Below are 113,455 nucleotides of genomic sequence, written 5' to 3'. Positions count from 1 at the left end.
ATCGGCAGCTGGCCCCACTCCGGCATGCCCGGTGCGCCGACCGGCCCGGCGTGATGCAGCACGATCACGCTGTTTTCGTCGATATCGAGCGCGTCGTCATCGATGCGCGCTGCCATGTCGTTGTAGTCGCTGAACACCACTGCGCGACCCGTGTGCACGAGCAGCTTCGGATCGGCTGCGCCCGGCTTGATCACCGCCCCGTTGGGCGCGATATTGCCGCGCAGGACCGCAAGACCGTTGCCCGGCAGCAGCGGCGCCGCGCGACTGCGGATCACGTCTTCGTTGAAGATCTTTGCTTCCGCGATGTTTTCGCCAATCGTCTGGCCGTTGACGGTTTTCTGCGAACGGTCGATCAGGTCGCCGAGTTCGCGGAGCATCGCCGGCAGGCCGCCCGCATAGAAAAAATCTTCCATCAGGTACGTGCCGGTCGGGCGGATGTTCGCGAGCACCGGCGTACGACGCGCGATGTCGTCATAGCGATCGAGCGTGAGTTCGATGCCAGCGCGACGCGCCACCGCGATCATGTGGACGATCGCGTTCGTCGAGCCGGACAGCGCTAGACACGTCGTCACTGCGTTATCGATCGAACCGGCCGTGATGATGTCGGACGGTTTCAGGTCTTCCCACACCATCTCGACGATCCGCATGCCGGTCTTCGCCGACATCTGCGCGTGACGCGAGTCCGGCGCGGGAATCGACGCGAAACCCGGCAGCGTGAAACCGAGCGCTTCGGCAGCGCTTGTCATCGTCGAAGCGGTGCCCATCGTCATGCAGTGGCCCGGCGAGCGTGCGATGCCGCCTTCCACGCCCTGCCAGTCTTCTTCGGTGATCTTGCCCGCGCGCAGGTCGGCCCAGTATTTCCACGTGTCGGAGCCGGAGCCGAGCGTCACGCCATTCCAGTTACCGCGCAGCATCGGACCCGCGGGCAGATAGATGGCCGGCAGATCCATCGAGATCGCGCCCATCAGGAGCGCGGGTGTGGTCTTGTCGCATCCGCCCATCAGCACGACGCCGTCGGCGGGATACGAGCGCAACGTCTCTTCGGCTTCCATCGCGAGGAAGTTGCGATAGAGCATCGTCGTGGGCTTCTGGAACGGCTCGGAGAGCGTCTGCACCGGCAGCTCGACCGGAAAGCCGCCGGCCTGCCAGATGCCGCGCTTCACCTCTTCCACACGCTGTTTGAAATGCGTGTGGCAGGCGTTCATTTCGCTCCACGTGTTGAGGATCGCGATCACCGGCTTGCCGGCGTACTCCTCGCGGCTGAAGCCCATCTGCGCGGTACGCGAGCGATGGCCGAACGACCGCAGGTCGTTGACGCCATACCAGCGGTGACTGCGCAGCTCTTCAGGTGTCTTTCGTTTGACCACACTCTCTCCAGCAACGTCCTGAATGGATACTGCGCGGCGCGTGCAGGCGCGTCCATCACGCCTTCTGCTGTTTCACACGCGACACGATCTGCGTCGGGCTCACGAACTGCAGCGCGATCAGCACCCACACCAGCGTGATGGCCATGTAGATCATCGCCATTGCGTCGATGGACTGTGGCGCGCGGACGCCCGTCGAGAACACAGCGTAATACAACGCGACGACAAGCGTCTGCGTGGCGGGCCCCGCTGTAAAAAACGTCAGCTCGAACATGCCGATGGTACGCACCAGCACGAGCAACCCTGCTGCGAGCATACCCGGGACCAGCAGCGGCAGCAGCACGTAGCGAAAATAACGGAACGTGTTCGCGCCGAAAATGCGCGCCGCCGATTCGAGGTTCGGGTCGATCTGCTCGATGAACGGCGTCATCACGAGAATCACGAACGGCAACGCGGGCACGAGATTCGCGAGAATCACGCCGGACAGCGTGCCCGCGAGGCCGACCTTGTACATCACGGTCGCCATCGGAATGCCGTACGTCACGGGCGGCACCATCAGCGGCAGCAGGAAGATCAACATCGCAAACCGCTTGCCCGGAAATTGCACGCGGGCAAGCGCGTACGCCGCGGGCACACCGAGCAGCACCGACAGCAGCACGACTGCGCCCACCACTTCCACGGTCACCCACAACACGTTTGCGAGCTGGAAGTCGCGCCACGCCTGCGCGTACCAGTGCAGCGTGAAGCCCTGCGGCAGCAGCGTGCCGAACCAGCGCGTCGCGATCGAGTTGACCGCGACTGTCGCGATCAGCAGCACGACGTTCAGCAGGAAGAACACCATGGCGCCCCAGACGAGCGCTTTCCACAGACGATCCGGCAGGCTCGCGCGCTGCCTGCCCGAACGCGAAGGCTGCGCGCCGTCGTTGCCGCCCTTGCGGCTGCCGTCGGCGGGCCACGGTTGCGTGGCGTGGTGGTCGGTTGTCATCAGCCTTTTCCTCCCGTCACCGGTCCGCTGTAGAAGAACCGGCGTGCGCCCAGCATGGCCGCGACGATCACCAGTTGCACGAAGCCCATCACCATCGCAATCGCCGAAGCGAGCGCGTAGTCGTAGTTCTCGAACGCGGCTTCGGCGGCCGCAATCGACATCACGCGCGTCGGCCCCGCGGGCGCGCCCAGCAGCACCGCCGAAGGAAACACCGAGAACGCCTGCACGAACGAAAGACACGCGGCCATCGTAAGGCCGGGCACGAGCAGAGGCAGATAGATCTGGCGAAACTGCTGCCACGAACCGGCGCCAAGCGTGGCGGCGGCACTGGCGAGCGTCGGATCGATACCGGTGACGTACGAAAGCGTCAGCAGAAACGCAAACGGAAAGCCCGACACGATCAGCGAGATCAGCACGCCCCAGTAGTTGTGGGTAAGCCGCACTTCGTCGGAATACAGATGCAACCCCTGCAACGCTTGCGGAAACCATCCGTTCGGGCCGAAGTACGTCAGCATGCCGTCGGCGATCAGAACCGTGCCGAGCGTGACGGGAATCACAAGCAGCGTCGTAACGAACTTCTGGTAGCGCGAATCGCGACGCAACGCGAACGCGACGGGCACCGACACGCCGACGTTGATCAGCGTCGCGGGCACGGCGAGCTTCAGCGTGACGATGATCGTCGGCCACATCGACGTGTCCGTGAAGAACGTCACGTAGTTGGCCCACATGCTGCCGCCGTTCATCGGCTGGAACGACAGTACGAGCCCGTATGCGAACGGATAGATGAAGAGCGCGAGAATGAAGAGCAGCGCGGGCGTGACAAGCCACGCGCGGTTATCGGGTGGCGCAGGCGGCGCAGATTGAGGCGATGGCAACGTGCTGCTCACGATGCCTCTCCGTCATACACGAGCGTACGTGTGGGCGGCACACGCAGACTGATGCGCTCGCCTTCGACGAACTCGCCCACGAGCCGTGCCCACAGTTCGCCGAACGCCGCCTTCACGCGGATCAGCGAATCGCGGCCGCCATATTCGACGGTCATCACATCCGCGTCGAACGCGTTCGACGCGCCGGGTGCGGCGCGCTCCAGATCCTCCGGGCGCAACGCGACGGCGACGCGCTTGCTGCTGAACGCTTCCAGCGGCGTGCCGATGAGCCGCACGCCGTTCGCCGTCAGCGCGACGCCTTCGCCCTCCATGCCTTCCAGCGTGAACTCCGCGACGTTGCGATAGCCCATGAAACGCGCAACATGCAGGTTCTTCGGCCGCCCGTAGACTTCCTTCGGCGTAGCCACCTGCTGCACGACGCCTTCCTTCATCACGACGATGCGGTCCGCCATCGAAAGCGCCTCGTCCTGATCGTGTGTGACGTAAATAGTCGCGCGTTCGAGCTGGCTGTGAATGCGGCGAATTTCGGCACGCATCTCGATGCGCAGTTTCGTGTCGAGATTCGACAGCGGTTCGTCCATCAGGATGAGCGGCGGCTCGATCACGATGGCCCGCGCAATCGCGACGCGCTGCTGCTGGCCGCCCGACAGCTGCCCCGGCAGCTTGCGCTCGTGGCCCACCAGTTGCACGAGTTGCAGCGCTTCACGCGAACGCCGCACGGCTTCGCTCTTCGCGACGCCGCGCATCTTCAGACCAAAGCCGACGTTCTCCAGCACCGACATGTGCGGAAAGAGCGCGTAGTTCTGGAAGACCATGCCGAAGCCGCGTTTTTCGGGCGGCAGCACGTCGATGCGTTTGTCGTCGAGCCAGATGCCGCCGGCCGTCAGGGGCTGAAGTCCGGCGATGCAATTGAGCGCGGTGGATTTGCCGCAACCGGAAGGCCCGAGCAGTGCGATGAATTCGCCCCGCTGGATGTTCAGGTCGAGGCCCTGCAACGCCGCAACCGCATGACCCTCGGCGTTCGTGAAACTGCGGCAGACGGAATCGAGGCGTAACTGCTCAAAGCGATGCTTCATGACGATTTCCTGAAGCTGGCGACGGCGCTGCGCAACGCGACAGCGCCGTCACGCCAGTCATAGAGACGAGCCTTCACAACGCAGCCGCACGCCGTGCGTCGCGGACCGCGACGCACGGCGTGCAGGCCGGACACAGCGTTACTTGGTCTTCTGCGCGCCGACTTCACGGTCCCATTTCTGGAACGCGGCAACCATCGCCGCGGCAGGCAACGGGAGCACGTGCGGACGCTCCGCGAGCAGCTTCGCGTACTCGGGGCGGCCGAACTTCTTCAACACGTCCTGGCTTTGCGCCGGCGCCTGCTCAACCGTCACGCCCTTGATCGCCGGGCCCGGATAGAAGTAGCCGTCGTCATAGGTCAAAGCCTGCTGCGCGGGTTCCAGCATGAAATTCATCAGCTTGTAGAGCACGTCGATCTTTTCTTTCGGCACGCCCTTCGGGATCACCATGTAGTGCGCGTCGTTGACCCACGTCATGTTGTCGAAGGCCTGCACGCGGAATTCGGCGGGCACGATGCCAAGCGCGCGCGGGTTGATGTCCCAGCCGGTCACGGTGACCGTCATGTCGCGCGTGCCTTCGCCCAGCTCCTTCATCACCGCCGACGTGCCGCCCGGATAGTACGGAATGCAGTCGTTCAGCTGCTTGAGGAACGCCCACGTCTTGTCCCAGCCGTTGATCGGGTCGTGCGGATCCTTGTCGCCGAGCACATATGGCAGACCCATCAGGAACGTGCGGCCCGGACCGGAGTTCGCCGGACGTGCATAGATCAGCTTGTTCGGATGTGCCTTGCACCATTGCAGCAACTGGTCAGGCGTTTTCGGCGGATCGCTGACTTTCGCCGGGTTGTATTCGATGAGCGGACCGGCCGGCATGTACGCCACTTCCAGGCCATAGCCCTGCGCGAGATCCTGCATCTTGCGCGGACCCGGCGCGTAGTTGTCGAGCACGCCGGGGAACGCAGCCGAATGATCAGGCAGCAGCTTTTCCCACAGATTCTGTTCGATGCCGGCAGCGAGCGCGTCGGTGCCGGTCAGCACGAGATCGATATCGGAGCGCCCCGCGGCCTGCATGGCCTTGATCTTGCCCGGCAGTTGCGGCGCCGGCGCGTTGGTGAACGTGATGTTCGAAACGAGGTTCGGGTACTTCGCCTTGAACGCCTCGAAGCCCTTTTGCGTCAGCTGAAGATCGCCGGCCACGTCGACGATGTTCAAGGTCACCGGGTCCGCCGCGCGCGCCGCCGGCGCGAACGTTGCGCCAACCGCCACACAGACAGCCGCCATCCTCACAGACAACCTGCCGGATAAAGTCATCGCATCTCCTCGCTTCTTTGGTATGGAAGTCCGTCGGTTCAGGTGCGCTGCCGACGGTACAGGTCTTGCCTTATCGAACATTGCCAACGCGACCATTTGACGTCAAGCAAATGATCCGTGACAGGTCACACTGCGACGCGCGGCGCAATCTCCGGCAATCCCTTTACAGACAACGATCCGATGCCATATCGACGTACGTGGGAACGCGCCGCTCTACGGGTTTAGCCCGATACTTGTCAGGCAACTTCGTGCGACAGAACGGGCGGCCTAGCCGCCTTTGACGCCCTGCGTGTTCACGTAGAGTGAATAGAGCCCGTGGCTCGCCGCCATGAAAAGCCGGTTGCGATGGCGCCCGCCAAAGCACACGTTCGCACAGCGCTCCGGCAACGCGATATGCCCGATTGCTTCACCGTGCGACGTGAATACGCGCACGCCGTCGAGCTCTTCGGTGCCCATGCCCCAGCCGCACCACAGGTTGCCGTGAATATCGACACGAAATCCGTCCGGCGTGCCGGCGCCTGCGTCGATCAGGATACGGTTGTTGTCGATGGTGCGGCCGTCGGCGGCGACGTCGAACACGCGGATCGTGCGCGGCGACTCGCGCGACGCGACCACATACAGCAGCGATTCGTCGGGCGAAAACGCGAGACCGTTCGGGCCTTCAATATCGTCGGCGATGAGCGTGATTTCGCCCGTCTGGCCGTCGATGCGGTACACGCACTGCGGCAATTCGGGTTCGGCCTTTTCGCCCTCGTAGAAACTGTCGATGCCGAAGCTCGGATCGGTGAACCAGATCGAGCCGTCCGACTTCACGACGAGGTCGTTCGGCGAATTCAGACGCTTGCCGAGATAGTTGTCGGCAAGCACGGTGATCGTGCCGTCGTATTCGGTGCGCGTCACGCGGCGCGTCAGGTGCTCGCAGCTCACGAGCCGTCCTTCGCGATCGCGCGTGTGGCCGTTTGCGTTGTTCGACGGCTGGCGGAATGGCGTCACGGCACCGGTTTGTTCGTCCCAGCGCAGGATGCGGTTGTTCGGAATATCGCTCCACAGCAGATAGCGTCCGTCGCCGAACCACACTGGGCCTTCGGACCAGCGCGTGCCCTGATACAGACATTCGACCGAAGCCGATGCAATGCGCAGCGCGTTGAAACGATGGTCGAGAACGCGGATGGCGGAATCGGGGTAGCGACGGCTGTTGTCTGTCATTGAACCTCCTTGTGCGTTTGTATCCGGTATGGCGAACGGCACGCGGCGTGTCACGGCGTTCGCGAAGGATCACGCCGCGCCGCTATGCCGTGGCGTGATCCGGCACATGCAGAACGGCCGCTCAGTGCTTGCCCAGTTCGCCGTCCAGCAGACGCCACAGCTTCAACGGATTGTCATCGTGCAGCGCTTCGGGCAGCAGCTCGGCTGGCAGATCCTGATAGCACACAGGCCGCAGGAAGCGGTCGATCGCGGTTGCGCCAACCGACGTTGCGCGCGCGTCCGACGTAGCGGGGAACGGCCCGCCATGCACCATTGCGTGCGACACCTCGACGCCCGTCGGGAATCCGTTCGCGAGAATCCGGCCGGCCTTGCGTTCGAGCGTCGGCAGCAGTTTGCGCGCGAGTGCGTAGTCTTCCGGTTCGAGTTGCAGCGTTGCCGTGAGCTGGCCTTCGACGTACCCCGCCACCCTGACCATTTCGTCGACATCGCGACACGTGACGATCAGCGAAGTCGGCCCGAAAATTTCATCTTCGAGTTCAGCCGCGGCAAGAAACTGCACGGCGTCGGTCAGGAACAACGCGGGCATCGCCGGACATGCGGCGCCCGTCTGCGTGCCCTGCGCGACGCTCTGCACGCCGCCCGTCTCGCCGCGCTGTTCGACCGCGGCCTTGTACGCCGATGCGATACCCGGCGAGAGCATCGTCTGCGCTTCCTTCTTTGCGAGCGCCTGGGCGGCGGTGTCGATGAACGCCTGCGTATGCGGGCCTTCGAGCACGATCACGAGCCCCGGGTTCGTGCAGAACTGGCCGACGCCGAGCGTCACCGAATCCACGAACGCCGAAGCGATTGCCGCGCCACGTCTGGCGAGTGCGCCGGGCAGCACGAAGAACGGATTGACGCTGCTCATTTCGGCGAACACGGGAATCGGCTCGCGACGCCTCGACGCGATGTCGACGAGCGCAAGCCCCCCGCGCCGCGACCCGGTGAAGCCAACCGATTTGATCGCCGGATGTGCAACGAGCGCCTCGCCCACCGCGTTGCCCGCGCCGACGACCAGCGAAAACACGCCCTCCGGCAGACCGGTTTCAGCGACCGCCTTCTGGATTGCGCGACCGACGAGTTCCGAGGTACCCAGATGCGCCGGATGCGCCTTCACGACGACCGGACAACCCGCCGCGAGCGCCGACGCGGTATCGCCGCCGGCAACCGAAAACGCGAGCGGGAAGTTGCTTGCGCCGAACACGGCGACAGGCCCAACCGGAATTTTCTGCAGACGCAGATCGGAACGCGGCAACGGCTTGCGCTCCGGCATGGCGGAATCGATCGTCGCGGTCAGCCAGCGGCCTTCGCGCACGAGCGAGGCGAACAGCTTCAACTGACCGACGGTGCGCCCGCGTTCGCCTTCGATACGCGCTTTCGGCAGCGCCGTTTCGATGTGCGCGCGCTCGATCAGTTCGTCGCCCAGCGCGAGGATGTTGCTGGCGATCGCCTCGAGAAAGCGCGCGCGTGTTTCGAGCGGCGCGCTGCGGTATGGATCGAACGCGAGCGCGGCGAGTTCACACGCCCGGTCGACATCGACTGCGCTGCCCGCACCGAACGGCGGCTCGATCTCCACGTTGTGGACGGGGTCGAACGCGCGCAGCGTGCCCTCGGCGCCGCGTACGGCGGATGCGCCGATGAGCATCTCTCCTGTGATCTGCATCTTGAAACTCCAGTCGGGCGCTGCGGGCGACGCCTGCGCTCACCGCGCAGCGCAATTCAGATAGTGGGAAGCGCCGCCGGGCAAGGCCCGGCTACGCGGCGTTCTGACGCTCGAACGCAAGGAGCGCTTCGGTTGCAGCCGCGATCTTCGCATGATGCTCGACTGGCGTCGAACTGAGGAGCGGCAGGATCGCGCCCATATTGGCGATCTTCGAGAACGTCACCGCATCGTGCAACACGCGGATCAGCGAAATGTCGTCGCGCAGCGTTTCAAGCGGCATGAACGCTTCGTAGATGCGCGCGGCTTCGTCCGCGCGGTCTTCTTTCGCGGCGCGCAGCAGCGCCATGACTGCGTGCGGCGCGATGCAGCCCGAACCCGTGGTCCAGGCCGCGAGGCCGAAATCGCGCACATGCACGAGCGCGGGGCGCTCGCCCATCCCGGAGATCACCTTCGCCGGATGCACGCTTTCGAGCAGACGCGTCAGATAGACGTCGTCAGCCGGGTTGTCGCGAACGATCGCGTATTTGACGGCAATCAGCGTGCCGCGATCGAGCAGGCGCGTGAGCGCGTCGACATCGACATAGTTCTCGTTCTTGATATAGAGCGTCAGCGGCATGCCCGCCACATCGGCGATACGCGCGAGGCCTTCCTCCACACCTTCAGACGTTGTAAAGCCTGTGAGCGGCAGGACCATCGCGGTGCAGTACTGCGTCTGCGCGAGGATGCGTGCCTGGTCGAGCATCTTGCCGTAGTCGGGTCCGATGGCCGGAATCACGCGCGTATCCGGGCCGGCGCTTTCGGCGAGCAGATCGAGCAGATCGCGATATTCGCTGACCGCGACGTGGTAGAGATTCGCGTTGCCGCCATACAGCAGCGTGCGCACGCCGCCGGACTCGATGTGCCGGATGAGCTTCAGGTTCTCCGCGGCGTCGAGCGAGTAGTCGGCGCCGCGGGCAAGCGGGGGGACCGCCATCACGCTGGCGGCGAACTCACGACCGGAAATCGGGGAGACGTTCATGGGACCTCGGCAGGCGCACCAATTCGATGATTGATCGCCAAATTAGCACCGCCCGGCAAATGTTGTCAAACAAATTTATCTCGACATGGGTGCACCACATTTCAGCCGGTTGTCGTCGCAATGCAGCATGAAAGGAGACGTTTTCGCAGGATTTTGCGGAAAACTCCGCGTTCCCCCGGTCGCGCCATTACTCTCACATGCATCAATTTCGTATGACAACACACGCGATTTGAATGCGGATTTCTTTCAACGCCCAGATTGAAATCTTTTGCCAATTACATCAGAAGGGTTTTTCAGCGTTGAATCAATCCGGACCGGATTAAAGCTGTTTCAAAACGCCGACATTTGTCGGCTGCGTTTTTGCCGATATAGCGCCTGAGGCTCGCTCCGCCGGGAGGCCCACTGGCCGCGGCTCTGCAAAAAGCAAAAAATCCGCTCAAATCGCCGCTGTCGATTTGCTGAATACTCATACAAATGCGCGAGCGGAATAAAAAAATGGTGATAGATTAGTGAAAACAGAGAGTCGCGAATCATGAATTCGCGTCGTTCTTGTCAGCGGTTTGGCCTGCCGCGATTTCAGGGAGCCGTAAGTGTCACTACATTTCATTGAGCAGATGTCACCGCTGCTCGAGGCCACTGATGAAGCCGCGTGGTTCGACGCCATCGTCCGTCTCGCCGACGGATGGGGCTTCAATCAGGTTCTGCTGGCGATGCTGCCACGGCCGGGCATCCGCCTGGAGGACGCATATGTGCGCAGCACGTACCCTACGTCCTGGCGGCGCGCCTACGACGAGCAGGGCCTCATGCATATCGATCCCACCGTCTCGCATTGCGCGACGCGCGCGTCGCCGCTGGTGTGGTCGCCTGAGATCTTCACGACCGCACCCCAGCAATCGATGTACGAGGAAGCCCGGGCGTACGGCCTGCGCGCAGGCGTGACGTTGCCGGTTCACGGGCCGCGACAGGAAGCGGGCATGTTGTGCTTCGTCAATGACAGCATGCCAACCGATGCGTTCTGGCGACATGTCGACGTGGCGTTGCCGAATCTCGTGTTGCTGCGCGATCTGGTGATCGACACGAGCCAGCGTCACGTGAGCGCGCACACGCAGGAGCTGATTCCAAAGCTCACCCCGCGTGAACGCGAATGTTTGAAGTGGACTGCGCGCGGCAAGTCCACATGGGAGATTTCACACATCCTCAACTGCTCGGAAGCAGTCGTGAACTTTCACATGAAGAACATCCGTGCGAAGTTCGGCGTGAACTCGCGGCGTGCGGCCGCGGTCATCGCAACGCAGCTCGGCGTTATTGATCCAGCCTGACAAGGTCGGAGACCTTGTGATCGTGCAGCGCGCGCTCCGCCCGGCCGAGATCACTGTCCGAGATGGTTTTCGTGAAGTAGAGGCCAAGCAGGATTGCCACGGGCGCCGGAATTTCCGCGCCGGATTCGAAGCGGCTGCCACGCGACTGCGTCACGCCAAAGCGCGCCCAGAAACGCCGCTGACTCTCTTTCTTCTTTTTGCGAAACGCGATGATGAGCACGCGGTCCACCGGTGACGATGGCTCCTGCAGCCGCTCTGGCGTGCTCGCGCGACGTGCCGGTTGCCAATAATTTTCGAGTAGTTCCATGATGTCCACCTGGTTGAATGGCTATCGCCGGGATCGATAAATTGATTCTCCACGGACCAGCGAACGGGGCACACCTATCCAGGTAGGTAGGTAGTTTTTCTACCCGAAATGCATAAGTTTCCATGCGTATTGGCTGACCAACACGTAAGGGAGAACGACATGCAAGCAGCGATCCGGATTGGCCTGCGTCAGGAATTTGACAACGATCACATCAACGAGATGTACCGGCTGCGTGCCCGGGTGTTTCACGGACGCCTCGGATGGGATATTCCGACCATCGCCGGGATGGAGATCGACGGCTACGACGCACTCGGGCCGCATTACATGCTCATCCAGGACAAGGGGGGCGCCGTGCGCGGCTGCTGGCGCCTGATGCCAACGGAGGGGCCGAACATGCTGAAGGACACGTTCCCGCAACTGCTGCATGGCGACGCGGCGCCGGTCGGACGGCACATCTGGGAACTGAGCCGCTTTGTCGTCGATACCGGCGGCGAAGAGCAAACGTTTGGCTTCGCCGATCTGACGATGCACGCCATCCACGAACTCGTGACTTTCGCCGACCAGATGGGCATCACGCGCTACGTGACCGTCACGACGACGCCCATCGAACGGCTGCTGCGCAAAACCGGTATCGAACTGCGCAGGCTCGGGCCGCCGCTGCGCATCGGCGTGGAGAACGCGGTGGCGCTGGAGATCGCGGTCAGTCCGCAGACGCGGGCCGCACTGTTTGGCCCGATGGCCGCGGCAGCGTGACCGGATGTCGTGCTGATGCCGGATGGCTGCGGGGAAACCGTTCAGCAGGTGAACCGCGGATGGAAGCTGCGGCAAGCCGGATTCGGTCCGACGCCGGTCCGGTCCTCGCCGCGCTTACGAACCGAACATCCGGTCGAGCGCGTTTTCGAGGTGCGCGCGCATGGCCTGACCGGCCGCTGCGGAGTCCTTGTTGCGGATCGCTTCCAGCACGGCCAGATGCTCGCGCTGCACGAGACGTTGCCGCTCCAGCGTCTTCACCAGCGACAGGTTGCGCGAGAGGTTCATGCTGAACACGATCTGCTCTTCGATGAACGACATCACGGTGATGAAAAACTGGTTCTTCGACGCCCGCGCGACGGCCAGATGAAACGTGAAATCGTCGCGCGCGCCGATGCCCTGTGTTTCGATGATGCGCTCGAGCTCCTCCCACGCGTGCTGGATGGCGGCGATATCGTCGCTGTCGGCCTGCTGTGCGGCGAGCGCCGCCGCGCCCGCCTCGGTGACGATGCGGAACTCGTAACAACGACGGATATCGGAGAGCGTTTCGAGCGGCGCAAAGCGTCGCACGTCCGGATCGGGACGGCGCGCGACTGTGGTTCCCGAACCGTGACGCGTGACGATGATCCCGTCGGCGCGCAGCCTCGCCAGCGCTTCACGCACCGTGGGGCGCGACGTTTCGAAACGTTCGGCCAACGCGTGCTCGGTCGGCAGGCGCTCACCTTCCTTGTACTCCCCTTCAAGGATCTGGTTCAGGATATCGCCGTAGATCTTGTCAGGCAGACCTGAGGATTTGCGCTCGTTCATCGTCGATGTCGTAGCTTGTCTGAATAGGTCTCGATTGTAAGGCAAACTGGACCAATCACTGGCCAGATTCTGATTGACGGCAAGCCGTTTGTCAGCGGAAAGCCATGTCAGGTCTTGATCGGGTCCTTCCTTGCGGTCAAGACAAATGACCTGACCACTTGATTTACATCAAGGCACTTTCGCCGCTTTTCGGCGATCATTTAAGCCGACGTTTGATTCAGCGCATATCGGGTTACATCCCGCATGACATCTCATGTGCGCGCATCGCTTCTTTCTTCCGGGTCATTGCGCATCCTGTGCCGACCCACATGCCGCGGAGGTTTTATGTACTCACGTATCCTGGTTGCGGTCGACGGCAGCGATACCTCGCGCCGCGCGTTCCACGCTGCGCTCGGTCTCGCAAAGTCAAACGGTGCAGTCCTGCGGGCGTTTTACGTCGTTGAAAATACGCCGATGTATTTCGAGGCGCCTGGCTACGACCCGTCGGTCCTGCGCAACAGCCTGATCGAGCAGGGAAAGGAGCTGAACGCGGCGCTGCTTCAGGCCATGCGCGAAGCCGGCGTGCAGGGCGACGTCGCGACAGACGAAGCTTCATCGATTGAAGACGTCTCCGTGGTCGTGCTCGCGGCGGCGGCTGCGTTCAATGCCGATCTACTGGTCATGGGCACACACGGCCGGCGCGGCTTCCAGCGGCTGATTCTGGGCAGTGTCGCCGAGCGCTGTGTGCGCCAGGCGAAGCTGCCGGTACTGCTGGTGCCTTCGGCCGCCGGCGACGCGCAGGCTTCGCCGCAACAGGCAGGCGCCGCCTGACCTTTTCAAGACACGAGTCCCACCTGGCCGCGCGTCCTTTTGTCGCTCAGGGCGCCCAGAGGCCGGTGGGACAATCAGGGCAACATCACTTTCCGGGCTATTCGATCATGCTCCATCCCATCGCGCTTCCTCCGTCCGCCGGGCATCGACCTGTTCGCGCCACCGCGCCCGCGCGTGCGCGCCGCGACGTTGCCCGCTGCTCGACCTGCGCGATGCGACAGCTCTGCATGCCGCAGGGCGTGTGTGCCGAAGACCTGCCGAAACTTGAAGCGCTCATCTGTAACGCACGCGCCGTGCGTCGCGGCGAAGTGCTGTTTCGCACGGGCGATCCGTTCGACAACCTGTATGCCGTACGGTCGGGTGCATTGAAAACGGTGATGGCACATCGCCTCGGCCGGGAACAGGTGACCGGGCTGAAGCTCGCGGGTGAACCCCTCGGCCTCGACGGTATCAGTACCGACGCGCACGCATGCAGTGCGATCGCGCTCGAAGACAGTTCCGTGTGCATCGTGCCGTACCCCGAGTTGAAGCGTCTTTGCCGCGAAATCGGCACGATGCAGGACCGATTGCACAAACTGATGGGCGAACAGATCGTGCGCGAGGCAAAGCAGATGATGGTGCTCGGCTCGCAGAGCGCCGACGAACGCGTCGCCGCGCTACTGCTGGACATATCGGAGCGCAACGCACAGCGCGGCTATTCGTCGAACGAATTCAACCTGCGCATGACGCGCGATGAAATGGGCAGCTATCTCGGCATCACGCTCGAAACGGTGAGCCGCACGCTGTCAAGATTTCAAAAGCGTGGCCTGATCGACACGCAGGGCAAATTCATCCGCATCGTCGATTTCGATGGTTTGCGGCAGGTATAGACCGCCGCAGATACGCCGTCGCTCCCGGCCAGAACGGCCATTTCCCCCGGCGCGTGGCCGCGCGCCATATTGGGCGGGCGTCAGGCCAGTCACCCGTTCGCGATACATTTCGCCTTGGCATGCCTTCTGCAAGCAGGTACAGTTTCAGACTGTCCCCTAGCAGGAGACCCGGTGCAATGAATCGCGAACCCGCCTTGCAGCACCCGCTCATCCATCGACTCATCGAAGCCCGCCGCGTCACTGACGCGTTGTTTGCTGTCATCAAACCCGAGTTCCTCTACGAACGTCCGATCCGCGAACGACACCGGATCGTGTTCTATATTGGCCATCTCGAAGCGTTCGACCGGAACCTCTTCGACCGGCGACTGTTCGATCTTCCCGCGTTGAGTGCTGAACTCGACCAGTTGTTCGCGTTCGGCATCGACCCTGTCGACGGCGGGTTTCCAACTGACGTGCCGACTGACTGGCCATCGCTTGAAGTAGTCGGGGCGTACGCCGCCGGCGCGCGCGCGCAGATCGATCACGCGCTCGCGTCGCTCGAACTCGTGCCCGAAGGCATGCGCACGGCCTCCGCCGAACAGCTCTTGCACGTCGCGATCGAGCACCGGCTGATGCACGCTGAAACGCTTGCGTACATGCTGCATCAGTTGCCTCTCGAGCAAAAAGTTGCGCCGCCGTCATCCGTCACAGAACCCCCGGCGGGTCTGCCGGACGATGGCATGGTCAGCGTGCCCGCTGGCGTAACCGTGCTCGGCATGGATCGCGAAGAGGGCGTCTTCGGGTGGGACAACGAGTTTGGCGAATTGCGTGTCGACGTGCCCGCATTCGAGATCGACCGCCACATGGTGACGAACGGCGCGTATCGCGCGTTCGTCGAAGCGGGCGGCTATCGCGATCCATCGCTGTGGAGCGGGAAGGACTGGGCGTGGAAGGAAGCCGAACACATCGAACATCCAGCGGGCTGGTCGCTTGCTACGCGGCACGGCGAGCGTGCGTGGAAGTTGCGCACGATGTTCGATGACATCGCTTTGCCCGAACACTGGCCGGTCTATGTGAGCCACGCCGAAGCGAGCGCGTACGCGCGCTGGGCCGGCAAGGCCCTGCCGACCGAAGCGCAGTGGCAGCGCGCAGCGCACGGCGCGCCCCACGCCAGATCGGGCAATTTCGATTTTCGTAGCTGGAATCCGCAGGACGTTCACGCGCATCGGGACAACGTCAGCGCGTTCGGCGTCGTCGGGCAGTTTGGCAACGGCTGGGAATGGACCTCGACGGTGTTCGATGCGCTACCGGGCTTCGACGCGTTTCCGTTTTACCTCGGCTATTCGGCGAACTTTTTCGACGGGCAGCATTACGTGCTCAAGGGCGGCTCGGCACGCACCGCGGCGTGCATGCTGCGCGCGACGTTCCGCAACTGGTTCCAGCCGCACTATCAATATGTGTATGCGGGGTTTCGCTGCGTGCGAAATTTGACCCCGGCGTAACGAACAGAGCGAATCGGGCTCGAACAAAAACACTCGAAGAATCCGCTTTCACAACAAGAGAGTCCGATGGAAGTTCTGGGCCGCCTGCGCGGTTTTTCGCTACCGGTCACCGCCGAGGCAGGCATCCTTGTCATGGTCGCGACGACCGCCACGTTCGCGGCCAGCGATGCCACCGTCAAGGTCATTGGCGCCGCAGTGCCGCTTCTGGCGCTGCTGCTGGTGCGCTACTTCTTCCAGGCTGTCGTGCTCGGCGTCTGGCAGACGCAGCGCGGCGCCGTGCACTTTCTCAACACCGGCGCGCTGAAGCTGCAGGTGCTGCGCGCATTCCTGCTGCTGTCAAATTCAGCCTGCACGTTCGCCGGACTGCGCTATCTCCCGCTGCCTGTCACAACCGCGCTTGCGATGATGGCCCCGCTCATCACCACGCTACTTGCCGCGACCGTGCTCAATGAAGACGTGCCGCGTAGCAAGTGGGCCATGGTCGTGCTGGGTTTCATCGGGATGCTGATGGTGGTGCGCCCGGGTAGCGGGCAGTTCAGCTGGACCGTGATTTTTCCGATCGGCGCGGCAACGACGTTCGCGTGCTTTCAGGTTGCGTCGAGCAAGCTCTCGAAAAGCGGCGACCCCATCACCACGAATTTTCTGACCGCGCTCGTCGCAACCGTCGCGCTTGCGCTTCTGCTCTGGGCCGATCAGGCGACGATGCTTCCGGAAATGGGACGCGTGCGCTTCGGAAGCTGGTTGCTCGTGCTGCTGATGGCATCGCTCGCGACGTTCGGGCACGTGTTGATGCTTCAGGCGTTGCGCCGCGCGCCGCTCGCGCTCCTCACGCCATTTGGTTACGCGCAGCTCGCTTTTGCGACACTTTTCAGCTGGGTGCTGTTCAGCCAGATACCCGATCTGTGGACCGGCCTCGGCATGATCGTGATCGCACTGGGCGGTATCGGCACCGTCCTTTTGCATTCGCGCGCACGCGCGGCCTGAGACCGGAAGGGCTCTGCGGTCAACGTCGCGACGTGATCCGCCTGTCACGCGCAAAACGCGTGACAGGCGTGCCTGCTTCATCCGCTCACTGACGCTCGATCACGACTTCAAGGTATTCGCTCGGCAGAACGAGCCCGTCGTCACCGGATCGGTTGCTGCTCGCGATCAGCGCCATCAGGTCCTGATTGAACGCTGCCTGTTTCTCTGCGTCGAGCGCGCCGAAGGCTTTGTTGATCGGGCCGTACCACGTGCGGAATACGTCGATCCAGTGCTCCGGTGAGCGATAGCGAAATACAAACGCGCGCTCAGTCGTATGGATCTTCCGCGCGGTCGCGCCGAACAGTTCTTCCAGCCGCGAGGCGGTGCCCCACAGCGCCGGCGATTTCACACCCGTGGCCGGTGGAATGTACTTGCCGATCGTCTTGAACACCTGACCGATGAAACTCTCCGGTGTCCAGTTTGCGAGGCCGATCTTGCCGCCGGGCCTGCACACGCGCGCAAGTTCGCTGGCGGCTTTCGCCTGGTCCGGCGTGAACATCACGCCGAACGTCGACATCACCACGTCGAATGAAGCGTCGGCGAATGGCAGGTTTTCCGCATCGGCTTCCTGAAAATGGATCGTGTGACCCTCGGCCTGCGCGCGTGCCTTGCCTGCTTCGAGCAACGCGGGCACGTAGTCGGTCGAGGTGACCTCCGCCCAGCGACGCGCCGCCGCAAGCGTTGCATTGCCGTTGCCGGCAGCGACATCGAGCACGCGCGCGCCGGAACGCAGATCGAGCGCCTCGCACAGATTTTCGCCGACGATCTGCAACGTCGTGCCGACAACCGCATAGTTGCCCGCCGACCACGCGACCTGCTGACGCGTCTTGATCGCGGCAAGATCGACCGTTGGTGCAGGCGTGGAAACCGGGGATGTAGAGACTTCTGAAGGCATAGCTGAACTCCAGTTAAAGCAGACGCAAACCGGCACGCGCAGGCACGTCCAAACATCACACGCAAACCCGCACGCAAGGCTGAAGAAACGAAATCCGCGGCCGCGCTATTCCGCGACGGTCAAACCGGAGCCGCCCATTTCCTTCGGAAAGTCCTTCATTTTGGGCAAGCCATCTTTCATCCGCAGTTTCGTTTCCTGGTAGTTGACGTGGATGCCGGCTTCGTACGGAAAGTCGGGAATGGATGCCGCATAGACATCCGTGACGCCCATGCCGGGATGCTCGGTGAAGATATGGCCGCCGCACGTTTTGCACCACTTGCGAAAACTGTTCTCGGTTTTGTTGTAAGTGCCGATATTGTCCGCGCCGCGTGTGATGTGGACCGATTCCGGTTTCCAGAGCGTGAACGCGTTCACCGGCCCCGCCGACCAGCTTCGACACGAGTCACAATGACAATAGCCCATGCCTTCCGGTTTTCCGGTGACCGTGAACTGGACGGCACCGCAAAAACAGCTACCTGTGTACGTCTTTTCATTACTCATCAAGTGTCTCCTTGGTGACAGGTCCCCGCCCCCATGAGAACGACCGCTGCTTTCGTCGCGCTGCGCGTTGTTGCGGGCCGGGGTGAATGCTAGTATCTGCGCGTCGGTCGTGTTGATAAACGATCAGGCGTCCAGATTTCTTGAGCAGGACGCCGGAATTGATGTATTGACGGACACCATCATGGACGCAGTTTCGGATGTGCTTCGTGTCGTGCGCCTGAGCGGCGCGGTCTTTCTCAACGCGGAATTTTCCGCGCCATGGAGTCTGATTGGCCGCACGGATTCGACACTGTGTTCGTCATACCTGCCCGCGTCCGATCGCATCGTTTCCTATCATCTGATCATCGAAGGCAGTTGCTGGGCGCAGTTGCCCGGTGTCCCCGATTCGGCCGTTCATCTCAATGCTGGCGAGCTGCTCGTCGTGCCGCAAGGCGAAACACACGTGATGGGGAGCGCGCTCGATCTCGAACCGGTGCCATCGGCGAGTCTGCTCGCGGATCAGTTCAACGCGTCACCGGGCCAGGTGATGAAGCTCTCGCATGGCGGCGGCGGTGCGCGCACGCAGGTGGTATGCGGTTTTCTCGCCTGTGACGACGTGGCGAGCAACCCGCTTCTTTCGGCGTTGCCGCGCATCTTCAAGATCGACATGCGCAATGATCCACAGAGCGCGTGGCTCGAATCCTCAGTCAAATTCGCCGCCGCCGAGGCCGCCGAATCGCGTGCGGGCAGTTCGATCATTCTCGCGCGGCTCTCCGAACTGCTGTTCGTCGAAGCGGTGCGGCGCTGCATCGACGCATTGCCGGACAACCAGAAAGGCTGGCTCGCCGGCGTGCGCGACCGCTTTGTCGGGCGCGCGCTGTCGATGCTGCACGCGCAACCGGCACACGCATGGACCGTCGAAGATCTCGCGCGCAAGGTCGGGCTGTCGCGCTCGGCGCTCGCGCAACGATTCAGCGACCTGATAGGCCAGCCGCCGATGCAGTATCTCGCGCGCTGGCGTCTGCAGATTGCAGCGCAGCAATTGCTGGCGGGTGACACCTCGCTCGCCGCGATCGCGGGACAGATTGGCTACGATTCGGAGGCGGCGTTCAACCGCGCGTTCAGACGCGAGTTCGGCATGCCGCCTGCCGCATGGCGAAAAAACCACCGGCAGCACATCGATGGGGACGCACCAGCCAGGGCCACGCCGCCGCCCGCGGTGAAAAACGCCCTCGTCCACGCTTCGCCGGCTGGCGGCCGGTAGTCGAAACATCGCACGACTGCCGCGCGTTCTGGCGGAAACTGCATCTGCTGGCGCGCCGCACGGCGTTTTGCCCCCAGTGATAACATCGGACGCCTGCGTCACGGCGACGCAGACCACCCGCGTACGATGCAAATTGAGGACCGGATGCCGCCGACAGGTGACACGCCTACTGATGGCGAGTCGATCGAACATCGCATTTTCCGCGCACGCCAGCTCTCTATCGGCCTGACGCTGCCGCTCCCGCGCAAGGGACACATCGTCGCGGATTTCGGCGAACAGATCGCGCTCGCGCCGATCCTGCGCGAGGCGCGCGAGTCCGGCACCCATCACGTCACACTGAATGTTCCGGCATCGCCGCGTGCGCCGCGCGATGTCATCGAAGAACTTGCAGCGCACGTATTGCCTGAATTTCATTACCCCGGCACTGCAGCCGGCCCCTGAAGCGAGCCCCATGTCAGAACACACAAAAACCGTAAGACCGCTGGTGATTGCCGCGGTGATGGCCACGATGGCGATGGTCGCGATCGAAGCCACCATTGTCTCGACCGTGATGCCGCAGATCGTGACCGAACTCGGCGGACTGCATCTATATAGCTGGGTCTTCTCGTCGTTCCTGCTTGCGCAGACGGCGATGACCGTCGTGTTCGGCAAGCTTGCCGACCTGTACGGACGCAAGCCCGTGATGCTGATCGGCATCGCGATTTTTCTGGCGGGCTCGGTGCTGGCCGGCTTCGCATGGTCGATGCCGGCGATGATCGCGTTTCGCCTGATTCAAGGCGTCGGCGCAGGCGCGATGCAGCCTGTTTCGCTGACGATCGTCGGCGACCTGTATCCGGCGCGTGAACGCGGCAAGATCCAGGGCTATCTCGCGAGCGTGTGGGCGATCTCGGCTGTCGTCGGGCCGATGCTTGGCGGCCTGATCATCCACGATTTCTCGTGGGCATGGATCTTCTGGATCAACGTGCCGATTGGCATCCTGTCCGCAATCGGCTTCGTGCGCTATCTGCACGAACACGAACGGCACGGCAGGCCTTCGATCGATATCGCGGGCGCGGCGCTCTTCACGCTCGCGATTGCCGCACTGATGATGGCGCTGACCGATTTCGGCACGTCGGACTATGCGCGTGGCGCGCTGGAGCTGGCCGCGGCCGTCGTGTGCGGACTTCTCTTCGTCGTGCAGGAACGGCGCGCCGCCGACCCGATGATTTCGTTTGCGCTGTGGAGCCACCGGCCGATCGCCGCGTGCAACGCCGCCACTGTGCTCTCGGGCATGGCGCTGATGGGACTGACGACGTTTCTGCCGATGTACGTGCAGGGCGTGCTGCACCGCTCGCCGGTCATCGCGGGTCTCGCGCTGACGATGATGATGGTCGGCTGGCCGAGCGGCGCGACGCTCGCTGCCCGCACGTTTCATCGCATCGGACTGCGCCGCACGTTGATCGCCGGTAGTGTGTTCCTGCCGCTTGGCGCCGTCTTCTTCGCCACGCTGACGCCTGACAGCTCCCCGGTTTTCGCAGGCATCGGTTCGCTGGTGATGGGGTTCGGGATGGGCGTCGTGAGCGTCAGTTCGCTGATGCTGATCCAGGAAATCGTGACGGCGTCGGAGCGCGGCAGCGCAACGGCGTCGAATCTGTTCTCACGCAATCTGGGCAGCACGCTCGGCGCCGCGATGTTCGGCGCGGTGCTCAACTATGGCTTGAGCCATTCGCAGGGCATCGCCGCCGTCACGTCAGACCAGTTGCGCCAACTCCTCGACTCGGCTGCCGACGTGGTGCGCGACAACGCCGTGCGGCTCGTGCTGCATCATTCGCTGCATCTCACGTTCGCGTCGATTCTCGTGATCACGCTGGGCGCGGTGGTCTCCGTGATGATGGTGCCCACGATCAAGCTGCGGCCAGTGGGTGAGGCGTCGACCAGCTGACTGCGTCGCCGCGCGGCGGCCGGCCATCGCCCCGTGCCGCGCACTTGCCGCTCAGGTCAGGTTGGGTTTCGCGGGCGGATACGGCCGCTTCAACAGCGCGATCACGACCTGATGCGCGGCGGCAATTGCCGCCGCTTCGCTCTCGAAGATCGCGTTGTCGACGACCTGCTGCAGCGGCAGCACATCGACCGGCGCGTCAGCGCCGTCATCGATCGTGCTGATTGCGGCGAACGCGGCCCACCCGCCGTTGTGGATGAACTGCCGCGCCGATAGTTCGAACTGGTAGGGTCCAAGCGTTTCCACATGCATCGAATCTCTCCTGAAAGAGCCAGCCGTTAAAACCCGGAGCCTTACGCACCCGCCTGGGCCTGTGCCTTTGCTTCCAGCTCAGCAATACGTTTGCGCAGGCCGCGCTCTTCCTGGAAGCGGCTCGTTTCGTCGCGAATCACTGCGACGATGCCGGTCAATGTCTTCTCCGGTCCATACAGCAGCGCGACGGTAAAGGCGATCGACAGCGAACGGCCATCCTTGTGAACGGCGGGCACGCGCAGCACGTCGTTGCCGTAACGCGTCTCGCCCGTCTCCATGGTCTTTTGATAGCCCTCCCAGTGACGTCCGCGCAACCGCTCGGGGATGATCACATCGAGCGATTTGCCGAGCGCTTCCGCTTCGGTGAAGCCAAACATGCGCTCGGCGGCGGGATTCCACAGCGTGATATTGCCGTCGGTGCCTGAAATGACGACCGCGTCTCCGATCGCCGTGACCAGTTGCTGATAATCGATGGCTGCCTGCATGGTTCGGGCGGATCTCCGTTGATAGCGGCCGCGGTGATCGCGGTCGCTGGTGTCATAGTGAAAACAGCGCCCACGGGGGCGCTGTTTCAACGACGTACCGCACTCCTTCAAGTTGCGGACGTCACATGCGATCCTGTGAAACGGTCAGATCACTTTCGATTCTCTCAGATTCTCGATCTGGCTCCGGCTGTAGCCGAGACCTGCGAGGACTTCTTCGCTGTGCTCGCCCAAGAGCGGCGAGCCGGTGATTTCAGGCTTCATGTCCGAGAACTTGATCGGGCTGCCCACCGTCAGATAGCTGCCGCGCTGCTTGTGCTGCACTTCGGTGATGGTGCCGCTGGCGCGCAGTGACGGATCGTTCGCAAGCTCCTTCATCGACAGAACCGGCGAGCACGGAATATCGAACTTGCGCAGGATGTCGACTGCTTCGAACTTCGTCTTGTCGGAGAGCCACTCTTCGATCACCTTGAAGATTTCGAAGATGTGCGGCTGACGCGCTTCAGCAGTCTTGTACGCCGGATCGTCGATCCATTCCGGGCGGCCGAGTGCGCGGCAGATCGGCTCCCACGCGTGACCCTGCACCGTGAAGTAGATATACGCGTTCGGGTCCGTTTCCCAGCCCTTGCACTTCAGCACCCAGCCCGGCTGGCCGCCACCGCCGGCGTTGCCGCCGCGCGGCACGACGTCGCTGAATTCGCCGTGCGGATATTGCGGATACTCTTCGAGGTAGCCAACGCGGTCCAGGCGTTGCTGATCGCGCAGTTTCACGCGGCACAGGTTCAGCACGCTGTCCTGCATCGAGACTGCAACCTTCTGTCCCTTGCCGGTCTTGTCGCGGCCGATCAGCGCGGTCAGGATGCCGATGGCGAGGTGCATGCCGGTGTTGCTGTCGCCGAGCGCCGCGGCGCTGACGGTCGGCGGACCATCCCAGAAGCCCGTCGTCGATGCCGCGCCGCCTGCGCACTGCGCGACGTTTTCATAGACCTTCAGGTCGTCGTAGTGGTGGCCGTCGCTGAAACCCTTCACCGAAGCGACGATCATCTTCGGGTTCAGTTCGTTCAGGCGTTCCCACGAAAAGCCCATCCGGTCGAGTGCGCCCGGGCCGAAGTTTTCAACCAGCACGTCCGATTCGCGGATCAGCTTCTCGAGCACTTCCTTGCCTTCCGGCTTCTTGGTGTCGAGCGTCAGCGAACGCTTGTTGCTGTTCAGCATCGTGAAGTAAAGCGCGTCGACGCCCGGGATATCGCGCAGCTGGCTGCGCGTGACGTCGCCGGAACCCGGGCGTTCAACCTTGATCACATCGGCGCCGAACCATGCCAGCAACTGCGTGCAAGCAGGACCCGCCTGTACGTGAGTAAAGTCAATGATCTTGATGCCATCGAGGGGTTTGCTCACTTGTATCTCCTAATGGACGTAACGGATGTTATTTCTTCATTGCCGCGCTTTGCGGATTCAGGTTCGTCAGGCGACCGCTTTCGGTGCCGGCGGCTTCATCGATCACTGCGTTGATGAGCGTCGGCTTGCCTGATGCGATTGCTTCGAGCAAGGCCTTCGTCAATTCTTCGGGCGTCGTGGCGTTGTGTCCGATGCCGCCGAACGCCTCGATCATCTTGTCGTAGCGCGCGTTCTTCACGAACACCGTCGGCGCGACGTCCTTGCCGCCCGTCGGGTTCACATCCGTGCCGCGATACACGCCGTTGTTGTTGAAGACGATCGTGCAGACCGGCAGGTCATAACGGCAGATGGTTTCGAGTTCCATGCCGCTGAAGCCGAACGCGCTGTCGCCTTCGATCGCGACGACCGGCTTGCCGCTCGTCACCGCAGCGCCAATCGCGAAACCCATGCCGATGCCCATGATTCCCCACGTGCCCGAGTCGAAGCGCTTGCGCGGCTCGTACATGTCGATGATGCTGCGGGCGTAGTCGAGCGTATTGGCGCCTTCGTTGACGACGTTGATGTCGGGGCGCGTCTTCAGCACGTCGCGGATCGCGCGCAGGGCGCTGTGGAAATTCATCGGCGACGGATTCTTCGCGAGCGTTGCGGCCATCTTCGCGAGGTTCGTGCTCTTGCGCTCGGTGATCGCGCCGGTCCATTCGATGCTGGGCTTCGGGAAGCTGGCATCGAGGCCGGCCACGAGCGCCGACACGCACGAACCGATGTCGCCGATCACCGGTGCCGCGATCGCCACGTTGCTGTCGATTTCCGTCGGCGAGATGTCGATCTGGACGAACTGCTTTGGTTTGCCCCAGGTCTTGCCCTTGCCGTGCGAGAGCAGCCAGTTCAGACGCGCGCCGATCAGCACGACGACGTCTGCTTCAGCCAGCACGAACGAACGCGCGGCGGAAGCCGACTGCTCATGCGTATCCGGCAGCAGGCCCTTCGCCATCGACATCGGCAGATACGGAATGCCGGTCTTTTCGACGAACGCGCGGATTTCCGCGTCGGCCTGTGCGTAGGCGGCGCCCTTGCCGAGCAGAATCAGCGGACGCTTCGCGCCCTTCAGCAGATCGAGCGCGCGCTGTACCGATTCGGGCGCGGGCAGCTGACGCGGCGCTGCGTCGATCACGCGGATGAGCGAATTCTTGCCCTTCACGGCGTCCATCGTCTGGGCGAGCAGCTTGGCCGGCAGATCGAGGTACACGCCGCCCGGACGGCCGGACACGGCCGCACGAATCGCGCGCGCTACACCGATGCCGATGTCTTCGGCGTGCAGCACGCGGTATGCGGCCTTCGCGTACGGCTTCGCTGCGTTCAGCTGATCCATCTCTTCGTAGTCGCCTTGCTGCAGGTCGACGATCTCACGCTCGCTCGAACCGCTGATGAGAATCATCGGGAAGCAGTTCGTGGTGGCGTTTGCGAGTGCCGTAAGGCCGTTCAGGAAGCCCGGCGCCGACACCGTCAGGCAGATGCCCGGCTTCTTTGTCATATAACCGGCGATGGCCGCCGCATTGCCCGCATGCTGCTCGTGGCGAAAGCCGATGAAGCGCATACCCTCGGCTTGCGCAAGGCGAGCGAGGTCGGTGATGGGAATGCCGACCAGACCGAAAATCGTATCGATGTCGTTTGCCTTCAGGGCATCGATGACGATGTGAAAGCCGTCGGTTGTCTGCGCTACTTCTGCAGCTGCGGTCTGCGGTTCAATGGTCCCAACTACTTCTGCCATGACGTCTCCTCCTTGGCGGGGCGTGTGTGTTGTCTCGTGATATACAATATTCCAAACACAATATTAGTCAAGCGCGTTTTATCGGTCATGAAATCGTGCTGCTCTGCAGCGTAGACAGAGTCACTGAATTTGCTCACTTCCAGCGATTCATTTGCCGCACTGCGTCAATGTTGCATTTGCCACAAACCCGACTGCGTTGGACCGATGGGGCATTTCCATCATGGATTTCACGCCGTAAGCCGACGGGTCTCCAGTGAGGGTTTTCCAGCATGCTTTCCTTTCATCCAGCTGCTGATAAAGCGGCGTTACTGGACGAAATTGCCCTTCAACACATTCTTTATTTTGGATATCACATACGTATACGCAGCTATGCTCGCGTGATTTTCATATCGCCGCCACCTCAATCCATAAATCAAAGATTATGATTAACGAAATAATCTTTAACTATCATCTATCGTTCTGACGCCCTACGCTGTATCTACGTTATCGATCACCGGAGAGACATCATGGGCGACGCACACTTCCACGGACACCAGACGGAACGCGAACAGGCGATCCGCACCCAGCTCTGCGCATACAACACGGCGTTCGCCGAACTCGGCCTGCGCTTTCGCTGGGACGCACAGACGCTCGAATCGCTCGCTTCCATCGACGGCGAGCAGGCACGCATCGTCGCGTACATCGAGGCGAATCATCCGCATCTGCTGAACGCCTACAGCGCTGCATTCCTGAGCGAAGCCATCCTCGCGAAAAAGACCGCAATCGCGCCCGATGCATTGCCCACACGCACCGACGCCAGCGCCGGCGCACAATCCGCTCAGCCGGCTTCGCAGGGCTTCTCGTTTGCCGTGTACTGGTCGGGCGAACCGGATCTGCCTGCGCTCGCTGGCGCCTGATTCCACGCCTTACCTTCCGTCTCATGCCGCGCCCTCTCGCGCGGCAAACTTTCCTGCCTTAACGTGTAAAACTCACCCCGCTGCCTGCGCAACGGGGTGAGTTTTTTTCACTGCGCAAGCCTCATTGACGGCTGTTGCCAGCCGCCAGCAGATCCAGGCTGCGTATTGCCGTGAGTGCTCGCGTCAGTGGTGGCTCAAACTCGAACTGGGCGTCACGCTGGCGGCATTCACCGCGGCACTGTCGCTCGACTCGATCCAGCGTTTGCGCATCGGCGCGAGAATGAACTTCGCGGAAATACCGGCCGCAATCGTCACCACAGCGGCCACGATGAAAACGAGGTTCCAGCCGCCCGTTGCCGACAAAACCGAAGCAATCGGCACGATCAGCGATGCGGTACCCTTCGCCGTGTACAGCGTGCCCGCATTGGCGGCCGCGTATTTGCTGCCGAACGTATCCGCGCAGATCGCCGGGAAGATCGAGAAGATCTCGCCCCAGAACAGGAAGATCAATGCGGCGAACGTCATGAACGCATATGGATTCGTGCCGTACTCCATCATGCCGAGCAGCGCGAGCCCTTCACCGATGAAGATAAAGAACATCGTGTTCTCGCGGCCGATCTTGTCGGAGATGAAACCGCACAACGGACGCGTGAAGCCGTTGCAGATGTTGTCGATCGACAGCGTCATCGTAAGCAGCGGCAATGTCAGGCCGAACATGCTCATCGGCAGCTTGGCGAGGCCCCAGTCTTTCGCGATCGGGCCGATCTGCGCGGTGGCCATCAATCCGCCAGCTGCAACCGCGACGAACGAGGCGTAGATCACCCAGAACACCGGTGTCCTGATCATCTGGCTCGACGTGTAATCGGTCTTGCTCACGGCGAACTTTTTCTTCACCGTGCTGGCCGCACGCGGTGCCGGCTTGAGCAGCAGCAGCGCCAGCACAAAGATGCACACGCCCTGCAGAATGCCGAAGAACAGGAACGTGTGTTCGTAGCCCGTGCGCGTGATCATGTTGGCGATCGGGATCACGGTGACCGCCGCGCCTGCACCAAATCCCGCTGCGGTCAGACCTGCCGCAAGCCCGCGACGGTCCGGAAACAGTTTCAGCGCATTGCCCACGCACGTGCCATACACGCCGCCCGCGCCGAGACCGGCGATCACGGAAGCCGCGTACAACTCAGGCAATGTCGTTGCGTATGAATTCATGACCCATGCGACGCCTGCGCACAGCGCGCCGACAGCGACGACCGGTCGCGGACCAAACTTGTCGACGAGCCATCCTTCGACCGGCACGAGCCACGTCTCAGTCAGAATGAAAATCGAGAAGGCCAGCTGGATCGATGCCTCGCCCCAGTGGTGCCGCGCGTTCATTGGTGCGACGAACAGTGTCCATGCATATTGAAGGTTCGCGACCAGCGCCATGCATAGCATGCCGATCACCAGTTGACACCAGCGGTTCGCAAAAATGCCGTTCGCCGGGGATTGCCGGGTCATTCCGTCCATGTGCCTTGTCTCCGCTATCTGATTGATGCCGGCGTCCTGCTGTGTGCGTTCTGATGCGCAGTATTGAGTTGTGCTGCGCCGGCTTATACGGAGTCATGCTAAGGACATTACATATTCATGAATAATCAAAATTCGTTATCGTATTCATTCGCTATTGCTTATACATTGAATTATGTAATTCAGGATCACGAATCATTTAGTAACGCCAAAAAGCCCGGTCGCATTCACGGCCCGGGCTTGTCGATAGCCGTCTTCGAGAAAGACGGCTTTTAAGCGTCAATCAGTCAGTCGAGAAAATCGCAATGCGCCTCCACAAAGGCTGCGAGGTCAAGCGAATGCTGCCGCGTGAGTCTTTCGGCGAGTTCGGTATCGCGGCGCTCCAGTGCTTCGATAATGCGCAGGTGATCGACAATCGAGCGCGATGCACGATCGCTTTGCGAGATCGTCAACCGGCGAATGGCGCGCACGTGGATAAAAATATTCTTGATCGTGTCGAGAATGACCTGCGATTTCGACAGTTCGACAATGGCCTGATGAAACGTGATGTTCGCGTCCGAGTAGTCGGCGATGTGATCGGTGGGCGTCGTGTCGTGGAAGTGATCGAACATGTGACGCAGGCGCGCGATTTCCGCATCGGTGGCGCGCAGCGTGGCGAGTCGCGCCGCCATGCTTTCGAGCGCCGCCCACATCTGGATCATCTCGACGATCTCGCGTTTGCTCTTGCGCACTATATAGATACCGCGTCGCGGCACGGTGCGCAGAAAGCCTTCCTGTTCGAGCCGGGTCATTGCCTCGCGAACCGGCGTGCGACTGACACCCAGCGATTCGCTCAGGACGCGGTCATCGAGACGCACGTCTTCGCGTGTCTGATAGATATCCGCATCGGCAATCGCCTGGCGCAGCATCGCGTAGGCGCGGTCCCGAAGACTCACGCTCGCGCCGATCGGCCGCAACGACAACGTCAGCGGCACTGCCGCTACCTCGGTTTGAAGTTCTGACAAGATGCGTCGCCTCCCGTTGGACCTACGCGGCGCGTGACGCGATGGGAACGCGTCCGGCGAGGTGCGAAGATCATGACGAAATACTGAATTTAGTATATCAGCCATCGATTGTGGACCGGATTGGAACATTCCGCATCCCTTTTTTGTGCATTTAGCGATGTTTTTCCAGTTTGATGGAATATAAATCCGTTAAACTGGAACACATGGACATCACTTCCCGCATTGCCCGCCGCGTCCGCGAACTGCGCGACGCGCGCGGCTTTTCACTCGACGCGCTCGCTGAACGCAGCCGTGTGAGCCGCTCGAACATTTCACTGATCGAACGCGGAGAGAGCAGTCCGACCGCGACGGTGCTCGACCGGCTGGCCGTCGCGCTGGGCGTGAACCTGTCTTCGCTCTTCGAGGAAAGCACCGAGGCTGCCGCCGCACCGTCGCCGATGGCCCGCGCCGCCGATCAGCCCGTCTGGACGGACCCGGTTTCCGGCTACGTGCGGCGCAGCCTCTCGCCTGCCGCGGTTTCGCCAATCCAGCTCGTCGAGGTCATTTTTCCGCCTGGCGAGCGCGTCGCGTACGAAACTAGCGCGCGCGAATCGGAGACGCATCAGCAGGTGTGGATCATCGAAGGCGCGATGGATCTGATCGTCGGCGACGAACACTGGCATCTCGAAGCCGGCGACTGCCTGACGATGCGTCTCGACTGCCCCACCCTCTTCAGCAATCCGACGTCGGCGCCCGCGCGATATCTCGTTGCGCTGGCGACGTTGTCCCCGACACGCCTGAGGCGGCACGCATGAGCGAAACCATCACGATTCGACGGCTCGATGCCGATGCGGCCATGGCATGCGTGAACGCGCTTGCGGACGTGCTGGTGGATTGCGTCGAAGGTGGCGCTTCGGTCAGCTTCATGCTGCCGTTTCCGCGTGAGAAGGCGCTTGCGTTCTGGCGCGGCGTCGCCGAAGGCGTCGCGCGCAAGGAACGCGTCCTGCTCGTCGCGCAGGAAGAAGACGGCACGATCGCCGGCACCGTGCAGCTGATTACGGCGCAACCCGATAACCAGCCGCATCGCGCCGATGTAGCGAAGATGCTGGTGCATCGCCGCGCAAGACGCCGCGGCGTCGCGCAACGTCTGATAAACGCCGTCGAACACGTCGCGCGCAACGAAGGCAAGTCCGTGCTCGTACTCGATACGGTGACAGGCGGCGACGCCGAACGGCTTTACGCGCGCGCCGGATGGCAGCGCGCAGGCGTCGTGCCGAATTACGCACTGATGCCGGACGGCGCGTTCTGCGCGACGACGTTTTACTACCGCCTGCTTTGACCGTGCCTTGACCAGTACGCAGGCGCGAAAACCGCCTGACCGGCGAAACCGCTATGGTGTAACGCGCGATTTCCAGAACGCCTGCTGGACGCGCATCACTTCTTCCTCGACGTCCTCGACGGGTCCGATCAGTTCCACCTGTTTCTGGCAATGATCGAAGACGTAGCGCGAAGAGACACTCATCGTCGGATTTTCCGCGTGACTGCCCGTTGCTTCCAGCAGACGCTTTTCCGTCATGCCGAAGACCACACGTCCGATATTTGCCCAGTAAGCCGTGCCCGCGCACATGCAGCACGGCTCCACCGACGTGTACAGCGTGCAGCTCCATAGATAGTCCGGCGTGAAATTCAGCGCCGCCACGCGCGCGAGAACGGATTCGGCGTGATTGACCGTGTCGACGTTGCCCTGCTCCATCAACACGGTTTCCTGGTCGGGACCCACCAGAATCGCGCCGAACGGGTGATGGCCCATCAGCGTCGCGCGTTCGGCGATCGCACTCGAATGCCGCAGATGACGCACGATCTGCTCGTGCGTCGGGGTGAGGCCTTGCGGCGGATACGCCGATACTTCGCCGGTTGAACCGGATGTGACTGTGAGGCTCACGTAACGTCTCCCTTTAATACTTGTTGCCCGTTGCGGGTGACCGCGCGGATTACTTCGGCACTGTACCGTCCACGCCTTCCACGAACCAGTTCAGACGCTGCAGTTCCGCGTCGGCCAGCGACTTGCCCGCAGCGACCTTCACCGCGCCTGACTGATCCTTGATCGGGCCTGCAAACGGATCGAACCTGCCGGCGATGATGTCGTCACGCTTTTGCGTCATCGCTTTCTGCGCGGCCGGTGAAACGGCGTCCGTGTTGATGGAAGCCAGATCGATTGCTTTCTCCTTCAGGCCCCACCACACCGGCGCGTTCGTCCACTTGCCCGACTGCACCTGCTCGACAAGATGCGTGTAATAGACGCCCCAGTTGCTCACGCACGCACCCAGTTGTGCGTTCGGGCCGAACTTCTTCATGTCCGAATCCCAGCCGAATGCGTGCACCTTCTTCTGTTCGGCGGTCTGCATCGTCGCGGTCGAATCGGTGTTCTGGATCAGCACGTCCGCGCCCTGCGCGATCAGCGTTTCGGCTGCCTGCTTTTCCTTGCCCGGATCGAACCAGCTGTTGATCCACAGCACCTTCACCTTCGTGTCCGGATTGACCGAGCGCGCGCCCAGCGTAAACGCATTGATGTTGCGGACCACTTCCGGCACCGGCACGGAGCCGACGAAGCCCAGTGTCTTCGTTTTCGTCGTATAGCCCGCGATCAGGCCCGCAAGATACGCGCTCTGATACGTGCGCACGTCGTACGTGCCGAAGTTTGCCGCTTTCTTGTAGCCCGTCGCATGTTCGAACACGGCGTCGGGGAAATCCTTCGCGACCTTGAGTTCGAAATCCTGAAAGCCGAAGCTCGAACCCACGACGATCCTGTTGCCCTTGTTCGCCAGATCGCGGAACACGCGTTCCGAATCCGCCGATTCGGGTACGTTCTCGACCCGCGTGACCTTGACCTTGTCGCCGAACTGCGCCTCGACTGCCTTGACGCCCTGCTCGTGCGCGTACGTCCAGCCCGCATCGCCAGGATTGCCGAGATAGACGAACGCAATGCCGAGCGGCTGCGGCGCCGCGGCGCTGGCGCCCGGCGCCACGCCTGCACCCAGCACGGCGAGCACTGCAGTCGAGATGCGCAATGTGCGATTGAGCGCGCGAGCCATTTTTGTTTTCATGAATTCTCCGGTAACGGTCGTCGATCTGAAAATGCCTGTTGGCAGTTCTGGTTGTTTTCACAACGAAAGCGTCATGGTCACGAGCCAATTCATCGCGAAATATTTGCACCTGTTATCGCCGGTATAACGGAATCACTATCTACTGCGTGACAAGGCGGGTCGACCCGTCGGCACTCGCGCACTTCGCTGGGGCGATGCGCGTCATGTGTGTGCGCCATGCACTTCGTTGCGTCCGAGACGATCCGAATCCTCACAAACGCGGCCTCGCGCCGCCAGATAACTGGACTCCGGCACGTGCCCGGCGGATTCACTACACTTGAGCGACCCGGTTGCTCAGGAAGGAGTGATTCAATGGTGACGCGAAAGACGGCGACAACGCCCGCAGCAAAGGAAACGGCGAAAGCCGCTGCAAAACCCGCGAAAAAGACAACGCCGAAGGCTGCAGAGAGCACGGCACGGATCCGCGTCGGCATTGGCGGGTGGACGTTCGAACCATGGCGCGGCGTGTTCTACCCTGAAGATCTCGCGCAGAAACGCGAACTCGAATACGCGAGCCGCCAGCTGACGACGATCGAGGTCAACGGCACGTTTTACGGCTCGCAAAAGCCGGCTACGTTCACGAAGTGGCACGACGAAACGCCAGACGACTTCGTCTTTTCGCTAAAAGCGCCCCGCTTCGCCACTAACCGGCGGGTGCTGTCGGAAGCGGGCGATTCGATCGAACGGTTTTTCGCAAGCGGCGTGCTCGAACTGAAGAACAAGCTTGGACCGGTCAACTGGCAATTTGCCACGACCAAACAGTTCGATCCCGACGACTTCGAAGGCTTTCTCAAGCTGCTGCCAAAGCGCGTGGACGGTCGCGCTATCCGTCACGCGGTCGAGGTGCGGCACGAGAGTTTTTGCAACGAAGCGTTCGTCGCCCTTGCACGCGAATACGAAGTGGCGATCGTGATGGCGGGTGACTCAAAATATCCGCAGATAGCAGATCCGACCGCGCCGTTTGTCTATGCGCGGATCATGGGCACGAGCGAAGCGCAGTCGAAAGGCTATTCGAGCAAGGCGCTGGATATGTGGACCGCGCGGGCGCGCACATGGGCCGCCGGCGGCACGCCAGAAGGTCTCGACATGTTCGGCGAGGCGAGCGCATCGAAGACGCCGCGCGATGTCTATCTCTATGTGATCAGCGAATTCAAGGCGCACAACCCGGCCGCGGCGATCGCGATGCTCGAACGGCTGAAGAGACGCACTTGAACGACCAAGGCGATGCAACCATCGACTAGGGAGAGGCAGTGCCCGGCAATGCGTTGCTCACCTTGAGATGCTCTACGAGCAATTTTGCGTGGGGCGTCAACGTCGCGAAATCGCGGGCGCACAGATGAAGCTGGCGCGACCCCCACGGCTCCGACAGCGGCAGGATCTCAAGGCCAGGCCGCCGCAACGCGACCACCGACGCCTCAGAAAGAATCGCGATTCCAATCCCCGCTTCGACCAGCATCCCCACGTTCTCGACGCTTCGCAACTTGAGACGATAGTTGATCTGTCGCCCGAGGCGCGACGCACGCTGGCCCAGATGCGTTTCAAGCGCTGCATCCGACATACCCACGAACGCCTCGCCGACGATATCCGCGAACGCCACGCTCGCCTGCCCGGCGACGCGATGCCGCGTGCTCGCGACGACCACCAGCTGATCGCGCGCGAGCAAATGGGTTTGCAGCGTCGTCAGGTCGGCGATATCCGCGACGATCCCGACTTCAGCGCGCCCTTCCGCGATCGCGAGCACGATTTCGCTGCTCGGACGCTCTTCGAGGTCGACGGAAAGATCGGGCCAGGTCGCGAGAAAGCTGCACAACTGCTGCGGCAGGAACGCGGCGAGCGCGGCCGTGTTCGACAGCAGGCGAACGCGCCCTTTCAGGCCCGTGGCATACGTGTGCAGCTCGCCGCGCATCTGCTGCACCTGATCGAGGATAAGGCGCGCGTGACGCACCAGCGCGTCGCCGGCTGCGGTCGTCCTCACACCCCGGCGCGTGCGCTCGAGTAGCGGAGCGCCAAGCGCGGACTCCATCCCCGAAATGCGCTCGCTCGCGGACGCGAGCGCGAGATTCATCGCCCGCGCGCCCTGCGTCAGGCTGCCATGTTCGATCACGCTGAGAAAAAGACGCAGATCGGTCAGGTCGAATCGCACGCGTGCCTCCCTTCGGTTTTGGCGAAGTCTAGCATTGGAAAAGCCAGATTGCGGAGGCGTGACGCCATCGCTACGATGCATCGAATGAACCCGCTATTTTTGCTCACAGGTGCCGGACTGCTGGCGGGCGCGATGAATGCGCTAGCCGGAGGCGGCTCGTTTGTCAGCCTCCCCGCGATGATTCTGGCCGGTGTGCCACCGGTTCAGGCGAACGCATCGAGCACGGTCGCACTCTTTCCCGGCGGCATCGCGAGTGCGTGGGCGTATCGCGACGGACTCGGCCCGATCGGCACGGTATCGCTGCGCCCGTTGCTGGCGATCACGCTGGTGGGCGGCGTCATCGGCGCGTTGCTGCTGTTGTGGACGTCGCCGAAAGCCTTCGACTTCGTGTTGCCGTGGCTGCTTCTCGTCGCGAGTCTGGCGCTTGCGTTTGGACGCAGGCTGGGTGAAAGGCTGCGCCGGCACTGGCGTATCTGGCCGTCGATGGTCATCGCGGTGCAGTTCGCGCTCGGTGTCTACGGCGGATATTTCGGCGGCGCCGTCGGCATCATGATGCTGGCCGTCTGGGGGTTGCTCGACAGCAGCGACATCAAACGCCTGAACGCCCCGCGCACGTTGCTCGTCAGTGCGACGAACGCGATGGCCGTGCTGACCTTCATCATCGCGCACGCCGTGCACTGGCCCGAGACGCTGCTGATGCTCTTCGCCGCAATCGCGGGCGGTTACGGTGGCGCGCAGATCGGCCGCCGCGCGCCAGCCGCCCTGATCCGCTCCGGCACGCTGCTGCTGACTGTCTGCATCACGCTGGCGTTTTTCGTCCGCGCCTACGCGCCCACGTTGAAATAATCGCCACGGCACGCCGTTTTATCCTTGGCAGGACGGCAGATCACGCCTCTCTCCCGCCATCGGAGATGTGAAGCGGCAACAACTTGCATGAGACAGGAGACGTGTAATGATTTCAGCCCTGCTCGACACCATGGGTGCGCTGGCGATCCTCGCCAGCGTGGCAGCAAAGATCGCCATGATCCGGCACATGCGGAATCACGATCACGTCGTCTGAGCCGTCTTCGATCAGCCTGCGCCGGTCACTTCGTCCGGCATGCATGCGGGCGGGCTGACGTCGCTGTACTCGCGGCTGTTGCGCGACGCAGCAATGTCACACAACCGGCGCATCGAGCGTTCGGGGTGAATCAGCCAGAACGCGGCGACGCTGGCCACGACAAGCACCGAGCCGAGAAACAGAAACCCGTGTTCGAAGCCGGGCGCACGGCTGTGCGCAGCGCCGACAAAAAGCCCCATCAGCGCAGGCGCGACAAATCCGGCGAGCGTTGCGACCGAGTTGTTGATCGCGAGCCATGCGCCCCGCTGCGCGGGCGGCGTGACTTCACCAATCATCAACGGGCCGAACAGAAAAATCAGCTGGCCGAAACCCGCACCCAATGTCAGGCACACGATTTTCAACGGCGCGCTGATATCGGTGGTCGTCAACAGAAATGCAATCCCCGTCAGCGCGATCGCTCCGCTCGTCACAAAGCCGCGCGACGCGCGCGACGACACGCCTTTGCTGAACAGATACTGCGAGAACCATGACATCACCAGAGAAGCCGGAATCGCCGCACCGACGATCAGCGAGAAGAGCCAACCCGCATCGGTCGCGGAATAACCAAGGCCGAGCCGCAGATAAGCGGGAAACCAGGTGAAGCACAGCGACAGAACGAGAAAGCCCGCGAACGACAGCAGAAATATGCCGACGAGCGTCGGGTCGGACATCAGCGCGCGGTACGGCACCCGGGCGGGCACCTGCGCACTCGCGCGTGCGGAAGCGATACACGACGATGCGTCGGCCGCTTCCTGACCCGAAGGTTCATCGACCGTGCCTTCCGCGCCGAACACCAGCCACAGCGTCGTCCAGATCGCACCGACGATGCCGAGCGCGAGAAACGCGGCGTGCCAGTCGTAGTGGATCATCAGCCAGGTGAGGCACGGCCCCGCCACAAGCATGCCCATGTTCGCGCCCTGCTGCACGATCGCGGTCGGGATGCTGCGTCGGCTGTTGTCGAACCACTTGTACGTGGCATGGATGGCCAGCGCGTAAGCCGGCCCTTCGCCCGCGCCGAGCAGGACGCGACATGCGATCAGCAACGGAAACGACACCGCACCGACCAACGGAAACTGCACGAGCGCCCACACGGCCGACAGGATCGCCAGCAGCCATTTCGTCTTGACGCGGTTCGCAACAAAACCAAAGACGATGCCTGAGATCGAGAACAGCACGAAAAAGCTGCTGCCGACGAGTCCCAGTTGCCCGGGCGTCAGCCCGAGGTCATGCATCATCGGGACGGCTGCGAGGCCAATCACAGCCTTGTCGGCGAAATTGATCAGCATGAACAGGAACACCAGCACCACGACCACCCATGCGCGCCATCGGCGGTTCGATTCTTTCAACATGTCTCCTCCTTGATGCCTGCGGGGAACGCCGGTCTGGTCTCGATTGCCAGATTGATCGGGGTCACCGGTCAGCGCGCCCGGTGGGGTCTCTTTAGTCGATGCGCCGGATCGGGGGCCACGTATAGCGATGCTCCAGATGCGCTGCGCCCGGGATATACACACGCAATGTCACGTAGAACGGCGCTGCCGGTGCGGGCAGCCAGTTGCATTGCAGCGTCTCGTCCTGCGGGGACTGCGCCGACAGGCGCAGCGTCAGTCCGGTGCCGCTGTAACGTAACTGCTGCGAGCGGTCGCCCACCGAGTAGCGGTCGATGACGTTGTCCACCAGCATGCAGGACGCCTTGTCGTACATCGTGAGCGACCAGAATGCCTTCGCCTGCGGCAGACCGCCGGACGGAAACGCCAGTTCATACGTGTAGCGACCGTCGAGCGGCCGTCCTTCGCTGTCGCAATCGGCGGAGAAATACATCGCCTCCTCGATTCCCAGCGCGCCGATGTAGTTCCAGCAGACATGGGCGCGGGCAAAGTAGTCATCGCCAAACGAATCGCGCACTTCGACCGGCAGGAACCAGCCGCCGCCGAGCGCCGAAGGATGCGGCACGTCCAGTTCTGCGATCACCTGTTCGAGCGCTGCGCCCAGCGCGGCGAACGCTTCGTCGTCCCGCGCGGCAGGCTTCGATGAATCGCCAATGCCAATACCCACAGCAGCAAACTTGCTGAGGTAGGCACGCTCCGTGGCCGGCGGCGGATTGCGCAGCAGCGCGGCGTTGACGACTTCGGCGTAGCGGCGCGCGTCGCCCACGGTTTCGCGGCGGTCCATGCCGACGTCGAAACGTCGAGCCGCAGTGCCGCCGTCCAATGTTGTCAGAAGAAACCGGTCCTGCAACGCGTGCACCGCCTGCAGATCCTGCGGACCCTCCACCAGCACGCGCCCGATCATCCACACGTCGCGCGTCGGACAGGCGATCGGCGTGATCTCCGTCAGATCGATATCGGCGGGCAGCGGCATGTCACGGTAATGCAGCAGGAATTTGCCCGCGCCGTTGCCCGTCGTGCGGGTGCCGATCGAACTGAACGGATTCGTATAGAAGTCCAGCAGGCCGAGCACGTAGTAGCGGTCCCCCGTATCGGGCACCGAAATCAGCAGTGGCGCCTCACCGACGTCGAGCCATCCGCTGATGTACAGCGTGTCGTTGTTCGGCGTCACGACCTTGCGGTGCTGCGGACCAAGCAGCTGGCGGTCGCGCATCAGACGGTTGACCCAGCAGAGCGTCGAATCCGGAGTCTCGCCCGCGAACTGGCCGCTGTCATCGCGCCGTGGACACGTCGTCGCGCGCGAACGTGCCATTTCGAATAACGGCAGCGTGTAGACCACGGCGTCGCGGGCAACCGCCGCGAGGGAATTCGCCGGATCCGGCGGTGTAGCCGGATGTTCGGGCGCCAGGACGCGTGCGCTTGTAGAAAGGAACATGAATACCGCTCCATAAACAGGATCAAAGAAACGGAATCAAGCCTACGCCGGCCACGGCATAACGGAACCAGGGTTTCGCCATGTTAAACACTTTGGGCGAAATGCCTGCCTATACTGGGCTGACACTATCCCGCGGGCGGACGCCCTATGCGATAACCCGTGCCGGCGCAACGGCGCTGGGCGCCGCATGTTGCCGACCGCACGCGCCGACACGCAGTCACCCAGGAGGACGTTCCAGCATGACCCGTAGCACTGCACAGGAAGAATGGGCCTATGTGGCCGGCGTTCAGGCTTACGTTTACGGCTATCCGCTCGTCGAGATCGTCAGGACGTGCGCGCTGATGACGGCTGTCGATACACCAGGCGAATCCGGACGCGCGCCCGTCAACCAGTTTTCGCACTGTCCACGGCCGTGGACGCACGAGGACCGCGACGTCGTCACCCCCGCCAACGACCTGCTGTACTCGATGGCGTGGGTGAACCTGGCCGACGGCCCGGTCGTGCTGGCGACGCCCGCGCCAACGAGCCGTTACTTCGTGATGGAGCTGATCGACGCCTATAGCGACAACTTCCGCAACCTCAGCCCGCGCGTCGTGGGTCCGGACGCATCGCGCTTCGCGCTGGTCGGGCCGGACTGGTCCGGCACGCTGCCGGACGGCACGGAGGAAATCCGTTGCCCGACGAATCTCATCTGGGCGCTGGGGCGGGTGCTGATCGATGGCCCCGATGACATGCAGGAAGCGCGCGCCTTCCAGACGCAGTTCACGCTGACGGCAACCGGTAAAAGCCGTCTGCCGCAATCGGTCATCGACTATCAGACGACGAGCCGCTCCGGCATCGCGTTCTTCGAGAATCTCGCGCGCGCGATGCAGGACAACCCGCCGCCTGCCGTCGATGCTGGCCTTGTCGCGCAGTTTGCGCGCATCGGTCTCGGGCCTGGCCGGCGTTTTGACACAGGCCCTGGCAGCGAAGCGCGAATCGCAGGCCTTACGCGTGCGGTAAAGGCCGGCGCGCAGATCATCGAAGGCCATACACGCAGCCGTCGCGCGCTGCCGTGGTCGATCAACTACGCGGGCGGCCGCCTCGGTACCGATTACCTCGCGCGCGCATGCACGGCAATGAAAGGACTCGGCGCGCTCGCGAGCGACGAAGCGCTCTACGCGCTCGGCGATTTCGACGCGAGCGGCGAGCAGTTCGACGGCGCCCGGCAGTACGTGCTGCATTTCCCGGCGAATCAGTTGCCACCCGTCGATGCATTCTGGTCCGTGTCGATCTACGGCAGCGACTTCTACTTCGCGGACAACCCGATCCGGCGCTATGCCATCGGCGACCGTTCGCGCGATTTGCGCTACGGCACCGACGAATCGCTCGACATCCATATCCAGCACACAGAACCGCGACAAGGCATCTCGAACTGGCTTCCAGCGCCCTCGGGACGTTTCTATCTGATCCTGCGCCTGTACCATCCGCGCCAGGAAATCCTGACGCGCGACTACGTCATTCCGGCTGTCCGGCGGGTCGAGGAGAACCCGGCTGGCTGACAGACGCAGCGGCCTGTCCATCTGGACAGGCCGCCTCCCACGCAACATCCCGCTCAGACGGTCATTACGCTGCTTCTTCGCCACGCGATGGCGCTGCTGCCACGTTCATCGGCGTATCGCTCGCGCTCGCCGGTGAGAGCCTCTGCAACCGGCGCACCGATCGCTCCGGATGCATCAGCCATACACCCAGCAGGCCGGACGGCACCAGTACGCAGCCCAGCACAGTGAATCCGTGTCGGAAGCCTTCGGCGACACCGCCCGCATTGCCGACAAAGTGGCCCATCAACGCCGGTGCAATGAGCCCCGCGAGCGTGCCCAGCGACGCATTGATGCCAAGGCACGCCGCGCGCTGTGACGCGGGCGTGACTTCACCGATCATCAGTGGCGCGAAGAAGAAAATCAGCTGACTCAGCACACTGGTCGCCGCGAGACACGCGACCTTCGCGCCTGCGCCGATCTCCGCGATCGTGCCGAACAGCGCGCGACACGCGAGCTGAGACCGCGCGCCGCCATCCACTGCGAAACGGCTGACATCGCGAGCGTCACCGGAATGCCCGCACAAACGATCAACGAGAAGAGCCACCCCACGTCCGCTGCGGGATAGCCAAGCGCAAGACGCAGATACACCGGAAACCACGTGAAGCCCACCGAAAGCACTGCGTATCCGACGAACGTGAGCAACACGCATCCGAGCAGCGTCCGGTCTGACATCAGGTCACGATAGCGCACACGCGTGTGCGGTTGCACACCGCCGTTCACCGCCGACGCTGCTGCGTGATCGTCGACCGTGCCTTCTTCGCCGAGCAGCAGCCATACAACAGTCCACGCGCATCCTGCAAGCCCGAGCGCGAGGAACGCGCTGTGCCAGTCGTAATGAATGATGAGGTAAGTCAGGACCGGACCGGCCACCAGCATGCCCGTATTCGCGCCCTGCAGCACGATCGCGCACGGCAGGTTGCGTTTGCTGTTGTCGAACCATTTATACGTCGCGTGAATCGCGAGCGGATAAGCAGGCCCTTCGCCCGCACCGAGAATGACACGGCACGCGATCAGCAACGGAAATGACGCCGCACCCACCAGCGGAAACTGCACGACGGCCCAGATCAGCGAAAGCACCGCCAGCAGCCATTTCGTCTTGATGCGATTCGCGGCAAAACCGAACAGCACCCCCGAAATCGAAAACAGCAGAAAAAAGCTGCTGCCGACAATCCCAAGCTGCTGCGGCGAAAGACCGAGATCGCGCATCATCGGCACGGCCGCGAGGCCGACGACCGCCTTGTCGGCGAAATTGATCAGCATGAACAGAAACATCATGACGACGACCACCCATCCGCGCCATCGGGTTGCTATGGGGAACATGTTTCCTCCTCGACCGTAGCATGCCAGATGCACGCGTTAGAACCGCTGCTGCAACGCGAGGCGCACGCCGATCTGGTGGTCCGTCGCGGACGGGCTGAAGCCGCTGATCGAAGCCACCGCAGGCTGGCCCAGCGAATCGCGACCGCTCGCGCGCTGCAGCACGGTCAGCAGATAGACGCTCGTGCGCTTCGACAGGTTATAGATCGTGCCGAGATCCAGCTGGAGATATTTCGCGCCGCCATCGCCATTCACGGAGTTGCGGTCGGTGTAGTGGATCGCACTACCGACAAGCCACGCCGGCGTGATGTACGAGCGTGCGCTCAGCTCGAAGCTCGTGAACGAAGCGGTGCCCGTGTACCCCAACGGATTCGGACCCGACGACGAACCGAGCCCCTCGAAACGCGCATTCGTCACGACGAATCCGAGCGTGACTGCGCTGAACGCGTACTGAAGCGCGGCGCCCGCAATCTGGGTCGTCTTCGCAGACGCGTAGCCGGCATCGACCGGATACGACTCCGGCGTCGTCGGCGAACCGAACGAACCGATATTGTTGGCGCTCGTCGTGCCCTTGTTCGGCGTCGTGCCATACAGCGACACGTTGGGGTCACGCGCGTTCAGATAGCCAGCCGCAACCAGCAGCGAGCCCACGCCATAATGCGCGCCGAGCGACCAGAGCTGGTTCTGCGTCACGTTTCCGGCGACGCCGCCGAGGCTGTAGAGCCCCGCTGCCGCGAAGCCGCGGTAATCGGGCGTGCGGTACTTGATCGCGTTGTTGATCCGGCTGGTGTTCGACAGGCTGTCGACGTCGTCGGGCTGCGCGCCCATGTAGCCGGCCCATTGGCCGGTCGCCGTCAGTGGCTGAACGAAGTCGGTGTACGTGTCGTATTGCCGGCCGAACGTGACGGTGCCGAAGCCACCCTGCAAGCCGACATACGCCTGACGGCCGAACTCCGCGCCGCCCTGGGCGAGCGCGCCGTTGTTCAGCGTGTAGCCATTCTCCAGCACGAAGATGCTCTGAAGTCCGCCGCCCAGATCCTCGACGCCACGCAAGCCCCAGCGGCTACCCGCGACGCCGTTGGCGCTCCCGTCGGACATCGCGAACTGATGCGCGCCGTGCGGTCCCGACGCCGTTCGCGATGTCTGCGAGTTGTTGACGTATGTGAGGCCGATGTCGATCAGCCCGTAGAGCGTAACGCTGCTCTGTGCGTGCGCGCTGAATGCGAGTGTGCCGAGCAGCCAGCCGAGGTGCCGGATTTTCATGGACGAGTCTCCAGTTTCAGATTGTGTTTATGTGAGTAAAACCAGTGCGGCGCGGCCGAACAATTTCGACCGTCCGCAATCCCCGATGCGTCTAACGCGTGGTCGTCGCACACTGCCGGAGCGCGCGCTGCGCGATCGCGGCGCGATGCACTTCCGATGCGCCGTCGAAGATGCGAAACGGACGCACCTCGCGATAGAGCGCGGACAACACGGTGTCGCCAGAAATACCGAACGCGCCAGTAAGTTGAACGGCGCGGTCGACCACCCGCCCGACGGCCTCTGAGACAAAGACCTTCGCCATCGACGATTCCTGCTTCACGGACTGTCTCGCGTCCATGCGCGTCGCGACGTCGCAGGTCATCAGGCGCGCGGCATACAGGTCGATCTGCGAATCGGCGATCAGCGTCTGCACCGCCTGATGCTGTGCAAGTGGCTTGCCGAACGAGTCGCGTCCCACGACGTAGCGCGCCGCGATATCGAGCGCGCGTTGCGCTGCGCCGATAAACCGCATGCAATGCGTCAGACGCGCGGGTTCGAGCCGCAACTGCGCGTGGCCGAAGCCTTCGCCAACCTCGCCGAGCACCGCGTCGTCTCCGACCGTGCAGCCCTCGAAGTCCAGCTCGCAATGCGAGCTGATGAAGCCATCGAGTGCATCGATCACGCGCACCATCCGGTAACCCGGCGTATCGGTATCGACGATGAACATCGTCGGGCCGCCGTCGGTCTGTGCCATCACGATCGCGAAGTCGGCGCCGAGCGCGCCGCTGATGAACCACTTGCGGCCGTCGATCACCCAGCGGCCGTCGCGCCGCGTGGCACGCGTAAGCAGCATCGATGGATCGGAGCCCGCGCCCGGCGGCGGCTCGGTCATCGCGAAACACGATCTCGCCGTGCCCGCTGCGAGCGGCTTCAAATAGCGTTCGCGCTGCGCGTCGGTACACAGCTTCGCCAGCATCAGGATGTTGGTTTCGTCGGGCGGCCCGGCATGCAGCGCATGCGGACCGAGCAGGCTGCGACCGGCCTCTTCGAGAATCACGGCGCGCTCGCGAAACGACAGCCCGAGGCCGCCGAGTTCGCGTGCGATGCCGGGGCCGAGCACGCCCGCGGCGCGCGCTTTTTCGCGCAGGCTGCAAATCACCCTGTCCTGCGCGGCGAAGTCGTGTGCGAGCGCGTTGTCTTCGCACGGAATCACGTCTTCGTCGATGAAAGCGCGCACGCGCAGTCGAAGTGTCTCTAGCGGCGTCTGGCTGTCGCTCATGGAAATTCCGATGTGGTTCGTGTCAGGCGTCGGCGCGTGCCGTGCGCGCGACGATCAGCGCGTCGACGGCGCAGGCGGGTTGTCCGTGCGGCCGCGCGATAAACGGATTGATGTCGATCGATTCGATCGTGTCCACGTTTGCCGCGGCGAAGCGCGACAACGCAGCAAGCGCGCCGGCGATGGCATCGACATCGACGGCGGGTTGACCACGCACGCCGCCGAGTACCGGCCAGCCGCGAATCTCGCGGATCATCTGATGTGCTTCTGCAAGATCGAACGGCGCGCGCCGGAAAGTCACGTCCTTCAGTACTTCGACGAGGATCCCGCCGAGGCCGAACATCACGACCGGCCCAAACACCGGATCGCGCGTCACGCCGAGAATGCATTCGACGCCGTTCGCGATCATCGGCGCCACGAGCGCGCCTTCGATCCGCGCGCCGGGCACCGCACGCGCGGCGTTCTCCGTGACGCGCGCGAATGCCGCGCGCACTGCTTGCTCGTCGGCGAGGTGAAGCGCGACGCCGCCGACGTCGGACTTGTGCGCGATATCCGCCGACAGCACTTTCAGCGCGACCGGAAAGCCCGTCGCGAAAGCCGCTTCGGCGGCTTCGCCGGCGGTTGAAACCGCGCGGCTTTGCACCACCGGAATGCCCGCTGCGGCAAGGCGCTGCAGCGCGGCGGCTTCGTCGAGACGCTCGCCTTGCAGGACCACCGGTTCAGGCAACGCAATCGGCGCGCTCACGCGATCGAAGTGCTTTCGAAAGCGGTGCAAGGCCGCGATCGCGCGCACGGCGGCGGCGGGTTCTTCGAAAGTGAGGCAACGTTGCGCTTCGAGAAAATCACGGTTCGCTTCGTCGAAGATCGATACGACCGCGACCGTCAGATCGGGATGCGCGGCGCGCACGCGTGCCCAGAGATCCGTGACGAGTGGTCGGTGCTGCGTCGAAATGCCGGTGACCGCCTGAAACGACACCAGTGCGTCGTAGCTGCCGTGCGCGAGCATGGTGTCGACGGCGTCGCCGAGCAGCGCGGTGTCGTTGAGCACCTGGCCCGTGATGTCGACCGGATTGACGGCCGACGCGAACGGCACGCGTTCGAGAATCACCTGCTGCGCCGCCTGCGGCAACGTGGGCACTGAAAGACCGAGCCGGTGCGCTTCGTCGACCATCAGCACGCCCGCGCCGCCCGAAATCGACACGATGCCGAGCGCGTCCGAAGCGGGCATCGGCGCAACCGAGCATGCATAGCCGATATCGAACAGCTCGTGAATATCATCCGCGCGGTACACGCCGTACTGCCGCAGCACCGCATCGTAGATTTCATCGCAGCCCGCGAGCGATGCCGTATGCGACGCGGCTGCGGCCGCGCCCTGCGTCGTGCGCCCGACCTTGCACATCACCACCGGTTTGCGCTGCGCGCGCGCAAGGTCAAGCGCCGCGCAGAGCCTGTCGCCATTGCGCGCGCCTTCGAGGTAGCAAAGGATGACGGAGGTCGCTGGATCAAGCGCCTGCCACGCGAGCGCATCGGCGAGTTCGATGTCGGCCTCGTTGCCGGTCGACACGAAATGGCTGACGCCGAGACCGCGCCGCTGCGCCAGCATCAACGCGAAGATGCCGAAGGCACCGCTCTGACTGATAAGACCGATATTGCCGCGCAGCGGCGCGGCGATTTTCAGTGCCGGCGTGAAGGTCGCGAAGACGCGCTGATGGTTGTTCACGAAGCCAAGGCAGTTCGGTCCGAGCAGACGAATACCGCTTTCCTCGACGAGCGCGCGCAGGTTGTTTTGTGCGCGCCTGCCTTCGTCGCCGGTTTCCGCGAAGCCCGACGAAAACATCACGATTGAGCGCACGCCCGCGGCGACGGCGTCCTCGACGGCCGACATGACGCCGGACGCGGGTACAGCACAGATCGCCATATCGATCGGCGCGCCGACCGCACGCAGGGAAGGCCACGCCTGCAGGCCCTGAATGCGGTCCTGCTTCGGATTGACGGGATAGATCGCGCCAGGATAGCGCTGGCTCAGCAGATATTCGACGGGCAGGCCACCGATCTTCTCAGGGTTCGACGACGCGCCGACCACGGCGATGGATGCGGGATTGAAGAGCGCGTCGAGCGCGGCGTGTTCGCGTGAAGACAAAGGCATTGAGACCACTCCGGAGCAGGAACAAGGTGTGGTTCAAGCCTAACAACCTGACAAGATGCCGATATTAGGGTTTCGCTATGTTAAACACCGATGCGCCGCGCGCTGCGCTGTGCTTGAATAGGAAAGCGCCCTGCACGCCCGTTTTCCTGCCCACATTCATGACTCAGCATCTGACTCGTAACCCGCAGTTCGCGACAACGCTCGCGCATGGTCTCGAACTGCTGAACTGCTTCAAGGTCGGCGAGCCGGTTCTTGGCAACAAGGAATTCGCCGAGCGGACCGGCCTGTCGAAGGCGACCGTTTCGCGCCTCACCTACACGCTCGCGATGATCGGATTCCTCCGCTACGACAACAGCGTGCGCAAATACCGGCTGGGGTCGGCGGCGGTGTCGGTAGGTTATCCCTTCCTGCAGGGCATGCGCATCCGCGAACTGGCGCGACCGCTGATGAAGGAATTCGCCGACGCGACACGCGGGTCGGTGTCGCTCGGCATGCGCGATCGCACGCAGATGGTGTATGTCGAAACATCGCGCCGGCATGAGTCGCTCGCGTTCCGGCCGGATACGGGCGCGACGCTGCCGGTGCTGGCATCGGCGATGGGACGTGCATGGCTCGGTCGCGCGACAGCCACCCAGCGCAACGCGGTGCTCGAACTCGTGCGCGCCCGCGATCCGGTCCAATGGCAGACTTCGCACGCGTCGCTGGAGGCCGCCTTGCGCGCGTTCGCAAAGCGCGGCTTCGCGATCAGCGAAGGCGAGATCAAGCACGACATTCACGCCGTGGCGGTGCCGATGCGTACGCCGATCGACTCGGAGATCTTCGTTTTCAACTGCGGCGTGCCGCAGATTCAACTGGGCCGCCACACACTCGTTGACGAGATCGCACCGCAGTTGATGCAGATGGTCGAGACGCTCGAACGCGAACTCATGGCGCTGGACGCCACATCGGTGGACAGATCATGAAGCACGCACGTTCTGTCAATCACGTCGATACGGAGGGCCACCGCCATGTTCGTCCTGCCTGACGACGATGACCGCCAGTTTGCCGTCACGCTCGCGCGCGGACTCGAGATGCTGCGATGCTTTCTTCCCGGCGAAAGGATGCTGGCCAACCGCGATTTCGTCGAACGCACGGGGCTATCGAAAGCCACGGTTTCGCGGCTCGCCTACACGCTGACCGAACTCGGCTATCTGCGTCACGATGTCGAGGCGCGCAAATACCGGCTGGGTGGCGGCGTGCTTTCGATGGGATATCCGCTGCTGGCCGGCATGCGCATCCGCCAGATCGCGCGGCCGTTCATGCGCGAACTCGCGCTGCAGATACGCGGCGCGGTGTCGCTCGGCATGCGCGACGGGATGAACATGGTCTACATCGAAAGCTGTTCGGCGGACAAACGCTCCGACACGCGGCCCGATGTCGGCGCAGTCCATCCGGTTCTGCGCCTGGCGATGGGCCGGGCGTGGCTCGCGGGCGTCGGGCCAGAAGAACGCGAAGTGGCGTTGAACCAGCTACGCGTCGGCGTGCCGGATCAGTGGCAACGTTACCGGCCGCAACTCGATCAGGCGATGCGCGATTTTGCCGAACTGGGTGCGTGCTTTTCGCACGGCGACATGCAGAAGAACATATACGGTATCGCCGTGCCGCTGTCCGCGCCGGTCGACTCGGAAACGCTCGTTTTCAACTGCGCCGTAATGGATCACACGCCTCAGGCGCGCGCGCTGCTCGACGACGTCGCGCCGCGGCTCATTGCAATGATCGCGAACGTGGAGTCCGCGGCAGGTTTGCGCCAGACGGTCACCACAACCCCGCCGCGATATCCACGAAGATGATCTTCACGATCGTCATCGCCGGAAAGATCATCGCGTAACCGATGTCGGGTTTGTCGCCTGGCGCAAGCCGGTTTGCATACGCGAGAATCGCCGGATTGCCGCATGCGCCGGCGATGATGCCCGACAGTTCGTCGTACGGCATCCGGTACACCAGCATGCCGATGAGCAGCACCGGCAGCACCAGCGCGAGCAGAACCAGCGCGCCGAGGCCGAGCATCAGCAAACCGGTCTGGGTGACGGTCGCGGCGAACTTCGGTCCTGACGACATGCCGACCTGCGCCAGAAAAAGCGTCAGCCCAAGGTCGCGTATCACAAGGTTCGCCGAAATCGGCACGGTCCAGTTCATGCCGCGCGTGTGCCGCAGCTTGCCGAGAATCAGCGCGACGATCAGCACGCCGGAAAGCCCGAGCGACAGTTTGCCGAGGCCCGGCATCGGCAGCTGGATTGCGCCCAGCAGAAAACCGAGCGCCATGCCGAGACCGACGGAGATATAGCTGAACTGCGCCGTGCTCTTGATCGAATCGCCGAAGTACCGGCGCAGCGCCGCAAAATCATGCGGATGCGCGAGCACACCGATGCGGTCGCCGTACTCGAGCATGAGATCGGGACGCGGCAGGATGTCGGCGTCGCCGCGACGCACCTGCACGATCACCGACGCCTTCTCGCCCGGCGGATCGAGTTCGCCAATCGTGCGCCCCATCACCGCCGGACGCGACGCGAACACGCGCAGATAATCGAGGTCGCCCCGGTCGCGGACCACACGCCCGTGCGCGGCGTCGCCGAGCAGCACGCGTGCTTCGTCGAGCGCCTCCCGGCTCGCGCTGACCGCGAGCAGGACATCGTTTTCGGCGAGGATCCTGTCGGCCGCCGCGGGTGCGTTGTGATGGGCGGTCCGCACTGCGGCGATCTGCACGGTCGAAGGTAGCGCGGCCGTCACTTCGGCGAGCGGCTTGCCGCAGAACGCGACGTTGCGCAACGCGATCTCCAGATGGTCGAGACCGGCAGGCGCAACCGTCTCGATCTTTGGCCGAAAGATGAGCAGGCCGAGATAGATCAGCACGATCGGTCCGGCCACGCCGAACGGATACGAGACCGAATAGCCGACTGCGGCATCGTCGTTGCCGAGCGTCGCGATGGCCGCCTGCAACGAAGCCGTGCTCGTGCCCGAACCGGCGAAGAGGCCAAGCGCATAGCCTGCTTTCAGGTCGAGCAGCTTGCCGATTGCGATGCTCACGCCGCCCGCGCACAGCACGCCGATCAGCGCCAGGATATTTGCCCGGCGCCCCGAGGCGCTCGTCAGCCCAAGGAAGAACTGCTTGCCGTACTGCACACCGACCGCGTAGAGAAAGAGCGCGAGACCAAGCGACCCGACGATCGGCGCTGGTGCCGATTTCGGCGCGAACCAGCCAAACGCCAGCGCGACGAAGAGCACCGCGCCCACCCCCAGCGAAAAACCCTTGATGTTGATCTCGCCGACCAGGTAGCCGATGGCGACCGTGAGAAAGAGCGTCATCAACTGCTGATGTTCGAGCAACGTCTTCACGAATTCCACGTTCCCTCCCTTCGGCGTATCGGTGGTCGACAAGGCGTCGCTTCGTGGCAGCACGGCGCATCACGAAGGTCCGGTTAGGGGAGTGTAGTCGTTGTCAGATGATTCGGCGGCAGCTTACGGACAACTTGCAGCAAAAGCCTCCAGCCATTAAAATGCGAACAATTCTTATTTACGAAGTGAGCCGATTTCCTGTGTCTGTCGTTGCGCACCCCTCTGCCGCCCAGCCCGCGCGCGCCTGCGCAACCTTTCGCGCGTCATGAGGCCGCTCCTCGTTCGCCTGCATCGCTGGATGGGCGTCGCGACGGCGCTGTTCCTGTTCGTCGCCGGCCTGACGGGCGCGCTAATCGCGTGGGATCACGAACTCGACGCGGCGCTGAACCCGACGTTCTTTTACGCGCGCACAGCGGGGCCCGCGCTGCCTTCGCTCGAAATCGCCAGACGCATCGAGGCCGCCGATCCGCGCTTTGACGTCACGTACCTGCCGCTAGGCGTCGAACCCGGCCGCACACTCCAGATGATGGTGCTGCCACGCACCGATCCGAAGACTGGCCAGCCATATGCGCTCGGCTTCAACCAGCTGGCCATCGATCCGGCGACGGGCGACGTCCAGGGGCGTCGCGAATGGGGCGCCTTCTCCTTCGCGCGGATCAACCTGATTCCGTTCATCTACAAGCTGCATTACACGCTGCATCTGCCGTTCATGGGCAGTTTCGATACGGGCACGTGGCTGATGGGGATTGTCGGCATCGTGTGGCTGTTCGACAGCGTGATTGCGCTGGTGCTGTCGTTTCCGAGCGTGAAGGCGTGGCGCAAGTCGTTTGCTTTTCGCTTCGGACGCGGCGGCTATGCGCTCACGTTCGACCTGCATCGCTCGGGTGGCGTGTGGATCTGGGGTGTACTCGCGATCGTCGCGCTGACTTCGGTTTCGATGAATCTGTCCGATCCGGTCGTGCGGCCGGTTCTCTCGACCGTATCGACACTCCAGCCGACGCCCTTCGAAAATCCTGAGCTGATGCGCAAGGGCGCACCGGGGCAGACACCGCTCACGGCTGAACGCGTCGTGCAGATGGCGCAGGCCGCCGGCCGCGAAAAAGGTCTCGCGTCGCCGCCGGGCGCGCTGTATTACGTGCCGTCGTTCAACGGGTACGGTGTGGGTTTCTTCGCGCCAGGCCACGATCACGGCGACGCCGGGCTCGGCAACGCGTGGCTCTACTACAACGCCAACACCGGCAAGCTGGCAGGTGGGTCGATTCCGGGCACGGGCTCAGCCGGCGATATCTTCATGCAGGCACAATTTCCGCTGCATTCGGGTCGCATCCTCGGGATTGGCGGCCGGATTCTGATGAGCTTTACCGGCGTCGCCGTGGCCGTGCTGAGCGCGACCGGTCTGATGATCTGGCTGAAGAAGCTCGGCGCCCGGCGCCGTTCCGCGGCAGCGGCAGCGGCGCGTTCGGGCGTCACGCGGGAGTCCGCGGCGCAGTCGTGAGCGCTGCGGTGGCGATGATCTTTGCGATGGTCACGGCCCGCCAGGGCCTCACTTGACGACGTGTACGCCGCGCGCGCCTCGTCGCCGTCTGACTCAATCAAGTGACCGCGCGGCTGTTCTGTCGGCCCGTGCCCTTGCCACCCCGCCCACGGACCTCGACCGTGACGACGAAGCACACGGGCACCCTGTTTGTCGAAGCGCTGTGGCTTAATACGCGGGCACGCCGTGCCGCCTTCCACACGACTTCGCTATCGACATCCAGGTCATCTCATGTCTTCTGTTGCAGCATTCAAACTGATCCTGCTTTCGCTCATCGCGATTATCGGGCTCGAACTTCTTGCTAAACGACTGCGTCTGCCGCCTGCCGCCGCGTTGCTGATCGGAGGCATCGGGATGGCGTTCGTGCCGGGCCTGCCGCCCGTCAATCTCGATCCGGCGCTCGTCTTGATCGTGTTCCTGCCACCGCTCCTGATGGACGGTGCATGGTTCTCCGTATGGGACGAGTTCCGGCGCGATCTTGTCGGCATCCTGCTGCTCGCGATCGGCGCGGTTGCGTTCACGACGCTCGTCGTCGGCCTGATCGTGCATCTCGTCGTGCCCGCGCTGCCGCTGGCCGCCTGCTTCGCACTGGGCGCGATCGTGTCGCCGCCCGACGCCGTCGCGGCCAAAGCAGTGCTTGAGCGGGTCGCGTTGCCGCGCCGTCTGATGGTGCTGCTGGAAGGCGAGAGCCTTTTGAACGACGCGGCCGGCCTCGTGCTGTTTCGCTTCGCCGTTGCGGCCGCGCTGACCGGCGTGTTCAGCGCGCCGCACGCCATCGCGAGCTTCGCGATTCTTGGGATGGGCGGTATCGCGGTCGGTCTTGCCGCGGGCTGGGTGTTCGTCAGGCTGCTGCGCTTTCTGAACAACTCGGGCGAACTGTATCTCGTCATCACAGGCTCGGTGCTCGCGGGCTGGATCAGCTACATCGCCGGCGAAATGCTCGAAGTTTCCGGCGTCATCGCGACGGTCACCTGCGGCATGGCGCTCGGCTGGCATCAGCACGAAATCCTCTCCGCCAACGCGCGCATTCGCGGCACGGCGTTCTGGCAGGTGATGATCTTTCTGCTCGAGGCGCTGGTCTTCATCCTGATCGGTCTGTCGCTGCGCGGCGTGATCGTGCGGCTCGGCGGCCTCGGCGACGCGCTGTCGACGCTCGCGCCTGCCGTCGCGGCCGTCATCGGCACGGTCGTGGTGTCGCGCTTCGTGTGGGTGTTTGCCGTCGACTGGGTGCACGGCGTGCTACACCGACGCCTGCGACATGGCGCCCGCGCAACCGACTGGCGCGCCGCCACGATCAAGAGCTGGGCCGGCATGCGCGGCGTGGTGACGCTGGCCGTCGCCTTGTCGTTGCCGGACGAAATGCCGGGGCGCGATCTGATTCTCGTTGCCTCGTTCGCCGTGATCCTCGTGACGGTGCTCGTGCAGGGCACGACGATCGGGCTGCTCATTCGCTGGCTCGATCCCGAGCAACGCGTGGAACGCAACCCGCGTCACCTCACGGAGCCACAGGCGTGGGCGCACGTCGAAGCGGCGCAACTCGCCGCGATCCATCCGCTCGTGCACGACGCAAGCGGCAACGTGATTCACCCGCGTCTTTTCGAGCAGTACAGCTACCGCGCGCAGCTCACGCATTCATATCAGGACCAGCCGGCGTTCCCCGCCGACCGGCGCACCGCGCATTACGACGTCGTGCTGGCGGCGATCGCGGCTGGCCGTGTCGAACTGCTGCGGTTGCGTCGGGAAGGATTGATCCACGACGAACTGCTGAACATGCTCGAGCAGGATCTCGACTTGCAGGAAGTCTCGGCGCGACTCGCGCGCGGATAGCCGCGGTCGGTTGAGGAAATGAGTAAAGAAAGCCGATGCGTTGTGGACCCGGGTGTTCCGTTCCATCTGGAAACACCCGGGTCCGCATCAGGCGATTTCACGGAAACGCGGACCGCTCCGTTCTGCCCGCACGCAGTTGCGCGCGCTCGTCACGCTCGACGAGCCAGCCGATCAGCAGGCCGATCGTCGTCCAGATGATCAGCTGCATGCCGATGGCCGCCACGCGGAAATGCCACAGCAGCACGGCCGGGAAGGCCTGCGGCACTTCGTTGACCGTCGGCATCGAAAGCTGCACGGCCGCGATGATCACGACATACACCAGGCCGCCCACAATCGCCGCATTCCAGTGCCCGAACCGCGCGACCGCGCGCCGCCGCACCTTCAGCGAAAACACGAGCGCGGCGAGCGAGATCGCGATCATCAGGAAGAAAAGCCCGGTGCGCGTGCCGATCGTCTCCGGATCGCCGACCGACGGAGGATTCGCCGGATACTTGAGATTCGGCACGATCACAAGCGCGATGAACGCAGCCGCCGCGAGCATCGCCGACAGCGCACGCGCACTCAGCTTGCCCACGCGTCCGTAGGCGTACGCGAACGTCAGCGCAAAGAGCCCGCCGAACGACGCGCCATACACGACGACGCCAGTCAGAAGACCCAGGCCCGCCTGCGTTTCGCGGCTGACGAGTTCCGGTTCCGGTGCTTCGCCGCGCGCGGCGGCGGCTTTTTCCTCGAAGGAGATCGCCTGATCGACGGCCGGTTCGCCGGCCACGCGGGCGAACGCGAACGTGAGAAGTCCTGCGGCGATGCCTGCGAGCATGCCGCGTACCAACAGTTTGCCTACCATGTATATCCCCGTTAGTGGCAGGGGAAGCCGAGCAGATGGCGGCCGTCGTGGACGAACTCGTGCACCATCATGCCAGGAACCAGCGACGTCGCGCCTTCTTCGGCGCCGACGAAATACAGCGCCACGAGAAGCAGCAGGCCGACGAAAATGGCCCACGGCAACAGCTCGCGCAGGGGAATGGGTGCGGGTTGAGCGGCCGGCTTGAAAACGGCGTCAGTCATGGTGTATCTCTCCAGGGGTTACGCGCCCCGACAGTCGATTCGATAAGGGATGACACGAAGCTCAGGTCTGGCTTTCGACTCCGTGCTGGGCCGATTACAGTGGCGCGACCGCGCCGGGCTCACACCGGCTTCCGCGCTTCGAGTCTGATTATTCTACGCGCTAAACTTCGGCGCGCCAGCGCGAAGCATGCGCGACGCACTCAAAACAGGGACAGCACATGCAGACACGGTTGCAGCTGGTCAGCCACCCGGCGACACGGGAGATGCGCGTGGGCACGTTCCCCGCGGACGATCCGCTCGATTCGCGCGCGTTCGATGAACTGCGGGCCTGGCGCGGTCGTGCGCTGATCGCAGGCCAGGCCGCGCAGGTCTTTCGCAGCGCGGCGACGTGCGCGCGCGAAACGGCCGAGGCGCTCGGATTGAGCGCGGAAATCGCGCCGGCGCTCTCGGACGCCGATGCGGGCGCATGGCGCGGCCGACGGCTTCACGAGCTTGCGGCAACGGAACCCGAGGCGCTCGCCGCGTGGATACATTCGCCGGACGCCGCGCCGCCCGGCGGCGAATCGTTCCGGTCAGTGCTGGCTCGCGTGGGTTCGTGGCTCGATGCGCTCGCGCCTGCTTCCTCGTCCGCAGATGCGGGTATGCAGGTGGTCGCGCTCACGCATGCAGTCGTGATGCGCGCGGCGCTCGTTCATGTGCTCGCCGCGCCGGCTGAGTCGTTCGCAAGGATCGAGATTGCGCCGCTGTCGATCGTCGAACTGCGGCGTTCGCGCGAAGGCGTGTGGACGTGGCGGGCCGCCGCGGGCTGAAAGGAGAAACGCTGAAGAGAGGGAGAACATGCCTTCGTGCCCGCCGGGCGCCACATCCGACGCGGTAACGTCGAAGCGCGCTCCTGCGCCGCCCACGGTAAGGCGACGCGACATCCGATCCCGTAGCAGGTGGCTACGGCGGGCTGCCAGCGCGGATGGGGTGGCCCGCGCGGCTGTCCGGGCTTGAAAGCAATGTAGAAAATATACCCGGCACCTGGCTGTAAAGGCTTCCTTTTTATCACCTGAGACGGCGTTAATTCAAAACATCCTTCCGTTAGAATGATCGATATCTGAATAATCTTCTGGAGACCGATCATGAGCACGCGAAACCGTCCACTGGACAGCCAGGACCGCAAGATCCTGCGCGAACTGCAACAGAACGCCCGGCTCTCGAACGCGGAGCTGGCGGAACTCGCCGGCATGTCCACGACGGCCTGCTGGAACCGCACGCGGCAACTGGAAGCCGACGGCTACATTCGCGGCTACGTGGCGCTGCTGGACAGCGCGAAGCTCGGATTCGCCGACATCGTGTTGCTCGAAGTCACGCTCAACCGTCACGACGACGACGCGCTCGCCCGCTTCGGCGCCGAACTCGCCACGCTGCCGGAGGTGCTCGAGGCGTATCTGGTCTCGGGCGAATACGATTACCTGGTGAAGGTCGCCGTCGATGGCACGGCGGGCTATGAACGCTTCCTGCGCGAGAAGCTCTATCGCATTGCCGGCATTCGCCACAGCCGGTCGATGTTCGCGCTGCGCTGCATGAAGAGCGTGCCTTCGGTGCAGATCGCCTGAGGCCTCCCGCCAGCTTGAGCTGCCTGCGCCCCTGGATCTGCTGAACGCCGTGCGTCAAAGTCCCCGACGCAACCCGCGCTACACCGCACCGCGCTGGCGCGCGATGCAGCAACATGGTGCACCTTCCACCACGCCGCGCGCCTGCCACCCCGCCCCACTCCCACGCCAGCAAGCGCTGTAGCCGACCGGCACAAAGCTTGCATCGCCGCTCACATCGCGTCCACGACGGACGCCTGACGAGCGGATCTCTCCCATGCGCCTCGAAGCGCTCAACAAGGCAGTCCTCGATCACATGCCTGAAGAGGCGTGGAGCAAAGCCGTGAGCACGCACAAGGCCAGTCTGTCCGACAAGCCTGACCTCAGTTCGACCGCAGCACGTGTGCTGTACGCGCTGCGTCATGGCTTGCGGCAACAGGGTGCAGCCGTGTTCGCGAGCTTCACCGACAGTGCCGAAGGCTCCGCTGTCGTCGCGTTTCCTTGAGCCGCCCGATGCGTCACCCAGCTTGTCGCGGCTTAGGGATCTCATTGGAAAAAATTGAGGCGCGCCCGATTTCTGGCGCCAGGGCCGCCTTCAGGCTTGCATGATGCACAACCCGAACGAACCTCCAGCGCGTACGCCGCGCCGATCCGCGCGGCGAAGGCGTTGCGCCGGGCTACGGATGACGACGCCATGACGCTCTCCACCCGACACGTCGACCTGCTGATCCGCCGCGCGCGCATCGACGACGATGCGCCCCTCACCGATATCGTGATCGACGCCGGCCGCATCGCGGCGCTTGCCACCGACTGGGACGGCACCGCCAGCGACGAAATCAACGCCGCGGGCCGCGCAGTCGTGCCCGGCTTCATCGAGCCGCACATTCACCTCGACAAGGCGATGTGGCATCGCGCGCGGCCATCGGTGGCAGGCACCCTCGAAGAGGCGATCCGCGTGACCGGCGAGCTGAAAGCGCGCCGCAACCGCAAAGACATGCTGGAGCGTGCGCGGCGCGTGCTCGACATGGCCGTGCGCAACGGAACGACCGCGATGCGCACGCATCCGGACGTCGATCCGATCCAGCACCTGCTCGGCGTCGAGACAATGCTCGAACTGCGCGAGTCGTATCGCGACCTGATCGATCTGCAGATCGTCGCGTTTCCGCAGGAAGGATTGATCAAGGCACCGGGCACGCTGCAACTGATGGAAGAAGCATTGCGTCTCGGCGCCGACGTGGCCGGTGGTTGCCCGTACAACGAAGTGAATCGTGCCGACACCGAAGCGCACATCGACACGGTGTTCGCGCTGGCGCAGCGCTTTGACGTGGACATCGACCTGCACGCCGATTTCGCCGACGACACTACGGACGCGCGCTTCTTCGCCACGCAATACATCGCGCACAAAACGATCGATACAGGCTACCAGGGGCGCGTTTCGCTGGGACACGTGACGAGTCTTGGCTCGCTGCCGCCCGCGCAACTTGCGCCGGTAATCGAAGCGCTCGCCGAGGCGCGCATCCACATCGTCACGCTGCCCGCGACTGACCTGTATCTGGGCGGCCGCCGCGACACAGAAAACCCGCGTCGCGGGCTCACGCCGTTGCACGCGCTTACGGAAGGCGGCGTCAACGTCGCGTATTCGTCGAACAATGTGCGCAACGCGTTCACGCCGTTCGGCAACGCAGACGTACTCACCGTAGGCAATCTGCTGGCTCACGTCGCGCAGTTCGGCACGCCCTCGCAGCAGGCGCAGATTCTCGCGATGGGCACCGTCAACGCGGCGCGCTCGATCGGCATCGGCGACGACTATGGCATCGCGCCCGGGCGTCTCGCCGATCTCGTCGTGCTCGACACGCAATGGATCGCCGATGCCCTCCTCGACATGCCGCCGCGCGCGTGGGTCATCAAGCGCGGCCGCATCACCGTGACCACACGCCACTGCTGCGAGATTCATCGCGCCCATTCCACAGAAGAGGTCTAACGTGCCCGCCCCGCTCTCATCGCCCGCTTCATCGTATTCATCGAATCCGCACGCGCGGTCACAGATCGAACTCGTTCACGTGACAAAACATTACGGCGACAGCGTGGCTGTCGACAAGCTCGACCTGTTCATCGAAGGCGGCAGTTATTGCTGTCTGCTCGGGCCGTCCGGCTGCGGCAAGACCACCACGCTGCGGATGATCGCGGGACACGAAACCGTCAACGACGGCGACGTGCTGATTGGTGAGCGCAACGTCACACTGCTCGAACCGAGCGAGCGCGGCACAGCGATGGTGTTTCAGCACTACGCGCTGTTTCCACATCTGTCGGCACTCGATAACGTCGCGTTCAGCCTGCGCATGCGTGGCGTCGGTCGTGAAGAGCGCGAGCAGCGTGCGAAGGCGCTGCTGGAACTCGTTTCGATGGGCGCGTACGCGCATCGCAAGCCGGCGCAGCTGTCCGGCGGCCAGCAGCAGCGCGTCGCGCTCGCGCGGGCGCTGCTGAACCAGCCGCGCTGCCTGCTGCTCGACGAACCACTCTCCGCGCTTGATCCGTTCCTGCGCGTGCAGATGCGTGCCGAGCTCAAGCGCTGGCAGAAAGATCTTGGCATCACGTTCGTTCATGTGACCCACTCGCAGGAAGAAGCGCTGGCGCTCGCCGATCTCGTCGTCGTGATGAATGGCGGCAAGATCGAACAGGCCGGCACACCGCATGAAGTGTTCAATCATCCGCGCACCGAATTCGTCGCGCGTTTTCTGGGCGCGCACAACGTCATTCCAGCAGGTCAGCAGATGATCACCGTGCGCGCGGACCAGTTGCGCGTTGCCCCGCATGGCACCGTGCCCGTGCAGGACGGGCGCGAGGGCATGAGCCGCATTGGCGGCGTGCCGTGTCGTGTGACTGCTACCGAGTATCACGGCACGCATGTGCGCATGAGTCTTTCAACCGTCGATACCGATCGCGAACTGGTCGCGCTCGTCGGCGATGCTGAATACGATCCCGCGCACATGCAGGTGGGTGCGCGTGTCGTTGTCTGGTGGAGTGAGGCACATGCGCACGCGCTTGCTGCCTGAAGCACGCTTTAACGATCCGAATCTCTCTAAAAGCACCATAAACGCAACGAGGAGCCTTTGCCATGAGCGAGAAGAAAACGACGGACGCCAGGGTGGAAACCGCCGCTACGGTCGTCCCTGAGACAGCAGCGCAGGCACCTGAAGCCGCCGCGCCTGGCGGTCTGTCACGCCGCACCTTCCTGAAGGGCGCGGTCGCGGTTGCCGGCATTACCGGTTTCCCCTACGTGCACGCGCAGGAAAAAATCACGCTGCGCTATCTGGGCACAGCCGTGAACCAGAGCGCCGACATCGCGAAGAAATTCAAGGAAGATACCGGCATCGAGCTTCAATACATTCCGCTCACGACTGATGACGTCACGAAGCGCATCATCACGCAGCCGAATTCGTTCGATATCGCCGACACCGAATACTTCTCGCTAAAAAAGCTGATTCCATCGGGCACACTCGTCGGTCTCGACGCGAAGAAGATCAAGTACGCGGACAAGATCACGCCGGTGCTCACGCGCGGCGAGATTGGCGGCAAGAAGATCGGCGACCAGGGCACCGCGCCGAAGAAAGTCATGTTCCTGACCGGCGAGCATTCGACACAGTTCTCGGCATCGCCCACCGAATGGATGACCCTGATCCCGACCACCTACAACGCCGACACGCTCGGCATTCGCCCTGACCTGATCAAGCGTCCGGTGAGCACCTGGGCCGATCTGCTGAATCCGGAATTCAAGGGCAAGGCGGCACTCCTGAACATTCCGTCGATCGGCATCATGGACGCCGCCATGGCGCTCGAAGCGAGCGGCAAGATGAAGTACGGCGACAAGGGCAACATGACGAAGCAGGAGATCGACGGCACGATCGCCGCGCTGATCGAAGCCAAGCGCGCCGGCCAGTTCCGCGCGTTCTGGCGCGACTTCAACGAAAGCGTGAACCTGATGGCATCGGGCGAAGTGGTGATCCAGTCGATGTGGTCGCCGGCCGTGACGAAGGTGCGCACGATGGGCGTCGCCTGCACGTTCCAGCCGCTGAAGGAAGGCTATCGCGCATGGGCGTCGGGCTTTGGCCTGCCGCGCACGCTGCAGGGCCGCAAGCGCGACGCCGCGTATGAATTCATCAACTGGTTCCTCGACGGCTGGGCGGGTGCCTATCTGATGCGTCAGGGCTACTACTCCGCCGTACTCGAAACCGCACGCCCCAAGATGCAGGCGTACGAGTGGGACTACTGGATCGAAGGCAAGCCCGCCGCGCAGGAAATCAAGGCGCCGGACGGACAGGCGCTCGAAAAGGCGGGCGCGACGCGCGACGGCGGTTCCTATCAGACACGCATGGGTGCGATTGCGTGCTGGAACGCGGTGATGGACGAGAACATCTACATGGTCCAGAAGTGGAACGAGTTCATCGCGGCCTGATGGTGTGTGCATGAAACATGGCGCGCACGTCGCGCCGTGTTTCGCTTTTCAAGTCATTCAAGGACAACGCGATGGCCACGCTTCCCGACACTATCGCCGCATCGCCGGTCGCGCGCGAACGCCGCAAGGAGCGACGCTCCGCGTGGTGGCAAGCCGCACCGCTCACGCTCGCTTTCCTGCTGTTTTTCATCGTGCCGCTCGTGATGACACTGGTCGTGAGCTTCTGGAATTTCAACGAATACGAAATCATTCCCGCGTTTACGCTCAAGAACTATCAGGCGATCTTCGATGGTTGCGGTTCATTGACGAACGTGTGCGTGACGCTCAAGACGTACTGGTCGACGCTGCGTTTCTGCGTGATCGTATGGGCCGTGACGCTCGTGCTCGGCTTCTCGATTGCATGGTTTCTCGCGTTTCATATCCGCACGGTGCGCATGCAGACCATCCTGTTCCTTGTCTGCACGATTCCGTTCTGGACCTCGAACGTGATCCGCATGATCTCGTGGATGCCGCTGCTCGGCCGCAACGGGCTCGTGAATGACACGCTCGTTGGCGCGCATCTCGTCGACCGCCCGGTTGAATGGCTGCTGTATTCCGATTTCGCGGTCGTGCTAGCGTTCGTGCATCTGTTCACGTTCTTCATGATCGTGCCGATTTTCAACGCGATGATGCGGATTGACCGCTCGCTGATCGAAGCCGCGCGCGATGCAGGTGCGAGCGGCTGGCAAATCGTCTGGCGCGTGGTGCTGCCGCTCTCCAGAACCGGTGTGATCATCGGTTCGATCTTTGTTGTGACCATCGTGATGGGCGATTTTCTGACGGTCGGCGTGATGGGCGGGCAGCAGATCGCTTCGGTCGGCAAGATCATTCAGGTGCAGACGTCGTATCTGCAGTTTCCCGCCGCTGCCGCTAACGCGATGGTGCTGCTCGCCATCGTGCTGATGATGATCTGGGCGCTCACGCGTCTCGTCGATATCCGCAAGGAGCTTTAAATGAGCGCGCCAAAAATTCTGCGACGCGACCGGCGTCCCGCGAGTTTCTACTGGCTCGCCGCGCTGTTCGCACTTTTTGTGCTGTTTCTTTACGGCCCGACCATCACGATTTTCATCCTGTCGTTTCAGGGCCCGGAAGGCGGTCTGACGTTCCCGATGCGCGGCGTTTCGCTGCACTGGTTTCATCAGTTGAGCCAGGGTGTCGGACAGATCGACATCTGGGGCGCGTTCGGCCGCTCGATGAAACTCGCGCTCGTCACGATGATCCTGACGGTGGTGTTCTCGCTGATGGCGGGTCTCGCGTTCCGCCGGCGGTTTCGCGGCGACGGCGCGGTGTTTTACATGAGCATCGCAAGCCTGATCATGCCCTCGATCATCGTTTCGCTCGGCATCGGCCTCACGTTCCGTCTGCTCGACATGGGCGTGAAGGCGTTCGCCACAGCAGCCGGCTGGCAGAACTTCGCCGACGGCTATACGACATCGATGGGACTGTACACGTCGGCGCTGGGCGCACATCTGACGTGGACGTTGCCGTTCGGGCTGCTCGTGATGTTCGCCGTGTTCAACCGCTTCAACAGCAGCTGGGAAGAGGCCGCACACGATCTTGGCGCGACGCCGTGGCAGCGTTTTCTGTACGTCGTGCTGCCGATTATCGGTGCATCGGTTATTGGCGTCGGGATGTTCGGCTTTACGCTGTCATGGGATGAAATCGCGCGTACGTCGCAGGCGATCGGCGACGCGAACACGTTGCCGCTGGAATTGCAGGGTTTGACGACCTCGGTGACGACGCCGGTGATCTACGCGCTCGGCACGACCACGACGGTGATGTCGTTCGCGGTGGTGATCTTCTGCATTCTTGCCGTGCGGATGATCGCGAGCCGGCGCAAGAAAGCGAGCCTGCTGGCTGCGGTTGAATAACGCTTCAGGGCGTGTCGCCGGAAGAAGGCTCAGCTTCCTGAGACAGCCTTGCTTTGGCGTGCCGCATCTTCTCAAGCGTCTTCGGTCCAAGCCTTAACGCGACGCCGATGGCGAGCGCGTCCATGATGCATAGATGCACGAGGCGCGAGACGCCCGGCGTGTTCGGATCGATTGCGCTTGGCACGCGTAGCAACAAGGGAATGTCCACGAGCCACGCGAGCCGCGAACCGACGTTCGTCAGGCCGATCGTCGTTGCGCCTCGCTCCTTGGCGATCTGGATGCTTTCGTTGACTTCGACGCTGCGCCCCGAATGCGAAATCGCGAAAGCGACGTCGCCCGGTTCCATCAAGCCCGCGTAAAGGCGTTGCAGATGCCCGTCGGTGAAAGCGCTCGCTGCGATATCGAGGCGCAGGAAACGCAACGCCGCGTCCTGCACCGCGAGGCCTGAGCCGGAGCCCACGCCAAAGAAATATACGCGACGTGCCGTTGCTATCGCCGAAATCGCCGCTTCGACCGCGGAGGGTTCCAGCGCGTCGCGCGCATGCGTGATGCCCTGCACCGCGGCTTCGCTGACCTTGTCGAAGAGCGTTTGCAGATCGTCGTCGCGCGCGACGGCCGTCGACGCGTACGGCAATCCACCCGCAACGCTCTGCGCGAGCAGCATCTTGAAGTCGCGCAGTCCGTGCGCGCCGATCGCGCGGCAAAAGCGCGTGACCGAAGGCTCCGAAACGTCGGCACGCTGCGCGAGTTCCGTGATGCTTGCCCGCATCGCGAAATCGACGTCGCTCAGTACCATGTCGGCGACCTTGCGTTCAGCCGGCCGCAGCGAAGCAAGCGCGTTACGGATATGGGGAATCAGGTTCGGAGCGGACACCCGTGTGTTCCTGTTGGGTTAAAAACTCCGCGTTCCGTCATGGCATCGACGGCTCCGGCAATACGCGGATTCAGCCAAGCCTGGCACCACTCTCCGTGTCGAACAGATGCAGATGTCCGGCCGGCAACCCAAGCGCAATACGCTGGCCAGGCTCGATCTTCGAGCGCTGACGCGTTGTGACGCACCATGTGCTGCCGCCAATTTGCCCATACAGATGGGTTTCCGCACCCGTCGGCTCGACGACTTCCACCTCCATCGCCACGCCCGTGTGCGCCGTTGTGTCCGTTTCGATGTGTTCCGGCCGGATGCCGAGCGTCACGCGCGCGCCGGGCGCGGCGTATGCCCTGGCGGCTTCCGGCAGCGGAATCACGTGCCCGTCGGAAAGCGCGAGCGCAAAGCCCAGGTCGCCCTGCACGATCTCGCCTTCCGCGAAATTCATCGAAGGCGAGCCGAGGAAGCTCGCCACAAAAAGATTCGCCGGACGATCGTAAAGTTCGAGCGGACGGCCGACCTGCTCGATGCGGCCCGCGTTCATCACGACGATACGGTCGGCCATCGTCATTGCTTCGATCTGGTCGTGCGTGACGTAGATGATCGTGTTCTTCAGACGCTGATGCAGCGCCTTGATTTCCGTGCGCATCTGCACGCGCAGTTTGGCGTCGAGGTTCGAAAGCGGTTCGTCGAACAGAAACAGCGAAGGCTCGCGCACGACCGCGCGGCCCATTGCCACGCGTTGACGCTGGCCGCCTGAAAGTGCGCGCGGCAGACGGTCGAGATAGCTGCCAAGGTTCAGCATCTTCGCGGCCTTCTCGATGCGCGGCTTGAAGTCCTTCTCCGACTCCTTGCGGATGCGCGGCCCGAACGCGATGTTCTCGTAGACGGAAAGATGCGGGTAAAGCGCGTAGCTCTGGAACACCATCGAGATGTTGCGCTCCTGCGGCGCAAGCGCGTTTGCCCGCGTGCCGCCGATCATCAGATCGCCACCGCTGATCTCCTCGAGACCGGCCACCATGCGCATCAGCGTGCTCTTGCCGCAGCCCGAAGGGCCGACCAGCACAACGAATTCGCCATCGTCGATATGAAGGTCGACGCCATGCACGACCTGTGTATCGCCGTAGCGTTTGAAGATGCCGCTCAGTTGCACTGCTGCCATGCTGTCCTCGTCAGGATCCAGAGCGCCGCGCGTGGCGCGCGACATTCATCATTCGAACTGTTCAAACCACTTCAACCTTTAACCGGGCTTTGGCCTAGAACTGCTCCAGCGTCAGTTCCTCTGCCATCATGCGGTTGCCGGCCATCAGGCCGCCGTCCACCGGCAATGCCACGCCCGTAATCACGCGCGCCGCCAGCGACGCGAGAAACAGCACGGCATCGGCGATATCGTCAGGCGTTGCAAAATCGCGCAGCGGATACCATTTCTTCAGCGCCTCGAAAACCTGCGGGTTCTTGTCGACACGCGCCTGCCACGCCTGCGTCTTGACCGTGCCCGGACAGACGATGTTCGCGCGAATGCCATGGCGCCCCAGCTCAAGTGCAAGCGCCTTCGTGTAGCTGATGAGGCCAGCCTTGGCGGCGCTATACGCCGGATGCCCGAGCGACGCCATGCCGTTCACCGAGCCGATCAGCACGAGCACGCCGCTTTCGCGCTCGATCATCGATGCGCGCACTGCTTCGACCGTGTGATACGTGCCGTTCAGATTCAGATGGACGTCGCGCTGCCAGCTGGCGGCATCGGTTTTGGCAAGCGTCAGGCCTTCGGCCGCGCCCGCGTTCGCGACCACCACGTCGACCGGCCCGCGCACCGCCACAGCCTTTGCGACCGCGTCGTTCACCGCTGCGGCGTCGCCGATGTCGACCGCGACCGGCGTCACCTGCGCCGCACCGAGCTCCGTGGCCAGCGCGGCAAGCGCCGTCGCCTCGATATCGAGCGCCAGCACCGTATCGCCCTGTTCCACAAAGCGTTTGCACAACACCCTGCCGATTCCGCCGCAGGCACCCGTCACCAAGACCACGCGCTTCATGTCCGTCCTCGCCGATGTTGCCTTTGCGCGCCGTTTTGTATGCGCGGCGCGTTGACTGCCGTAGAACTACGCCCTGATTCGTGCCTGCCGTGTGCCTGTCGCATCGTTGGCGAAGGCCTCGGTTTCTCATTGTTTTTGCCTGACCTGCGCCTGTAAATTTCCTACAAACATGGCGTCGGCCGGGGTTTCCTGCACTTCGCGCTCTCATGTGGTGCGCTCCCGCACCGCACAAAATACGCCTTCTTTACAGCATATTAAGCACAAAACGCCTGGATAAAAAATATGGCGAACCCTACGTGACAACTATTTTTTCGTCCTGTAGGATTTTTTCAAACAATCCAAACCCAGCGGCCGGCTACGGCGGCAGACCACCCCAGGAGAGACGAAAATGTCGTTGCATGCACGTGCTTCACTTACGCTCGGCAAGCTGGCCGTTGCGCTTACCGTCGCCGGTATCGCAATGTCGGCCCAGGCCGATACGGTCCGTGTGACCGTCGCCCACTACAGCGACGCGACCGCGCCGTACTTCGAGAAAATGGCCAAGGAGTTCGAAAAGGCCAATCCCGGCACCACGATCAAGATCGAAGACGTGAACTGGGACACGCTGCAACAAAAGCTGCAAACGGACATCTCGGGCAACGCCAACGCCGATCTGGCGATTGTCGGCACGCGCTGGCTGCTGGATTTCGTGAAGGACGATGTGGCTGAGCCGCTCGATGGCTACATGGACGCTTCGTTCAAGTCGCGCTTCATCGGCCCGTTCCTCGCGCCGAGCGAAATCAGCGGCAAGACGTACGGCCTGCCGATCGCCGCATCCGCACGCGCGCTGTACTACAACAAGGACCAGCTGGCTTCGGTCGGCTATCCGAACGGCCCGAAGACGTGGAACGATGTGATGGATGCGTCGAAGAAGCTGAAGGCCAAGGGCATGGCGGGTTTCGGTCTGCAAGGCAAGGAAATCGAAACGGACGTCTACTACTACTACGCGTTGTGGACTGAAGGCGGCGACGTGCTGGGCAAGGACGGCAAGGCAGCGTTCAATTCGCCGGCTGGCGTGAAGGCCGCGACGATGTACAAGCAGATGATCGACGAAGGTCTGACGCAACCGGGCGTGACCGGCTACAGCCGTGAAGATGTGCAGAACCTGTTCAAGCAGGGTCGCGTTGCAATGGTCATTTCCGCACCGTTCCTTGCCAAGCAGATCAAGAAGGAAGCACCGACGCTCAAGTACGGTATCGATCCGATCCCGATGGGCACGAAGGCTGCGACGTACGCCGTCACCGATTCGATCGTGATGTTCAAGAACTCGAAGGTGAAGAAGGACGCGTGGAAGTTCCTCGACTTCCTGTTCACGAAGCAGCCGCGCGTCGAGTTCACGAGCACGGAAGGTTTCCTGCCGACGACGAAGGCTGAAGCGACGGATCCGGTGTTCAACGATCCGGACACGAAGGCATTCGTGGCACTGCTTCCGACGGCGAAGTTCGCACCGACGGTGACGGGCTGGGAAGACACCGCGAAGGCCGTGACCAACTCGATGCAATCGATTTACCTCGGCAAGGCCAAGCCGGCTGACGCGTTGAACGACGCGGCTACACAGGCGAACAAGGCGCTGGGTCATTGATGTAGCGGGCCGCGTTCGAAGCGTTCAAGGCTTTGCATGCGGCCCGTTTGCCGTTATCCGGGCCTGGTTGAACGTAGCGCCTGATTTCGTTTTACAAGCCCAGCCTTGATCGGCCCATTCTGGCGCGCCGGCGTGATATTGCATCATGGCCGGCGCCTCTTTTGATCGAGCACGCATGAGCCGTCCCGCTTCTTCGCGCCTTCCGGCGCCCTGGTTGCTGATCGCGCCGAGTCTGATCCTCGCGCTTTTCATCATCAGCTATCCAATTTTCAACATCGTGTGGCAGTCCGTGCATGAGGTGTCGCGCTTTGGCGCGATCCGCGACTTCACCGGGCTTGAGAACTTCCACACGATCTTTACTGACCCCGCGTTTCTCGATGCATTGCGCCGCACGCTCGTGTGGACGGTGTGCGTGGTAGGCGGCACGATCCTCGCGTCGGTGCCGGTGGCGCTGGTGCTCAATCAGGATTTTTACGGTCGTGGCATCGCGCGCACGATCGTGATGTTGCCGTGGTCCGTCTCGCTGACGATGACGGCCGTGGTCTGGCGCTGGTCGTTCAACGACGACTACGGCATGGTCAACGTCACGCTGCAGCGTTTAGGCCTGATTTCGGGCCCGATTCACTGGCTCGCGACACCGGAACTCGCGTTCCCGGTGGAGATCGCAGTCGGCATTCTTGTGTCCATTCCCTTTACGGTGACGATCCTGCTTGGCGGTTTGTCTTCAGTGCCGGGCGATATCTACGAAGCCGCCCGCATGGACGGCGCAAGCGCCTGGCAGATGTTCCGCAAGCTGACGTTGCCGCTGCTGCGCCCGTTCGTGAACATGGCGATCCTGCTTAACGTGATTTACGTGTTCAACTCGTTCCCGATCATCTGGGTCATGACGCAGGGCGGTCCGGACAACGGCACGCACATTCTCGTGACGTATCTGTACGAACTGGGCTTCAGGTTGGGTCGACCTGGCCAGGCGGCCGCGGTGTCGCTCATCATGCTGGTCATGCTGTTTATTTTCTCGATGGTGTATCTGCGCATCCAGCCGAAGTCGTCAGGAGACCCCGCATGAGCCTCAAGATGAAGCGCACCCTCTGGTGCTGGCTCGCGCTTGCGCCGCTGATTATCGTGATCCTGTTTCCGTTTGCGGTGATGCTGTTCACCGCGCTCAAGCCCGCTAACGAAGTGTTCGTTTATCCGGCGCGCTGGTTGCCCGTGCACTGGCAGTGGCAGAATTTCTCGGACATGTGGACGGCCGCGAACTTCGGCGTTGCGTTGCGCAACAGTACGGTGATCAGTCTGCTTTCGACGGCGCTCGCGCTTGCCGTCAGCCTGCCTGCGGCTTACGCGCTTGCGCGCTTTCCGTTCAAGGGGCGCGGCGTATACCGCCAGTTCCTGCTCGTCACGCAGATGCTTTCGCCGATTCTGCTGGTGGTGGGCCTGTTCCGGCTTGCCGCGATGATTCCTTACGGCGACGGCAATCTGGTCGATTCGAAAATCGGCGTGATTGTTTCCTACGCGGCGTTCAATATTGCGTTTGCTGTGTGGATGCTGTCGTCGTATTTTCAGACCGTGCCGCGCGATCTTGAGGAGTCGGCGTGGCTTGAGGGTTGCAGCCGGACGAAGGCGGTCTTCAAGGTGTTCCTGCCGCTGGCAGTGCCCGCGATTGTGGTGACCGCGATCTTCACGTTCATCAATGCGTGGAATGAGTTTGCGGTGGTCTATACGCTCATTCGTTCGCCTGAGAACAAGACCTTGACCGTGCAGGTGACGGATATGGTGGCGGGCAAGTATGTCGTGGAATGGCATCTCGTGATGGCCGCGACGTTGTGCGCTACGTTGCCGGTTTCCGTTGTGTTTGCGTGGCTGCAACGGTACCTGGTTAAAGGGCTGGCGTTGGGCGCGGTGAAGTGAAAAAGTGTGGGCCGGGTCAAGCGTCGAAACAAAAAACCTGATGCCGCTGCTCGATTGCTTGACGTGTCGACGCAGGCAAAGTCACGGCACGTCGCCGGATGCTCGCAGGTCCTTTACTGCATTCGGCCTGAACGTGCCCTCGGAGAAACATCAACGAAAGGCATAAGCGATGCCGACACCATAGGTAAGCTGGTTGCGTGTGCCCCGCTGCGTGACGATGGGGCTGTCAGCCGCGTCGCCGCTGAGACGCTGGTAGTAGACCATCGCGCCTGCGTACCAGCTCGGGTTGATCTGATAGATAGCGGCAAGCCAGCCGGTCACCTGGTTCAGTCCTCCGCCTGGCGTATATAACGGCAGTCCGCTCTTCGCGGCATCTTCTGCGGTGACGCCATAGTAGGTTTCATTGAAGCCGCCGCTCACCCAGGTCGCGCCCAGGCCGCCTCCTACGAACACCCTCCGGTGAACGGGAAACCACGCACTGGTGTTCAGCGAAGTGCGTGCGCCAGAGTAGACCACGCCTGCGTTCGTGACCACCGTGACCTCTGCACGCAGGCGATACGGGATATCGCCTGCGTGACTGTATTCGTACCCGACGAATCCGCCGCCCTCCAGCGTCGTGTCCACGCTGTGAACCTGCGAGACCACGGGATCGTCGACGTCGCGACGACCAAGCCGCAGCGCCAGAGCCGGGCCCCATTGAAAGCCACTCAGGCTTCCAAAATTATATTGCGCGTAGGTCCCGTACCACTCGAACAGGTGTCCGCTACCCGTCACATAGCGCATGCCCGGCACGACACCGACTATCCGGTCCTTCCCACCGGCGTATTCCGTCGTCGACCCGACACCGCCTCCGAAGAAATTCGGTAATTCGTTCGATATGTCGATGGGGCTGGCGTCTGCACCCTGGATCGCGGCGCACAGGGCGGCCGCACTGAGAATCTCGCGACGCATCATCTTCATCCGTCTCATTCCTCCGATAGCAGAAGCGCCGGTTCCGGGTAGCGTCACGCTCACGCCGGCATCCCGATGGCGTGAATGGTGCGCACGGTCTGGTCTGGCGATATTCGACCACACCACATCTCACTGTACCAATGTTGGGGCGAGTACTACTCTAGAAAGCGTTCCATCATCTGCTCATAACGCAGGGGCGCCGTGGTGTCCTGGTCAGCGGATTCACCCACGCGATCATACGGCGGCGTGAGACTGAAGCACACCAACATTTCGCTGCCGGACGGAACGAACGGGGAGTAACCATGACGACACGGATTACACGACTCTTCAGCACCGGCCTCGTCGTCCTGCTAGCGGGCTGCCCATCGAAGCAACAGGACCAGCAGGCCCAGACTCAGCCCGCTTCAGCGCCGGCGTCTGCTCCACCCGTCGTCCTGGCCTCTGCTCCCGCCGCGGCCTCTGTTGTGCCCGCAGCATCGGCCCCACTCCCGGCCTCGGCGCCCGCGCCTCAGGCCCGGCAATTTCCACCGGAAGAAATCGAGGCGCTGGTGGCGCCGATCGCGCTCTATCCCGACTCGCTGCTATCGCAAATCCTGATGGCGTCGACCTATCCGCTCGAAGTCGTGCATGCGGCCCGCTGGGTGAAAACGCACAAGGACCTGAAGGGCGATGCCGCCGTCAAAGCGGTGCAGGACCAGCCGTGGGACATCAGCGTCAAGTCATTGGTGGCGTTTCCGCAAGTGCTGGAACCGATGAACGACAAGCTCGACTGGACGCAGAAGCTCGGCGACGCGTTCCTCGCCAATCAGAAGGACGTGCTTGACGCTGTGCAGCGCCTGAGGGTTCGCGCGCAGAAAGCCGGAAACCTGACGTCGAATGCGCAACAGAAGGTGACTGTCGAAGCGCCCGCCCCGAATCAAGGCGGCCAGCCCGCACAAAGCGGCCAGGCGGCCGGGGCGCCGCAATCGATCGTGCGCATCGAACCATCCAATCCCGAGGTCGTCTACGTGCCCTCCTACAACCCGACTACTGCCTACGGCGCGTGGGGTGCGCCCGCTTACCCGCCGACGTACTGGCCGCCGTATCCGGCCTATTACCCGGGCGCCGCACTCGCGACCGGGTTTGCGTGGGGGCTCGGCATCGCGGCAGCGGGCGCTATCTTCGGCAATTGCAACTGGAATAACAATGACGTCAACATCGATGTGAACAAGGCCGCAAACATCGACCGCAATTTTGACCGCAGCAAGGTCGAAGGCGGCAAGTGGAATCACGACGCGGGACATCGTCAGGGCGTCGCCTACGGGGACAACGCGACGCGGGACAAGTACGCGAAGGGGACGCAGGGCGCCGACGCGCGACGCGACTATCGCGGTCAAACCGGCGGCGCGACCGGGCGTGCGAACGGCGCCAATCAGGCGCAAGCCGGAAATCGCACGGGTCGCCAGAACAACGCGACGGCCGCCGACCGCGCAGGCCGAACGAATACGGCAGGTGCCAACGACCGGTCCAGCAAATCCAGTCGAGGTGCCACAGGTAGCAATCGTGCGCAGACATCTGGCCGCACCGCTTCAGCGGGTAATCGCGAACAGACATCCAATCGCACCGCCCCGGCGAATAGTCGCGCACAGACGTCCGATCGAAGTGCCGCGGCGAGCAATCGCACGCAGACGCCCACACGGGCCGGCCCGTCAAACGCACAAGCCGGCAACAGAAGCGGCGGCGGTTACCCGGGAGGCGGCCGCGATTCGGCATTCCAGGGCGTCGGCGGAGGTACCGCGACGCAACGCGACTCCAACCGCGGGCAAGCGAGCGCCCAGTCCTCGAACTACAACCGTGGGAACGGCGCAGCCCGCGGAGGCGCTGGTGGTGGTGGCGGTGGTGGCGGCGGTGGAGGGCGCGGCGGCGGACGGCGCTAGTTCGTCAAACGAAGGGAAGCGAGCCTGGTTTGATCAACATTTGATATCGCCATTCGGGACCGACCGCATGAGGGGCGCTCACGCGCGTGACTGGCTAAGACCTCTCGGTCGCAGCCCGCTCGAAGTGCGCAGATATCGCTGTCTTCAGTGCGGGGTGAACTGGATGTTCGAAACTGAGATGTCGAGCGCGGGGGAACACGAATGGATCTGTCTTTACCAATCGTCGTGCGAATCTGGAAATCTTCGCTGCCTACGCGCGCGATCGCGCGAAGTTGCCGAAGGTTGCTGCCGTGCTCGACGCGCTTCGTCGAATTGGAACCGGGTCAGAATCCGGTCACGTTGATCAGGAAAGCTGAAACGCGTGTTCGTTCAGAAACGCATTGGCCTGTCGAATTTGCATGCGCTCGTTCGTCGTGCTGTTAAAGGCAACCGAATGCCTTTCGCACACAATCGAAGATCCACTTTTCACAGGAGAGGTCAAATGCGCGTGATGGTCATGGTCAAGGCGACCGCAGATTCCGAAGCGGGTCAAATGCCCGGCACAGAGCTCATTGAGGCGATGGGCCGCTTCAACGAAGAACTGGTCAAGGCCGGCATCATGCTCGCCGGCGACGGACTGAAACCGAGCTCGGCGGGCGTGCGCGTGAAGTTTTCTGGCAAGGGCCGAACCGTCATCGACGGTCCGTTTGCCGAAACGAAGGAACTGATCGCCGGCTACTGGATCTGGCAAGTGCAATCGATGGAAGAAGCGATCGAATGGGTACGCCGCTGCCCGAACCCGATGCCTGGAGACTCGGAAATCGAAATCCGCCCCTTTTTCGAGGCCGCAGATTTTGGAGATGCGTTCACACCCGAGCTTCAGGAAAGCGAAGAACGGCTGCGGCAGCAAATTGAATCCGGCCAGGGGAAAGAGCGCCGTTGACGGGCGTTTGCGACGCAGCGCAGTCTGCGTCGCGACGCGTTCTCGTCCAGCTGGCCATAGCGACGATTGATCGCGGAGACGGACGGCGATTTACCCGCTCCTTATAGCAGCGGCACGTCCGTCGCCGCCCTCTGCATCCGTTCAAATCAGCGCCAGCACGTCAGGCCGGCTCTCCGCCCATCGACAATCGGCTTCTCTATCAGTTACCGGCGATTCAAAGCATTGAATCGCCGGCAACTCAGGATAAACGTCGAATGCGGTACCTTCATTGATCGCGTGAAGGCACCCGTTCGATTGCCGACTATCCACGCGACGGTCTCGAATGTCGCCTGCTAGCCGCGAAACCGGGGCGCGGATCGCAATTGCGCTTGCGCCCCCGTGCAATTGAAGCGCTTGTTCGCTTTGCACCTGCCTCTGTTCGCGGCCGGCAGTCATTCTTAACAGTGTTACTGGCCGGCGGCCGGCGACACTACGCTCGGGGTCGCCAACGTGTTGTGGCTGCCGGGAACGTTGGTGCCGGGCGTCGAGTCGTTGTTCGGGTTCTTGTTCGGCGCCCCGGCCGCCATGCCGCTGTCCGAGCTGGTGGCGCCAGGCGTGCCATAGCCGCTGCTTGCATTGGCGGCCGGCGACACGGTGGTCGGGGTCGCCAGCGTGTTGTTGCTCTGTGCATAAGCGCCGCCCGACAGCATGAGTGCGGCGGCCGCCGCGATTAATGTGCTGGTTGCCTTGTTCATAATCCGTTCCTCCATGATTGGACTGGAATTTCGGCGCAAACGATCCGTTCGTATTTCGCCATAGCGATCGTTGTACGCCTGGCTCGTGGCGATCAAACTCAGCGCGACCGTTCGCAGTGGTGCACGTGATGCAAACCACAGATCGCCGCTCGGGGCTGGCAACGAGACACCTGGTCAATTCCTTGAAAGAATCAACAATCGGCCAGGCTCTACCGAGGTGACCGGCACCTCGTTCAGGCCCACCATGCCCTCGATGTCCCAATCAGTTCAAACGACGCGCGACAAGACTTCCTGGGGCAAGCCGGTGTTGCGCTGCATTGACGGCTTACAGCGCGCCGACAGCGCGGAATCGAGTCGCCAGGAGCCGGTTCCAAGTTTAGGAAATCGGTCGCTGATAATTAAGCGCATTATTCGCAAGGATGAATTTCGATTTTCGGGGGGTTCGGCGCTGCGCGGTGCATGCGTCGTGACCCGCGAGGAAAGTGATGGGCTGCCGGGAAAGCGAACATTCACTGGAGTGGGGACGCTGTGCAAATTTGCAAACACACTGCCCCGCGATTGGCGACGATCTGGACGGAAGCATCGAACGTCGCTTCCTCGCCGAGTGTGCCGGCCACATCAGACCCGTGTCGACCCTTCTCTGCCGTCGCGAATCGGGGAAGATGAACGGCATCTCTTTTACGATGGACCTGCCGTTCGAATGTCGTCACGACGCTGTGGTCAATGTCCGTCCGTTATCCGTTGTCTTTGGCACTTCCGGTACGTCAAACAGCTCAGAGGTTGCCCCGGCGTAACCCTTCAACTGCCCAGGATTCTCTCCCATGCACCCGAGCGGGCCGAGCGGAACACGGCGTCGATCACCCGCATATTTGCGTGCGCATCTTCCAGCGGTATCGCCTGCGGCGTTCCACTCAATATTGCCTCCGCGAACGTGGCGGCTGCGATGCCATATTGATCGCACACCGGAAGTTCCAGCCAGCGGTCAGTCCCGACACCGGTGGGGGTGCTTTCACTCACTAACAGACGCGTCGGACGATCGGCTGGCGCATTGAATGGAATCTCGACTTCGATCCGCCCCCTGGTACCGTGAAACTGCATCCGCTGATAGTGATGAGTCTGAGTCGAATAAAAGAAACTCGCCTGCACGCCGTCGAAGTCCATCAACACAGAACCAAGCCGGTCCACTTCGAATATTGGATCCTGCTCGATCAAGGCGACCACTCTCCCTGGCTCAGACCTGGTCACGAAGCGTGACGTCGTGATGGGATAACAACCAATATCGAGCAGACCGCCGCCGCCCAGTTCGCTCTGGTTACGGATATCGTGCGGGTTCGTGTTGTTATAGGTGAAGCCGCCGGTCACTGCGCGCAATTCGCCAATCGTGCCTTCGTCAATCAAGGTCCGCACCTTCAACCATTGCGGATGCGTGCGAACCATGAACGCTTCCTGAATGTACCGGCCGCTCCTGTCGCGCGCTGCGATGAGTCGTTCAACCTGTTCGGCGTCGAGCCCGATCGGCTTCTCACACAGGACATGCTTGCCGGCCTCGACGGATTTGATCGCCCATTCCACATGGATGTGGTTGGGCAACGGAATATATACCGCGTCGATTTCCGGGTCCGCCAGGAGCTCATCGTAACTGTCGTATGCGACAGGCAAACCATATCTGGCCGCGGCTTCCCGAGCCTTCTCCTGAGATCGCGACGCGATGCCCTTCACCCTGCACTTTGGCGCGTCATGCATGGGCATAACCACCTTGTCGTTGATCTTTGCGGCGCCCAGGATCCCCCAGACAATTTCGTCCTTTGCCATGACATCCCCTTTTCTGGTCGAGTATCTGAAGAGTAGAGCAGATTGAACATTTACAACTGCTCGCTTCTGCTGAAGGGACAGACCCAGGCGGTGTGCCCGAGCCATGCAACCCGCACCGGGCGGCGCCGACGCCTGAACGCCCCGTTGCAACCGCTGTACAGTGTCGCTTGAATATCGGGAGACGTGAAATGAAGAAACCGCCGGGGAAGTGGCCGATGCTTACCGCGTTGGCTTTATGGCTCGCTGGCTGCGCGGCGGGTGGCCCGCCTCAGAGCGCGACGCACCTGAGCCCAATGCAATGCCAGGACCTGGCGGCGCTCAGGAACAACGCGCCCCCGACCGCGGAGCGAAACCGCAGCGAGCTGGCGGCGCTGAGGAAAGCGGGCTATGACCCATCAAGGTGGTTCGACCCGTACTACCCGGAAGATCTGCAGGCGGCACAGCGCCAGGTCGACCGCTGGTTCCAGGCGGAATGCCAGCAAGCGCCGCCACCTTGACGTCAAACGTGGTTGAGCGCGATCTCAATTGACATTTTCTGGCCGAGCTGGCGAGGCGAAAACGCAATTTTCCAGTTCCCCTCGCGATCAAACGCAAATCCGGGTCGCGACGCTACCGCATTTCGGCCCGCAGTTCCCGCACCCCCCGGCCGAGCCTCCGACGCAACAAGGTCCGCAATGTTGCCGGGTCGGCGTAGCCAACCTCGCTCGCAATCGACTCGAGGTCATGGCCGATCGAAACAAGGTGCTGCGCCCGTTCGATTCGCAGGTCCTGAAAGAACGCCAGTGGCGACTTGCCAGGCACTTCTTCGGTTCGACGTTGCAAGGTGCGGGTGCCGACTGACAACGCGATCGCCGCTTCCTGAAGCGAAAACCCTGAAGGAAGATTATCCCGGTCCCATCGCTCGAATCCCGCGATCAGGGGATCGGCGTGGGCGAGATGATCGGGAATGATGTATTCGGCCTGCGATAAACGCCTGTCGATCACCATGAAGCGGGCGACGCGCGTCGCCAGTTCCGGACTCGCCTGGCGCACCAGCGAGAGTGCCAGGTCGAGATGACCCATCATGGCTCCGGCCGTCACCACGCGATGCGCCGCGACAACCATGCGTGAATCGTCCAGTTTGACAGCCGGACTGGCGCGGACGACGACTGGCGCGGACGGGGACTGGCTGGTCGGCTTGTCAGCATTGTGCGCAGAGAAATTGAGCGCCGTGAGGAAACTCCGTTTCTGCACGTGTTCAGTGACAACCGCTCTGCGATCGGGTTGTATGAACGCCTTGGCTTTGCACTGCACCGGACGTTTCACCTGACCCGCGTCACACACACTGATCCCGCCTCGACTACCGCTCGTTAAACCCGCTGTACGAAAGGTCGAGTGTGGATCGGATATCCGTCATTCAGGCCGTCGCAGTGATTGACGCCTCATGGCCAAACCCGGCTTGGGTGGCAAGGTTGAGTTCGCGTTGCCCACACCCCACGCTATCGGCGCAACGCCGCGTCGCCGGGACTGGACGCAATCGTCTGATGATCCGTGAATACTCTGATTACATACATCACAACGTGATATATAATTGTTGTGCGAGCCGCAATGGTTTCCGAAACAAGCCGGAGCGCGCGGCAAGCGCTTGAGCGCGTGAATCCACGAATGTGGTCACGGGTTCTCGCAGGCATATTCTTTCAGAGTCTTTGTGAAGCAGCCTCAGGTAACTCCAGGGAGGCGTCATGGTCATCAACAACGATTTTGAAATCAGCTATCTGTTGATTGCATTTGCCTTGCTCGGCACCATCCTGATCGGCGATCTGCTCGGCAGGCTGCAACTACAGCGCTGGCACCCCAAGCTTCTCGGTGCGGCAGCGGGCGCGTTGCTGGGTTTCGCTCTGATCGAGGCTGTGCCAATGTTCACCTGAGCGGTTGCGCAGCGAACCGATTCGATCGATCGAATGCCCAGGACCGCGAAAGCTGGAAGGGCTCCATCATGGCTCCATTTAACCGGATCCTGCTCTGCTACGACGCCACGCCGGAGGGAAGGCTCGCACTGCGCTGCGGCGCGAGCCTTGCACAGCAGCTGCACACGGAAACTCATCTTCTGTCGATCTTCGACTGCAGTTACTGGTCGAGCGGCTTCGACGTCCTGTCGTCGATGAAATTCGAAATCGATGAACAGGCCGCAAGAGAAACGCTGAGCGAGGGTATCGACCATCTACGGGCATGGGGCGTGACGGCAACGGGACACTATTCCGTCGGAAATGCGGTCGATGAGATTTCCCATCTCGCGGATTCGTTGAAAATCGATCTGATCATCATTGGGCATCATCCGCACGGATTGTTTGCGCGCTGGTGGACGGGAGAGAATCACGCGCTGTTGCTCGACCGCGTATCGTGCGCGGTCCTCTTCAAGGTAGACGACTGACGCCGTGCGCAAGAGCGGTGATCGTCTGCCGCAGTGGACGTTCAGACAGAAGCTATGGTGAAAGGAGATCACCATGAATATCGATTTTTACTGGGTGCTGTTCTTTGTCGTGTTACTCGGCTTCATCGCGACCGGCTTTGCACTGTCCGCTCTTTTTCCAGCAGACCATTCCGGGCGCCAGTCCCGAACAGGGCGCCGGGAGAGCCGTCGCTGAACGACGAAACGCAGTGACCCGACCTGTGCGGCTGACTGCACAATCCATCTCACTCAGCGCGCAACCATGACGGAGGCGATGATGATCACCGATTTTCTCGTGCAGGTCGTCGTTTCGGGCACAGTGCTGGCGATCGTGATTCTATTCGTCGTCACACTGGATGGCCGGGGTAGCCGTCGCGAGCGGATTCTCCGGCGCATGGCCGGCAGGCACTGGTGGAACCGCTCGCGTCACGGACCGTGACTTGCCGTCGGCATCCGTCTGGCGCGGCTTCGTTTGGGTAATACGCCCAGCCTATAGTGCGGGCCACAGGAAATTCACGTGCTGGCCTTCCCCGGCATGGTTCTGACCTGTGCCTGCCGGTCGCCACCGCCGGCCCTCCGGACAGCAGCCATCCGGCCACTTCAACAGCATGAAGGGTCCACTCGATAGCGTATTGAGCGTCGTCAGTCCGTACACACCGACAACCGTCATTGGAATATCGATAGAAGAAGGCAAAGCCCTTCCGTTGTGTGGCGCCACTCCCGACATCTCGCCCAACCCGCAGTCATTCCAGTTTCCGCAAGGTTTCGCTTCGACACGTTCCTGTAGCGCGCCGGGTTGCGCCTCGGCCCACATCGAGGCGCCGATGCCACACGCAGCGAACACTGCCGCAAGCAGGCGCCGTGCGATCCAACGTTTCATCACAGCATCCTTCGACTTCGAATACGCGACGCAGCGCCCAGCCAGCATCCGCTCGCATGTAAGACCGGCCTATAAACCCCAGATGATGTCTGCATCCTGTTTGCGCGCTTCGCGCATCATGTCGAGAAATGGCCAGGCACGCTGCGAAAGTCCGCTGCCGGTTTCCTGGCGGCGATCGCGGGAATACTGAAGCGATTCGAGGGCGATCTCCGCTTTTTCATCGTCTGAAATCGCTGCTTCGAGACGGCTGATGGCGCGAGGCAATTCGTCGTGGAGGATGACCCCGCGCTTGTCGAGCCGCTTGCCGACGAGGCCCAGCAAATACTGGGCAAGATCGCTGAGCATCACCACATCGGGCGTAGCCGGCGATTGAAACGTGATCAGCATAGCGACTCCTTGCGTCGAGCGGTAATGTGCCACGCCACTGGACAGGCATATGTAATGGCCCGTATCCGCGCGACATGCCACTCAGTTTGCGTAGTGCGATCCGGACGAAGGCCATTCGCAATTCACATCGGGCATTCGCGTATCAGGCCGTACCCTGTCGTAGTTCAATAACCATTGTCCGGAGACTCTATTCCATTTTATATCACAATATGATCCTTTCAAGCCGCGAACGCTGTCGTCGGCACGCCGCGGCGCTCCGGTCTGTCACTTCCGCGGTCGTTTCAGGATCAGGCGTGGCCATCTGATCCGGGCTCATCCAGTTATTTACTTGACATCTAAATTATCAAGGACTAAATTAAATTCAGAATCCACGTCTGGAGCACGGCATGCGCATCGTCTGTATTGGGGGAGGCCCGGCTGGCCTGTATTTCGGGCTCTTGATGAAGGGCCGGAACCCGCAGCACGAAGTGACGGTTGTCGAACGCAACCGTCCGTATGACACGTTCGGCTGGGGCGTCGTGTTCTCTGACCAGACGCTCGGCAACCTGCGCGCGGCCGACGCACCGAGCGCAGACAGCATCCTCGACGCGTTCAACCACTGGGACGACATCGAGATCAACTTTCGCGGCAAACAGGTCCGTTCGTCGGGCCACGGCTTTTGCGGCATCGGACGCAAACGTCTGCTGAACATCCTGCAGGCGCGCTGCGAGGAACTCGGCGTCAAGCTTGTCTTCGAAACGCAGGTGACCGACGACGACGTCTATGACGCCGACCTCATCATCGCCTGCGACGGCGCCAACAGCGCAATTCGCCAGAAATACGTCGCCACGTACCAGCCCGACATCGACATGCGCAACTGCCGCTTCGTCTGGCTCGGCACGAAGAAACTCTTCGACGCATTCACGTTCGCGTTCGAAGAAACCGAATGGGGCTGGTTCCAGGCACACGCATACCGTTTCGACGACAGCACGTCGACGTTCATCGTCGAAACACCCGAGCACGTATGGCGCGCAGCGGGTCTCGAAGAAATGAGCAAGGAGGAAGGCATCGCCTTCTGCGAGCGTCTCTTTGCGAAATATCTCGACGGCAATCCGCTACTGTCGAACGCAAGCCATCTGCGCGGCTCGTCGCAATGGATCCGCTTTCCGCGTGTCGTCAACAAGGAATGGGTGCACTGGAAGCCACGTGCCGATGGCGGCACGACGCCGGTCGTCCTCATGGGCGATGCAGCCCATACCGCGCACTTTTCAATCGGCTCGGGCACGAAACTCGCCCTCGAAGACGCGATTGAACTGGCCAGAAGCATCGGCGCGCATCCCGATAGCCTCAGCGATGCGCTCAAACATTACACCGAAGTCCGCAGCGTCGATGTTCTGCGCATCCAGAACGCTGCGCGCAATTCGACGGAATGGTTCGAGAACGTCGAGCGCTATACGTCATTCGATCCGGAGCAGTTCGCGTACTCGCTGCTGACGCGTTCACAGCGCATCTCTCACGAAAACCTTCGCGCACGCGATGCACGCTACGTGTCGCAGTTTGAAGACTGGCTCGCGAGCGAAGCGGGCATGACGCGCGAGGAAAGCAAACGGCCGGTCCCGCCCATGTTCACGCCATTTACATTACGCGGCGTGACGCTCAAGAATCGCGTCGTCGTTTCGCCGATGGCGCAGTATTCGGCGATCGATGGCATCGCGGGCGACTATCACCTGATGCATCTCGGCGCGCGTGCCATGGGCGGCGCTGCGCTCGTCATGACGGAGATGACGTGTGTCTCGGCAGAGGCACGTATCACGCCGGGATGTCCCGGCATGTACGCCCCTGAACACCTCCACGCCTGGCGCCGGATTGTCGACTTCGTGCACGCGCAGTCGGATGCAAAGATCGGCTTGCAGCTCGGACATGCGGGCGCCAAGGCATCGACGCGCGTCGCGTGGGAAGGCATCGACCAGCCGCTGCCCGATCACAACTGGCCCCTCGTTTCCGCCTCACCGCAGCAGTATCTGCGCGGCGTAAGCCAGTGGTCACGCGAGGCGACGCACGACGACCTGCGCACCATCGAAGCGCAGTTCGTGCGCGCGACAGAAATGGCAGCAGAAGCATCGTTCGACTGGCTCGAACTGCATTGCGCGCACGGCTATTTCCTGTCGAGCTTTCTTTCACCGCTCACTAACCATCGTCGCGACGAATACGGCGGCTCGCTCGAAAACCGTTTGCGCTATCCACTGCAGGTGTTCGCTGCGATCCGCAAGGTCTGGCCGGCCGACAAACCGGTTTCGGTGCGCATTTCCGCGCATGACTGGGTCGACGGCGGCACGACACCGGATGACGCCGTCGCGATTGCACGCGCATTCAAGGCGGCCGGCGCGGACATGATCGACGTGTCGTCAGGACAGGTCAGCAAGGAAGAGAAGCCCGTCTATGGCCGCATGTTTCAGACGCCGTTCGCCGACCGCATACGCAACGAAGCGGGCATCGCCACGATCGCGGTTGGCGCGATCTCGGAAGCGGATCACGTCAACAGCATCATCGCGGCCGGGCGCGCCGATCTGTGCGCGGTGGCGCGCCCGCATCTGGCAAATCCTTCGTGGACGCTCAACGAGGCTGCACGCATCGGCTACTTCGATGTCGCGTGGCCCAAGCAATACAGCGCCGCGAAATCGCAGCTCGAGCGCAATCTCGAACGTGAGCGCGCTCAGGCCGTGGAAAACGCGCGGCTCTCGCCACAGGAACGCGCAGAGCGCGCGGAGGGCACATCGTGAGCCAAAAATGGCCAGGCGTTGAAGGACGGCACGCGGTCGTCACAGGCGGCGGCAGCGGTATCGGCGCGGTCACCGCCGCCGCGCTCGTGCGCGCGGGCGCACGCGTCACGTTGATGGGTCGCGACACGGCAAGACTCGAAGCGCAACGCGCAGCGTTGAGCGGTTCAGGCGAAGTGAATGTTATTAGCCTAGACGTTACGCAGGAATCCGCGGTCACGGCGGCATTTGCCGAAGCTACTGCACGCCTCGGCGCCGTCGACGTGCTCATCAACAACGCGGGGCAGGCGCAGGCCGCGCCGTTCGCGCGCACCGACATCGCCCTCTGGCAGCGCATGCTCGACGTGAACCTCACCGGCGTTTTTCTGTGCACGCGCGCGGTGTTGCCCGAGATGCTCGAACGCAACGCGGGCCGCATCGTCAACGTCGCGAGCACGGCGGGGCAAACGGGCTATGCGTACGTCGCGGCGTATTGCGCGGCGAAGCACGGGGTGATCGGACTCACACGGTCGCTCGCGCGTGAGGTCGCGACGCAAGGCATCACGGTGAACGCAGTGTGTCCCGGCTATACGGAAACAGAACTGCTGCGCGCATCGCTGGACCAGATCACCGCGACCACTTCTCGCAGCGAGCAGCAGGCGCGCGAAGCGCTGCTGCGCCAGAACCCGCAACGCCGCTTTGTGGCACCGGAAGAAGTCGCCAACAGCGTGCTCTGGCTATGCAGCGCCGGCTCCGATGCGATCAACGGACAGTCGATCTCGGTATCAGGCGGAGAAATAGAATGAGCCCCACCGCAAAAATGAAAAAAACCGCTGTTGCTGAAACAAAGACAACGCGCAAAGGCGTCGCCAAGCCGGCCGGGAACGTCGTCGATCTTGAGATGAGCACAGGCGCGGACAGTCACATGGGGCTGCGCCTCTGGCTGCGCATGTTGACCACGACGAACCTGGTGCAGGCGGAATTGCGCAAACGTCTGCGCGCCGAATTCGACACGACGTTGCCACGCTTCGACCTGATGGCTCAACTTGAACGTCATCCCGACGGACTGAAGATGACCGAGCTGTCGCGTCGCATGATGGTAACGGGTGGCAATGTCACAGGCATTACCGATCAACTGGAACAAGAAGGCCTGGTCGTGCGCGATGTCGATCCGAACGACCGCCGTTCGATCAGCGTGAAGCTCACGGCTGAAGGCCGCAGGTCCTTCGACAAGATGGCGATCGCGCACGAACAGTGGGTCGTCGAAATGTTCGGCGGCCTCGATCTCGACGAGAAATCGCGGGTGCATGGGCGTCTCGGCAAGCTCAAGCAGCATTTGCTCGACAACCTCGGCAACTGATACGGACAGGATGGAAGGGAGACGTTCATGACACAACACAACGCCGATGCGCTCCTCGCGGGCAATCGCGTGACGCTCGCGAACTACGAAGCGCGGCATTTCGGATGGACGGTCAGCGCCGGTGTGGCAACGGTCACGTTGAACCGCCCCGAGCGCAAGAACCCGCTGACGTTCGAATCGTACGCGGAGCTGCGCGACCTCTTTCGCCAACTGGCGTATGCAACGGACGTGAAGGCTGTCGTAATTCACGGCGCGGGCGAAAACTTCTGTTCGGGCGGCGATGTGCACGAGATCATCGGTCCATTGATCGACCTGCCCATGCCGGAACTGCTGATGTTCACGCGCATGACAGGCGATCTCGTGAAAGCGATCCGTCATTGTCCGCAACCGGTCATCGCAGCAGTCGACGGCGTGTGTGCAGGCGCAGGCGCGATTCTCGCGATGGCGTCCGATCTCCGGCTGGGCACGGCACGCAGCAAGCTCGCATTCCTGTTTTCGCGGGTCGGTCTTGCGGGCTGCGACATGGGTGCGTGCTCGATCCTGCCGCGCATCATCGGCCAGGGGCGGGCTACCGAGCTGCTGCTCACAGGCCGTTCGGCGAGCGGCGATGAAGGCCTCGCATGGGGCTTCTACAACCGCCTGTGCGAACCCGCTGCACTCCTCGATGAAGCCGCAAAACTTGCGGCCGAACTCGTCGCCGGTCCCACGTTCGCACACGGCATCACAAAGAAGATGCTGCATCAGGAATGGAGCATGAACGTCGACGAAGCGATCGAATCCGAAGCGCAGGCGCAGGCGATCTGCATGAGCACCCGCGACTTCGACCGTGCGTATCGCGCGTTTGCCGCGAAGTCGCGTCCCGTGTTCGAGGGAGACTGAGTTGAACGCATTCGCTAAACCGGATATGCACAGCGCGCTCGCGTGGCCGTTCTTCGAAGACCGGCACCGTGAACTCGCAGCCGGCATCGAGGCCTGGTCCCGCGCACATCTTCGCGATGAACAGCACGATGACGTCGACGCGACGTGTCGCCACCTTGTCCGCGCGTTCGGCGAAGCGGGCTGGCTGAAATACGGCGTCGGCGGCGTCGCATACGGTGGTCATGGCGACACGATCGATACGCGCGCCGTGTGCCTGCTGCGCGAAACGCTCGCCAGACATTCCGGCCTTGCCGACTTCGCGCTTGCGATGCAAGGCCTTGGCTCCGGCGCGATTTCTCTCGCAGGCACGCATGAGCAGAAGCAACGCTATCTGCCTCGCGTGGCCAGCGGCGCAGCCATTGCCGCGTTCGCGCTCTCCGAACCCGAAGCAGGATCGGACGTCGCGGCGATGGCCCTTTCGGCGCGCATCGACGGCGACGCGTACGTACTGGATGGCGAAAAGACGTGGATTTCCAACGGCGGTATCGCCGACTTCTACGTTGTCTTTGCGCGAACTGGCGAAGCGCCTGGGGCACGCGGCATCAGCGCATTTGTCGTCGACGCCGATACGCCGGGTCTGGAAATCGCCGAACGCATCGACGTAATCGCGCCGCATCCGCTTGCACGTCTTCGCTTTACAGGCGCGCGCGTGCCGCGCGGCCAGATGCTCGGCACGCCTGGCGAAGGCTTCAGGATCGCGATGCGCACGCTCGACATCTTTCGCACGTCGGTCGCCGCGGCTTCGCTTGGCTTCGCGCGTCATGCGATGGAAGCGGGCCTCGAGCGCGCGGCATCGCGCAAAATGTTCGGCCAGACGCTTGGCGACTTCCAGTTGACGCAGGCAAAGCTCGCACAGATGGCCTTGACCATCGACAGCAGCGCGTTGCTTGTCTATCGCGCAGCGTGGCTGCGCGATCAGGGCGAAAGCGTCACGCGCGAAGCGGCCATGGCGAAATGGCATGCCAGCGAAGGCGCGCAGCAGGTGATCGACGCGGCCGTGCAGTTGTGGGGCGGCATGGGCGTGCAAAGCGGCGTGGCCGTCGAAATGCTGTATCGCGAGATTCGCGCGCTGCGGATTTACGAAGGCGCCACTGAAGTGCAGCAGCTGATTGTCGGGCGCGATGTGCTCAAGGCGCACGCTGCGCAACACGCAGGCGGAGAACCGAAGCCATGAGCGCGTCATTCGAATTGCCCGTGCGCATCCGCTTCGCGCATTGCGACCCGGCTGGCATTGTCTATTTCCCGCAGTATCTGGTGATGACGAACGCGCTCGTCGAAGACTGGTTCACCGAGCGCCTCGCCATCAACTACGCGCACATGATCGAAACGCGGCGCGTCGGCCTGCCCATCGTCAAGCTCGACTGCGAATTTTCGCGTCCAAGCAGGATGGGCGAGACGGTCACGCTCTCGCTTTCGCTCGCGGCCAAAGGCCGGCGTTCCATCCGGATCGATATCGTCGGCCGTTGTGGCGACGAAGTGCGTTTTCGCGCGCATCAGGTGCTGGTCACGACGTCGCTCGAATCGGGCGCGTCGATCGATATTCCCGACGACATCGCCGCCGCGCTGGCCGCATTCGCCCCGCATTGCCCATCCACGCAGGAGCTTCGCTCATGAAAAAATCTCTGCTTCCCGCCGGTTGGGTCAAGCCGCGCGGCTACGCAAATGGCGTCGCCGCGAGCGGCACGCAGGTCTTCATCGCCGGACAGATCGGCTGGGATGAATCCGCGAAATTCCAGAGCACGGAATTCGCCGCGCAGGCGATCCAGGCGCTGCGCAACATCATCGCGGTGCTGCGCGAGGCAAACGGCAAACCGGAGCACCTGGTGCGCCTGACGTGGTACGTCACCGACAAGCGCGAGTATCTCGCTTCGCTCAAGGAAATCGGTGGCGCGTTTCGGGAACTGATCGGCGACTACGACATCGCAATGAGCGCGGTTCAGGTGGTCGCGCTCATCGAAGACGAAGCAAAGGTTGAAATCGAAGCGACCGCAGTGATTCCTCACGAAGCCCGCTAAACACATCACTCGCTCCGGGAGACCTTGATGGAACCGTCAGCACACGTCGATACCTTCGCGCGCGACAATCTGCCGCCGCAGGATCAATGGCCGGTGTTTCTGCTGGACAACCCGGACGGGGCGTATCCCGCACGCTTTAACTGTGCAACCGAACTGCTGGATCGCAGCGTGGAAGCGGGATATCGGGACCGTCCCGCGATCTGGTCTGAAGTGGACGGTCGCGCACACGCGACCACTTACGGCGAGTTGCTGGCGATGGTCAATCGCAGCGCTCACGTGCTTGTCGAAGACATGGGCCTGCGGCCCGGCAATCGCCTGTTGTTGCGCGGCCCGAATACATTGCAGATGGCGGTCGCGTTTCTTGCGGCGCTCAAGGCCGGCCTCGTCGTGGTACCGACCATGCCGCTGCTGCGCGCAAAGGAACTCCGGCAGATCATCGACAAGGCAAAGATCGGCGCGGCACTATGCGACGCACGTCTTTTCGACGAACTGAAGCGCTGCGCGGACAGCAGCGATGAATACCATTGTCCGGACCTCGGGCAAATGCGGGTCTTTCACGACGATTCGCCGGAGTCGCTCGAAACGCTCGCCGTCAATAAACCGGATACGTTTGCCGCATGCGATACAGCCAGCGACGATGTCTGCCTGATCGCATTCACGAGCGGCACCACGGGCGCGCCCAAAGGCTGCATGCATTTTCACCGCGACGTGCTCGCGATGTGCGATCTGTTTCCACGTCACATACTCAAGCCAGCATCCGGCGACGTGTTTTGCGGCACACCGCCGCTCGCGTTCACATTTGGCCTCGGCGGCATGCTGTGTTTTCCGCTGCGCGCCGGCGCATCGACAGTGCTGATCGAACGGCTCACGCCGGAGACGTTGCTGCAGACCGTCGAGCGCTTTCGCGCGACGATCATGTTCACCGCGCCCACGTTCTATCGCCAGATGGCGCCGCTGCTGCCGCGCTTCGATGTATCGAGCCTGCGCAAATGCGTGTCCGCTGGCGAGGCGTTGCCCGATTCGACGCGCGCGCTGTGGCGCGACGCGAGCGGCATCGAGATGATCGACGGCATCGGCGGTACGGAGCTGATCCATATCTTCGTTTCCGCGGCGGCGGATAATGTGCGCCCCAACGCAATCGGCCGCGCGGTGCCGGGGTACGTCGTGCAGGTTGTCGACGAAGCGATGCAGCCTGTACCGCGCGGCACGATCGGCAAGCTCGCAGTGCGCGGCCCGACCGGTTGCCGCTATCTTGCGGACAGGCGTCAACTGAACTTCGTGCGGGACGGCTGGAACCTGCCCGGCGATTCGGTGTATCAGGACGAAGACGGCTACATCTTCTACCAGGCACGCGCCGACGACATGATCGTATCCGCGGGCTACAACATCTCCGGTCCAGAAGTCGAGAGCGCGCTGATGCAGCATGAGGCGGTGGCGGAATGTGGCGTGGTGGGCGCGCCGGACGAAACGCGCGGCCAGATCGTCAAGGCGTTCGTCGTGCTGCGCCCCAACTTTGCGCCCAGCGACAAACTGGGCGCACAACTCCAGGAGTTCGTAAAAAATACGATTGCGCCATACAAATACCCGCGCGTGATCACGTTCATCGAAGCCTTGCCGCGCACTGAAACAGGCAAGCTCAAACGGTTCGCGTTGCGTGCGATGTAGCTCATCACGACAGAATCGTTTGCAGCATTTGAAGGGCAGTGACGCTTAAGCAGGGTCAGGGTGGCCCGCTGCATTGCAGCAACGAGATGGCGGCAAGTAGAGCCCCATCTCCAGCGGACGCCCTTATGATGTGACCTCCGCGGCCACACATACGACCTGCCCATGCTGACTGTCCATCACCTGAACAACTCACGCTCGCAGCGTGTGCTATGGCTGCTTGAAGAACTTGGCGTGCCATACGAGATCAAGCGCTACCAGCGCGACCCAAAGACGATGCTCGCACCGCCGGAACTGCGCGCCGTACATCCGCTCGGCAAGTCACCCGTCGTTACCGACGACGGCCTCACCATTGCCGAATCTGGCGCCATCATCGAATACCTGACCGCTCAATATGGAAACGGTCGTCTGGTTCCGCCCGTGGGCACACCGGAACACCTGCGTTACACCTACTGGCTGCATTACGCGGAAGGCTCGGCGATGCCGCCGCTGCTGCTCAAGCTCATCGCGTCCCGCATTGCATCCGCACCGATGCCGTTCTTTGCCAAACCGGTCGCAAGGAAAATCGCGGGGACGCTGCAAAGCAGTTTCGTCGATCCGCAACTGGCACGGCATTTCACGTATATCGACGAAGAATTGCGCACCACCGGCTGGTTTGCAGGCAGCGAGTTCAGCGCCGCCGATATCCAGATGAGCTTTCCGCTCGAAGCCGCCGTCGCACGAGGCGGACGCAATGCGGATTTCCGGCACATCGTCGATTTCGTGCAGCGCATTCACGCGCGGCCCGCGTATCAGCGCGCGCTGGAGCGCGGCGGCCCCTATGCGTTGCCCGGCTAAACGTCTGTTACTGCCACGCGTCAGATCCCGTACTAAACTTCGAGTCGGGTCGATTCGCACCTGACCAGAGTCGGGTCCTTTTCATTTCACGCGCGGCAAACGTAAAGGGAACGTACGCATGACGCACCACATCGAAGGCAACAAACGCTGGCTCGCGCTGATCGTGCTATGCATGGGCGTGCTGATGATCGTCCTCGACACGACAATCGTGAACGTCGCGCTGCCTTCGATCGCCGCGGACCTCGGCTTTTCTGAAACTTCGCTGGTCTGGGTCGTCAATGCATACATGCTGACGTTCGGCGGCTTCCTGCTGCTGGGCGGCCGGCTCGGCGACCTGTTCGGGCATCGCCGGCTGTTCCTTGCCGGTATCGCGCTTTTTACCGTGGCGTCGCTCGCGTGCGGCGTATCGGCAACCCAGGCGCTGCTTGTCTGCGCGCGCGCCGTGCAGGGTCTGGGCGGCGCTGTCGTCTCGGCCGTATCGCTGTCGCTCATCATGAATCTGTTCACGGAAACCGGCGAGCGCGCGAAAGCAATGGGCGTCTATGGTTTCGTATGCGCGGGCGGCGGCAGCATCGGTGTATTGCTCGGGGGCCTGCTGACCAACGTGCTGAGCTGGCACTGGATTTTTCTCGTCAATCTGCCGATCGGCATCGCGGTCTATGCGCTCTGCCTCGCGCTGCTTCCGCCCGGACGCGGCCAGCAGCAAGGCGGCCGGCTCGACGTGGCGGGCGCGGCCAGCGTGACGGCGTCGTTGATGCTCGCAGTCTATGCGATCGTCAACGGCAACGAGGCCGGCTGGACGTCATTGACGACGCTCGGCCTGCTCGCCATCGCCATCGCGTTGCTCGCGCTCTTTCTGTGGATCGAATCGCGCGTGCGTCATCCGTTGATGCCGCTGGGCCTCTTCGCGCTGCGCAATGTCGCGACGGCTAACGTCGTCGGCGTGCTGTGGGCCGCCGCGATGTTCGCGTGGTTCTTTATCTCCGCGCTCTATCTGCAGCGCGTGCTCGGCTATCCGCCGATGCAGGTCGGCCTCGCGTTCCTGCCCGCGAACGTGATCATGGCGTTCTTCTCGCTGGGACTTTCGGCGCGGCTTGTGATGCGCTTCGGCCTGCGTCTGCCGCTGGCGGTGGGTCTTCTGATCGCGGCGTGCGGCCTTGCGCTTTTTGCACGCGCGCCGGTCGATGGCCACTTCGCGCTCGATGTGCTGCCGGGCATGCTGCTGCTCGGCTTCGGCGCGGGTATCGCGTTCAATCCGTTGTTGCTCGCCGCGATGAGCGACGTGAAGCCGGAAGATTCCGGCCTCGCCTCGGGCATCGTCAACACGGCGTTCATGATGGGCGGCGCACTCGGTCTTGCGATTCTTGCAAGCGTTGCCGCCGCGCACTCGCAGCAGCTGCTCACGCATGACGCGCCCGCACTCGTCGCGCTGAATGCGGGGTATCACATGGCGTTCGTGGGCGGGGCGATCTTCGCGGCGATCGCGGGTCTGCTCGGTGGAGCGTTCCTGCGCGACCGGGTGCCCTCCGCGCAGGGCGGAGCGCAAGGCGCACACGGCGCACCGGAACGTTCCGGCAACAAGGCGCCCGCCGGCAACGGCTGATAGCCGGAAAACCGATGCGCAATCGCGATCAAATGCGCCGCATTCGACGCGGCTATGCTGGTTCCATGCTGATATGAGAGCTGGCATGAACCCCGTCGGAAAAGCGCTCTGGTTTATCGAAAGCCACTACGCGGGGGATATCACGCTCGACGATATCGCGATGTGCGGCTGTGTTTCGCGCTTTCATCTGTCGCGAGCGTTCGAAGCGGCGACTGGCCGCACGGTGATGCGTTATGTGCGCGGCCGTCGTCTTTCCGATGCGGCCCGTGCGCTTGCGGATGGCGCGCCCGATATCCTGACAGTCGCCGTCGAAGCGGGCTACGGTTCTCACGAAGCATTCACCCGCGCGTTTCGCGACCAGTTCGGCGTCACCCCCGAAGCGGTCCGTGCGCAAGGCACTGTGTGCAACATCGATCTCGTGGAGCCCATCAAAATGGACGAATCCTTTCTCAAAGACCTCGCGCTGCCGCGCATCGAAACGGGCAAGCCATTGCTGGTAGCAGGCCTGAGCGAGCGTTACCACTACGAGCGCAGCGACGGCATTCCCGCGCAATGGCAACGCTTCGGCCCGCAGATCGGCAAGATCCCTGGACAGGTTGGCAATGTGGCGTACGGCGTGTGTTTAAACAACGATGACGCGGGCAATTTCGACTATCTGTGCGGCGTCGAAGTCACGGATTTTTCAGCGCTGCCCGCGCATGTCGCGCGCGTGCGGATTGGCGAACACCGTTACGCGATCTTCGACCATCGCGACCACATTTCGGCCATTCGCCGCACCTGGAACACCATCTGGAACAAGTGGCTGCCGGAGTCCGGACACGAAGTCGCGGATGCGCCCGTGTTCGAGCGCTACGGCGAGCAGTTCAGTCCGACGACCGGCATGGGCGGCGTCGAACTCTGGATCCCGCTGAAGTCGTGACACGGCTGACAAGGCACCCTTCGTCGTGACGCGCGGATCGCAGGCAAATAGCACACATCGCTACGATTCGCGTGCCTGCACCATCGTCTCGATCACGTTCCTGAGTTGTGCGACCAGCCCGTCGGTGCTATCGGCGGGCACGCCCGCATAACCGAGCACGAAGCCGTTGTAACGGTGCTCATCGGGCGCCGGCAGGCAATAGCTGCTCACCGGCGGCACGATGATTCTTCTGGCAAGCGCTTCTCTCGCCACGTCGACATCGGAAAGCGGCGCATCGAGACGTACCGTGAGATGCATACCGCCCGCGCCGCCCGACACCGTCACCACATCGCGCAAATGACGGTCGATTGCTTCGAGCAGCGCTTCACGCCGTTCCGAATAAAGCCTGCGCATACGGCGCAGATGCCGGCTGTACATCCCGCTATCGATGAAGTCCGCCAGCGCGATCTGGTCCGCAACGCGCCCGCGACGAGAGATCTCGCCCATCGTCAGCGAGATCGCACTCGCGAGCTGCGCGGGCACGACCATGAAGCCGAGCCGAAGCGCAGGAAAGAGCGTCTTGCTGAACGTGCCGACGTACACCACCGGCGTATCCGCAGCGAGCCCCTGCACCGCCGAAAGTGGCGGCCCTTCGTGACGGAACTCGCTGTCGTAGTCATCCTCAATGATCCACGAGCCGTGTGCGCGCGCCGCGTCGATCAGCGCGACGCGCCGCTCCAGGCTCAGCACGCTGCCGAGCGGATACTGGTGCGATGGCGTGATGTAGATCAGCCTGGGCGGCGACTGCCGCCAGTGTTCGGGCGTCGGCGCGATGCCGTGCGCGTCGACGGGAACCGGCACGACACGCAGGCCGGTCGCCTGAAACGCGGCGCGCGCGCCGTTATACCCGGGGTTTTCGATCCACGCGATGTCGCCGCTATCGGCGAGCACACGCGCGGCGACGTCGAGGCTCGTCTGCGTGCCGTCGGTGATGAACACCTGATCGATGTCGCAGCGCACGCCGCGCGAGACCTTCAGGTAATCGGCCACTGCGCGACGCAGCCACGGATGCCCGTGGCTGCCGCCATAACCGAGATCCGACGCATCGACACCGCGCCACGCGCGCTCCATCGCTGCGCGCCATTGCGCAATCGGAAATTCGTCGAGCGCCGGCAATCCGGGGCGAAACGCCACGAGCTCCTTCAACGCATCGCGGTCGTTCCTGAGTCCCGCCACGCGCTTTGACAACGTGGCAGGAAGCGGCGCGCCGAGGCGCTTCGACGAAGGCTTCTGCAAGCCCGAATGCGCGACCACCGAACCGTGGCGGCCGGCTTCGATAAAGCCTTCCGCGGCCAGACGCTCGTAGGCGTACAGCACGGAGTTGCGCGCAATGCCGAGTTCGTCGGCCAGCACGCGCGTTGCGGCAAGTCGCGCGCCCTGCGCAATCGTGCCTTCGAGGATCGCGCTGCGCAGCGCTTCGTAAAGCATCCGCTGGCGCGGCAGCTTGCGGCCGTTCTGCTGTTGCGCGTATGCGGAAAGAAGCAATCCGAAATCCATTGAATCGTGGCTCCAGAATCTGATGGTCTCGTGGGTCTACACGTAGAGCCACGAAAACCCTATTCTGCCAGCAGACCTCACAACAAAGGAAACCCTGCAGATGGACATGAAGGCCACCGCTCCGAGCGAGCGCACCCGCGTACGTCGCGTTGCCGAACGCGCCGGTTACGAGCGCGAACAGCTCAACGCCATCGTCGACGCGGCGCATGTCTGCCACGTCGCGTTCACGGACGAACGTGGCACGCACTGCATTCCGACCGCCTGCTGGCGCGAAGGCGACCATCTGTATATCCACGGATCGAACGGCAGCCGCCTCATCAAACAGGCGGCGTCGGGCATGCAGATCTGTGTGACGATCACGCATCTGGACGGCCTCGTGCTCGCGCGCTCGGCGTTCCATCACTCGATGAACTATCGTTCGGCGATCATCTACGGCGTGTGCGAACGGGTGCCCGACGAGCAGAAGCCCGCGGTCCTCCGTGCGTTCATGGAAACCATCGCGCGTGGACGCTCACGTGAGGCGCGGCCCGGCAATCCGAAGGAACTCGCGGCCACAACCGTGCTGCGGATCGCGCTGGACGAATTCGCGTGCAAGACCCGCACCGGCGGCCCGAAAGACGACGAGGAAGACATGAACCTGCCAGTCTGGGCCGGCGTCCTGCCGCTCGAACTCGCGCCGCGGCCTGCAGTGCCCGACGCCAGTTACGACCACGTTCCCGACTACGTCGCGAACTGGCGCTAGAGCCGTCGCGCTATTTGCCGTCGGTTTCGCGCATCTGCTGCGCGGTGGCCTTGTAATCGTAGGTCGGGTAGAACTCGGTGCGATAGCCGCCCCATGCGGTGCTTTCTATCGCCCGGTTCACCTCGCGCAGCCGGCTTGCCGGCACGCGCAACGTGACGACCTGGCCCACGCCCATCATCACGTACCACGAGACGACTTCGATGCCCGGCGGCGGAAACGTCTTGAAGAAGCCCTGCGCGCGCAGTTGATCGTTGATTTTCGGCAGCGGTTTCGACTCGTCGTGTTTGAGGAAAATCGTCAGCAGAAAGGTGTCGTCGCCAGCGGGTGTCGTTACCGCGCCAGGTGTGCCTGACGCGGCCTGTGCCGTTGCGACCTGCGCGGCGTCGGCGCTCCACACCTCGAACGCCGCGAACAGCGCGCCGGCGGCGAGCAGGCCGCCCACCACCCAGCGACGGATCTGCGATCCGGATGTCACGGTAAATGCCATCGGTTGCCTCCGCTCCTGAATCGGACACCGCCAGATGTGTCCGGCTCCGGTTCGTCAGCAATATCCGCTCCCGGGCGGCGACCTTGCCGTTTGTCCTGCACTGGACCCGTGCGCCAGGTCACACGATTGGGCAAACACGCACCGGGTTGTCCGCTTCGTTCGCGATTTTCGGCCGCATCAATTTCTTCGTACTGGCCGCGGATCGACGCGTCAATCGCGCGGCGCAACATGGCGACCGGGGTTACAGGACGATAGCCGCGAGAGACGTCTGGATACGTGCAGTGCAAAGCGGCAACGCCATGACACCTGGAATGTTTGATGCTTGGAAAGTCGACCCGCGAGTCGTTTCCCTGGACCGTTCATCATTCTGGAGCGCGCTTATGACTACCGGACTTGCCACTGAGTTTTCGCATGTTCGTCCGCAGGACACCGTCTGGGAAGACCAGGGCTTGCGCGACTTCTTTCTGTATCGTGATCTCGGCATCGCAAAGGCGACGGGCGGCAAGGTGCTCGCGCAGCTGGTCAAGGCGAACATGCCGCCGGAGGAAGGCACGGGCTGGCACCGGCACGAGGCGAACTTCCACATCGTGCTCATGCTGAAGGGCTGGGCGCGCTTCATGTACGGCGACAAGGAAACGCTCGTCGCCGCCGGCGATTGCGTGCATCAGGCGCCGGGCATCGTCCACTATCTGTTCGATTACTCCGAAGACATGGAGTACCTGGAAATCGTCTCGCCCGCGGATTTCAAGTCGATCGATGCGGAAGGACCGTGTGCCGTCCCCGCCGTCACGCCCTGGAAAAGCGAAGTGACCTGATCGCGTTGCAGGCCTGGGCGCGGCTTGAATCGCCCCGCGCCCGGATGCGACGAATACGCAGCCTAACCCGAAGAAGCGGAATTACGCCGCAGCGGCACGACGTTCGAGATGACGGTGGCCTCTTCATCCGTCGCGGGCGCGGCGGGCGCCGAGCCCGGCGGCGGGTTTACAAGCGACGAAGCTGCGAGCTGGATCGGTTGCGCACGCGGGCTCACGACGACCGCACGCGGCTCGTTGTCCTGAATCATGCTGCGTACGCGCGGATAGATGTGCCGCTCCCAGCGTCGGCCATTGAAGACGCCGTAGTGCCCGACACCCGTCTGCACATGATGCGTCTTCAGATACGGACGCAGCTTGTCGCACAGGTCCTGCGCGGCAAGCGTCTGGCCCACCGCGCAGATATCGTCCTTTTCGCCTTCGACCGTCATCAGCGCCGTGCGGCGTATCGCCGAAGTGTCGACCTTTCTTCCGCGCACTTCCAGCGTGTGCAGCGGCAACGCGTGTTTCTGGAACACGGTATCGACGGTTTCCAGATAGAAATCGGCCGTCAGATCCATCGTGGCGAAATATTCTTCGTAGAAGACCTGGATAGCGTCGGCTTTCTTCGGATCGCCTTTCGCGCGCTCGAAATGCATTGTCGCGAACGAATCCATATGCCGTTGAAGATTCATCGACATGAACGCGCTCAACTGCACGAATCCGGGATAGACACGCCGGCTCGCGCCTGCAAAGCCAAACGGCACCGCGCTGATCAGGTTGTCCTCGAACCATTCGATCGGTTTGCTTTTGGCAAGCTCGTTCACGCGCGTCGGGTTGATCCGGGTGTCGATCGGACCGGCCATCAGCGTCATGCTGGCCGGCTGCGCCGGGTTGTTATCGGCGGCCATCAGCGCCACGGCCGCAAGCGCTGCGACCGTCGGCTGGCACACGGCCAGCAGATGCGTGCCCTCGCCGATGGTTTCGGTGAAGTCGATCACCGTCTGCACGAATTCGTCGAAGCCGAAGCGGCCCTGCGCAAGCGGCACATCGCGCGGGTTGTGCCAGTCGGTGATGTAGACGTCGTGTTCGGACAGCATCGTGTGGACCGTGCCGCGCAGCAGCGTCGCAAAGTGTCCCGACATCGGCGCAATCACGAGCACACGCGGCTGCGGCAGCGTGGGCGCGTGATCCTTGCGAAAGTGCAGCAGCGAGCAGAACGGCGTTGCGGCGGTGACTTCCTCGACGACATCGACCGTTTTGCCGTCCACCTCGATCGTCGGGATATCGAAAGGTGGCCGCGCGTGCGTGAGACCTGACAGCGTGATCAGATCGCACGTGGCCCGCAGCGATTTGCCTTGGGGCGTGTCGCCCATTTCTGGCCAGAGATCGAGCGTACTGCTGACGATCGATGCACCGTGCCGGAACGGCAGCATCATGTTGGCGAAGGCCTGATAAGTTGGATAGGACAGCAGATTCATGGCCCTTCGCACGAATGCCCCGAAGAAGTGAAGCAATTAAACAGGCAATACGTATGCCAGGCGTCGACGCGCGCCCAGGAAGGCACCTGCACGGCACACGCAATTGGCATGGCACTTGCGCGCTATCGCGCAGGGCGCACGTTTTGCCGTGATCTGGTGCGCGCCGCGCACGATACCGTGCATGGCAGACAGAACTGCGCATCGGCAAGGAGATACGTATGGCGAATACCACGGGCACAACGCTCACTATCAGCAGCAAGAACTATTCGTCGTGGTCGTTGCGCGGATGGTTGCTCGTGAAGCTGAGCGGGCTGCCGTTCGAAGAAATCGTGATGCCGATCGACGACCCGAACGCACGCGCGGAGCTTCTGCTGCTGTCGCCGTCGATTCTCGTGCCGTGTCTTGAGCACGACGGCATTCGCATCTGGGACACGCTTGCAATCGCCGAATATCTGCACGAGATCCGTCCCGACGCCGGTCTGTTGCCGGACGGCCGGCGCGAACGCGCGCATTGCCGCTCGATCTGCGGCGAGATGCATTCGGGCTTTGGCTCGCTGCGCTCGGCGCTGCCGATGAACCTGAAAGCGCACTTTTCCGATTTCAAGGTCTGGGCGCGCGCGCAATCGGACATCGAACGGATTGTCGCGATCTGGCGCGAGTGTCTTGCGCAGTACGGCGGCCCGTTCCTGTTCGGCGCAAAGCCGACAGCCGCCGACGCGATGTACGCGCCGGTCGTGACACGCTTTGTCACCTACGACGTCAAGCTGGATCCGGAAATCGTCGCGTACGGGCAGGCGATACTCGCGCTGCCCGAGATGCAGGAATGGATCGCCGACGCGCAAAAGGAAGTCGAGGAAATCGACGAACTGGATGTCGAGTTCTGAGCGCTGTCAACCCGCTGTCAGTCTGAAGGCAGGCCGCTACGAGGTGGCTTCCTCAACTTCGCGCATCAGCGTCGCCACGAGTTCGGCGGCCGGCATCGCGCGTGAAAGACGCGCGGCCTGGCCTGCCCATTGCGCGGCGTAGTCGTGATTGCCTTTCGCCTTGGCTGCGGCGTTGAGCGCCTTGCCGGCGTCGTAGGCGATCGGGTAATCGGGAAACGGCGGACGCTCTGGCGCGCGGCCGAGCTCCGCGAGACGGTTGTCGATACCGCGCGCGGGCCGACCTGAAATCGACGTGATCAGCGTGGTTCGCACGGCGGGATTCGCAAGGGCCGCGCGATACGCCGCATCGGCAGCAGATTCCGGCGATGAGACAAACGCCGTCCCGAGTTGCGCCGCCTGCGCGCCGAGTGCGAGCACGCCTGCGATGCCCGCGCCGTCCATGATGCCGCCCGAAGCGATCACAGGCAGATGCGTGTTCCTGACCAGCACGCGCACCAGCGCCAGTGTGCCGAGCCCTTCGTCGGGTTGCATCGGATCGAAGATGCCGCGATGGCCGCCCGCCTCGATGCCTTGCGCCACAATCGCATCGATGCCCGCGCGTTCGACCTGCAACGCTTCGTCGAGACTTGTCGCGCTTGCCAGCAGCACAATGCCCGCGTCATGCAGGCCTTTGACGATGTGCGGCTTCGGCAGACCGAAGTGGAAGCTCACCACCGCAGGCCGCTCTTCGACGAGCATCGCCAGCATGGCGTCGTCGGCGGCCGACGTCGTATAGATTTCGCGCAGCGTCGCGGGCGGCTCGGCGCCAAAGCGCGCGAATTCCGGCGCCAGATACGCAAGCCAGCGCGCCTCGCGGTCCGCGTCGGCGGTAGCGGGCGCATGTACGAAGAGGTTGATGTTGAACGGCTTGCTGGTGAGCGCGCGCGTGTCGCGAATCATCGTGCGCGCGCCTTCGACCGTCGTCGCGCCTACGCCCAGCGAGCCAAGCCCGCCTGCATTCGACACCGCCGCGGCCAGTGCCGGCGTGCTGGTGCCCGCCATCGGCGCCTGGATGACGGGCACGCTGATACCGAGTTGCTTCAGTAGCGGTGTGGACAAACTCGCTGACTTCATGATCGGCTCCTTTGACTGGCCTGGATTATCCCAGCATCAGCGCGCGGCCGTTTTCTGGCGGGTCGGGCAGCACATGCACCGACAGGCCACGCGCGCTACGGGGCGCCGGACACACGTTCCGGCTCCTGCAAAAGCCACTATACGGATGTCGTTCATGGCGATAAATCCGGTTTATCGCAAATGAGTGCATACGCCATGTAAAGAATGCGAAGCTTCAACGCGACGCTTTCCCTTTCAAGGTAACGTCCCGCGTTTTCGTGTTGCTTGCCACTGACGTCACGCGCTTCGCGGCTCGCGGGCTAAGCGTCCTGAACAATCGTCCCTTGATGGAACACGATCTTCCAGTCCGATCCGGCGCGCTGCCAGATCGTCGAGCGGCGCGTTTCACGCGCGCCCTGACGCAGCGAATAGGTCAGCAGATAGAGATCGGCGCCGAGTTGCTGGCAATGGAAATCGCAACTTTCCCAGTCGTCGTCGAGCGGCGGCGACGCGTAACGGCGCGCGAGTTCGTCGAGTACGAACGCGCGGCTGTAGCGCCGGCCGGACGCGCCGGTTTCCCAGAAGCAGTCGGCCAGCATCCGGTCGAAATCGGCTCGCGTCGTCCCCCACTCCGTACGATGGAAGATCGGTTCACGGCTCGCCAGCTCGTCACGGATCGCGACGAGGTCGAAGTCGGTGGTGCGGGCAGGTTCGCAGGCAGCGTGCGTCATGGCAGAAACTCCGGCAGCGGGCTTCCAGAGTATGTCACGGTCAGGCAGATGCGCGCTGGGGCGGTGACGTCTGCGGCCAGGCACGCGCCTCAGCTGCGTTTGTCCATTTGCGCGGCGCGTTCAAGCAGCAGTTCGCGCTCGCGGGCATTGCGTGTCATCGCTGCGGCGCGCTCGAACTCGGCGCGCGCCTCATGCTTGCGGCCCAGCTTCGCAAGCAGATCGCCGCGAACGCTCGGCAGCCAGTGATAGTTCGCAAGCGCCCCTTCTTCGGCCAGCGCATCGACAAGCGGCAGCGCTTCCTGCGGACCCGATGCCATCCCGACCGCGACCGCGCGATTCAGCTCGACCACAGGTGATGGTGTCACCGCCGCGAGCAGGTCGTACAGCGCGACGATCTGCATCCAGTCGGTTTCAGCCGCCGTGCGGGCGCGCGCGTGGCACGCGGCGAGCGCGGCCTGCAATGTGTACGGCCCGCGCGCGCCGCCAGGCGACAACGCCCGCTCCAGCGCCGCCAGCCCGCGGCGGATCAGGAGCGGGTCCCAGCGGCTCCGGTCCTGGTCGAGCAGCAGCACCGGGCGGCCCGTCGCGTCCGTGCGCGCATGCGTACGCGACGCCTGAATCTCCATCAGCGCGACGAGGCCGTGCACCTCACTCTCATCGGGTGTCAGGCCTTCGAGCACGCGGCCAAGCCGCAGCGCTTCGTCGATGAGTGCCGGGCGCATCCAGTGATCGCCGGCTGTCGCCGAATAGCCTTCATTGAAAATCAGGTAGATCACTTCGAGCACGGAGCCGAGCCGCGCGGCCCGCGCGTCGGCCTGCGGCACTTCGAACGGCACATGCGCCGCCGCGAGCGTGCGCTTTGCGCGCACGATCCGCTGCGCGATCGTCGGTTCGGGCACGAGGAAGCCGCGCGCGATTTCCTCCGTCGTGAGGCCACCGAGCAGACGCAGCGTCAGCGCCACGCGCGCTTCTGTCGAAAGCACCGGATGGCACGCCGTGAAAACGAGCCGCAAGAGGTCGTCGCCGATATCGTCTTCGCGCGCGGCGTCGAGTCCATCGACGAAATCTGGCACGATGTGCGTCTCGAGCGCGTCCATCTCGCGCCCGAGTTCTTCGTGCTTGCGTGCGTGCAGCGCCTGCTGGCGCAGCCAGTCGAGCGCGCGGTTTTTCGCAGTCGCCATCAGCCAGGCTCCCGGATTCGCCGGCACGCCCGCCTCGGGCCAGTGTTCGAGCGCGGCGATGAGCGCGTCCTGCGCAAGCTCTTCGGCGCGGCCCACGTCGCGCACCATGCGCGCGATGTGGGCGATGACCTTGGCGGATTCGATCCGCCAGACTGCCTCGATGGCCCGATGCGTGTCGGTCAGCGTCACTTCCGGCCTCAGGGCGCGCCGGCGGCGTTCGGGTCCATGTGCACCAGCTCCCAGATGTGGCCGTCGAGATCCTCGAAGCCGTGGCCGTACATGAAACCGTGGTCTGTCGGCGCACGCGGCGCGGTGCCGCCCGCCGCCACGGCCTTCGCGACGAGCGCATCGACTTCCGCGCGGCTTTCGCATGAAAGACACAGCAGACATTCGGTCGTCTCTTTCGCGTCGGCGATGGGTTTGCCCGTGAAGCCCTTGAAGAACGGCTTCGTAAGCAGCATCGCGTAGATGTGCTCGCTGATGACGAGGCAGGCGCCCGAATCGTTCGTGAACTGCGGATTGAAGGTCAGCCCAAGCGCCTTGAAAAACGCCATCGACTTCGGCAGGTCCTCGACGGGCAGGTTCACGTAGATCTGTTTGTGCATGATCGGTCTCTTTGCTGGGGTGGATTGGGTGATGGGTGCGGGCGCCGTTACTGGCTCGCGGCCTGCGGTTTGCGGGTGCGTCCGAGGATGCCGTCCGGTTCGAGGTCTTCCGGCTCGTAAAGCTCACGCACCTCGATTTCGCTGTCCGCGTTTTCGCCAAACGGTGCGGGGAAGCGCCGCGCCCATTCCATCGCTTCTTCGCGCGAGCGCGCCTGGATCAGCGTGTAGCCGGCGATCAGCTCCTTCGTTTCCGCGAACGGTCCATCGATCACCTTGCGTTGCCCACCTTCGTACCGGATACGCCAGCCTTTCGACGACGGCCGCAAACCGTTCGCGTCGAGCAGCACGCCTGCCTTCGCAAGTTCCTCGTGGTACGTGCCCATGGCGCTCATCACGCTATCGTCATCGGGCATGACGCCCGCTTCCGATATCGCTGTCGCCTTCACAATGATCATGAATCGCATCGCCGTTTCTCCTGGGTGGCTGACGGGAAAGCCGTCGTTTTTTCCGGCTTCTGCATGCACGACGAACCACGTAGGGCAGGATCGACACCAGGCGGTTCACGTCAGGGCATTCCCTGAGCGCGGAACGGCGACACCCGCCTCGCGTGCGGCCACGGTTACTCCCAGCAGGGACCGACCTTGCGGACTTCGACGGTGGCCCACGACGCCGCCGGGCACGCTTCGGCGATCGTGATGGCTTCCTGCGACGTCTCGCAGTCGACAAGGAAAAAGCCGCCGATCATTTCCTTCGCTTCGGCGAACGGACCGTCGATGACCTTGCTCTGGCCGTTGCGCACCTGAACCCGCGCGCCTTTTTCCTGCGAACTGAGCGATTCGACGCCGCGCAGCACACCACGCGACTTCAGCACTTCGGCGAATTGCCCCATCTGGCCGTAGACGTCGTGGGCCTCTTCAAGCGTGCGCTCGTCGCGCTGTCCGACGGGCTCGACGATGAGCAACATGTAAATCATGGCACCTCCGCGAATTCGTGCGACGCGGGATGCGCCGACGCGTCCGGCGATGCGTTGCGCGGACGATGTGCGAAGGCAGTCTAGCAAGCGAAAGGGATGGGCGCAAAAGTGCCGGGCGACGTGCCAGAACTGCGCTGTAGCCGCCGGATTTTGCAGAACGACTGAAGGGAGTGCCCCGCTAACTGCCGCGACCGGACGGCCGCACCAGCCAGCGAGATTCAAACGATACCGCTTACTGCGACGTCAACCCGCCATCGACGGCCAGCACCTGCCCGGTAATGAACGACGCGCGGTCTGACAGCAGGAAGAGCGCAGCCTGTGCCACTTCCTCCGGTTCCGCGACGCGGCCAAGCGGATGCATCGCCGTGAACGGATGTTCGTTTTCGCCTTTGTCGTTCTTCACGAACGAGCCTGCCGTCATCGGCGTACGGGTGATGGCCGGGCTCACGACGTTCACACGCACGCCCTTCGACGCCATTTCGATCGCGGCGGCGCGGGCCAGCGAAGTCAGCCCACCCTTGCTCGCGCTATAAATCGCGGCACCCGGAACGAACACTTCGCCCAGCACCGACGACGTGAACACGATCGAGCCGCTGCCCTGACGCGCCATGATCGGCAACTGCGTCTTCAGGACGTGAAAGCCGCCCTTCAGGTTGATGTCGATGACGCGGTCCCACGTCGCCTCGTCCTGCTCCGCGAGTGGATTGAAGCCCACACTGATGCCGAAGTTGTTGAACGCGCAGTCGATGCGGCCGTGGCGGCGCATCACTTCTTCCGTCATTGCCGCGACGCTCGCGCCGTCGGCAACATCCGCCGCGATGAACGACGCACGGCCGCCCTTCTCGCGGATCTGCGCGACAACTGCGTCGCCTTCCGCCTGACGGCGCCCGACCACGACGACTTCCGCGCCTTCCGCCGCGAAAAGCGCCGCTGCCGCTGCGCCGATACCCGATGTGCCGCCCACAACCAGCGCGATCTTGTCCTGAAGCATGCCCATTTGACAACTCCGATAAATGACGATTGAAATCTATTTATAGATTACCATCATCATGTAAAATGGTGTCAAGCGATTTTTTGAGGAGCAGTGACAATGCCTCGTGTATCGAGAGAACAGGCGGATAAAAACCGCGAGCGGATCGAAGCCGTATCGGCGCAGCTATTCCGGGAGCGCGGGCTGAACGGCGTCAGCGTGGCCGATCTGATGGCGGCCGCCGGGTTGACGCACGGCGGCTTCTACGGGCACTTCGAGTCGAAGGACGAGCTCGCTTCGATCGCCTGCCGGCGCGCAATCGAACACATGCGGCAAATCTGGGCAAAGCATATCGCAGCGAGCGATGGCGACCGCCTGGCGGCGCGCAAGACGATCGTCACGCAATACCTGGGCACCGAGCATCGCGACAATCCGGGTCTCGGTTGCGCGACGGCGGCACTCGCGGGCGATGTCGCGCGCGAAGCGCCGGATGGGCCGGTGCGCGGCGGTTTCATTGCCGGATTGAAGGAGATGGTCGCGATGTGGGCAACGCAACTCACCACGCGCGACGCGGAAAAGAAACGTCGCCAGGCGCTCGTGCAGGTGTCGACGCTGATCGGCGCGTTGATCCTCGCGCGCGCCGCGCGGGGCGATCCGCTTTCGGACGAGATTCTCGGCGCGGCGATTGAAGAACTGGTGGATGCGTGAACGGGCGGCCGCGTCACTGTTGAAGATGCGCGTGCCAGCATGGCTGGCAACGCATCTGATGGCGCACACGTGAAAAGGCCGGGCCGGCCTTTTCGTTAAACCTGCGCGGGATTCTTAAACCGCCGCGCCCACGCCATAGCGCGCCGCCGGACGGCTGTGCGACAGGTTCGGGCCGAGCGCGAGACGCGCGTCATTGGCCGTTTTCCAGTCGGCCGCATCCGGCAGCGACGGAATCGTGACGAGTTCACCCTGGTCGAGACCGGCGAGCGCTGCGTCGACCATATCGGCCGCCGACATCACCCACGCTTCAGGCAGCGCCGTAACCGGCATGCCCGCGCGGTCCCAGAACTCCGTGCTGGTCGCGCCGGGCAGAACGGCCTGCACCCGCACGCCCTTCGCACCGATTTCGTGATGCAGCGACTGCGTGAGGCTCAACACGAACGACTTCGTGCCGCCGTACACGCCGTTCAGCAGTTCCGGCGAAATCGCGACGATCGACGAAATGTTGATCACCGTGCCCTTGCCGCGCGCGACCAGTCCCGGCACGACCGCCGACGTCAGCCGCGTCAGCGCGACGATGTTCAGCTGGATCATGCTTTCGAGGCTGTCCGGATCGGAATCGATCAGCGGTTTCGTCGCGCCGACCCCGGCGTTGTTGACCAGCATCGTGATGCTCGCGTCGGAACGCAGACGCGCTTCGATACGGCGCATGTCGGCGGCCACGGTCAGGTCGGCACCGAGCGTTTCCACAGTGCGGCCGGTCTCGGTCGACAGACGGTCGGCGAGGCTTGCCAGGCGCTGCGTATCGCGCGCCACCAGAATCAGGTCGTAGCCGCGGCGCGCGAGACGATCCGCGTAAATCGCGCCGATGCCCGACGATGCGCCCGTCACCAGCGCCGTACCCTTGTTCGATGCAGTTGCCATTTGAAACTCTCCGTTGAGCGCCTGGCATACGTCGATGCGATGCGCCGTTCATGTTGATCAAAAAGGAAAAATCGCCTCGGAGGCCGGGTTCACTGGCGGCTTCCGTTGTTGACAGAGGAGAGTCTAGGCGCGTATTGTTTTGTCTCAAATGACGTATTTACCTCGTTTTCGGACATCGCAACAATATCGCGAGAACGACGGCCAGAAAGGAAGGTGGCGAGATGAAACGCATCGGCGTGGTGGTATTCCCGGGATTCCAGATTCTCGACATGGTGGCTGTGTCGGTGTTCGAAATTGCGAACCTGGAAGCGGACGAACCGGCGTACGACATCGAGGTCATCTCCGAACAGGGTGGCCTCGTGCGCAGTTCATCGGGCGTGAAGGTCGAATCGAAGGCGTTCGACGATCCCGCGTACGACACTGTGGTCGTGACCGGCTCGATGTTCGTCGAGCCTTCGTCGGACGGGCTGCGCGCGTTTCTGAACCGGGCGCTCGCCGCCTCGCGTCGCACGACCAGTATCTGCACCGGCGCATTCGTGCTCGCCGAAGCGGGCATTCTCGACGGCAGGCGGGCCACGACGCACTGGGTTTTCGGGCGCGAACTGCAACACCGTTACCCGAAGACGCAGGTGGACGACGACCGCATCTTCATCGTCGACGGTTCCGTGTGGACGTCGGCGGGCATGACGGCGTGCATCGATCTGTGTCTGGCGCTCGTCGAAGCCGATCTCGGCCCCGAGATTTCGCGTGCCATCGCGAGGAAGCTCGTGGTCTATCACCGCCGCACCGGCGGCCAGTCGCAGTTCTCGGCAATGCTCGATCTGCAGCCGCGCTCCGATCGCATCCAGACCGCGCTCACATGGGCGAAAGATCATCTGCGCGAGCGGCTGTCCGTCGAAACGCTGGCTGAAGTCGCGCACCTGAGCCCGCGCCAGTTCAGCCGCGCGTTTCGCGACGAGACGCGCCAGTCACCCGCGAAGGCAATCGAAAACCTGCGCGTGGAAGCGGCGCGATCGATGATCGAGGCCGGTCGTCATTCGCTGGAAACGGTCGCGATCGAAACCGGCTTCGTGGATACCGAACGGATGCGCCGGGCATTTCTGCGGGCTTTCGGTCAACCGCCACAGGCGATCAAGCGCGCGGCGCGCGCATAGGTCTGCTCCCGCCTGCCTGCGCGTCGCGGGCCTTACGGTGGCGGTTTCGTCGTCACCCTCTACGACGCGTTTCATCCGGCATCGTCGCCGCCTTCACCCTGAAAACCCCATTCATAGTGTTGTAAGCATGCTCACTAAATACCTACAAAGCGCATGGCTTTGTTGCGAATCGTTACTATTTGTGAAATGATAACGATTCGCATTTGACAACATTGCCGGTCCCTGAACTGCGGTCTGGCGGGGTTGAATCGCGCGCGCGAAATGACGCGCAGCGGGCCACGGCAGGACGTTCGCGTCTCGCCAGACCGAAAAAAACAAACGCAACAACGACAGGGATTCACGACGATGATCAGGACGACTCCGATCGCGGCGGCCATTTTGGCCGTATTCGCGACGCCGCTGTACGCGCAGACCGCCACGCAGCCGGCCGCACCCGCCACCCAGCCGGCGCAGTCTGCCGCAACCGCCGACTCCGCCAGCAACACGCTGCCGGCCGTCAAGGTAACCGGCCAGGCCGACACCAGTGGCGACTTCCAGCCCGAAACATCGAGTGTCGGCGCAAAGGTGCCGACGGCATTGCGCGATATTCCGCAGGCAGTCGTTGTTGTCCCGAAAGCGGTGCTGCAATCGCAGGCCGCGTCGTCGTTCAGCGATGCGCTGCGCAACGTGCCGGGCGTCACGCTCGGCGCAGCCGAAGGCGGTCAGATCGGCAACAACATCAACCTGCGCGGCTTCACGGCACGGACCGACATCTATCTCGACGGCTTCCGCGATCGCGGCCAGTACTATCGCGACACGTTCAACCTCGATTCGATCGACGTGCTGTACGGCCCGTCGTCGCTGTATTTCGGACGCGGCTCGACGGGCGGCGTGATCAACCAGGTCAGCAAGCAGCCGGATCTCAAGCAGCGCGCCGACGTATCCGTGCAGGCCGGTACGCACGACCGCTATCGCACGACCGTCGACCTGAACCAGCCGATCAGCGATACCGCCGCATTCCGTATCAACGCGTTCGGCCAGGATCTCGGCTCGAGCCGCGACGTGATGAAGAACAAGGACTACGGCGTCGCGCCGGAAGTGAAGTTCGGCATCGGCACGCCGACCGAAATCACGCTGTCCGCGCTGATCCAGCACAATCGCGATCAGGCGGACTATGGCGTGCCGTCGCTGAACGGTCATCCGGCGCCCGTGAATCGCGGCACGTTCTACGGCTTTACCGACGACCGCACGATGCAGGACGTGCAGCAGTTCTCCGCGCGCATCCAGCATCGCTTCAATGAAAACCTGACGCTGCGCAACCAGACGCAGATCGCCCACTACAGCACCGAAGCGCGCGAAACCAACCCGGCTGCCGTGCTGACCGGCCCGCTCGCAACCTCGACGGCGCTGACGAACGGCAACTACACGACCTTGCCGCTCTCGTCGCTGTACGTGAAACTGCAGGGCAAAGACCGCAACATCAACGACCACTCGCTGTACAACACGACCGATCTCGAAGCGAAGTTCGCTACCGGCTTCGTCAAGCACGACGTGATCATGGGCGTCGACCTGAGCCACGAGACGTACAGCAACCAGTCGTTCACCGCGACCACGCCGGGCATGCCGTCGAACACGCTGGCCGTCGTGCCGCTGGTCGACCCGACCTACACGACGCGTCCGTCGAATGTGAACGAAGTGGCCACCAATCTCGCGGAATCGAGCGCGAACGGCATCGGCCTCTACGCGAACGACACGATTTCGCTCGGCGAACACTGGAAGGTGGTGGGCGGCGTGCGCTGGGATCGCTACGAGGCGTCGATCAACAACTCGATCAATCTGCCGGGCTACGCCACGCAGACCAACTTCTTCACCAGCGTGCGCGGCGGCGTCATTTATCAGCCGACCGACTGGCAGTCGTACTACGTGTCGTACGGCACGTCGTTCGACCCGTCGCTCGAAGCGCTGACGCTCACGAACGGCCAGCAGAACCTGCCGCCGGAAAAGAACCGCTCGTATGAAATCGGCTCGAAGTGGGACCTGCTGGGCGGTGGTCTTTCCGTGACGCAGTCGCTCTTCAACATCGAAAAGACGAATGCGCGCACCCAGGACGCAACCGGCGCCTACCAGCTCGAAGGCGATATCCGCGTGCGGGGTTATCAGCTCGGACTTGCCGGCCACATCACGAACAAGTGGCAGGTGTTTGGCGGCTACACGTACATGAACGGGGTCGTGCTGGAGGCACTCGACGGCACCGCAGGCAAGACGCCCGCGAACACGCCGCGCAACATGCTGACGTTGTGGACCACGTATGACATCACGCCGCAATGGCAGGTCGGCGGCGGTCCGGTGTACACGTCGGCGCGCTACGCGGCGAACAACAACTACGTGTCGGTCGGCGGCTACACGCGCTGGGATGCGATGGCGGCCTATCACGCGAAGAAGTACGACGTGCAGTTCAACCTTCTGAACTTCACGGACAAGAAGTACTACGACGCGCTGATTCCGTCCGACGGCGGCCGCGCGGTACCGGGTCTCGGCCGTACCTTCCTCGCCACGCTAAACTATCGCTTCTTCTGATCGCTGCACTGGATCAGTCAGGCGACGGTTCACGAATCACCGCCCGTTTCCCCTTTGGGGAAAACGGGCGGTTTGACGCAGGAAGTATCAAACGATGATTGTCACGATCCCCGACGTTCTCAGTCCAGCAGACGCCGCCACGATGCGCGCACGGCTCGAAGCCGCCACGGATTCATGGGTCGACGGCCGCGCGACGGCGGGCTATCAGGGCGCGCCGGTCAAGCGCAACCAGCAGATCGCGGAAGGCTCGCCGATCGCCGCGGAAATGGGCGAAATCATCGTCGCATCGCTGGAGCGGCATCCGGTTTTCATCAGCGCGGGGCTACCGAACAAGCTGTATCCGCCGCTCTTTAACCGCTACGAAGGCGGCATGCACTTCGGCAGTCACGTGGATGGCGCCATCCGTCTCGTTCCGGGACACGGCGCGCGCGTGCGCACCGACCTGTCGATCACGCTTTTTCTCACGCCACCGGACGAATATGACGGCGGCGAACTGCTGATCGAGGATACGTTCGGCGTGCAGGAAGTGAAGTTGCCCGCAGGGCACGCGATTCTCTATCCGGGTACGAGCCTGCATCAGGTGCGGCCTGTCACACGCGGCTCGCGGGTGGCGAGCTTCTTCTGGGCACAGAGCCTCGTGCGCGACGACACGAAGCGGGCATTGCTGTACGACCTGGACAACTCGATCCAGCGCCTGAACGCGACGAACGGCGACGAGTCGGCCAAGCGCACGCTCGTCGGCGTGTATCACAACCTGCTGCGGCTCTGGAGCGAGACGTAAGGCGTTTCGTCGTCGTTCCGCGTCCGCACACCGCAAGGCGCAGCGCGCAATCCGCCGCCGTTCACGCGTAGAAATCCATCCCCTGCACGAGACGTTGCGCGAGCCGCGGCTGACGCAACTGCTCAAGCCACCACTGCAACGCGCGACCTTCGTGATCGCCGCGCCATGCCACGTAAAGCACGTTGGGCTCACGCGGATCGGCGGTCTCCTTCTCCACCAGCTCGCCCTTTTTGAGCAGCGATGCCACGCGATATCGCGGCAACCAGCCGACGCCGAGCGCGTCCCGCTGCGCGAGGATCTTCGCGCGCATGCTCGGCACGGCGAGCGCCGGCTGGCCGCCGACGAGGCCGTATGCACGTCCGCTCGTCATCCGCGACGAATCCGCCACGACAACCGCGCGATGCGCGACGATCCGCTCGCGTCGAAGCGGGCCTTCCACTGCGGCGAGCGGATGGCGCGGCGACACAGCGAACACCCACTCCATCGACCCCAGCTCGAACCAGCGCAATCCGGGAATGGCGGGCGGTTCGTTCGTCGCGCCGATGATCAGGTCGGCACGCCCGTCGCGCAGCGCTTCCCACGTGCCGGACAGCACTTCGCCCGTCATCCGTAGCGTCACGCCGGAGTTCAGCTCATCGAACGCGTGCACGACCGGCATCAGGAACTCGAACTCCAGGATCTCGTCGCTAACGATCCACAGGCGATCTTCCCAGCCACTCGCGATCTGGCGCACGCGCTGCGTCATGCGCGAGACGTCCTGCATCAGCCGCGCCGCCTCTTCCGCCAGCAGATGCCCCGCCGGCGTGAGTTGCAGCCGGTAGCGCCGGCGGTCGAAGAGCAGCGCGTCAAAGCGCGTTTCCAGCTGCCGTGCCGCGTGCGAAACGGTCGAAGGCGCCTTGCCCAGCCGCGCCGCCGCCCGCGAAAGGCTGCCGCTCTCCCGTATCGCTTCCAGCAGGGACAATTCGTCTTCAGACAACATGTTCAACTCCGTCGAACGAGTTCATCGGAAAAATCGTACGGCAAAACCGGTGCGCCAGTCCACCATGGCATCACGTCACCAGAAGATCCTTATCGGGATCGCTGGCAATCTCACCGGAGAAACCGTCATGAGCCTGTTGAATCAAGTCGTGAAGCACACTGGCGCGGTCCTGCTGGCCGCCGGCGCACTGCTGTCGGCCGCGCACGCCGCCCCGCAGCCCGCCGTCCAGGATCGTTCGATCAACGCGAACGGTATCGAGCTGCACTACCTCGCCGCAGGCACAGGCGACGAAACGCCGGTCGTTCTGCTGCACGGCTACGCGGAGTCGAGCCACATGTGGCTGCCGCTGATCAGCCAGCTCGACGACCGCCGTGTCGTGCTCGCGCCGGATCTGCCGGGCGCCGGCCAGTCGGCGATTCCGGAAAGCGGCTTCGACAAGAAAACGATGGCACAGGACATCCACGCAATGGTCCAGCAGCTCGGCTATCGCAAGGTGAAGCTCGTCGGCCACGACATCGGCCTGATGGTGGCCTATGCCTACGCGGCGCAGTATCCGGACGAAGTCGAAAGCATCACGCTGATGGATGCGTTCCTGCCGGGCGTCGGCGACTGGCAGAAGGTCTGGCTGCTGCGCGACAAGTGGCACTTCAACTTCTACGGCACGACGCCGCTCGCGCTGGTGAAGGGCCGCGAACGGACGTACTTCGAGCACTTCTGGAACGACTTCGCGGCCGATCCGTCCCATTCGGTACCCGAAGCCGATCGCCGCCGCTACGCCGCGAACTACGCGCGTCCGGGCCGGATGGCTGCCGGGTTCGAGTACTTCCACGCGTTCCCGCAGGACGCCGACGACTTCGCGAAGTTCGCCCAGACCCCGTTGACGATGCCCATGCTCGTGCTGGCTGGCGAAAAGGCGTCCGGCAACTTCCTAATCAACCAGGCGCAACTCGTCGACACCCATGTGCAGGGCGTAATCGTCAAAAACTCTGGACACTGGCTGATGGAAGAAGCACCCGAGCAGACGATTGCGGCTATCGTCGAGTTCATCAACATGCCGTCGGCGCAATAAGCGGGCGCGACCGGGCAGCGAGCCTTATATCAATGCCGGCGGCGCAGTTGCCTTCGAGGCACGCGCCGCCCGCGCTCAAGGAGCAGCGACATGGGACTTCTCGTGAATGGCCAGTGGCAGGACAGGTGGTACGACACGAAAGCGACCGGCGGCCGGTTCGTGCGCAAGGACGCAGCGTTTCGCAACTGGGTTACGGCTGATGGCTCGGCGGGCCCGAGCGGCGTCGGCGGTTTTTCGGCCGAAGCGGGCCGCTATCACCTGTACGTGAGCCTCGCCTGCCCGTGGGCGCATCGCACGTTGATCCTGCGCGCGCTCAAGGGGCTCGAAGACACGATCAGCGTGTCGGTTGTGAACTGGCTGATGCTCGAGAACGGCTGGACGTTCGCCGACGGCCCCGGCGTCGTGCCCGACACGGTCAACCATGCGCGTCTGCTGCATCAGGTCTATACCGCCGCTGATCCTGGCTATACGGGCCGCGTCACCGTGCCGATCCTGTGGGACAAAAAGCAGGGGAAGATCGTCAACAACGAGTCGTCGGAAATCATCCGCATGCTGAACTCGGCGTTCGACGGCATCGGCGCAAAGGCGGGCGATTTTTATCCTGCCGCGCAGCGCGAAGAAATCGACGCGATCAACGCACGCGTGTACGACACCGTGAACAACGGCGTCTACAAGTCAGGCTTCGCGACGACGCAACAGGCGTATGAAGAAGCAGTCGTGCCCCTCTTCGATTCGCTCGACTGGCTCGAAGAGAAACTCGCCACGCGCCGCTTTCTGACGGGCGATCGGGTCACGGAAGCCGACATCCGTCTTTTCACGACGCTGATCCGCTTCGATGCCGTGTATGTCGGGCACTTCAAGTGTAACCTGCGCCGGATTGCCGATTATCCGAACCTGTCGGCCTTTACGCGTGACATTTACCAGTTGCCCGGCGTCGCCGGCACGGTGAATTTCGCGCACATCAAGCGGCATTACTACGAAAGCCATCCCTCCGTGAATCCGACCGGCATCGTGCCGCTCGGGCCCGTGCAGGACTTCACCGCGCCGCACGATCGCGCAAGGCTTTCCGACGGCGCGCCGCCCATCGCCTGAGCGCGCTCCGGTCTGCACGGCCGGACGCGATTGCAGTTATCGCGGCGCGACACGAGGCGCGCGCCGTTTCCGCTTCAACGATCTTCGACCATGCGGTTCGCCGCACGGTTGTGGGCAGCCTCGTCTCCAGCGTTTGCAATTCTCACCAATCAAGGAAACATCATGCTGAAGTTTTACTTCCATCCGTCGCCGAATCCGATGAAAACCGCGCTGCTGCTCGAAGAACTGCAGACGCCCTTCGAACTCATCGCAGTCGACACCTTCAAGGGCGAGCAGCACCAGCCTGAATTCCTGAAGATCAACCCGAACGCGAAAGTGCCCGCGATCGACGACGATGGCGTCGTCGTGTTCGATTCGCACGCGATCCTGTTCTACCTCGCCGCAAAGCACGGCCGTTTCGTGCCTGCGACCGCGAAGGAACATGCGCAGATGCTGTCGTGGCTGCAGTTCGTCGCGACCGGCCTGTCGCCGTTCTCGGGTCAGGCCGTCCACTTCCTGCATCACGCGCCGGAAGCGCTGCCGTACGCGCGCAACCGCTACCTGAAGGAAGTCGAGCGCCACTACCGCGTGCTCGACAACCGCCTCGCCCAGTCGAAATATCTGGCCGGCGACGACTATTCAATCGCCGACATGGCGCTGTGGGGCTGGGCGAACTTCGCGGGCTACATCCTCGGCGAGAAAGGTCTGACGGACTATCCGAATGTGAAGCGCGTGGTCGATGAAATCTCGGCGCGCCCGGCTGCGGCCCGTGCGCAGGCACTGAAGGAAAAGCTGACGCTGAAGGCCGGGTTCGACGAGGAAACGCGTCGCGCGCTGTTCCCGCAGAACGCGGAAATCGCGGCCTGAGCGTTTTCGCGCATTGGTCACGCGTCTGACCCAGGGCAGGCCGCCCAGCGGCCTGCCACCGATTAGCACCCGATACACCCGATAGCACCCGACGAAGCGCTGGTTTCGTCGCAAGGAGTCCGAGATGTCAACGATTCAATCGAAGCCCGCGCCGATCGCCGGATTACGGCTCAATAACATCGCGCTCGCCGTGCACGACCTCGACGCGATGATCGCGTGGTACGAAAGCGTGCTCGGCTTCGTGGTAAGCGAACGCGGCCGGTTCGACACCGTCAGCGCCGAATACGCGATGATCGAAGCCGGCGGCATGCGCATCGAGCTTGTGTCGCGTGCAGGCGAAACCGCGCGTCCGGCCGACCGCACCGCGCCGCCCATGCACCTGAACATGCTGGGCTGGAAAGCCCTCGTGCTTGAATCGGACGGCCTGGCGGCCGCAACCGCAGTACTCCAGCAGCACGGCGTCGAGATCGTATGGGCCGACCAGCCGCTGTCAGCGCATCTGCGCTCGACGATGATCCGCGACCCCGAAGGCAACATGATCAATATCTTCGGCGCGGCGAAGTAACTTGACGGGCAGCGCGGTTAAAGCTGCCAGTCGATCAGCGGCAACAGCTTCTCGATCGCCTTTTCAGTGAGCGGGCGCCTTTGCCAGTCTTCGAGCGTGACGCGCCGCGATTTCGCGATGTCAGCGTCGAAGATCGCCGTCTGCTGCCTGGCGAAATCGCGGTCGTAGATGTTGAGATTCGCTTCGTCGTTCAGCTTGAACGAACGGCTGTCGAAGTTCGTCGAGCCGACCGACACAAGATATTCGTCGACGACGAGCAGCTTGCAGTGAAACATCGTCGGCTGATATTCGTAGATTTCGACGCCGGCTTTCAGGAGGTCGCCCCAGCATCCGCGTGAGGCTTCGCGCACCGTGTGTGTGTCGATGTGATTGCCCGGCGTCACGATCTGGATTTTCACGCCGCGTCGCGCCGCCTCGACGAGTGCGTTGATCGCGAGCCCGTCCGGCACGAAGTAGGCGCTCGCGAGATGAATGCTCGACGTCGCGGCGGTGATCGCCATCAGATACATCAGCTCCATGTCGTCGGCGCCGTTGGTCGGCGAACTGCTGAACATGTGCGCGACGCCTTCGCCCGCTTCCGGAATCGCCGGGAAATACGCCGGGCCGTGCAGCACGTTGCCGCTCGCCTTGATCCAGTTGTCCATAAATACGGCCTGCATGTGCCCGACCGCCGGGCCTTCGACGCGAAAATGCGTATCGCGCCAGTGCTTCGGGTCCTGCGCGTGACCCGTCCATTCTTCGGCGATACCCACGCCGCCCGTGAAGCCCACCTGGCCGTCGATGACAAGCAGCTTGCGGTGCGTGCGGTTGTTCATGCGGCCAAGGCCGGTCCAGTGCGGCTTGTGATACTGGATCACCTCGGCGCCCGCGTCCTTCAGCATCTTGAGATAGCCGCGGTCCATCTTCGACGAGCCCATCCAGTCGAGCAGCACGTGCACCTTGATGCCCGCGCGTGCCTTGTCCGAGAGCGCACGCGCGAACTGCTCGCCGATCTCGCCCGACCAGTAGATGAACGTCTCGAACGTGATGGTCTCTCTGGCTGAATGGATGCCACCGAGCATCGACGGAAAGATCTCGTCGCCGTTCACGAGCACCTCGAACCGGTTGCCCGACGTGACGGGTGGCCCGAGCAGCAGGCTCATCGAGCGGATGAACTGGGGTTCGTCGCTCGAATACAGCCGGTTGATGTTGTGCTCGACCTTCTTCTCGCCGCTCGTGAAATTCGCCACGACGATGACGATCACGAGCGTGACGAAAACCGTAATCGCGATGACGAGCATAGGCTGCGCGCTCTGATCGGAAAATGGTCGACCGGGTCAATCGACCAGGTCGTGCGACTTGAGCTGTGAGCGAACAATAGAGTTCGACACGAGACAAAATAGTTTGACACAACACAATACAGATTGACACAAACCGGTTGCATCCCGGTATCCTCCTGCCCTCTCATTCAGCGG

Annotated in this window: 110 protein-coding genes and 2 pseudogenes (1 of these 112 cut by a window edge); 60 read left to right on the top strand and 52 right to left on the bottom strand. The window is 62.9% G+C overall.

Going from position 1 to position 113,455, the window contains the following annotated elements:
- From araD to LPA36_RS20555, 8 genes are all read right to left on the bottom strand, one after another.
- Window positions 1-1,367, bottom strand: partial view of an L-arabinonate dehydratase gene (gene araD, locus LPA36_RS20590; RefSeq protein ID WP_228880781.1) — the 5' portion only. Its footprint begins 367 nt before the window's first position; 1,367 of the gene's 1,734 nt are visible here — the first part of the coding sequence; it begins with the start codon at window positions 1,365-1,367; its stop codon lies beyond the left edge, outside the window.
- Between the two features lie 55 nt (window positions 1,368-1,422).
- The gene (locus LPA36_RS20585) at window positions 1,423-2,349 is read right to left on the bottom strand and encodes an ABC transporter permease (protein ID WP_228880778.1); all 927 of its coding nucleotides are present in this window, start codon (window positions 2,347-2,349) and stop codon (window positions 1,423-1,425) included.
- On the bottom strand, window positions 2,349-3,239 hold the full coding sequence (locus LPA36_RS20580) for an ABC transporter permease (RefSeq protein WP_407674313.1): 891 nt from the start codon (window positions 3,237-3,239) through the stop codon (window positions 2,349-2,351). The genes LPA36_RS20585 and LPA36_RS20580 overlap by 1 nt, the downstream gene beginning before the upstream one ends.
- Entirely contained in the window at window positions 3,233-4,312 is a 1,080-nt protein-coding gene (locus LPA36_RS20575; protein ID WP_228880773.1) for an ABC transporter ATP-binding protein, read from the bottom strand. The genes LPA36_RS20580 and LPA36_RS20575 overlap by 7 nt, the downstream gene beginning before the upstream one ends.
- A gap of 138 nt (window positions 4,313-4,450) precedes the next feature.
- The gene (locus tag LPA36_RS20570) at window positions 4,451-5,620 is read right to left on the bottom strand and encodes an ABC transporter substrate-binding protein (RefSeq protein ID WP_228880771.1); all 1,170 of its coding nucleotides are present in this window, start codon (window positions 5,618-5,620) and stop codon (window positions 4,451-4,453) included.
- Window positions 5,621-5,887: 267 nt separating this feature from the next.
- A complete protein-coding gene (locus LPA36_RS20565; RefSeq protein WP_228880769.1) occupies window positions 5,888-6,826 on the bottom strand; it encodes an SMP-30/gluconolactonase/LRE family protein in 939 nt (312 codons plus the stop codon).
- A gap of 121 nt (window positions 6,827-6,947) precedes the next feature.
- Window positions 6,948-8,528, bottom strand: a complete 1,581-nt coding sequence (locus tag LPA36_RS20560; RefSeq protein ID WP_228880766.1) for an aldehyde dehydrogenase (NADP(+)) — start codon at window positions 8,526-8,528, stop codon at window positions 6,948-6,950.
- Window positions 8,529-8,619: 91 nt separating this feature from the next.
- Window positions 8,620-9,546 carry a dihydrodipicolinate synthase family protein gene (locus tag LPA36_RS20555; protein ID WP_228880764.1) on the bottom strand — a complete coding sequence of 309 codons (927 nt, stop codon included), beginning with the start codon at window positions 9,544-9,546 and terminating at the stop codon, window positions 8,620-8,622.
- A gap of 614 nt (window positions 9,547-10,160) precedes the next feature.
- On the opposite strand from LPA36_RS20555, the gene LPA36_RS20550 reads away from it, so the two are divergent.
- Complete coding sequence (locus LPA36_RS20550; protein ID WP_228881137.1) at window positions 10,161-10,865, top strand: helix-turn-helix transcriptional regulator; 705 nt, start codon at window positions 10,161-10,163, stop codon at window positions 10,863-10,865.
- Here LPA36_RS20550 and LPA36_RS20545 read toward each other — a convergent pair.
- Window positions 10,849-11,172, bottom strand: coding sequence for a helix-turn-helix domain-containing protein (locus LPA36_RS20545; RefSeq protein WP_228880761.1), 324 nt, complete (start codon window positions 11,170-11,172; stop codon window positions 10,849-10,851). The two genes, LPA36_RS20550 and LPA36_RS20545, sit on opposite strands and share 17 nt — an antisense overlap.
- 159 nt (window positions 11,173-11,331) lie before the next feature.
- Here LPA36_RS20545 and LPA36_RS20540 point away from each other — a divergent pair, with 159 nt between their 5' ends.
- On the top strand, window positions 11,332-11,925 hold the full coding sequence (locus LPA36_RS20540) for an acyl-homoserine-lactone synthase (RefSeq protein ID WP_228880758.1): 594 nt from the start codon (window positions 11,332-11,334) through the stop codon (window positions 11,923-11,925).
- Between the two features lie 114 nt (window positions 11,926-12,039).
- Here the strand turns inward: LPA36_RS20540 and LPA36_RS20535 are convergent, their stop codons facing one another.
- Window positions 12,040-12,729 carry a FadR/GntR family transcriptional regulator gene (locus tag LPA36_RS20535; RefSeq protein ID WP_228880756.1) on the bottom strand — a complete coding sequence of 230 codons (690 nt, stop codon included), beginning with the start codon at window positions 12,727-12,729 and terminating at the stop codon, window positions 12,040-12,042.
- A gap of 324 nt (window positions 12,730-13,053) precedes the next feature.
- Here LPA36_RS20535 and LPA36_RS20530 point away from each other — a divergent pair, with 324 nt between their 5' ends.
- The 4 genes from LPA36_RS20530 to LPA36_RS20515 all read left to right on the top strand — a co-directional run bounded on the left by LPA36_RS20530 (window position 13,054) and on the right by LPA36_RS20515 (window position 16,873).
- Entirely contained in the window at window positions 13,054-13,539 is a 486-nt protein-coding gene (locus tag LPA36_RS20530; RefSeq protein ID WP_228880753.1) for a universal stress protein, read from the top strand.
- Between the two features lie 107 nt (window positions 13,540-13,646).
- The gene (locus tag LPA36_RS20525) at window positions 13,647-14,408 is read left to right on the top strand and encodes a helix-turn-helix domain-containing protein (protein WP_228880750.1); all 762 of its coding nucleotides are present in this window, start codon (window positions 13,647-13,649) and stop codon (window positions 14,406-14,408) included.
- A 176-nt stretch (window positions 14,409-14,584) separates the two neighbouring features.
- A complete protein-coding gene (locus tag LPA36_RS20520) occupies window positions 14,585-15,889 on the top strand; it encodes an SUMF1/EgtB/PvdO family nonheme iron enzyme (RefSeq protein ID WP_228880747.1) in 1,305 nt (434 codons plus the stop codon).
- A 66-nt stretch (window positions 15,890-15,955) separates the two neighbouring features.
- Entirely contained in the window at window positions 15,956-16,873 is a 918-nt protein-coding gene (locus LPA36_RS20515; RefSeq protein ID WP_228880744.1) for a DMT family transporter, read from the top strand.
- An 85-nt stretch (window positions 16,874-16,958) separates the two neighbouring features.
- Here the strand turns inward: LPA36_RS20515 and LPA36_RS20510 are convergent, their stop codons facing one another.
- Window positions 16,959-17,807, bottom strand: a complete 849-nt coding sequence (locus LPA36_RS20510; RefSeq protein ID WP_228880739.1) for a class I SAM-dependent methyltransferase — start codon at window positions 17,805-17,807, stop codon at window positions 16,959-16,961.
- A 105-nt stretch (window positions 17,808-17,912) separates the two neighbouring features.
- Window positions 17,913-18,347 (bottom strand): GFA family protein, encoded by a 435-nt coding sequence (locus tag LPA36_RS20505; RefSeq protein ID WP_228880736.1) that lies wholly within the window; start codon window positions 18,345-18,347, stop codon window positions 17,913-17,915.
- 181 nt (window positions 18,348-18,528) lie between these two features.
- Here LPA36_RS20505 and LPA36_RS20500 point away from each other — a divergent pair, with 181 nt between their 5' ends.
- The 3 genes and pseudogenes from LPA36_RS20500 (at window position 18,529) to LPA36_RS20490 (ending at window position 21,511) form a co-directional block, all read left to right on the top strand.
- Window positions 18,529-19,590 carry an AraC family transcriptional regulator gene (locus LPA36_RS20500; protein WP_228880733.1) on the top strand — a complete coding sequence of 354 codons (1,062 nt, stop codon included), beginning with the start codon at window positions 18,529-18,531 and terminating at the stop codon, window positions 19,588-19,590.
- A 144-nt stretch (window positions 19,591-19,734) separates the two neighbouring features.
- A pseudogene (locus LPA36_RS29610) lies at window positions 19,735-19,887 on the top strand (LLM class flavin-dependent oxidoreductase); the annotation flags it as partial.
- Between the two features lie 154 nt (window positions 19,888-20,041).
- Complete coding sequence (locus tag LPA36_RS20490; protein WP_228880730.1) at window positions 20,042-21,511, top strand: MDR family MFS transporter; 1,470 nt, start codon at window positions 20,042-20,044, stop codon at window positions 21,509-21,511.
- Window positions 21,512-21,562: 51 nt separating this feature from the next.
- Here LPA36_RS20490 and LPA36_RS20485 read toward each other — a convergent pair whose 3' ends face one another.
- From LPA36_RS20485 to oxc, 4 genes are all read right to left on the bottom strand, one after another.
- Window positions 21,563-21,820, bottom strand: coding sequence for a hypothetical protein (locus LPA36_RS20485; RefSeq protein ID WP_228880728.1), 258 nt, complete (start codon window positions 21,818-21,820; stop codon window positions 21,563-21,565).
- Between the two features lie 41 nt (window positions 21,821-21,861).
- On the bottom strand, window positions 21,862-22,305 hold the full coding sequence (locus LPA36_RS20480) for a PAS domain-containing protein (RefSeq protein WP_228880726.1): 444 nt from the start codon (window positions 22,303-22,305) through the stop codon (window positions 21,862-21,864).
- Window positions 22,306-22,449: 144 nt separating this feature from the next.
- Window positions 22,450-23,700: a formyl-CoA transferase gene (frc, locus tag LPA36_RS20475; protein ID WP_228880724.1), complete on the bottom strand. Its 1,251-nt coding sequence runs from the start codon at window positions 23,698-23,700 to the stop codon at window positions 22,450-22,452.
- A gap of 28 nt (window positions 23,701-23,728) precedes the next feature.
- Window positions 23,729-25,468, bottom strand: coding sequence for an oxalyl-CoA decarboxylase (oxc, locus tag LPA36_RS20470; RefSeq protein WP_228880721.1), 1,740 nt, complete (start codon window positions 25,466-25,468; stop codon window positions 23,729-23,731).
- Window positions 25,469-25,974: 506 nt separating this feature from the next.
- On the opposite strand from oxc, the gene LPA36_RS20465 reads away from it, so the two are divergent.
- Window positions 25,975-26,364, top strand: coding sequence for a hypothetical protein (locus tag LPA36_RS20465; protein ID WP_228880719.1), 390 nt, complete (start codon window positions 25,975-25,977; stop codon window positions 26,362-26,364).
- A 183-nt stretch (window positions 26,365-26,547) separates the two neighbouring features.
- Here the strand turns inward: LPA36_RS20465 and oxlT are convergent, their stop codons facing one another.
- Window positions 26,548-27,867: an oxalate/formate MFS antiporter gene (gene oxlT / locus LPA36_RS20460; RefSeq protein WP_228880717.1), complete on the bottom strand. Its 1,320-nt coding sequence runs from the start codon at window positions 27,865-27,867 to the stop codon at window positions 26,548-26,550.
- 284 nt (window positions 27,868-28,151) lie between these two features.
- Complete coding sequence (locus LPA36_RS20455) at window positions 28,152-28,871, bottom strand: GntR family transcriptional regulator (protein WP_228881135.1); 720 nt, start codon at window positions 28,869-28,871, stop codon at window positions 28,152-28,154.
- A 200-nt stretch (window positions 28,872-29,071) separates the two neighbouring features.
- Between LPA36_RS20455 and LPA36_RS20450 the strand changes: the two genes are divergently transcribed.
- Both LPA36_RS20450 and LPA36_RS20445 read left to right on the top strand, forming a co-directional pair.
- Window positions 29,072-29,662 carry a helix-turn-helix domain-containing protein gene (locus LPA36_RS20450; RefSeq protein WP_228880716.1) on the top strand — a complete coding sequence of 197 codons (591 nt, stop codon included), beginning with the start codon at window positions 29,072-29,074 and terminating at the stop codon, window positions 29,660-29,662.
- Window positions 29,659-30,186: a GNAT family N-acetyltransferase gene (locus LPA36_RS20445; RefSeq protein WP_228880709.1), complete on the top strand. Its 528-nt coding sequence runs from the start codon at window positions 29,659-29,661 to the stop codon at window positions 30,184-30,186. The genes LPA36_RS20450 and LPA36_RS20445 overlap by 4 nt, the downstream gene beginning before the upstream one ends.
- A 51-nt stretch (window positions 30,187-30,237) precedes the next feature.
- Here LPA36_RS20445 and LPA36_RS20440 read toward each other — a convergent pair whose 3' ends face one another.
- A complete protein-coding gene (locus LPA36_RS20440) occupies window positions 30,238-30,789 on the bottom strand; it encodes a nucleoside deaminase (RefSeq protein ID WP_228880705.1) in 552 nt (183 codons plus the stop codon).
- Window positions 30,790-30,838: 49 nt separating this feature from the next.
- Window positions 30,839-31,951, bottom strand: a complete 1,113-nt coding sequence (locus LPA36_RS20435) for a BMP family ABC transporter substrate-binding protein (RefSeq protein WP_228880702.1) — start codon at window positions 31,949-31,951, stop codon at window positions 30,839-30,841.
- A gap of 351 nt (window positions 31,952-32,302) precedes the next feature.
- Here LPA36_RS20435 and LPA36_RS20430 point away from each other — a divergent pair, with 351 nt between their 5' ends.
- Window positions 32,303-33,202, top strand: a complete 900-nt coding sequence (locus LPA36_RS20430; protein ID WP_228880698.1) for a DUF72 domain-containing protein — start codon at window positions 32,303-32,305, stop codon at window positions 33,200-33,202.
- Between the two features lie 25 nt (window positions 33,203-33,227).
- Here LPA36_RS20430 and LPA36_RS20425 read toward each other — a convergent pair whose 3' ends face one another.
- On the bottom strand, window positions 33,228-34,133 hold the full coding sequence (locus LPA36_RS20425) for a LysR family transcriptional regulator (RefSeq protein ID WP_228880696.1): 906 nt from the start codon (window positions 34,131-34,133) through the stop codon (window positions 33,228-33,230).
- Between the two features lie 84 nt (window positions 34,134-34,217).
- Between LPA36_RS20425 and LPA36_RS20420 the strand changes: the two genes are divergently transcribed.
- Window positions 34,218-34,979 carry a sulfite exporter TauE/SafE family protein gene (locus LPA36_RS20420; protein ID WP_228880695.1) on the top strand — a complete coding sequence of 254 codons (762 nt, stop codon included), beginning with the start codon at window positions 34,218-34,220 and terminating at the stop codon, window positions 34,977-34,979.
- A gap of 225 nt (window positions 34,980-35,204) precedes the next feature.
- Here LPA36_RS20420 and LPA36_RS20415 read toward each other — a convergent pair whose 3' ends face one another.
- Window positions 35,205-36,581: an MFS transporter gene (locus LPA36_RS20415; RefSeq protein WP_228880693.1), complete on the bottom strand. Its 1,377-nt coding sequence runs from the start codon at window positions 36,579-36,581 to the stop codon at window positions 35,205-35,207.
- Window positions 36,582-36,672: 91 nt separating this feature from the next.
- The gene (locus LPA36_RS20410) at window positions 36,673-38,052 is read right to left on the bottom strand and encodes a DUF1254 domain-containing protein (protein ID WP_228880692.1); all 1,380 of its coding nucleotides are present in this window, start codon (window positions 38,050-38,052) and stop codon (window positions 36,673-36,675) included.
- Window positions 38,053-38,291: 239 nt separating this feature from the next.
- Between LPA36_RS20410 and LPA36_RS20405 the strand changes: the two genes are divergently transcribed.
- Window positions 38,292-39,593, top strand: coding sequence for a DUF1254 domain-containing protein (locus LPA36_RS20405; protein WP_228880690.1), 1,302 nt, complete (start codon window positions 38,292-38,294; stop codon window positions 39,591-39,593).
- A 64-nt stretch (window positions 39,594-39,657) separates the two neighbouring features.
- Here the strand turns inward: LPA36_RS20405 and LPA36_RS20400 are convergent, their stop codons facing one another.
- The 5 genes from LPA36_RS20400 to LPA36_RS20380 form a co-directional block, all read right to left on the bottom strand.
- Window positions 39,658-40,008 carry a hypothetical protein gene (locus tag LPA36_RS20400; RefSeq protein WP_228880688.1) on the bottom strand — a complete coding sequence of 117 codons (351 nt, stop codon included), beginning with the start codon at window positions 40,006-40,008 and terminating at the stop codon, window positions 39,658-39,660.
- Complete coding sequence (locus LPA36_RS20395) at window positions 40,002-40,952, bottom strand: MFS transporter (RefSeq protein WP_228880686.1); 951 nt, start codon at window positions 40,950-40,952, stop codon at window positions 40,002-40,004. The genes LPA36_RS20400 and LPA36_RS20395 overlap by 7 nt, the downstream gene beginning before the upstream one ends.
- Window positions 40,953-40,988: 36 nt before the next feature.
- A complete protein-coding gene (locus LPA36_RS20390; RefSeq protein WP_228880684.1) occupies window positions 40,989-42,212 on the bottom strand; it encodes a porin in 1,224 nt (407 codons plus the stop codon).
- Window positions 42,213-42,303: 91 nt separating this feature from the next.
- Window positions 42,304-43,470 (bottom strand): acyl-CoA dehydrogenase family protein, encoded by a 1,167-nt coding sequence (locus LPA36_RS20385; RefSeq protein ID WP_228880682.1) that lies wholly within the window; start codon window positions 43,468-43,470, stop codon window positions 42,304-42,306.
- 22 nt (window positions 43,471-43,492) lie between these two features.
- A complete protein-coding gene (locus tag LPA36_RS20380; RefSeq protein ID WP_228880680.1) occupies window positions 43,493-45,613 on the bottom strand; it encodes an acetate--CoA ligase family protein in 2,121 nt (706 codons plus the stop codon).
- A 158-nt stretch (window positions 45,614-45,771) separates the two neighbouring features.
- Here LPA36_RS20380 and LPA36_RS20375 point away from each other — a divergent pair, with 158 nt between their 5' ends.
- On the top strand, window positions 45,772-46,575 hold the full coding sequence (locus LPA36_RS20375) for an IclR family transcriptional regulator (protein ID WP_228880678.1): 804 nt from the start codon (window positions 45,772-45,774) through the stop codon (window positions 46,573-46,575).
- A gap of 45 nt (window positions 46,576-46,620) precedes the next feature.
- The gene (locus LPA36_RS20370; RefSeq protein ID WP_228880676.1) at window positions 46,621-47,442 is read left to right on the top strand and encodes an IclR family transcriptional regulator; all 822 of its coding nucleotides are present in this window, start codon (window positions 46,621-46,623) and stop codon (window positions 47,440-47,442) included.
- On the opposite strand, the gene LPA36_RS20365 is transcribed toward LPA36_RS20370, so the two are convergent.
- Entirely contained in the window at window positions 47,408-48,994 is a 1,587-nt protein-coding gene (locus tag LPA36_RS20365) for an aspartate:alanine exchanger family transporter (RefSeq protein ID WP_228881131.1), read from the bottom strand. The two genes, LPA36_RS20370 and LPA36_RS20365, sit on opposite strands and share 35 nt — an antisense overlap.
- Before the next feature lie 256 nt (window positions 48,995-49,250).
- Here LPA36_RS20365 and LPA36_RS20360 point away from each other — a divergent pair, with 256 nt between their 5' ends.
- Window positions 49,251-50,480 (top strand): PepSY-associated TM helix domain-containing protein, encoded by a 1,230-nt coding sequence (locus LPA36_RS20360; protein WP_228880674.1) that lies wholly within the window; start codon window positions 49,251-49,253, stop codon window positions 50,478-50,480.
- Between the two features lie 270 nt (window positions 50,481-50,750).
- The gene (locus LPA36_RS20355) at window positions 50,751-52,346 is read left to right on the top strand and encodes a Na+/H+ antiporter (protein ID WP_228880670.1); all 1,596 of its coding nucleotides are present in this window, start codon (window positions 50,751-50,753) and stop codon (window positions 52,344-52,346) included.
- Window positions 52,347-52,443: 97 nt separating this feature from the next.
- On the opposite strand, the gene LPA36_RS20350 is transcribed toward LPA36_RS20355, so the two are convergent.
- Window positions 52,444-53,190, bottom strand: a complete 747-nt coding sequence (locus tag LPA36_RS20350) for a CbtA family protein (RefSeq protein WP_228880668.1) — start codon at window positions 53,188-53,190, stop codon at window positions 52,444-52,446.
- Window positions 53,191-53,201: 11 nt separating this feature from the next.
- Window positions 53,202-53,411, bottom strand: a complete 210-nt coding sequence (locus LPA36_RS20345) for a CbtB domain-containing protein (RefSeq protein ID WP_228880665.1) — start codon at window positions 53,409-53,411, stop codon at window positions 53,202-53,204.
- Between the two features lie 218 nt (window positions 53,412-53,629).
- Between LPA36_RS20345 and LPA36_RS20340 the strand changes: the two genes are divergently transcribed.
- The 8 genes from LPA36_RS20340 to LPA36_RS20305 all read left to right on the top strand — a co-directional run bounded on the left by LPA36_RS20340 (window position 53,630) and on the right by LPA36_RS20305 (window position 61,351).
- The gene (locus tag LPA36_RS20340; RefSeq protein WP_228880663.1) at window positions 53,630-54,220 is read left to right on the top strand and encodes a histidine phosphatase family protein; all 591 of its coding nucleotides are present in this window, start codon (window positions 53,630-53,632) and stop codon (window positions 54,218-54,220) included.
- Between the two features lie 315 nt (window positions 54,221-54,535).
- Entirely contained in the window at window positions 54,536-55,012 is a 477-nt protein-coding gene (locus LPA36_RS20335) for an Lrp/AsnC family transcriptional regulator (RefSeq protein ID WP_228880661.1), read from the top strand.
- 253 nt (window positions 55,013-55,265) lie between these two features.
- A complete protein-coding gene (locus tag LPA36_RS20330) occupies window positions 55,266-55,493 on the top strand; it encodes a hypothetical protein (RefSeq protein ID WP_228880658.1) in 228 nt (75 codons plus the stop codon).
- Window positions 55,494-55,682: 189 nt separating this feature from the next.
- Window positions 55,683-56,969 (top strand): amidohydrolase family protein, encoded by a 1,287-nt coding sequence (locus tag LPA36_RS20325; protein ID WP_228880655.1) that lies wholly within the window; start codon window positions 55,683-55,685, stop codon window positions 56,967-56,969.
- A gap of 1 nt (window position 56,970) precedes the next feature.
- Window positions 56,971-58,041, top strand: a complete 1,071-nt coding sequence (locus LPA36_RS20320; protein ID WP_407674312.1) for an ABC transporter ATP-binding protein — start codon at window positions 56,971-56,973, stop codon at window positions 58,039-58,041.
- 62 nt (window positions 58,042-58,103) lie between these two features.
- Entirely contained in the window at window positions 58,104-59,441 is a 1,338-nt protein-coding gene (locus LPA36_RS20315) for an ABC transporter substrate-binding protein (protein ID WP_228880653.1), read from the top strand.
- A gap of 71 nt (window positions 59,442-59,512) precedes the next feature.
- Window positions 59,513-60,433, top strand: a complete 921-nt coding sequence (locus LPA36_RS20310; protein WP_228880649.1) for an ABC transporter permease — start codon at window positions 59,513-59,515, stop codon at window positions 60,431-60,433.
- The gene (locus tag LPA36_RS20305) at window positions 60,434-61,351 is read left to right on the top strand and encodes an ABC transporter permease (RefSeq protein ID WP_228880646.1); all 918 of its coding nucleotides are present in this window, start codon (window positions 60,434-60,436) and stop codon (window positions 61,349-61,351) included.
- Between the two features lie 4 nt (window positions 61,352-61,355).
- Here the strand turns inward: LPA36_RS20305 and LPA36_RS20300 are convergent, their stop codons facing one another.
- The 3 genes from LPA36_RS20300 to LPA36_RS20290 all read right to left on the bottom strand — a co-directional run bounded on the left by LPA36_RS20300 (window position 61,356) and on the right by LPA36_RS20290 (window position 64,246).
- On the bottom strand, window positions 61,356-62,225 hold the full coding sequence (locus tag LPA36_RS20300) for a MurR/RpiR family transcriptional regulator (protein WP_228880643.1): 870 nt from the start codon (window positions 62,223-62,225) through the stop codon (window positions 61,356-61,358).
- 70 nt (window positions 62,226-62,295) lie between these two features.
- Window positions 62,296-63,378 (bottom strand): ABC transporter ATP-binding protein, encoded by a 1,083-nt coding sequence (locus tag LPA36_RS20295; RefSeq protein ID WP_228880640.1) that lies wholly within the window; start codon window positions 63,376-63,378, stop codon window positions 62,296-62,298.
- Between the two features lie 94 nt (window positions 63,379-63,472).
- Window positions 63,473-64,246, bottom strand: a complete 774-nt coding sequence (locus tag LPA36_RS20290) for an SDR family oxidoreductase (RefSeq protein WP_228880636.1) — start codon at window positions 64,244-64,246, stop codon at window positions 63,473-63,475.
- 388 nt (window positions 64,247-64,634) lie between these two features.
- Here LPA36_RS20290 and LPA36_RS20285 point away from each other — a divergent pair, with 388 nt between their 5' ends.
- From LPA36_RS20285 to LPA36_RS20275, 3 genes are all read left to right on the top strand, one after another.
- On the top strand, window positions 64,635-65,867 hold the full coding sequence (locus LPA36_RS20285; protein WP_228880633.1) for an ABC transporter substrate-binding protein: 1,233 nt from the start codon (window positions 64,635-64,637) through the stop codon (window positions 65,865-65,867).
- Between the two features lie 175 nt (window positions 65,868-66,042).
- A complete protein-coding gene (locus tag LPA36_RS20280; protein WP_228880630.1) occupies window positions 66,043-66,933 on the top strand; it encodes a carbohydrate ABC transporter permease in 891 nt (296 codons plus the stop codon).
- Window positions 66,930-67,775, top strand: a complete 846-nt coding sequence (locus tag LPA36_RS20275) for a carbohydrate ABC transporter permease (protein ID WP_228880627.1) — start codon at window positions 66,930-66,932, stop codon at window positions 67,773-67,775. The genes LPA36_RS20280 and LPA36_RS20275 overlap by 4 nt, the downstream gene beginning before the upstream one ends.
- A gap of 150 nt (window positions 67,776-67,925) precedes the next feature.
- Here LPA36_RS20275 and LPA36_RS20270 read toward each other — a convergent pair whose 3' ends face one another.
- On the bottom strand, window positions 67,926-68,735 hold the full coding sequence (locus LPA36_RS20270) for a MipA/OmpV family protein (RefSeq protein WP_228880624.1): 810 nt from the start codon (window positions 68,733-68,735) through the stop codon (window positions 67,926-67,928).
- Between the two features lie 293 nt (window positions 68,736-69,028).
- On the opposite strand from LPA36_RS20270, the gene LPA36_RS20265 reads away from it, so the two are divergent.
- Entirely contained in the window at window positions 69,029-70,642 is a 1,614-nt protein-coding gene (locus tag LPA36_RS20265) for a DUF3300 domain-containing protein (protein WP_228880622.1), read from the top strand.
- 481 nt (window positions 70,643-71,123) lie between these two features.
- On the top strand, window positions 71,124-71,564 hold the full coding sequence (locus tag LPA36_RS20260; protein ID WP_228880619.1) for a YciI family protein: 441 nt from the start codon (window positions 71,124-71,126) through the stop codon (window positions 71,562-71,564).
- A gap of 446 nt (window positions 71,565-72,010) precedes the next feature.
- Here the strand turns inward: LPA36_RS20260 and LPA36_RS20255 are convergent, their stop codons facing one another.
- Both LPA36_RS20255 and LPA36_RS20250 read right to left on the bottom strand, forming a co-directional pair.
- The gene (locus tag LPA36_RS20255) at window positions 72,011-72,298 is read right to left on the bottom strand and encodes a hypothetical protein (protein WP_228880617.1); all 288 of its coding nucleotides are present in this window, start codon (window positions 72,296-72,298) and stop codon (window positions 72,011-72,013) included.
- Between the two features lie 798 nt (window positions 72,299-73,096).
- Complete coding sequence (locus tag LPA36_RS20250) at window positions 73,097-74,110, bottom strand: Gfo/Idh/MocA family protein (protein ID WP_228880608.1); 1,014 nt, start codon at window positions 74,108-74,110, stop codon at window positions 73,097-73,099.
- A 188-nt stretch (window positions 74,111-74,298) separates the two neighbouring features.
- On the opposite strand from LPA36_RS20250, the gene LPA36_RS20245 reads away from it, so the two are divergent.
- Window positions 74,299-74,607 carry a DUF4148 domain-containing protein gene (locus LPA36_RS20245; RefSeq protein ID WP_228880606.1) on the top strand — a complete coding sequence of 103 codons (309 nt, stop codon included), beginning with the start codon at window positions 74,299-74,301 and terminating at the stop codon, window positions 74,605-74,607.
- A gap of 112 nt (window positions 74,608-74,719) precedes the next feature.
- Here LPA36_RS20245 and LPA36_RS20240 read toward each other — a convergent pair.
- Window positions 74,720-75,244, bottom strand: a pseudogene (locus LPA36_RS20240) (helix-turn-helix domain-containing protein); the annotation flags it as partial.
- A 54-nt stretch (window positions 75,245-75,298) separates the two neighbouring features.
- Here LPA36_RS20240 and LPA36_RS20235 point away from each other — a divergent pair.
- From LPA36_RS20235 to LPA36_RS20215, 5 genes are all read left to right on the top strand, one after another.
- Window positions 75,299-75,463: a GNAT family N-acetyltransferase gene (locus LPA36_RS20235; RefSeq protein WP_324250957.1), complete on the top strand. Its 165-nt coding sequence runs from the start codon at window positions 75,299-75,301 to the stop codon at window positions 75,461-75,463.
- 368 nt (window positions 75,464-75,831) lie between these two features.
- Window positions 75,832-76,017, top strand: coding sequence for a hypothetical protein (locus LPA36_RS20230; protein WP_228880604.1), 186 nt, complete (start codon window positions 75,832-75,834; stop codon window positions 76,015-76,017).
- A 68-nt stretch (window positions 76,018-76,085) separates the two neighbouring features.
- Window positions 76,086-76,520 (top strand): universal stress protein, encoded by a 435-nt coding sequence (locus LPA36_RS20225; protein ID WP_228880600.1) that lies wholly within the window; start codon window positions 76,086-76,088, stop codon window positions 76,518-76,520.
- A gap of 73 nt (window positions 76,521-76,593) precedes the next feature.
- Window positions 76,594-76,734, top strand: coding sequence for a hypothetical protein (locus LPA36_RS20220; RefSeq protein WP_228880597.1), 141 nt, complete (start codon window positions 76,594-76,596; stop codon window positions 76,732-76,734).
- A 78-nt stretch (window positions 76,735-76,812) separates the two neighbouring features.
- A complete protein-coding gene (locus tag LPA36_RS20215) occupies window positions 76,813-76,977 on the top strand; it encodes a hypothetical protein (RefSeq protein WP_228880594.1) in 165 nt (54 codons plus the stop codon).
- A gap of 510 nt (window positions 76,978-77,487) precedes the next feature.
- Here the strand turns inward: LPA36_RS20215 and LPA36_RS20210 are convergent.
- Window positions 77,488-77,805: a DUF1840 domain-containing protein gene (locus LPA36_RS20210; RefSeq protein WP_228880592.1), complete on the bottom strand. Its 318-nt coding sequence runs from the start codon at window positions 77,803-77,805 to the stop codon at window positions 77,488-77,490.
- A 386-nt stretch (window positions 77,806-78,191) separates the two neighbouring features.
- Between LPA36_RS20210 and LPA36_RS20205 the strand changes: the two genes are divergently transcribed.
- From LPA36_RS20205 to LPA36_RS20155, 11 genes are all read left to right on the top strand, one after another.
- On the top strand, window positions 78,192-80,564 hold the full coding sequence (locus LPA36_RS20205; RefSeq protein ID WP_228880588.1) for a bifunctional salicylyl-CoA 5-hydroxylase/oxidoreductase: 2,373 nt from the start codon (window positions 78,192-78,194) through the stop codon (window positions 80,562-80,564).
- The gene (locus tag LPA36_RS20200) at window positions 80,561-81,346 is read left to right on the top strand and encodes an SDR family NAD(P)-dependent oxidoreductase (RefSeq protein ID WP_228880587.1); all 786 of its coding nucleotides are present in this window, start codon (window positions 80,561-80,563) and stop codon (window positions 81,344-81,346) included. Before LPA36_RS20205 ends, LPA36_RS20200 begins: the two co-directional genes overlap by 4 nt.
- Window positions 81,343-81,900 (top strand): MarR family winged helix-turn-helix transcriptional regulator, encoded by a 558-nt coding sequence (locus LPA36_RS20195; protein ID WP_228880584.1) that lies wholly within the window; start codon window positions 81,343-81,345, stop codon window positions 81,898-81,900. The genes LPA36_RS20200 and LPA36_RS20195 overlap by 4 nt, the downstream gene beginning before the upstream one ends.
- A gap of 27 nt (window positions 81,901-81,927) precedes the next feature.
- Window positions 81,928-82,779, top strand: a complete 852-nt coding sequence (locus LPA36_RS20190; RefSeq protein WP_228880581.1) for an enoyl-CoA hydratase family protein — start codon at window positions 81,928-81,930, stop codon at window positions 82,777-82,779.
- A gap of 25 nt (window positions 82,780-82,804) precedes the next feature.
- Window positions 82,805-83,992, top strand: coding sequence for an acyl-CoA dehydrogenase family protein (locus tag LPA36_RS20185; RefSeq protein WP_228881126.1), 1,188 nt, complete (start codon window positions 82,805-82,807; stop codon window positions 83,990-83,992).
- A 20-nt stretch (window positions 83,993-84,012) separates the two neighbouring features.
- The gene (locus LPA36_RS20180; protein ID WP_407674311.1) at window positions 84,013-84,432 is read left to right on the top strand and encodes an acyl-CoA thioesterase; all 420 of its coding nucleotides are present in this window, start codon (window positions 84,013-84,015) and stop codon (window positions 84,430-84,432) included.
- Window positions 84,429-84,833: a RidA family protein gene (locus LPA36_RS20175; RefSeq protein ID WP_228880577.1), complete on the top strand. Its 405-nt coding sequence runs from the start codon at window positions 84,429-84,431 to the stop codon at window positions 84,831-84,833. The genes LPA36_RS20180 and LPA36_RS20175 overlap by 4 nt, the downstream gene beginning before the upstream one ends.
- A 27-nt stretch (window positions 84,834-84,860) precedes the next feature.
- Complete coding sequence (locus LPA36_RS20170; protein WP_228880574.1) at window positions 84,861-86,498, top strand: AMP-binding protein; 1,638 nt, start codon at window positions 84,861-84,863, stop codon at window positions 86,496-86,498.
- Window positions 86,499-86,660: 162 nt separating this feature from the next.
- Complete coding sequence (locus tag LPA36_RS20165) at window positions 86,661-87,332, top strand: glutathione S-transferase (RefSeq protein ID WP_228880573.1); 672 nt, start codon at window positions 86,661-86,663, stop codon at window positions 87,330-87,332.
- 118 nt (window positions 87,333-87,450) lie between these two features.
- Window positions 87,451-88,935: an MFS transporter gene (locus tag LPA36_RS20160; protein WP_228880571.1), complete on the top strand. Its 1,485-nt coding sequence runs from the start codon at window positions 87,451-87,453 to the stop codon at window positions 88,933-88,935.
- Between the two features lie 85 nt (window positions 88,936-89,020).
- Entirely contained in the window at window positions 89,021-89,854 is an 834-nt protein-coding gene (locus tag LPA36_RS20155) for an AraC family transcriptional regulator (protein WP_228880569.1), read from the top strand.
- A gap of 60 nt (window positions 89,855-89,914) precedes the next feature.
- Here the strand turns inward: LPA36_RS20155 and pdxR are convergent, their stop codons facing one another.
- Window positions 89,915-91,390 (bottom strand): MocR-like pyridoxine biosynthesis transcription factor PdxR, encoded by a 1,476-nt coding sequence (gene pdxR, locus LPA36_RS20150; RefSeq protein ID WP_228880567.1) that lies wholly within the window; start codon window positions 91,388-91,390, stop codon window positions 89,915-89,917.
- Window positions 91,391-91,490: 100 nt separating this feature from the next.
- On the opposite strand from pdxR, the gene LPA36_RS20145 reads away from it, so the two are divergent.
- The gene (locus tag LPA36_RS20145) at window positions 91,491-92,132 is read left to right on the top strand and encodes a pyridoxamine 5'-phosphate oxidase family protein (RefSeq protein WP_407674310.1); all 642 of its coding nucleotides are present in this window, start codon (window positions 91,491-91,493) and stop codon (window positions 92,130-92,132) included.
- Between the two features lie 10 nt (window positions 92,133-92,142).
- Here LPA36_RS20145 and LPA36_RS20140 read toward each other — a convergent pair whose 3' ends face one another.
- A complete protein-coding gene (locus tag LPA36_RS20140) occupies window positions 92,143-92,619 on the bottom strand; it encodes a hypothetical protein (protein ID WP_228880563.1) in 477 nt (158 codons plus the stop codon).
- Between the two features lie 380 nt (window positions 92,620-92,999).
- Here LPA36_RS20140 and LPA36_RS20135 point away from each other — a divergent pair, with 380 nt between their 5' ends.
- A complete protein-coding gene (locus LPA36_RS20135) occupies window positions 93,000-93,434 on the top strand; it encodes a cupin domain-containing protein (protein WP_228880560.1) in 435 nt (144 codons plus the stop codon).
- Between the two features lie 62 nt (window positions 93,435-93,496).
- On the opposite strand, the gene LPA36_RS20130 is transcribed toward LPA36_RS20135, so the two are convergent.
- A complete protein-coding gene (locus LPA36_RS20130; RefSeq protein WP_228880556.1) occupies window positions 93,497-94,891 on the bottom strand; it encodes a polyhydroxyalkanoate depolymerase in 1,395 nt (464 codons plus the stop codon).
- A gap of 218 nt (window positions 94,892-95,109) precedes the next feature.
- On the opposite strand from LPA36_RS20130, the gene LPA36_RS20125 reads away from it, so the two are divergent.
- Complete coding sequence (locus LPA36_RS20125) at window positions 95,110-95,775, top strand: glutathione S-transferase family protein (protein WP_228880554.1); 666 nt, start codon at window positions 95,110-95,112, stop codon at window positions 95,773-95,775.
- 36 nt (window positions 95,776-95,811) lie between these two features.
- On the opposite strand, the gene LPA36_RS20120 is transcribed toward LPA36_RS20125, so the two are convergent.
- From LPA36_RS20120 to LPA36_RS20090, 7 genes are all read right to left on the bottom strand, one after another.
- Window positions 95,812-96,888, bottom strand: coding sequence for an NAD(P)H-dependent flavin oxidoreductase (locus LPA36_RS20120; RefSeq protein WP_228880551.1), 1,077 nt, complete (start codon window positions 96,886-96,888; stop codon window positions 95,812-95,814).
- Between the two features lie 299 nt (window positions 96,889-97,187).
- Entirely contained in the window at window positions 97,188-97,598 is a 411-nt protein-coding gene (locus LPA36_RS20115; RefSeq protein ID WP_228880548.1) for a nuclear transport factor 2 family protein, read from the bottom strand.
- An 89-nt stretch (window positions 97,599-97,687) separates the two neighbouring features.
- Window positions 97,688-98,968 carry an RNA polymerase sigma factor gene (locus LPA36_RS20110; RefSeq protein ID WP_228880544.1) on the bottom strand — a complete coding sequence of 427 codons (1,281 nt, stop codon included), beginning with the start codon at window positions 98,966-98,968 and terminating at the stop codon, window positions 97,688-97,690.
- Window positions 98,969-98,976: 8 nt separating this feature from the next.
- Complete coding sequence (locus LPA36_RS20105) at window positions 98,977-99,384, bottom strand: VOC family protein (RefSeq protein ID WP_228880541.1); 408 nt, start codon at window positions 99,382-99,384, stop codon at window positions 98,977-98,979.
- 47 nt (window positions 99,385-99,431) lie between these two features.
- Complete coding sequence (locus LPA36_RS20100) at window positions 99,432-99,848, bottom strand: YciI family protein (protein ID WP_228880538.1); 417 nt, start codon at window positions 99,846-99,848, stop codon at window positions 99,432-99,434.
- 155 nt (window positions 99,849-100,003) lie between these two features.
- The gene (locus tag LPA36_RS20095) at window positions 100,004-100,357 is read right to left on the bottom strand and encodes a YciI family protein (protein WP_228880535.1); all 354 of its coding nucleotides are present in this window, start codon (window positions 100,355-100,357) and stop codon (window positions 100,004-100,006) included.
- A 232-nt stretch (window positions 100,358-100,589) separates the two neighbouring features.
- A complete protein-coding gene (locus tag LPA36_RS20090; protein ID WP_228880533.1) occupies window positions 100,590-101,354 on the bottom strand; it encodes an SDR family NAD(P)-dependent oxidoreductase in 765 nt (254 codons plus the stop codon).
- Window positions 101,355-101,447: 93 nt separating this feature from the next.
- Between LPA36_RS20090 and LPA36_RS20085 the strand changes: the two genes are divergently transcribed.
- Window positions 101,448-102,035: a TetR/AcrR family transcriptional regulator gene (locus LPA36_RS20085; protein WP_228880530.1), complete on the top strand. Its 588-nt coding sequence runs from the start codon at window positions 101,448-101,450 to the stop codon at window positions 102,033-102,035.
- 114 nt (window positions 102,036-102,149) lie between these two features.
- On the opposite strand, the gene LPA36_RS20080 is transcribed toward LPA36_RS20085, so the two are convergent.
- Window positions 102,150-102,959: an SDR family NAD(P)-dependent oxidoreductase gene (locus tag LPA36_RS20080; RefSeq protein WP_228880527.1), complete on the bottom strand. Its 810-nt coding sequence runs from the start codon at window positions 102,957-102,959 to the stop codon at window positions 102,150-102,152.
- Between the two features lie 221 nt (window positions 102,960-103,180).
- Here LPA36_RS20080 and LPA36_RS20075 point away from each other — a divergent pair, with 221 nt between their 5' ends.
- The 3 genes from LPA36_RS20075 to LPA36_RS20065 all read left to right on the top strand — a co-directional run bounded on the left by LPA36_RS20075 (window position 103,181) and on the right by LPA36_RS20065 (window position 107,450).
- Window positions 103,181-104,113 (top strand): GlxA family transcriptional regulator, encoded by a 933-nt coding sequence (locus tag LPA36_RS20075; RefSeq protein WP_228880523.1) that lies wholly within the window; start codon window positions 103,181-103,183, stop codon window positions 104,111-104,113.
- A 345-nt stretch (window positions 104,114-104,458) separates the two neighbouring features.
- Window positions 104,459-106,669: a TonB-dependent receptor gene (locus tag LPA36_RS20070; protein WP_228880522.1), complete on the top strand. Its 2,211-nt coding sequence runs from the start codon at window positions 104,459-104,461 to the stop codon at window positions 106,667-106,669.
- Between the two features lie 94 nt (window positions 106,670-106,763).
- Entirely contained in the window at window positions 106,764-107,450 is a 687-nt protein-coding gene (locus LPA36_RS20065) for a Fe2+-dependent dioxygenase (protein ID WP_228880519.1), read from the top strand.
- Window positions 107,451-107,511: 61 nt separating this feature from the next.
- On the opposite strand, the gene LPA36_RS20060 is transcribed toward LPA36_RS20065, so the two are convergent.
- Window positions 107,512-108,429: a LysR family transcriptional regulator gene (locus LPA36_RS20060; RefSeq protein ID WP_228880517.1), complete on the bottom strand. Its 918-nt coding sequence runs from the start codon at window positions 108,427-108,429 to the stop codon at window positions 107,512-107,514.
- 127 nt (window positions 108,430-108,556) lie between these two features.
- Between LPA36_RS20060 and LPA36_RS20055 the strand changes: the two genes are divergently transcribed.
- The 4 genes from LPA36_RS20055 to LPA36_RS20040 all read left to right on the top strand — a co-directional run bounded on the left by LPA36_RS20055 (window position 108,557) and on the right by LPA36_RS20040 (window position 112,001).
- Window positions 108,557-109,498 carry an alpha/beta fold hydrolase gene (locus LPA36_RS20055; RefSeq protein WP_228880515.1) on the top strand — a complete coding sequence of 314 codons (942 nt, stop codon included), beginning with the start codon at window positions 108,557-108,559 and terminating at the stop codon, window positions 109,496-109,498.
- 90 nt (window positions 109,499-109,588) lie between these two features.
- A complete protein-coding gene (locus LPA36_RS20050; protein WP_228880512.1) occupies window positions 109,589-110,590 on the top strand; it encodes a glutathione S-transferase family protein in 1,002 nt (333 codons plus the stop codon).
- A 162-nt stretch (window positions 110,591-110,752) separates the two neighbouring features.
- Entirely contained in the window at window positions 110,753-111,436 is a 684-nt protein-coding gene (locus LPA36_RS20045) for a glutathione S-transferase family protein (protein WP_228880507.1), read from the top strand.
- Between the two features lie 124 nt (window positions 111,437-111,560).
- Window positions 111,561-112,001, top strand: a complete 441-nt coding sequence (locus LPA36_RS20040; protein WP_228880503.1) for a VOC family protein — start codon at window positions 111,561-111,563, stop codon at window positions 111,999-112,001.
- Window positions 112,002-112,018: 17 nt separating this feature from the next.
- On the opposite strand, the gene cls is transcribed toward LPA36_RS20040, so the two are convergent.
- On the bottom strand, window positions 112,019-113,281 hold the full coding sequence (gene cls, locus LPA36_RS20035) for a cardiolipin synthase (RefSeq protein ID WP_228880501.1): 1,263 nt from the start codon (window positions 113,279-113,281) through the stop codon (window positions 112,019-112,021).
- Window positions 113,282-113,455 lie beyond the last annotated feature (174 nt).

The sequence above is a fragment of the Paraburkholderia saeva genome (assembly GCF_907164555.1).
Classification (GTDB): domain Bacteria; phylum Pseudomonadota; class Gammaproteobacteria; order Burkholderiales; family Burkholderiaceae; genus Paraburkholderia; species Paraburkholderia saeva.
This window is presented reverse-complemented; position numbering and strand designations above follow the sequence as displayed.

Bases quoted from the DNA above. Each gene is read 5' to 3' on its own strand.
- LPA36_RS20060 (WP_228880517.1), bottom strand. From the start codon at position 108,429: ATGTTGTCTGAAGACGAATTGTCCCTGCTGGAAGCGATACGGGAGAGC.
- LPA36_RS20140 (WP_228880563.1), bottom strand. From the start codon at position 92,619: ATGGCATTTACCGTGACATCCGGATCGCAGATCCGTCGCTGGGTGGTG.
- LPA36_RS20210 (WP_228880592.1), bottom strand. From the start codon at position 77,805: ATGCTGATCACGTTTCAATCGCCGGCTACGCCCGATGTGGTGATGCTC.
- LPA36_RS20050 (WP_228880512.1), top strand. From the start codon at position 109,589: ATGGGACTTCTCGTGAATGGCCAGTGGCAGGACAGGTGGTACGACACG.
- LPA36_RS20485 (WP_228880728.1), bottom strand. From the start codon at position 21,820: ATGCATGTGGAAACGCTTGGACCCTACCAGTTCGAACTATCGGCGCGG.
- LPA36_RS20405 (WP_228880690.1), top strand. From the start codon at position 38,292: ATGACCCGTAGCACTGCACAGGAAGAATGGGCCTATGTGGCCGGCGTT.
- LPA36_RS20385 (WP_228880682.1), bottom strand. From the start codon at position 43,470: ATGAGCGACAGCCAGACGCCGCTAGAGACACTTCGACTGCGCGTGCGC.
- LPA36_RS20390 (WP_228880684.1), bottom strand. From the start codon at position 42,212: ATGAAAATCCGGCACCTCGGCTGGCTGCTCGGCACACTCGCATTCAGC.
- LPA36_RS20145 (WP_407674310.1), top strand. From the start codon at position 91,491: ATGGACATGAAGGCCACCGCTCCGAGCGAGCGCACCCGCGTACGTCGC.
- LPA36_RS20080 (WP_228880527.1), bottom strand. From the start codon at position 102,959: ATGGCAACTGCATCGAACAAGGGTACGGCGCTGGTGACGGGCGCATCG.
- LPA36_RS20040 (WP_228880503.1), top strand. From the start codon at position 111,561: ATGTCAACGATTCAATCGAAGCCCGCGCCGATCGCCGGATTACGGCTC.
- LPA36_RS20535 (WP_228880756.1), bottom strand. From the start codon at position 12,729: ATGAACGAGCGCAAATCCTCAGGTCTGCCTGACAAGATCTACGGCGAT.
- LPA36_RS20490 (WP_228880730.1), top strand. From the start codon at position 20,042: ATGTCAGAACACACAAAAACCGTAAGACCGCTGGTGATTGCCGCGGTG.
- pdxR (WP_228880567.1), bottom strand. From the start codon at position 91,390: ATGGATTTCGGATTGCTTCTTTCCGCATACGCGCAACAGCAGAACGGC.
- LPA36_RS20330 (WP_228880658.1), top strand. From the start codon at position 55,266: ATGCGCCTCGAAGCGCTCAACAAGGCAGTCCTCGATCACATGCCTGAA.
- LPA36_RS20125 (WP_228880554.1), top strand. From the start codon at position 95,110: ATGGCGAATACCACGGGCACAACGCTCACTATCAGCAGCAAGAACTAT.
- LPA36_RS20525 (WP_228880750.1), top strand. From the start codon at position 13,647: ATGCTCCATCCCATCGCGCTTCCTCCGTCCGCCGGGCATCGACCTGTT.
- LPA36_RS20500 (WP_228880733.1), top strand. From the start codon at position 18,529: ATGGACGCAGTTTCGGATGTGCTTCGTGTCGTGCGCCTGAGCGGCGCG.
- LPA36_RS20090 (WP_228880533.1), bottom strand. From the start codon at position 101,354: ATGGGCATGCTTCAGGACAAGATCGCGCTGGTTGTGGGCGGCACATCG.
- LPA36_RS20185 (WP_228881126.1), top strand. From the start codon at position 82,805: ATGCACAGCGCGCTCGCGTGGCCGTTCTTCGAAGACCGGCACCGTGAA.
- LPA36_RS20445 (WP_228880709.1), top strand. From the start codon at position 29,659: ATGAGCGAAACCATCACGATTCGACGGCTCGATGCCGATGCGGCCATG.
- LPA36_RS20195 (WP_228880584.1), top strand. From the start codon at position 81,343: ATGAGCCCCACCGCAAAAATGAAAAAAACCGCTGTTGCTGAAACAAAG.
- LPA36_RS20505 (WP_228880736.1), bottom strand. From the start codon at position 18,347: ATGAGTAATGAAAAGACGTACACAGGTAGCTGTTTTTGCGGTGCCGTC.
- LPA36_RS20305 (WP_228880646.1), top strand. From the start codon at position 60,434: ATGAGCGCGCCAAAAATTCTGCGACGCGACCGGCGTCCCGCGAGTTTC.
- LPA36_RS20430 (WP_228880698.1), top strand. From the start codon at position 32,303: ATGGTGACGCGAAAGACGGCGACAACGCCCGCAGCAAAGGAAACGGCG.
- LPA36_RS20415 (WP_228880693.1), bottom strand. From the start codon at position 36,581: ATGTTGAAAGAATCGAACCGCCGATGGCGCGCATGGGTGGTCGTGGTG.
- LPA36_RS20450 (WP_228880716.1), top strand. From the start codon at position 29,072: ATGGACATCACTTCCCGCATTGCCCGCCGCGTCCGCGAACTGCGCGAC.
- LPA36_RS20160 (WP_228880571.1), top strand. From the start codon at position 87,451: ATGACGCACCACATCGAAGGCAACAAACGCTGGCTCGCGCTGATCGTG.
- LPA36_RS20225 (WP_228880600.1), top strand. From the start codon at position 76,086: ATGGCTCCATTTAACCGGATCCTGCTCTGCTACGACGCCACGCCGGAG.
- LPA36_RS20130 (WP_228880556.1), bottom strand. From the start codon at position 94,891: ATGAATCTGCTGTCCTATCCAACTTATCAGGCCTTCGCCAACATGATG.
- LPA36_RS20315 (WP_228880653.1), top strand. From the start codon at position 58,104: ATGAGCGAGAAGAAAACGACGGACGCCAGGGTGGAAACCGCCGCTACG.
- LPA36_RS20555 (WP_228880764.1), bottom strand. From the start codon at position 9,546: ATGAACGTCTCCCCGATTTCCGGTCGTGAGTTCGCCGCCAGCGTGATG.
- LPA36_RS20520 (WP_228880747.1), top strand. From the start codon at position 14,585: ATGAATCGCGAACCCGCCTTGCAGCACCCGCTCATCCATCGACTCATC.
- LPA36_RS20540 (WP_228880758.1), top strand. From the start codon at position 11,332: ATGCAAGCAGCGATCCGGATTGGCCTGCGTCAGGAATTTGACAACGAT.
- LPA36_RS20565 (WP_228880769.1), bottom strand. From the start codon at position 6,826: ATGACAGACAACAGCCGTCGCTACCCCGATTCCGCCATCCGCGTTCTC.
- LPA36_RS20175 (WP_228880577.1), top strand. From the start codon at position 84,429: ATGAAAAAATCTCTGCTTCCCGCCGGTTGGGTCAAGCCGCGCGGCTAC.
- LPA36_RS20350 (WP_228880668.1), bottom strand. From the start codon at position 53,190: ATGGTAGGCAAACTGTTGGTACGCGGCATGCTCGCAGGCATCGCCGCA.
- LPA36_RS20215 (WP_228880594.1), top strand. From the start codon at position 76,813: ATGATGATCACCGATTTTCTCGTGCAGGTCGTCGTTTCGGGCACAGTG.
- LPA36_RS20065 (WP_228880519.1), top strand. From the start codon at position 106,764: ATGATTGTCACGATCCCCGACGTTCTCAGTCCAGCAGACGCCGCCACG.
- LPA36_RS20380 (WP_228880680.1), bottom strand. From the start codon at position 45,613: ATGCCTTTGTCTTCACGCGAACACGCCGCGCTCGACGCGCTCTTCAAT.
- LPA36_RS20345 (WP_228880665.1), bottom strand. From the start codon at position 53,411: ATGACTGACGCCGTTTTCAAGCCGGCCGCTCAACCCGCACCCATTCCC.
- LPA36_RS20275 (WP_228880627.1), top strand. From the start codon at position 66,930: ATGAGCCTCAAGATGAAGCGCACCCTCTGGTGCTGGCTCGCGCTTGCG.
- LPA36_RS20280 (WP_228880630.1), top strand. From the start codon at position 66,043: ATGAGCCGTCCCGCTTCTTCGCGCCTTCCGGCGCCCTGGTTGCTGATC.
- LPA36_RS20115 (WP_228880548.1), bottom strand. From the start codon at position 97,598: ATGACGCACGCTGCCTGCGAACCTGCCCGCACCACCGACTTCGACCTC.
- LPA36_RS20165 (WP_228880573.1), top strand. From the start codon at position 86,661: ATGCTGACTGTCCATCACCTGAACAACTCACGCTCGCAGCGTGTGCTA.
- LPA36_RS20515 (WP_228880744.1), top strand. From the start codon at position 15,956: ATGGAAGTTCTGGGCCGCCTGCGCGGTTTTTCGCTACCGGTCACCGCC.
- LPA36_RS20230 (WP_228880604.1), top strand. From the start codon at position 75,832: ATGGTCATCAACAACGATTTTGAAATCAGCTATCTGTTGATTGCATTT.
- LPA36_RS20095 (WP_228880535.1), bottom strand. From the start codon at position 100,357: ATGATTTACATGTTGCTCATCGTCGAGCCCGTCGGACAGCGCGACGAG.
- LPA36_RS20100 (WP_228880538.1), bottom strand. From the start codon at position 99,848: ATGCGATTCATGATCATTGTGAAGGCGACAGCGATATCGGAAGCGGGC.
- LPA36_RS20575 (WP_228880773.1), bottom strand. From the start codon at position 4,312: ATGAAGCATCGCTTTGAGCAGTTACGCCTCGATTCCGTCTGCCGCAGT.
- LPA36_RS20120 (WP_228880551.1), bottom strand. From the start codon at position 96,888: ATGAAGTCAGCGAGTTTGTCCACACCGCTACTGAAGCAACTCGGTATC.
- LPA36_RS20085 (WP_228880530.1), top strand. From the start codon at position 101,448: ATGCCTCGTGTATCGAGAGAACAGGCGGATAAAAACCGCGAGCGGATC.
- LPA36_RS20270 (WP_228880624.1), bottom strand. From the start codon at position 68,735: ATGAAGATGATGCGTCGCGAGATTCTCAGTGCGGCCGCCCTGTGCGCC.
- LPA36_RS20260 (WP_228880619.1), top strand. From the start codon at position 71,124: ATGCGCGTGATGGTCATGGTCAAGGCGACCGCAGATTCCGAAGCGGGT.
- LPA36_RS20360 (WP_228880674.1), top strand. From the start codon at position 49,251: ATGAGGCCGCTCCTCGTTCGCCTGCATCGCTGGATGGGCGTCGCGACG.
- LPA36_RS20055 (WP_228880515.1), top strand. From the start codon at position 108,557: ATGAGCCTGTTGAATCAAGTCGTGAAGCACACTGGCGCGGTCCTGCTG.
- LPA36_RS20375 (WP_228880678.1), top strand. From the start codon at position 45,772: ATGACTCAGCATCTGACTCGTAACCCGCAGTTCGCGACAACGCTCGCG.
- oxlT (WP_228880717.1), bottom strand. From the start codon at position 27,867: ATGGACGGAATGACCCGGCAATCCCCGGCGAACGGCATTTTTGCGAAC.
- LPA36_RS20420 (WP_228880695.1), top strand. From the start codon at position 34,218: ATGAACCCGCTATTTTTGCTCACAGGTGCCGGACTGCTGGCGGGCGCG.
- LPA36_RS20435 (WP_228880702.1), bottom strand. From the start codon at position 31,951: ATGAAAACAAAAATGGCTCGCGCGCTCAATCGCACATTGCGCATCTCG.
- LPA36_RS20190 (WP_228880581.1), top strand. From the start codon at position 81,928: ATGACACAACACAACGCCGATGCGCTCCTCGCGGGCAATCGCGTGACG.
- LPA36_RS20570 (WP_228880771.1), bottom strand. From the start codon at position 5,620: ATGACTTTATCCGGCAGGTTGTCTGTGAGGATGGCGGCTGTCTGTGTG.
- LPA36_RS20465 (WP_228880719.1), top strand. From the start codon at position 25,975: ATGGGCGACGCACACTTCCACGGACACCAGACGGAACGCGAACAGGCG.
- LPA36_RS20135 (WP_228880560.1), top strand. From the start codon at position 93,000: ATGACTACCGGACTTGCCACTGAGTTTTCGCATGTTCGTCCGCAGGAC.
- LPA36_RS20550 (WP_228881137.1), top strand. From the start codon at position 10,161: ATGTCACCGCTGCTCGAGGCCACTGATGAAGCCGCGTGGTTCGACGCC.
- LPA36_RS20070 (WP_228880522.1), top strand. From the start codon at position 104,459: ATGATCAGGACGACTCCGATCGCGGCGGCCATTTTGGCCGTATTCGCG.
- LPA36_RS20250 (WP_228880608.1), bottom strand. From the start codon at position 74,110: ATGGCAAAGGACGAAATTGTCTGGGGGATCCTGGGCGCCGCAAAGATC.
- LPA36_RS20355 (WP_228880670.1), top strand. From the start codon at position 50,751: ATGTCTTCTGTTGCAGCATTCAAACTGATCCTGCTTTCGCTCATCGCG.
- LPA36_RS20170 (WP_228880574.1), top strand. From the start codon at position 84,861: ATGGAACCGTCAGCACACGTCGATACCTTCGCGCGCGACAATCTGCCG.
- LPA36_RS20295 (WP_228880640.1), bottom strand. From the start codon at position 63,378: ATGGCAGCAGTGCAACTGAGCGGCATCTTCAAACGCTACGGCGATACA.
- LPA36_RS20290 (WP_228880636.1), bottom strand. From the start codon at position 64,246: ATGAAGCGCGTGGTCTTGGTGACGGGTGCCTGCGGCGGAATCGGCAGG.
- LPA36_RS20585 (WP_228880778.1), bottom strand. From the start codon at position 2,349: ATGACAACCGACCACCACGCCACGCAACCGTGGCCCGCCGACGGCAGC.
- LPA36_RS20560 (WP_228880766.1), bottom strand. From the start codon at position 8,528: ATGCAGATCACAGGAGAGATGCTCATCGGCGCATCCGCCGTACGCGGC.
- LPA36_RS20075 (WP_228880523.1), top strand. From the start codon at position 103,181: ATGAAACGCATCGGCGTGGTGGTATTCCCGGGATTCCAGATTCTCGAC.
- LPA36_RS20155 (WP_228880569.1), top strand. From the start codon at position 89,021: ATGAACCCCGTCGGAAAAGCGCTCTGGTTTATCGAAAGCCACTACGCG.
- LPA36_RS20530 (WP_228880753.1), top strand. From the start codon at position 13,054: ATGTACTCACGTATCCTGGTTGCGGTCGACGGCAGCGATACCTCGCGC.
- LPA36_RS20265 (WP_228880622.1), top strand. From the start codon at position 69,029: ATGACGACACGGATTACACGACTCTTCAGCACCGGCCTCGTCGTCCTG.
- LPA36_RS20335 (WP_228880661.1), top strand. From the start codon at position 54,536: ATGAGCACGCGAAACCGTCCACTGGACAGCCAGGACCGCAAGATCCTG.
- oxc (WP_228880721.1), bottom strand. From the start codon at position 25,468: ATGGCAGAAGTAGTTGGGACCATTGAACCGCAGACCGCAGCTGCAGAA.
- LPA36_RS20510 (WP_228880739.1), bottom strand. From the start codon at position 17,807: ATGCCTTCAGAAGTCTCTACATCCCCGGTTTCCACGCCTGCACCAACG.
- LPA36_RS20245 (WP_228880606.1), top strand. From the start codon at position 74,299: ATGAAGAAACCGCCGGGGAAGTGGCCGATGCTTACCGCGTTGGCTTTA.
- LPA36_RS20205 (WP_228880588.1), top strand. From the start codon at position 78,192: ATGCGCATCGTCTGTATTGGGGGAGGCCCGGCTGGCCTGTATTTCGGG.
- LPA36_RS20045 (WP_228880507.1), top strand. From the start codon at position 110,753: ATGCTGAAGTTTTACTTCCATCCGTCGCCGAATCCGATGAAAACCGCG.
- LPA36_RS20395 (WP_228880686.1), bottom strand. From the start codon at position 40,952: ATGTTCCCCATAGCAACCCGATGGCGCGGATGGGTGGTCGTCGTCATG.
- LPA36_RS20255 (WP_228880617.1), bottom strand. From the start codon at position 72,298: ATGAACAAGGCAACCAGCACATTAATCGCGGCGGCCGCCGCACTCATG.
- LPA36_RS20410 (WP_228880692.1), bottom strand. From the start codon at position 38,052: ATGTTCCTTTCTACAAGCGCACGCGTCCTGGCGCCCGAACATCCGGCT.
- cls (WP_228880501.1), bottom strand. From the start codon at position 113,281: ATGCTCGTCATCGCGATTACGGTTTTCGTCACGCTCGTGATCGTCATC.
- LPA36_RS20310 (WP_228880649.1), top strand. From the start codon at position 59,513: ATGGCCACGCTTCCCGACACTATCGCCGCATCGCCGGTCGCGCGCGAA.
- LPA36_RS20340 (WP_228880663.1), top strand. From the start codon at position 53,630: ATGCAGACACGGTTGCAGCTGGTCAGCCACCCGGCGACACGGGAGATG.
- LPA36_RS20105 (WP_228880541.1), bottom strand. From the start codon at position 99,384: ATGCACAAACAGATCTACGTGAACCTGCCCGTCGAGGACCTGCCGAAG.
- LPA36_RS20220 (WP_228880597.1), top strand. From the start codon at position 76,594: ATGAATATCGATTTTTACTGGGTGCTGTTCTTTGTCGTGTTACTCGGC.
- LPA36_RS20545 (WP_228880761.1), bottom strand. From the start codon at position 11,172: ATGGAACTACTCGAAAATTATTGGCAACCGGCACGTCGCGCGAGCACG.
- LPA36_RS20370 (WP_228880676.1), top strand. From the start codon at position 46,621: ATGTTCGTCCTGCCTGACGACGATGACCGCCAGTTTGCCGTCACGCTC.
- LPA36_RS20325 (WP_228880655.1), top strand. From the start codon at position 55,683: ATGACGCTCTCCACCCGACACGTCGACCTGCTGATCCGCCGCGCGCGC.
- LPA36_RS20285 (WP_228880633.1), top strand. From the start codon at position 64,635: ATGTCGTTGCATGCACGTGCTTCACTTACGCTCGGCAAGCTGGCCGTT.
- LPA36_RS20480 (WP_228880726.1), bottom strand. From the start codon at position 22,305: ATGCAGGCAGCCATCGATTATCAGCAACTGGTCACGGCGATCGGAGAC.